We start from the raw sequence: 113,137 nt of genomic DNA on the forward strand, positions 1-113,137 counted from the left end.
GCCGATGAACCCGGCGAGATAGCGCCGCCCACCGCGCGGGGCCCGCGGATGGTGCCAGGCCGGGTCGTAGGCGCTGTGCACGTAGAGCACATCGCGGGCACCGCGCTCGCGCAGTTCGGCGACGTTGTGCACCTTGGTGGTGACCACGCAGTCCCAGCGGTGCTCCTGGTCGAGGTAGGCCGGGGTGATGTTCTCGGGGTTGGCGACGTCGTCGGGGCTGTAGTGCACCTTGATCGGTACCGGCAGCCCCAGCAGCCGGTCCTGGTCCAGGTGGATGCTCTTGAACGCCAGCAGCAGCTCCGGGCGGAATGCAGTGACGGCCTGCTCCAGCTCGGTGTGCACCCGGTCCACCTGCCAGGGCGCACGGACCCCCCGGACCCGTTTGTAGAGCCACGGCACCGAGAGCCGCGCCGGCGCGCTGACCGGGGTGGAGTCGACCAGCGCGACCTCGTGCCCGGCGCGGGCGAAGCCGTCCGCGAGTGAGGTGACGTTGCTGCCGTACCAGTCGTCCCCGAGGACCAGGACCCTCATCCGCTCGCCTCCTCCTGGTGCCGGCGACGGACCCGCGGCAGGCGTACCAGGTGCCAGACCGCGACCGTCGTCTCGGCGATCAGCACACCCCAGACGATCGTCCAGACCGACCCGGTCCACCAGGTGGTGATCGCCAGGGTGATCAGGATGATCACGGTGCCGATGATCGAGCCCTTGAGGGCGGCGCGGCTGTCGGAGAGCACCGGCAGCACCGCGGTGGTGATGAAGCTGGCGATCGCGGTACCGGGCAGGATGAAGGCCTGCAGGCGCATCAGCGGGATCGACTCGGCGAACCGGTCGCCGAAGATCAGCGGCACCGTCCACTGCGCGGTCGCCGCCAGCACCACCGCTGCGCCGACCGAGAGCACGCTGACCCCGAGCAGCGAGGACTTCACCGCCGACCACATGTCCCGACTGCCCCGCCTGGCCAGCCGCGGCAGCAGGGCGTACCCGATCGCATCGAGGCTGGAGGAGACCGCCTGGATGACCCGGTCGGAGCTGGAGAAGATGCCCAGTGCGTGACTGGGGACCGAATGGGAGAAGACGGTGGCAACCCCCTGTTCGTAACTGTTCTCCAGCATCCGTGCCGAGAGCACCGGCCCGGCGAGCCGGCACAGGCCGCGCAGCTGACCGGGTTCGGCGCGCCGCGGTGGGCCGTAGGAGCCGATCGTGCGCCACCAGCTGAGCCCGACCGGGACCAGGGTGGATGCGATCAGGCAGAGCAGGGCGACGATCGGGTCCGGGAACCGGGGCAGCAGGGCGACCAGCAGGCCGAGGTAGGCGACCCGGCCGATGCCGTTGAACAGGAAGATCAGCCCGAACCGGCCGTGGCCGACCAGCACCCAGTCATCGCCGAGGGAGCTGAGCGCCCCGCCGAACAGGCCGAGGGTGATCATCAGCGTCTGCTGCGGCGCCTGCAGCGCCACGGTGATCAGCACCAGTGCCAGGGCGCCGAGCAGGATCAGCGCGCGGAGTTTCAGGTACGCCCCACGCAACCGGTCGAGACCCGGGTCGTGCACCCGGGCGGCGACGTAGGTGGTGATCCCCAGATCCCCGAGCAGCGAGCCGATGAAGAACGACGACATCCCGACCGCGAGCAGTCCGAGGCCGGAGGGGCCGAGGATCCGGGCGGTCAGCGGCAGGGTGATCAGCGTGACCAGATACTGGCCGTACTTGCCGAAGGCGACCAGGGCGATGTCGCGGATCGTCCGCCGGCGGGTCCCCGATCCGGTGGGGGTCGCGGTGCTCACCGGCGGCCCCCGATGACCTGCTGCAGCAGGGTGCGGGCGATCCGGGCGCTGGCGTCGACGGAGAAGTCCCCGGCCCGGCGGCGGGCCGCGTCGGCCAGCCGGGTCCGCAACGGCCGGTCCTCGATCAACCGGTCGAGGGTACGCCCCAGCTGCGGCGGATCCTCCGGGTCGAGCAGCACCCCGTCCCGCCAGCCGGTGATGATCTCCGAGGGCCCACCGGGCGCGGTCGCGACCGGTACTGCGCCGACCGACATCGCCTCGACGATGACCTGGCCGAAGGGTTCGGCCTGCCGGGAGCAGTGCACGGCGATGTCGCATCCGCTGAGGGCGGTCAGCGGGTCGTCGACGTGCCCGGTGAAGGTGACCCGATCGGCCAGGCCGAGGCGGTCGACCTGGGCCAGCAGCCGGTCGCGGTAGGCGTCCTCGCCGAACAGGGCGGCGCCGAAGAACCGCACCCGGGGCCGGTTCCGCATCCCGGCCAGGGCGTCGAGCAGCACGTCCTGGCCCTTCCATTCGGTGATCCGCCCGGCCATCCCGAGCACCACCGCGTCCGGTTCGGCCTGCTCCCGGTGCGCGGAGCCGGCCTCCACCCCCGGGCTGCAGACCGCGAGCGGTTTGCCGAGCGTCCACAGGGTCTGCGCGGTGCTGCGCGAGTTGGCCAGGAAGCCGTCGGCGACCAGTGCCCCGAACAGGCGTACCGCCACACTGACCGGGAGGCCGAAGTAGTCCGCGCTGACCCGGTCGTGGACCCGCCACACCAGCGGGATCCGGCAGCGGGCGGTGATCAGGGCGCCGAGCAGCAGCGCCTTGGTCGATTCGGCCATCAGCACCTGCGGCCGGGCGTCGGTCTGCTCACCGGCCAGTTCGCCACCGATCCGCCAGCCGGCGGTGATCAGTTGCCGGACCCCGCGGGCCAGCGCCCGCGGGCCGCCCCCGATCCTGGTCGCCCGGGTGTTCACCGGGCGTACCGTGACCGGGATCCCGCGCTGGGTGAGCAGCTCGACGACCGGGCCGTCGGCCAGGGTGAGCGCGCGGGCGTCCACACCGGTACGCCGCAGCGCCGCCAGCAGCCGGATGGCGCTCAGTTCGGCGCCGGAGGGCTGGGCGGTGTGCAGGATGCAGAGCAGGCGGATCGGATCGCTCACCCGATCAGCTCCCGGTAGAGCGCCTCGTGGGCGGCGGCGCTGGCCGCCCAGGTGAACGTCTCGGCGTGCGCGCGGCAGGCGCGGGCATCCGGGCGGCGGCCGCGCAGGGCGGCGACCAGCCGCTCGGCCAGCGCCTCGGGGTGCTCGCGCGGCACCACCAGGGAGGGGTCGAGCCCGATCACCGAATCGGCCAGTCCGCCGGCGTCGGTGACCACCGGCGCCCGGCCGCTGGCCAGCGACTCGAGACAGACCAACCCGAATCCCTCCAGGGACCGCGTCGGTACCACGCTGACGGTGGCCCGCCGGTAGAGCTCGGCGATCTCGTCATCGGTGACCCGCCCGGTGAAGGTGACCCCGCTCAGCCCGGTGGCCTGCGCACGCAGCGCCGCCTCCTCGGTGCCGGTGCCGACCACGATCAACCGCGCCTCGGGCAGGGCCGCGGCGACCGCCGGCCAGGCGGTCAGCAGGGTGTCGATGCCCATCCGGCGCTCCAGCCGGCGGACGCAGAGCACGGTCGGCGGGCCGGCCGGCTCCTGCGGGACGGCGAACCGGTCCAGGTCGACCCCCGGTGGGATCACCCGGATCCGGTCGGCCGGGATCCGGTAGTCGGTGGCCAGCAGCCGGGCGAAGTATCGGCTGAGCACCACGTACGCGTCGCTGCCGCGGTAGCGGACCAGCTCGATCCGCCGCTTGAGGGCGACGGCCGCGGCCCGTTCGCCGGCGGCGGCGCTCTCCCCCGCCCACGGCCCGTGGAAGTGGGTGACCACGGGCCCACGGGGCCGGCGGACGGCCGGTGCGGGCAGCGGGCCGTAGGGCGCGAAGTGCCGGTCCAGCACGGTGCCGCGCGGGACCCGGTGGGTCAGGGCGCTGCTCAGCACCCGCGCCGGGAAGGGTGCGTCCTGGCCGGGCCAGGAGTGCCCGCCCGCGGCGTCCGGTGCGCCGAAGGCCACCGCCTTGACGCTCACCCGGGGCCGCGCCCGCAGCGCCAGCCAGAGGTCGGTGAAATAGCGGTTCAGACCGCCGGCGCGGGTGTCGAACCAGTCCGCGCCGCTCATCTGCACACGGAGCACCGGATCACTCCCCGGCCCGCGCGCCGGCCTGCTGCAGCGCGCCGGTGGGCGTACCGGATCGGCGCAGCACCGCGAGCGCGATCCGTTCCAGGCCGAACCCCACGCAGGCGCTGCTGGCCGGGCTGCCGTCGGCGAGCCGCAGCCCGAAGGTGTCCCCGAAGTGGGTCTGGTGGTTGTTGGCCGAGGCGATCGCGGTGCCCTGGTCGAGGTCGCCGTAGAGCCGCACCACGAACTCGGTCTTGAGCTGCTCGGCGCGCTGGTTGGTGGCCAGCACCCTGCCCGCCCGGCCGAAGAAGGGGTCGTTGGCGGCGACCGCGTCGACCTCGAGCCCGAGGCCGGTGAGCACCTCGAGCATCGCCTCCTGCCACTGGCGCAGATGCTCGGCGGTCTGCTCGGGGCTGCCGACCCGGACGATCTCGTGCATCCGGAAGGTCTGCAGCCGGGCCGGGTCGACCGAGGGCTCGTGCCGGAAGCACCACCCGGTCAGCTCGGCGGTCACCCCGGCGGCCGGCAGTTCGGTGGGCAGGGTGCCGTAGAGCGGGTGGCAGACGGCGGGCACCAGCATCAGGTCGGTCGGGGTGAGGTGACCGTCCCAGTGCTGGCTGTGCTCCCGCTCGGCCAGCAGCGCCCGATGCTCGCGATCCCCACCGGTGAAGGAATTGACGGCACCGGTGAGATTCGGGAAGGAGGCGATGTAGTCGGTGCGCTCGTACGCCGCGCGCGGATAGAGCGGCGGGAAGGTTGGCCGCAGCGCATCCGCCGGGAGCAACCGGTCCAGTGCGTCGGCGATGGCGGACTGCACCTGCTGGACCACCTGCTCGAATCGCTCGCCGAGGCCGTGGACGCCCTCGCTCCCGGTCGGCAGCAGCAGGCCGGCCCGCACCAGCTCATCGCGGAAGGACGCCTGGGCCGAGGCCAGCGCATTCTCGCTCAACGGGTTCCCCTCGTCATCAGTGCGAGATCGGCGTTGTTCTGCCGGATCCGTTCGTTGGAGATCATCAGCTGCGGGCCGAAGGAGTCGCGCAGCAGGCGGTCCATGCTCGCGGCATGGTTGCGCCGGTAGCCGTTGATCCCGACGATCGCCAGGGCCGCCATGACGATGTCGGCGACGTGCACCGCCGCCTCCATCTTGATGTTGTTCATCGCCAGGCTGAACGAGGCGGTCGGTTCGGAGCGGGTCCGCAGCAGCTGCTCGAACTGGCCGAGCCCTTGCTCCAGGATCGCCTCGAAGCGCTGCTGGCGCTGCAGCAGATCGGCGAAGCGGAGCGCGGCCGGTGAGGGCTTGTCCGGGTCGTACGCCGACCGGGCCTTCGCCCGGGCCTTCCCGACGGCAGCGTCGGCGATCCCCAGCCAGACCGCCGACCACAGGGTGTGCGACCCGGGCAGCATGGTGGAGGCGGAGATGGTGGCGTAGTCCACCGGGAACACGTTGCCCGCGGCGGTGTCGATCGCCAGCAGGTAACCGGGGCTGGCGGTGCCCCGCAGCCCGATCGTGTCCCAGGTGCTGGTCCGGGTCATCTCGATGTCGCCGACCGGTGCGGCCACCAGGACCTGGTCACCGGCCGGGCTCTGCGGGCCACGCCGGGTGGTGGTGAAGATGTAATCGGCGATCTCGGCGTAGGAGACCACCGGGGCGTTCTTGGTGACCTGCACCCGATCGCCGTCGGCCTCGACCGCACACACCGACGAGCTGACGTCGCCACCGGTGCCGATCTCGGTGGTGGCGGAGGCGATCAGCGCCTCGGTGTCGGCGGCCCGGCGCCCGATCTCGGCGACCGCGTCCAGTTCGGCGTAGCGGACCAGCCCGAGCGCCTGGCTGTGGTGCATCGCGAAGATCATTCCGGTGGCACTGCAACTCGCCCCCAGCAGACGCGCGATCCGCGCGAGTTCGGTGACCCCGATCCCCTCACCGCCCAGCTCGGCGGGCAGGCAGCAGGAGAGGAGCCGTTCCTCCTTCAGCGCGGCCACCGCCTCGTGCGGCGGTCGGGCCGCGGCGTCCACCTCTGCGGCGTACTCCGCGGCGATCTTGGTGACGCGCTGAATGCGCGCGTCATCAACCAGTGTTGACATGATGATTCTCCCCGAGTCGATCAGGTGGCCGTCCCAAGCTCACCCACAGACCTCGACAGGCTACCCCACCGACCGCATTTCAGCAGACGCGGAAGTGCCCCAATTTTCTGGGGGGAACTCGTCGGAACTTTCCGGGCATGCCACCCGTGGTTACGGGGTAGATTGACCAACGGAATTCACACCGGGGAATGGTGGATTCATGCCCACACGGGGATCGGGCACGTTTTTTGGGGGGATCATGGAAACGACAATTCGAGAAGTACTAGCCGCGCACGGCCGGTTGGCGGCCGACGCGTCCAGCATCGGCACGGCGGCGGATCTCTATCAGGCGGGGTTGACCTCGCACGCCTCGGTCAACGTCATGTTGGCCCTCGAGGACGAGTTCGACGTCGAGTTCCGCGATGAGGACCTGACCAAGTCCACCTTCTCCAGCATCGACTCCATCTCGACGGTGCTGGGGAGCCTGGTCCGCGTCTGATGCCGGCCGCAGCGACCCTGACGGTCGCCGCGGATCCCGCCGATCATCGGCCCAGTCGGCTGCACGAGCCGGACCGGATCTGGACCGAGACCAACTGCTACACCGATCTGTGGATCGAGGTGCTGCACGCGCTCGGTCACGACCCGGTGCCGGCACTGGTGCCGAGTTGGTCGGCGGGTTTCGACGGCGATCAGTGGACCTTCCTCAAGCCCTCCGCCGAGGAGCTCCGCACCCTCTATGGCCTGGAAGTGGCGGAGCTGACCGTCTGGCGGAGTGTGCTCGAGCATGTGCAGATCGCGCTCGATTCCGGCGAGCTGCTCACCATCGAGGTGGACAGTTGGTGGCTGCCCGATACCGCGGCGACCGACTATCGCACCGCCCATGTGAAGACCACCATCGTCCCGGTCGATGTGGACGCCGAGCGGCGGGAGCTCTCCTACCTGCACAACGCGGGGCTGCACCGACTGGACGGGGAGGACTTCGAGGGGATCTTCGGCCCGGACGCATTCGCCCTGCCGCCCTACATGGAGTTCATCCGGCGCCGCGATCCGGTACCGGAGGCGGCGGATCGGCAGCGGGCGCTCGCGGAGCTGGCTGCCCGGCAACTCGCGGTCGCGCAACCCGATGCGGTGGCCGCACTGGGTGCGGGGATCCGCCGCGAGCTGCCCCGGCTGGCCGACCGTGGGATGGACCACTTCCACCGCTGGTCCTTCGTCACCCTGCGCCAGTGCGGCGCGGGGGCCGAGTTGGCGGCGGACGTGGCCGACACCCTGATCGCGAGTGGTCAGCTGGCCCCGGTGCCGGCACCGGAGCTGCTGCGCGAGCTGGCGCAGCAGGCGAAGAGCCTGCAGTTCTCGGTGGCGAGGGCGGCTCGTGGCCGCTCGGTCTCCATCGATGAACCGCTGCTGGCGATGGACCGGCTCTGGCGGACCGCGCTGGCCCAGTTGCGCGACGCCTGGGCCCTCGGGTGACCGCGGTCGGGGCAGGTGGTGAGGGGGCATCGGGTTGGCAGGCGGTGGTCACCGACGAACCGGTGGCCACCCCGGCCGAGGTCGACTGGTCATCGGCCACCGAGGTCGGCTGCCCCGGTTCGCTGCTGCCGCCGGAGGGTGATGCGACCGAGCAGGCGGAGTACTGGTGGCGCACCCGGACCTCGGCCGATTCGCTGACGATCGAGCAGATCTCCTTCCCTGCCGAGGTTTTCGTCGACGGCCGGTCGGTCGCCCGGTCGGTGTCGGATTTCCTCCCGCTGCAGGTGGAGCTCCCCGGAGCCGACTGTGAGGTGGCGATCGTCTGCCGCTCGCTGGCTGGATGGCTCGGCACCCGCCGGCCGCGGGGGCGGTGGCGGTCGGCACTGACCGGTACGCAGGGTCTGCGGTGGGCCCGGGTCAGCCTGGTCGGGCGGGTAGCAGCCTATCCCGCACCGGCACCGGCCGTGGGAGCCCGGGGGATGCGGTTCGGGACACCCGCGGCGCTGGGTGACGTGCGCGTCGGCACGCGGCTCCGTGGTTCGGTCGGGGTGGTGACCGTGCAGGCGACCACACTCCGGCCGGGCGAGCACACCATCACGGTCTCCGGACCCGACGGGACCTGGCAGCAGACGGTGACCGCGGGTGAGCGGCTGGAGGGTTGCATCGAGATCGATCGGCCGCATCTGTGGTGGCCGGCGGGATATGGCGAACCTGCCTGTTACACGCTGACGATCACCCGGGGCGAGGAGGAGCTGGTGCGCCGCAGCATCGGCTTCCGGAGCATCGAGGTCGACCGCTCGGCGGGCGGGTTCTCCCTTTCGGTGAACGGAATCCCGGTGTTCTGCCGCGGTGCGGTGCTCACCGGCCCGGCCCCGGGCGGTGCCGCGGTGATCGACACGCTGGCCGATGCCGGGGCCACCATGGTCCGTTTCGCCGGGGGCACCGTGCCCGCCTCCGCGGAGCTGATGCAGCGATGCGCCGAACGCGGCGTACTGGTCTGGCACGACTGCATGCTGGCGACCTTCGACCTGCCCACCGAACTCGACGCGGTGGTCGTCGAGGAGTTGCGGCACCTGCTCGGCGCGTACGCCGGAAATCCCGCCCTGGCAGTGATCTGCGGCGGCAGTGAGACCGAACAGCAACCCGAGTTGATGGGGTTGCCGCGGGAACGCCGGCAGCAACCGTTGCTCACCGACCGGCTACCGGCCGCACTCGACGAATGGTGCGCACCGGTGGGCGCCCAGTTCTGCCATGTCGCCGCCAGCCCCACCGGCGGGTCGAGCGGATCGGCGCTGCGTCCCGATGACGGGGTGGCGCACTGGTTCGGGGTCGGTGGCTATCGCCAACCGTTGACCGCGGTCGATGCGGCCGGCGTCCGTTTCGCCACCGAATGCCTGGCCTTCGCCAACCCGCCCGAGGAGATCAGCGCCGGGTTGGCGGCGGTCCGCGATCGGGACGAGCCTTGGCTGGCAGGGATTCCGGCCGATCGGGGGGCGGACTGGGACTTCGAGCAGGTGCGCGATCACTACCTGGCCGAGGTCTTCGGCACCGACCCGCAGGTCGAACGGCGCCGCGATCCGGCGCGCTATCTGGACTTGGGCCGGGCGGCGACCGTGGTGGCGATGGAACAGTGTTTCCGCCACTGGCGGCGGGTCGACGATCCGTGTGCCGGGGCCCTGGTGCTCTCGGCGTTCGACCTGCGCGACGGATCCGGTTGGGGGGTGCTGGATCATCGCGGCCGGCCCAAGGCGGTGCTCTCCGCCCTGCGGCGGTGCTGGGCGCCGGTGACGATCCTGGCCGGCGATGCCGGCCTGGCCGGGATCCGGGTGGATGCCTACAACGACACCCCGGCCGAATTGACCGCGGTGATCGAACTGCGGGCGAGCGACGCCTTCGGCAATGTCACCGTCAGCGGCACCCTGCCGGTCCGGTTGCCGGCGCACGGTGCGGTGCGTGTCCATGACGACGAGATCAGCGGCCACTTCAGCGATCTGGGCTACGCCTATCGCTTCGGGTCCCCGGTCGCCGACGCGGTCGAGGTGCGGTTGCTCGACGACACCGGCCGCTGCCTGGCCCGGGATGCGCTGGTGATCGCACCGGCCGCCGCGCCGCAACCGGTCGACACCGTGCAGGCGGTGCTGGATCCCGAGGCGGAGACGTTGACCATCACCAGTGCGCGGGCGCTGCGGGCGGTCGCGGTGCGGCTGCCGGGTCACGAGGTCGCCGACGACTGGTTCGAGCTGCCCGGTGGTCTCGCATATCGGGTGCCGGTCCGCCGGGTCGGGTCGACTGACAGGGAGGGTTGGGTGCGCTCGGTGGATCTGGCCGGGCCGGTCCCGATCACCCTCGGTCCCGGAGGTGTCGATGAGTGAGCCAGCGGTGCCCGCGGGTGCGACCCGGGTCGGGATCGATGTGGTCGAGATCGCCGAGGTCACCGAGGCGCTGGCCGCGCACCCGGAGGCGTACCAGCGTCGGATCTACACCGAACGCGAACGCGCCGACAGCCACGGTGACCCGCGCCGGCTGGCCGCCCGGTTCGCCGCCAAGGAAGCCCTGGTGAAGGCGCTCGGCGAGCCCGGTGGCGCCACTCCCCCACGCGATGTCGAGGTGGTGCTGACCGACGGGGTGCCCGGGCTGGCGGTGCACGGCATCCTGGCGATGCGGCTGCACCGGGCCGGGCTGGTGGTGGTCGCGGTCAGCCTCACCCATACCGACTGTCACGCGGCCGCGGTGGTGATGCTCGGGCCCGCGCCCGCGGCGGGTCGGCTCGCGGCCGGGTGAGCCGAAACGAGTTCGCACTCATCCGCATTTGCGGGTAGCATTCTCTACCTCGCCCGGAGACGGGCACATGGTGGGTATAGCTCAGCTGGTAGAGCACCTGGTTGTGGTCCAGGGGGCCGCGGGTTCAAGTCCCGTTACTCACCCCAAGGGATACGAAGCCCCGGCAATGGCTGCCGGGGCTTCGCCGTTCCCGCTGGAGCGACCCGCGCGGACGGCGGGTGGAGCACCCGGAATCCGCCACATTCGGCGGTTGTCGCGGCCGCACGCACCGGGTGAGCATTGCTGCACGGCAACGACGCCCGCAACGATCGGAGATCCCCATGACCACGACGATTCCCCGCCCGCCGTTCGATCCGGAACTGGAGGCGGTGCTCGCGGTGCTCGCCGAACAGCTGCCCGTGCTCACCAGCGTCGAGCAGATCCCCCACCTGCGGACCACCGTCGCCGTCGACGAGAACGAGCAGTTCATCACCGACTCCGGGCTGGCTCGGCGCGATCTGACGATCCCGGGCTACCAGGGTGACGAGATCATGGTCACCGTGCTCTCCCGGCCCGACCATCAGGGCCAGGGGCCGGGGATCTATCACACCCATGGCGGCGGGATGATCGCCGGCAACCGGTTCGTCAGCGCCCCGCAACTGGCCCAGTGGATCTCCGCCCACGATGCCGTGGCGGTCAGCGTCGAATACCGGCTGGCTCCGGAGTTCCCCGATCCCTATCCGGTCGAGGACTGCTATGCCGGGCTGGTCTGGACCGCCGAGCACGCCGCCGAACTGGGCATCGATCCGGACCGGATCATGATCGCCGGGGCGAGCGCCGGCGGTGGTCTGGCCGCCGGGACGGCACTGCTGGCCCGGGACCGGCAGGGACCGAAGCTGATCGGCCAGGCGCTGCTCTGCCCGATGCTGGACGATCGCAATGAATCCCTGTCCACACAGCAGATCGACGGCATCGGCGTCTGGGACCGGAACGCCAACCTGGTCGGCTGGACCGCGCTGCTCGGTGAGCGCCGCGGCACCGACGACGTGTCGATCTATGCCGCCCCGGCCCGGGCCACCGAGCTGTCGAATCTGCCCCCGGCGTTCATCGACGTCGGCTCCGCCGAGGTCTTCCGCGACGAGGACGTGGCCTACGCCAGCGCGCTGTGGGCGGCCGGCAGCCAGGCCGAACTGCACGTCTGGCCCGGTGGCTTCCACGGCTTCGACATGCTCGCTCCCCACGTCGGCGTCTCGCAGGCGGCCATCGAAGCCCGCAACGCCTGGGTGGCCCGGTTGTTGGCCGGCTGAACCCGAGCACCGGGACTGCGGGACTAGACTGCCGGCGTACGCGACGGAGCGCAGATGAGAGATTTCGTTGGCAGGCTGACAGCCCTCGATCCCGGGGCGAGCGAGACCCTCAAGGTGATCACCTACTTCGACGCGCTGGTCGCCAGCGGCGTGGGGCTCGAGGGGTTGCTGCGCGGGGCCGCCGTGCTCGCGGGAGTCCCCGCCGGGGCGGAGCGTCGCGGACGCACCGTGCGCTTCGATCCCAACGGCCGACGGGCCGGCGATGACGGCACCCGGACCAGGCGTCCGGTACGCCCGGTGGGCGGCGGCAGCGTCTGGCTGGAACGCCCGGATTCCCTGCGCGCCAACGACGAGATGATCGTCGAACGGTTGGCCCTGGCCGTCTGAACTGCTCGAGGCCCGGCGGACACCCACCGGGGTCATCGAGCAGATCCTGGACACCGAACTGCCGCCGGCCGAACGGGCCAGCAGGCTGGCCGGCGCCGGGATCGAGCCGGGCACCCGGATCCGGTTGATCGCCACCGACGCGGGCACCCGGCAGCCCGGCCGGCTCACCGGTGAGGTGCCCAGCCGTTACGGGATGCGGCATGCCAGCCTGCAGCTCACCGACCGGCTCCCGGATGCCGGACCGGCCGGTATCGGGATCTGGGTCCGCGCGGATCATGCCCCGCAGTCGTGGGATGCGGCGGTGATCGCGCACCGACTGACGACCCCGGTCACCCCGGTGCTCGATGCGACCGACCTGGGCGCGATGCTGATCCTGGCGCGGGCGTACGCGCCGGAGGACCCGCATCCCGACGTCCAGACCCTGGACGCTCTGGATGACCGAACCGCGGAAATCCTGCGGACATTGGTGGAATCGGACAGCATCCGAGCGGCGGCGGCACAGCTTGCGATGCACCACTCGACCCTGCAGGCCAGGCACGACAGCCTGACCCGGGAGCTCGGTTACGACCCGCGCAGCACCAGCGGCCGGATGCGCTACATCGCGGCGGAGATGTTGTCCCGGTTGGGCACCGACGCCACACCCTGAACGACTCAGCCGCACCCTTCTTCAACCCTGCAACAGATCCATTCAGTCACGCCGTCACCAGACGGAGATCGGAGCACGCCATGAACTGGCCCGCAGAGCACACCGCATTCGTCACCGGAGCCGCCTCCGGCATCGGCCTGGGCATCAGCCGGGCCCTGGTCGAGGCAGGTGCCCGAGTGGCGCTGGCCGACATCGACGGGGACCGGCTCGCCGGCGTCGCCGCCGACCTCACCGAGGCCGGGGGCACCGTCACCACCGTCGAACTCGATGTCAGCGACCCCGACCGGTGGCGGAGCGCCGCGGCCGACGCCGAGCGAACCCTCGGCCCGGTCTCGATCCTGGTCAACAACGCCGGTGTCAGCGGCAGCGGACCCATCGACCAGACACCGCTGGAGCTGTGGCGTTGGGTGCAGCGGATCAACCTCGACGCCCAGTTCATCGGCGTGTCCACCTTCCTGCCCCGGTTCAAGGAGCGGGGCGGCCGGGCGTACATCCTGAACACCGCGTCGATGGCCGGCCTGGTACCGATGGCGAATGTCGGCGCCTACACCGCCTCGAAGTTCGGCAGCGTCGGCTTCTCGATGGTGCTGCGCGAGGAGCTGCGCAGCAGCGAGATCGGTGTCTCGGTGCTCTGCCCGGGTACCGTGGCCACCCGCTTGACGGCCACCGACCAGGAACTGCAGGCCAAGCTGCTCGGCCGCGAGGCCGACGCCGCGACCGCCGAGAACAATGCCGCGATGCTCGCCCACGGCGCGGATCCGGACCGGGTCGGGGAACAGGTCGTCGCGGCGATGCAGCGCGATCAGTTCCTGATCATCACCCACGGCGACTGGGCGCCGATGGTCCGTCGGGTGCAGCAGGAGATCGAGCAGACCTTCACCGACTTCGACGATCCGAACGGCCCGGACCCGGTGCCGCAGGCCCTGCTGAGCGGGAAGTTCTCGATCAGCTGAGCCACGGCCCGCGGGGCCGGTCCGCTCAGTGCGCGGTGTGGGTCACCTGCGTACCCCGCGGGGTCAGGAAGAACACCAGCACCGCCACCGCGATCATCAGCGAACCACCGGCGATCCCGGTCGCCTGCAGCGAATGGTTGAACGCCGTGGCCGCTCCCCGGGCCAGCTCAGGCAGGCCGAGTTCACCGGCCTTCGCGATCGCCCCACCGAGGGATTCCTCTGCCTGGGCGGCGATTGCGGGATCCAGGCCGGCGGCCGCGCCACTGCCGGAGAAGTAGGACCGGTAGACCAGCGCGGAGATCGAACCGAGGACCGCGACCCCGAGGGTGCCGCCCAACTCATAGGACGTCTCCTCCAGGGCCCCGGCATTGCCGGCGCGCTCCTCGGGTGAACCGGACATGATCATCGCCGAGCCGATGGCCAGCGCACCGGCACCCATCCCGACCAGGGTGAGCGCGACCAGCGCGACCGGCAGGGTCAGCTCGACCGCCCGGATCCCCATGAAGACCAGTCCCCCGCCGGCCAGGGCCAGCCCGCCGGCGAGCACCGCCCGGGCACCGATCAGTCGGGCCAGCGGCGGTGCGAGCAGGGAGGCGACGGCGCTCGCCAGCGCCGCGGGAATCAGGCGTACCCCCGCCTGCAACGGGGTCGCACCGTCGACCAGCTGCAGCCACTGGGCGAGCAGCAGGAAGCTGGCCATCATCGCGAACATGGTGCCGAAGGCGGCGATGATCCCCGCCGAGAACGGCCGGCTGCGGAACAGCCGCAGATCCAGCAGCGGGTACGGGCTGCGCAGGCACCGGACGGCGAACCAGCTGAGTGCGGCCGCCGCGACGAGCAGTGCCGCCCAGGCCTCCGGTACGCCGAAGGAGGCGTTCTTGCCGAACTGCTTGATCGCCCAGACCAGGGCGATCATGCCGACCAGCGAGAGCCCGGCCGCCACCGCGTCCCAGGGACCGGGCCTGGCGACGCGGGATTCGGGCAGGATGAAGATGCCGGCGACCACGCCGACCACCATCAGCGGCACGTTGACCAGGAATGCCGAATGCCAGGAGAAGTGCTGCAGCAGGAATCCGCCGATCAGCGGACCGACGGCGCCGCCGATCCCGGAGACGCCCGCCCAGATGCTGAGCGCGGTGGCCCGCTCCCGGGGATCGGTGAACATCACCCGGATCAGCGACAGGGTGGTCGGCATGATCATCGCACCGCCGATGCCGAGGAAGGCGCGGATCGCGATCACCTGCCCGGCGGTGTTCGCCCAGAGCACCAGCACCGAGGCGAGGCCGAAGATCGAATAGCCGAGCAGCAGCATCCGCTTGCGGCCCCAGCGGTCGCCGATGGCCGCCCAGGAGACCAGCAGACCGGCCAGCACGAGCGAATAGACATCGACCATCCAGAGCTGCTGGGTGGAGCTCGGCTGCAGCTGGGCGGCCATCTCCGGCAGCGCCAGGTTGAGGATGGTCATGTCCATCATCACCACCAGCAGGCTGGCACTGAGCACCGCCACGGCGGCCCAGCGCCGCCCGCGGGACAGCTGCGAGGCCGGGCTCGGCGCGGTGAGATCGGTGGGGGCGGACACGTCAGTTCTCCTTGCGGGTTTCGTTGTCGTCGTCGGCGACCGGCATGCTCATCAGGGCGCGGATCACCTGTGCCAGTTCGGTTTCGGAGATCGGGGTCGCGTTGACCGCGGCGTGCATGGTGACGCCGTCGAAGTAGTTGTCGATCGCCACCGCCCGGGTGCGGCCGACGACCGGGGTGAGCAGGGCGACCACCCGGTCGCTCCAGCTGACCGCCAGTTCGCGCAATCGGTCATCGGTGGCGCCGGCGGCGATCAGGGCGACGTTCGCATGCACCCAGCTCCGCTCGTTCAGGAACTCCGCGCCCAGTCTCGCCCATCGCTCGGGCATCGCGGACAGCGGTTCGAGGGTGGCCTGGAGTTCATCGATCGACTCGTCGATCCCGTCCGCCAGCGATCGCAGCGCGGCCGCGCGCAGCTCGTCGATCGACGGGAAGTAGCGGGTCGTCGACCCCAGCGACACCCCGGAGCGGGTGGCGACCGCACGGTGGGTGAGGTTGCCGCTCCCCTGCTCGAGGATCAGTTCGGTGGCGGCCGCCACGATCGCCCGGCGGCGCCCCTCGGGGTCGCGGCGGCCGAGGTTCGCGGTCTGCTGCTGGGCCATGCTCGATCCTTCCGGTACATATGTCTCGTACATTTGTACCGCATGACTCGATCCGACACAAACCGGAGTTCGGCCGCATTCCGTCCGGTAGGGAACAATGGGCCCCATGGCCGTTTCCGACCTGACCCGTCCCGCCGATCCGGCACCTCGTCGCACCCCGGTCCAGCAGGCCCGCCTGTTCGCCGGCATCCTCGCCGGGGAGGCCGCCGCCCTGGCGTCCCGGCTGGCCGGCCGCGGCTCCGGCGCCTCGATCCGCGGGCAGATCCTGACCCGGGTCGACCCGCTGGCGCTGGCCAAGCTCCTGCCCGGCCGGCGGATCGCAATGGTCTCGGGAACCAACGGCAAGACCACCACGACGCATCTGCTGGCGGCGGCGGTACGCCAGGGGCTCGGCCCGCGCGCCGATCGGCTGGTCACCAATGCCGACGGCGCCAACCTGCACTACGGCATCGCCTCCGCGCTGAGCCGCGCCCCGCGCGCCGACCTGGCGGTGCTGGAGACCGATGAGCGGGTGGTCGCCGACGTGATCCGGCTCGGCCACCCCGAGGTGCTGGTGCTGCTCAACTTCAGCCGCGACCAGCTCGACCGGCACCACGAGATCAAGTCACTCGGCACCGCCTGGCTGCGTTCCCTGGAGGCCGCCGGCGCCGACGGCCCGGTGGTGGTCGCCAATGCCACCGAGCCGCTGATCGTCTGGGCGGCCCGCGGCGCCAAGGAGGTCGTCTGGGTGGACACCCAGAACGTCTGGCACGCCGACTCGGTGCTCTGCCCGGTCTGCGGCAGCACGATCGTCACCGAGACCGACCAGAGCGGGGCCGAGCGGTGGCGGTGCACCGGGTGCGAACTGGCGCAGCCGGTGGCGAGCTGGCGGGTCGTCGACGGCCGGATCGTCGACCCCGACGGGGTCAGCCACGATCCCCGACTGCAGGTGCCGGGTGCCTTCAACGTCTCGAACGCCGCCTGCGCACTCGCCGCGGCCGCCGTCATGGGCGTACCGGTCGAGACCGCGCTCGCCGGCATGCGGCAGGTCACCTCCCCCGCCGGCCGGTTCGCGACCACCACCATCTCCGGTACCACCGCCCGACTGCTGCTGGCGAAGAACCCGGCCGGCTGGGCCGAGGCGCTGCCGATCATGGCCACCGACACCGTGGTGCTGGCGATCGACTCGGTGGCCGCCGACGGCAAGGACGTCTCCTGGCTGTGGGACGTCGACTTCGAGCAGCTCGCGGGGAAGACCGTGATCGCCTCCGGACCCCGGGCCTACGACCTCGCCATCCGGTTGAAGTACGCCGAGGTCGAGCACCGCGTCGAACCCGACCTGGGCAAGGCACTGGCCGGGCATCCCGCACCGGTCGATGTGATCGCGACCTATACCCCGTTCCAGAAGCTGCGCAAGATGGGAGGCCTGGCATGACCGAGGGCCCGCTGGAGATCGTCAACGTCTATCAGTCTCTGCTCGGCATCTATGGCGACCAGGGCAATGCGAAGGTGCTGCTGAAGCGCGCCCAGTGGCGCGGTATCGACGCGAAGCTGACCTCGGTCGAGCCCGGTGACCCGCTGCCGGAGACCGGTGACATCTTCCTGCTCGGCGGTGGTGAGGACGGTGCCCAGACCTCCGCGGTCCGGGCCCTGCAGGCCGACGGTGGGCTGCACCGCGCGGTGGATCGCGGCTCGGTGGTCTTCGCGGTCTGCGCCGGTTACCAGATCATGGGCCACAGCTTCGGGGTCGGCGCCGACGACGAGCCGCGCCAGGGCCTCGGGCTGCTCGATGTGACCACCACCCGCGGCGCCAAGCGGGCGGTCGGCGAGGTGCTGCACCGCTGGACCGCACCGGGTGCACCGACCGGTGACGACGCCTGGCTGACCGGTTTCGAGAACCATGGTGGCTACACCCGGCTGGGCCCGGACGCGACCCCGCTGGCCCGCCGCGAGATCGGCATCGGCAACGCCGACGACGGCACCGAGGGCGCGGTCCAGGGCACCGTGATCGGCACCTACCCGCACGGCCCGATCCTGCCGCGCAATCCGGCACTGGCCGACTGGCTGCTGGAACTCGCGGTCGGCCACGAACTCGATCCGCTCACCTCCGCCGAGCATCAGGAGCTGCGCCGGCACCGGCTGGCCGCCGTCCGCGGGTGATCGTCGAGGTCTGGGCGGCGCATCCCGACCCGGGTCTGGCGCGGTTGCTCTCCGCGGCGGAACTGGCGCGGGCGGAGCGGTTCCGGCAGGCCGCGGATCGGGCCCGCAGCATCACCGGCGCAGCACTGCTGCGGGCGTACGCCCGGTCGCTCGGCACGGCTGAGGTCCGGCGGCACTGCCCCGGGTGCGACGGGCAGGATCATGGGCGCCCCGAGATCGACGGCGCCCAGGTGTCGCTGAGCCATTCCGGGGATTGGGTGCTGCTGGCCGCGGCCGGGGTACCGGTCGGGGTCGATGTCGAGGCCGCGCCGGTGGACGCGGCCGTGGCATCGCAGCTGCTCGCCCCCGGTGAGGACACCCCCGACCTGGCCCGCAGCTGGGTCCGCAAGGAGGCGGTCGCCAAGCTCACCGGGACAGGACTGCTGCGGCCGCTGACCGGGATCCGGATCGATACCGGTGCCCGCGGCTGGACCGCCGAACTCGACGGACAGGCGTACGCCGGATGCGATCTGGACCTGCCGGTACCGGCCGCCGTCGCCGCGGCCGCCGCCGGGGTCGAGATCCGGTTGCACTCCCCCGCGCAGACCCGCGCCGAACTGTTCCCCAACGCTGGCTGAGCGAGCGAGGAAGGTGAGGCCCCTTCCCCACGCTCCTCGAGTAGGTCGCGCAGCGACCGTGTCGAGACGCGCGGTACGCCAGCGAGACGAAACCGGGCCGCGGCTCACTCCGACTCCGCGGCACAACTTCCACTTCGCGGCTTGCCTGCGGTCCGCGGAGTGAGAGTTGAACCGCAGAGTGGGGAACAACCGGCCATGAGCGGACGGCGGGGCGCCGGTTTGATTCGCCGATCCAGGACCGTTCATCTCGACACGGCCGCCATTGCTCCGCTTCGCTCCGCATGGCGGCCTACTCGATGAACGTGGAGCGCTTGTTCGACAAGCAGGGACCCGATCCCCCGCGGAATGCGAGAGGATGAGGCCGTGGTCGCAGATCCATTGCTCCGCGCCGACCGCGCGCCCGAACCTCGTACGTTGATCGACATCATCACCCGTACCGCCGACACCCATCCCGACGAGCCCGCCCTCGACAACGGCGCCGAGGTGCTCACCTACTCCGAATTCCTCGAGGCCGCCCGGACCGTGGCCGACGTGCTGCACGCCAACGGTGTCGGGTCCGGTGACCGGGTCGGCATCCGGCTGCCGTCGGGCACCACCGATCTCTACGTCGCGATCCTCGGCGCCATGCTCGCCGGGGCGGCATACGTGCCCGTCGACTTCGACGACCCCGACGAACGCGCCCAGTTGGTCTTCGGCGAGGCCGAGGTGACCGCGATCATCGGCCGCGACCTGACCGTCTCCCCCACCGGAGACTCCCCCGAGCCGGTCACCGGGCCGATCGAGATCGGCATCGAGCTGGATGCCTGGGTGATCTTCACCTCCGGGTCCACCGGCAAGCCCAAAGGCGTCGCGGTCCCGCATCGCTGCGCGGCGGCGTTCGTCGACGCCGAGCGCCGGCTCTTCCTGCAGGACAGGCCGATCGGCCCCGGGGACCGGGTGATGGCCGGGCTCTCGGTCGCCTTCGACGCGTCGTGCGAGGAGATGTGGCTGGCCTGGGCCTACGGTGCCTGCCTGGTCACCGCACCCCGCTCCCTGGTGAAGTCCGGGGTCGATCTGGGGCCGTGGCTGACCAAGAACCGGATCACCATCGTCTCCACCGTGCCCACCCTGGTGCAGATGTGGCCCACCGAAGCTCTGGACCGGGTCCGGCTGCTGATCCTCGGTGGTGAGGCCTGTCCGCCGGAGATCGGTGCCCGGTTGGCGACCGCCGATCGCGAGGTCTGGAACACCTACGGCCCCACCGAGGCGACCGTGGTGGCCTGTGCGGCCCGGCTCACCGGTGAACCGCCGGTCCGGATCGGGTTGCCATTGGACGGTTGGGATCTCGCCGTCGTCGACGGGGAGGGCAATCCGGTTCCCGACGGCGGCGACGGGGAGCTGATCATCGGCGGCGTCGGGTTGGCGCACTATCTGGACCCGGTGAAGGACCGGGAGAAGTACGCCCCGATGGCCAGCCTGGGTTGGGATCGCGCCTATCGCTCCGGTGACCTGGTACGCCGGGATCCGCGGGGTCTGCTGTTCCTGGGCCGCGCCGACGACCAGATCAAACTGAACGGTCGACGGATCGAACTCGGCGAGATCGACTCCGCCCTGTTGACCCTGCCCGGTGTCGAGGGTGCCGCCGCGGCGATCCGGAAGAGCGACACCGGCAACTCACTGCTGGTCGGCTATGTCACGGTCACCGACGGCTTCGACCTGAAGGCCTCCACCGCGGCCCTGCGAGAGGCGATGCCGGCCGCGATGGTGCCCCGACTCGCGGTCGTGGATTCCCTGCCCACCAGGACTTCCGGCAAGATCGATCGCGATGCACTGCCGTGGCCGCTGCCCAGCACCGGCTCCGGCCAGGGGGTCTTCACCGAGACCGAGGCGTGGATCGCCGAACTCTGGCAGTCGATCCTCGGCACCGGCCCGGACAGTGTCAGCGACGACTTCTTCGATCTCGGTGGTGGCTCGCTGACCGCCGCCCAGCTCGTCTCCCGGTTGCGCACCCGGCACCCGGAGGTGACCGTCGCCGACGTCTATGCCACCCCCACCCTCGGTGCCCTGGCGGCCCAGCTCGCCGACAGCGACACCGGGCCCGGGATCCGCAACGAGGACGTCACCCCGATCGGCCGCCGCACCCAGCTCGTGCAGGTGGCGGCGACCATCGCGGTCCGCGCCGTCGCGGGCCTCCGCCTGCTGATCTGGCTCGGCATCGCCGCCCTGGTCGTCGGCCTGGTCACCGGTGGATCCGTTGCCTGGTTGCCGAATCCGCCGTGGTGGGTGCTGCTGATCGGCTGGCTGCTGCTGATCAGCCCCTGGGGCCGGATGGGGCTGGCGGCCCTGGCCGCGCGCGCTCTCACCGCGGGCATCGGACCGGGATCCTATCCGCGCGGTGGGCGTACCCATCTGCGGATCTGGGCCGCCGAACTGGTCGCCGACGAACTCGGCGCCACCAACCTGGCCAATGCCGGCTGGATCCGCACCTACGCCCGCTGGCTGGGTTGCCGGATCGGCGCCCAGGTCGACCTGCACAGCCTGCCCCCGGTCACCGGGCATCTGCGTCTCGGACGCGGCGCCGCGGTGGAGTCCGAGGTCGATCTGCGCGGGCACTGGATCGACGGAAACACCGTGCACGTGGGAAAGATGCGGGTCGGACCGGGCGCCCGGATCGGGGCCCGCAGCACCCTGTTGCCCGGTGCGGATGTCGGACCGGGGGCCGAGGTGGCGCCCGGTTCGGCGATCTTCGGCGTGGTACCCGCCGACGAGGCCTGGTCCGGTGCGCCGGCCACCCGCAGCGGCGCCGCCCGCGGTCCCTGGTCGGAGCGACCGAAGCAGAACAACCTCTGGGCACCGGCCTACAACATCGCCTCGGTCGCCATCGCCCTGCTGCCCGGAATCGCCATCCTGGCAGGGATCGCGGTGGCCGCCCCCGGCCTGGTCCGCGCCGGGAGCATCGGTGCCGCGGCCGGCTGGGCGTACGCCTGGCTGATCCCGGCCAGCATCGTCGGCTATCTGGTGCTGATGCTGCTGATCCTCGGCGTGGTACGCCTGCTCAGCCTCCGCTTGCACCCCGGCCCGCACCCGGTGCTCGGCCGGCAGGCCTGGCAGGCCTGGGGAATCATCCGGTTGCTCGACGAGGCCCGCGGCTGGCTGTTCGGGTTGTACGCCTCCACCTGGACCCCGACCTGGCTGCGCGCCCTCGGCGCCCGGATCGGCAAGGATGTCGAGGCCTCCACCACCTTGATGATCCCCTCGCTGGTGCAGGTCGGCGACGGTTCCTTCCTGGCCGATGACACCCTGATCGGCGGTTACGAGCTCGGCGGTGGTTGGCTGCGGGTGGAGCGGGTGAAGATCGGAAAGCGTGCCTTCGTGGGAAATTCCGGGATGGCGGCTCCGGGCCGGAAGGTGCCCAAGCAGGGGTTGGTCGCGGTGCTGTCGGCGGCTCCCCGGCGGACCAAGGCCAAGAAGGGTTCCTCCTGGCTGGGCAGCCCGCCGCAGAAGCTGCGCCGCGAGACCGGTGCCGCCGACGAATCGCGGACCTATGCCCCGCCGGCCCGGTTGAAGCGGCTGCGGGCGCTGGTGGAACTGTGTCGGATCGTGCCGGCCTGGGTGAACATCGCGCTGCACCTGGCGGTGGTGTTCGCCCTGGCGGCGGCCTGGCAGGTCTCGCCGTGGCTGGCGGTGCTGCTGGGTGCGCCGGTGCTGGTGCTGGCGGGGTTGCTGGCCGGCACGGTGACGGTGTCCGCGAAGTGGCTGCTGGTCGGCCGGATCCGCCCGAGCGAATATCCGTTGTGGAGCTCGATGGTCTGGCGCAACGAGTTGGCCGACACCTTCACCGAGGTGCTGGCGCTGCCGTGGCTGATCCGCGGCACCTCCGGCACCCCGGTGCTGACCGCCTTCCTGCGGGCGATGGGGGCGCGGATCGGGCGTGGCGTGTGGTGCGAGACCTATTGGCTGCCCGAACCGGACCTGATCCGGATCGGTGCCGGCGCGACCATCGACCCCGGATGTGTGGTGCAGACCCATCTGTTCCACGATCGGGTGCTGAGCATGGACACCGTCACCCTCGGCGCCGGTGCGACCCTCGGCCCGAACAGCGTCATCCTGCCGGCCGCCGAGATCGGCGCCCACGCCACGGTCGGACCGGCCTCGCTGGTGATGCGCGGGGAGTCGATCCCGGAGCAGACCCGCTGGATCGGCAACCCTGTGGGACCATGGCTGACCGCACAGCCCGGCGTACCGAAGGACCGATCGAGGAAGGAACCATCCCGCTGATGCCGTCCGCACAGCAGCAAGCCGCACCCACCGCGGACCCCTACCTGCCCGATCACGGGGACCCGAGCTACGGGGTCGACCACTACGACCTGGCGTTGACCTACAAACCGGCCTCGAACCACCTCTCCGGGCGGGCCCGGATCACCCTGCGCCCGCTGACCGAGATCCGCCAGCTGACCCTGGACCTGCATGCGCTCAAGGTCACCAAGCTGGCGCTGCGCGGGGCGAGGGTGGAGCGTTGGCGGCAGAGCGCATCGCGGCTGGTGGTACGCCTCGGCGCCCCGGTCGCCGCGGGGACGGTGCCGGAGCTGGACGTGCAGTACCGCGGCGAGCCGCGGACCATGCCCGGCCCCGATGGCCGGGCCGGTTGGGAGGAGCTCGCCGACGGGGTGATCGTCGCCTCCCAACCGCACGGTTCGCCGACCTGGTTCCCCTGCAACGACCGCGCCGATGACAAGGCGCGCTACGACATCGCGATCAGCGCCCCGACCGACTATCACGTGCTCGCCAACGGCACCCTGGTCGGCACCCGACGCGGGGCCGGTCTGGTCAGCTGGCACTACCGGATGAGCGAACCGATGGCGCCCTATCTGGCCACGGTCGCGATCGGGCGCTATGCGGCGTACCCGCTGCCGACCGCTCCCGGTGCCAGCGTGCCGGCGACCCTGGTCTGCCCGCCGCTGCTGCGGCCGCAGGCGGCCGAGGCGTTCGCCGACCAGAGTGCGATGATCGCCTTCTTCGAAAGGCTTTTCGGGCCCTACCCGTTCACCGCCGATTATGCGGTGGTGGTCACCCCCGACGCCCTGGAGATCCCGCTGGAGTCGCAGGGATTGTCCACCTTCGGGTCGAATCTGGCGACCCGGGACTGGCAGTCCCAGCGGCTGATCGCCCACGAGCTGAGCCATCAGTGGTTCGGCAATGCGGTCACCGCCCGCAGTCTGGCCGAGATCTGGCTGCACGAGGGGTTCGCCTGCTACTCGGAATGGCTTTGGTCGCAGGAGTCCGGCGGGCCGAGCGCCGACGAGTGGGCGCGCCGGTACCGGCGCTCGCTGGCCCGGCAACCGCAGGACCTGCTGCTCGGCGCCCCGGGCGCGGACCGGATGTTCGACGACCGCGTCTACAAGCGCGGTGCGCTCACCCTGCACGCGCTGCGTCGGCTGATCGGGGACGGGGCGTTCTTCACCCTGCTGCGCGACTGGTTGCAGCGGTACCGCTACGGGGTCGCCGGCACCGCGGAGTTCATCGCCCTGGCTGAGCAGGTCAGCGGCCGTTCCCTCGCGGGGTTCTTCCATGCCTGGTTGGATTCCGCACCGCTGCCCGCCCTCGACTGACCGTCTCCTCGACCCGTCTCGATCAGGCTCGAATAGGCTCGGCCCATGACAGCCGAGACCCCGACCATCCTGGCGACCTCCGGAGGCGTACGCCCCGGTGAGCACACCGCGCTGGAGTTCTCCCCGCTCACCGAACTGGCCGTGGAGCTCGCCGACGTCACCGGCCGGGCGCCGCGGATCTGCTTCCTGGCAACGGCTCTGGGCGATTCGGAGTCGGTGCTGCTGCGGCTCCACGCAGCAGCGCAGGCCGCCGGGTACCAGCCCTCGCACCTGCAGCTCTTCCCGATGCCGAATGTCGCCTCCCCCGCCGAGCAGCTGCTGGCCGCCGACGTGATCTGGGTGATGGGCGGCAGCGTCGCCGGGCTGCTGGCGATGTGGGAACTGCACGGACTCGCGGCTCCGCTGCGGCAGGCCTGGGAATCCGGGGTCGTGCTCACCGGGGTGTCGGCCGGCTCCATCTGCTGGCATGTCGGCGGTACCACCGATTCCTTCGGCCCCGAGCTGCGCCCGGTCGACAACGGGTTGGCCTTCCTGCCGTTCGCCAACGGTGTGCACTACGACAGCGAGGAACGGCGCCGGCCGCTGTTCCAGCGGTTGATCGCCGAGGGCACCCTGCCGGCCGGATACGCGACCGACGACGGCGCCGGGCTGCTCTACCGCGGCACCGGGGGTGCAGCCCCCGAAGCGGTCAGCGAGAAGGACGGGGCGTACGGCTATTTCGTCGAGCGTGGCACCGATGGGGCCGTCGAGACGACCCTGGACACCCGCCGGCTCTGAGGCGTACCCCTCGACTCACCGTGGCTGGTCGGCACCGGTCTCGCGGCGGGCCAGCTTGGAATGCCGCCGGCTGTAGGCGAAGTAGACGATCAGGCCGAGCACGAACCAGCCCAGGAACCGCAGCCAGGTCACCGGTTCCAGGAACGAGACCAGCCAGAGGCTGAAGATCACACCGAGCGCCGGCACGAAGGGCATCAGCGGGGTCTTGAACGGGCGGGGGATGTCCGGGCGGCGGTAGCGCAGCACGATCACCGCGATGCAGACCACCACGAACGCGAGCAGGATGCCGATATTGGTCAGCTCCGCCGCCTCGCTGATCGGCAGCACCCCGGCGATGATCGCCGAGGCGATACCGGCGATCCAGGTCACCCGAGTGGGCACATTGCGCTTCGGGTCGGTCTTGGCGAACCAGCTCGGCAGCAGACCGTCGCGGGCCATCGAGAACCAGACCCGGGTGACACCGAGCATGAAGGTGAGCATCACGGTGATGATGCCGACGATGGCGCCGACCGCGATGATCGAGCCGAGGGAGGCCATTCCGGTGGCCGCGAAGGCCGAGGAGATGCCGGCCTTCGGGTCGATCTCCTTGTAGTTGACCATGCCGGTCAGCACCAGGCAGACGCCGACGTAGAGGACCATCGCGATCGCCAGTGACAGCAGGATCGCCTTGGGCATGTGCCGTTGGGCATCCTTGGATTCCTCGGCGGCGGTGCTGAGCGCGTCGTAGCCGAAGACGGCGAAGAAGACGGTGGCGGCACCGGTCATCGCGCCCCCGAAACCGAGCGGTGCGAACGGGGTGTAGTTGGCCGAGACCACCTGGGAGGCGCCGACGACGATCACCAGCACCACGATGGCGACCTTGATGCCGACGACGACCAGTTCGAACCGGGCAGCGTTGCGAATGCCGCGGGTGAGCACGAAGGCGACCAGCAGACAGAGGATCATCGCGAACAGGTCGACCCGGTGCCCCTCACCGGTACCGGGGGCGCCCATCATCCAGGCCGGCAGCTCGACCCCGAACTGGGTGAGCAGGAACTCGAAGTAGCCGGAGATGCCGATGCCGACCACGGCGACGATCGCGATGTATTCCAGCAGCAGGTCCCAGCCGATGCACCAGCCCACCACCTCACCGAGCACCGCATAGCCGTAGGTGTAGGCCGACCCGGCCCGCGGGATCATCCCGGCGAACTCGGCGTAGGAGAAGGCCGCCGCCGCGCTGGCGATACCGGCGATCAGGAAGGAGAAGACCACTGCCGGGCCGACGCCCTTGCCGCCCTCGGCGCCGCTGGCGACGCTCCCGGCCAGGGAGAAGATGCCGGCGCCGATGATGCCGCCCACGCCGATCGCGGTGAGCTGCCACAGGCCGAGGCTGCGGGTGAGCTGGGTGCCGGAGTCACCCGAGTCGTCATCGATCCGGTCGATCGGCAGCCGCCGAAAAATGGGGAGGGTCATGACAACACAGTGAACTCCTGCTGACCGGAGTTTGTCAGCACCCTGTGCGGTCAATCTTTCGGCGGGTTGAGCTGCACCCCCTGGCGGACCCGGCGCGGTGCGGTGATCCGTACGCCGAGGGGATCCACCCGGGCGATCAGCCCGCGGTCCGCGGTGGCCAGGGTGACCCGGTGCCGGTCCTCGGCCAGCTCGCGGCAGCGGCGGACGATCTCGTCGTCCCCGGAACCTGGGGCGTGCACCGTCTGCACCGCGCCCTGCACGGTTTCCGGTACGCCGCTGCGGGCGCGGCCCTCGAGGACCAGCAGCACCCGGTCGTGGTCGCCGGGGGCGGCGACCAGGGCGTCGTGCAACCGCGCCGCGGCACCGGGGCGGTCCCGCCACCAGCCGTCGGGCACCGAGCCGATGACATTGGCGGCGTCCACCACCAGCACGTCCTCGGTGTCCGGGCCGCCGTCCAGGTCCGCGACCGCTGCGGCGTACGCCTCGGCGAGGGCTGGCAGATCGGCGCGGTAGGTCGCGATCCGACAGCCGCGACCGGAGGGGGCGAGCAGGATGCCCTCCTCGGCCCAGTGCGGGAACGCCCTCTCCAGCAGCTCCGGCGGGTACGCCCCAGCGGCGTTGGTGACCCGCCACCAGGGCACCCCGGCACCATGGGTCGCCATGACCCGCCCGACCCGCCGCGCCGAGGTACCGACCAGCTCGGCCAGGTCCCCGTAGCTGACCACCCGGCCGGGCGGAATGAGCTCGACCGCGGTCAGTACCCGCTCGATCGTCAGCTCGGGATCCGGCGTCTTTCCCATGCCGGTCAGCCAACCACACCGGGGCGGACCCGACCGACCGTCGGGGCATCGGAGTCCGGTCGGGGCATGGTGTGCGATGCCCCAACCGAAGGTCCATGCCCGAACCGCGAGTCAGCGCCGGCCGCGGGCCAGGGCCCGGGTGAGCGGCTTGGCGAACTCGGCCGGCGCCTCGAGCGAACGCCAGACCCAGCGAACCACCCAGTGGCCCAGGTTCTGCAGGGCCCGTTCGCGCTCCCGCTCGGCCTGGATCACGTCCTCGATCCGTTGGTCCGGCCTGAGCAACCGGCCATACTTGACCTTGCCGTCGAATTCGCCGATGACACCATGCTCGGGCCACCAGAAGTCGGTACGCCCGATCCATTCCCCGTCGTCGTTGGTGAACTCCTGTTGCAACACCGGGGCCGGCAACCCCAGCTCATGCATCAACCACCGCGACCGGGACTCCCCGGCACTCTCGCTCAGTCGGTCCGCGAATTCGAGGGCCAGCCGCGCGCGGCGGCGACCCGGGCGGGTCTTCCAACGCGCGACCTCCGCGAGTGCGGTGTCGCGATCCAGTCCGGCCCGCAGTGCCGAGTCCGCGACAGCCACGGCGGCCGGGATCGCCAAGGTGGTCACCAGCGCCAGCGTCGTGGTGAGCAGGTCGGTGACCTCGACAGGTTCGCCATCGGGCTGCTGCAGCGTGGTCAGATCTCCGGCGTCGGGGAAGGCGTGGATCTGCACCCGACGGCCGACGGAACGGTGCGTTCCGGGTCTGGTCACATGCACGCGGGTCAGCTCGCTCGATGGGAGCCAGAGCCCGTGCAGCACGCCGGCGGTCGCGTGGGTGAACACCGACCCGTCGGCGAGTCCGGGGCGCAGTGCCGCCAGCAGTTGGAGGTGGCGTTCATCCTCGCTGAGCAGTGCCGGATTCGTGTCGGAGTAGCGGCCCCTGGCGAGCCGGTGGAGGGCGCCGGCGCGGACCTTGTCGCGGATCTCGCCATACGTCCAACCGCGTGCCAACAGGTCCTCGGTGGTCTCGATCATGGCCCAAGCCAAGCGGGTTCCGGCCGGTCGTGTGGCCCCGTAACCCTGGTTATCCACAGGCAATATCTCGTTTTGCGCCGGGGGTGTTGACCCAGTACAGTTAATCCTCGCGCGCACCGCTAGCTCAACTGGCAGAGCAGCTGACTCTTAATCAGCGGGTTCAGGGTTCGAGTCCCTGGCGGTGTACCAATCGACGAGGCCCCGGGAGCTCCCGGGGCCTCGGCCGTTTTCAATCCGTTCGGGCATGATCCTTCGGTTGGGGCATCGCACACCATGCCCCGACCGAAGGACGATGCCCCTACCAACGAGAACCGGCTGCCCGGGGCCCCAGCGGACCCCGGACAGCCGGATGGGCTGCTCGCTACTTCACGCCACCGGCGGTGAGGCCGGCGACGATGCGGCGCTGGAAGAGCAGCACCGCGATGATCAACGGCACGGTGACGATCACACCCGCGGCCATGATCGTGCCGTAGGGGGTGTCGAAGCCGGTCGCGCCGGTGAACTTGCTGATCGCCACGGTGGCGGTGTTCATGTCCTTGTCCTGGCCGAAGGTCAGGGCGATCATGAACTCGTTCCAGACCGCGATGAAGGTGATGATCGCGGTGGTGAACACACCGGGTGCGGCCAGCGGCAGGATCACCCTGAAGAACGCCTGCATCGGACCGCAGCCGTCCACCATCGCGGCGTACTCGAGCTCCACCGGGAGCTGGCGGAAGAACGCGGTCAGGTTCCACACGCACAGCGGCAGCGCGAAGGACAGCGAGGGCAGGATCAGCGCCTGGTAGGTGTTCATCCAGTTGAGCGGCAGCCACTCGTAGGTGCCGGTGAACATCTTCAGCAGCGGGATCAGCAGGGTGACCTGCGGGAACATCGAGCAGGCGATGATGATGCCGAGCACGATGCCCTTCAACGCGAATCGCAGCCGCGCCAGGGCGTACGCCCCGAGGATGCCGAGCACCAGGGTGAGCACGGTGGTCACCCCGGAGACGATCAGCGAGTTCAGCAGCGACCGGGCGAAGTTGTTGCCCGGTGCGAACACGGCGGCATAGTTCTCCACCGAGGCCGGGTTCGGGATCAGGTCGGTGCTGCGGCCCATCGTCGGCAGCCGCAGCGAGGAGACCACCATCCAGTAGAACGGCAGGATGCAGTAGAGGACGATCAGCGCCATTCCGATGTAGGCAAGGATTCGCCCGGCCCGTTGCTTGCCGGAGCCGCTGTTCCGCTGCAGATGCTGCAGCTCCTCTTCGGTGGTACCACCCTGTGCGGAGCTGGCCACGGTGACATCGGTACTCATGTCGCACTCTCCCCCGAAGTGATGGTCTTCATCCTGCGTCGGCGTTTCTTGGCCTCGCGGACCGCCTTCACATCGTCATCGCCGACCACGTCGGCGCCGAGGAACTTCACGAACAGGAAGGCGATCAGCATGATGTAGATGAACAGCACGATCGAGTACGCCGCCGCCGGGCCGTAGCGGGTCTGGTTGGCCTCGTCATAGGCGAACACCGACAGGGTCTCCACGAAGTACTTGCCGGGGCCGACCATGCCGTAGGGCAGATCGAACATCCGCATCGTGTCGAGGGTCCGGAACAGCACCGCGACCACCAGCGCCGGCTTCACCATCGGCAGGGTGATCCGCACGAACTGCTGCCAGGCATTGGCCCCATCGACCCGGGCCGCCTCGTAGACCTCATCGGGGATCGTCTGAAGTCCCGCCAGGGTGAGCAATCCGATGAATGGCGCGGTCTTCCAGACATCGGCGATCACGATCGCCCAGAACGAGGAGGTGTTGTCGGCGAGCCAGAGGATCTGTCGACCGAGGATCCGGTTCGCGATGCCCGCCTCGTCGAAGATCAGCTTCCACATCAGCGCCGAGACGATCGTCGGAATCGCCCACGGCACGAGGATTCCGGCGCGCACGATGCCGCGGCCGCGGAAGGCCTTGGACATGATCAGCGCCATCGCGACACCGAGCACGGTCTCCAGGATGATGCAGACCAGGGTGAACGCGCTGGTGTTCCAGAACGCGTTCCAGAACCGATCCATCGGCCCCCACATGCCGCTCACGGTGGCGTTCTCGGCGAACACCGCGGTGTAGTTGCCGAGGCCGACGAACTGGTCCCCCTGCTGCACCAGACCCGTGTTCGGATCGACGCCGTCGTTGCGGCGGAAGAAGGATTCCCGGATGGACAGCAGGATGGGTACGCCGACGACGGCGAGGATGACCACCATGGTCGGCGACAGCAGGACGGCCGCGAAACTCGCCTGGCCGTCGGACAGCGCATTCTTCTTACCCTTGCCACCGCGGGCCGGGCTCGACTTCCCCGATCCCGGGGTGGGTCTCGAAGCCTCACTTCTGGTGGATTCGGTACTCGTGGACACAGCACACCTCCTTTGGTGCGTCGATCAGGGGTGGAGGGCCCGAGGGCGGGCCGCGCCGATCACGACGCGCACCCACCCCCGGGGCAACTCACTTGACCAGTGACTCCAGCTTGGTCTGCATCTCCGCGGTCGCGGCAGCGGGGTCCTTCTGGCCCTGCAGCACCGCGTACGAGGAATCCTGGATGGCCTTCGACACATCGCCGTACTTGACCACCTTCGGCCGCGGCTGGGCGCCCGCGATCGACTCCTTGAGCGGGGTCAGGTACGGGTACTTGTCGACCAGTTCCTGATCGGAGTAGAGCGACTCGATCGTCGGCGCCAGGGCCGAGGTGCTGGTGCGCATCTTCTGCTGCTCCTCCGCCGCGGCGAACGCGATGAAGTCCAGCGCGGTGCCCTTGTTCTTGGCGAACTTGGCGACCGCGTAGGAGTGGCCGCCGAGCGAGGAGACACCCGGTCCGTCGACACCGGGCAGCGGGGCGACGGCGAACTTGTCATTCACCTTCGACGAGCCGTCGGTGGCGGAGAACTTGGAGTAGACGTAGGGCCAGTTGCGCAGGAACATCAGCTTCCCGTCCTGGAAGGCCTGTCGGGACTCCTCCTCCTTCCAGGTGATCGCACCCTGGGGAATGGTGCCGTCCTTGAACCCGTCGGCGATCCACTGCAGGCCCTTCTGGGCCTCGGGGCTGTTCACCGCGACCTTGTTGTCCTTGACGATCGCGCCACCGGCGGAGTTGATCGCCTCGGAAACGTTCACCGTCAGGCCCTCGTACTTCTGGAACTGGCCGGCGTAGCAGTCGGCGCTCTTGGCGTCGGGCACCTTCTCCTTGATCTGCTTGCAGGCCGCCTTGACGTCATCGAGGGTCTTCGGCGGGGTGGTGATCCCGGCGGCGTCCAGCCAGTCCTTGCGGTAGAACATCAGGCCGCCGTCGGAGGTGACCGGGACGGCGTACAGCTTGTTGAAGTAGGTGGAGGCATCCACCGCCGGCTTCAGCATCTTGGAGGTGTCGAACTTGCCCTCGGGCAGCGCCTCGACGTACTGGTTGCCGGCGAACTCGGCGGTCCAGACGACGTCCATGTCGTAGACGGTCTTGTCGACGCCCTTGGTCTGGTAGTTCTGGATCATCGCGTTCCGCTGCTCATCGGCCGAATCGCTCAACTCGATGAAGGTGACCTTCTGATCCGGGTGCTGCGCGTTCCACTTGTCGATGATCTGCGGGACGGCGTTCGAGGTGTCCTTGCCGGAGACGAACTGGATCGGGCCCCGCTCGTCCCAGTTGGCCTGGGCCTGCTGGCCGCCGGCGCCACCGGAGGTGGAGCCACCGCCACCACAGGCGGCGAGCAGCACCATGGTCCCGAGCGCGGTGCCCGCGACGCCGATGCGTCCGATACGACGGGTCAATGACATATCTGCCTCACTTCGTTGTGTCCGTGCTGCCCATGAGTTGCGAAGCCCATGAGTTTTCTGAATGGGTGAGCGAGGCTCAGACTAGACCGGCAAGTCCGGCTCTGAAACGTTCAGGGAAAGATTCTCCGCACGATCGTTATAAAGTCCTGACCAATCGGTCAATTCATCAGGGGCTGACTGATGTCCTCGGGCGCGACCGCGCCGGACTCACAGGTACAGACCGGTATGACCATCCGAGAGTCGTTCGGCCGCCACGGCATGCAGATCACGCTCGCGCAGCAGCACGTAGTCCTTGCCGCGCACCTCCACCTCGGCCCGGTCCTCGGGATCGAAGAGCACCCGGTCACCGACCTTGACGGTGCGTACGCTCGTCCCGGCCGCGACCACCGCACCCCAGGTCAGCCGGCGGCCGATCGCCACGGTCGCCGGGATCACGATCCCGCCGCCGCTGCGCCGTTCACCGTTCTCCCCCTCGGTGGAGACCAGCACCCGGTCGTGCAGCATCCGGATCGGCAGCGCCTCGGGGTCCTGCCCGCCCGATTCACTCACCGGTACGCCTCAGCAACCGGCTCAGGAATCCCCGCCTTGCCCGCGGCGGACCACCGCGCGGGTGATCGCCAGCAGGGCCACGAAGCCCGCGGCCGAACCCGCGACCATCGCGATCCGGTCCCACCGCCATTTTCCCGAAGCGGTCTTCACCTGCGCCTTCGCGTTGTCGAACTCGCCCTGGACGAAGGACTTGAACCCCTCGACCTCGCGGCGCTTCACGTTGGCGGGGTGCACCTCGTCGATCAGGCGCTCCAGGTTGGCCGACAACCGGGTACGCGCGGCCGCCAGATCGGCTTCGATCTGCGATCGGCTGCGGGGATTCTGGTCTGCCACTTGGGACTCCTCGTCGCATGTCGTCACGTTCGGGCGTACGCCCGGTCTGGGCGCGGCGTCGCAGGGACAGTGACTCAGCCTAGTACAACCGGATCGGTCCGGGCGCCGCCCGGGTGCGGGTGTCGAAACCACGCGCGGGAACACCGCCGTGGCGGGTGTCGGGGCCGATGGCTAGGGTTTGGCCATGACCTCGCGACTCGAACCCGGCGACACCGCTCCGCCGTTCACCCTCACCGATTCCACCGGCAAGTCGGTGTCGCTCGCCGACCAGGCCGGGCGCCGGGTGGTCGTCTACTTCTACCCGGCCGCGATGACCCCCGGTTGCACCACCCAGGCGATCGACTTCACCGCCGCGATGAAGGAGTTCGAGGCCGGCGGTGTCGAGGTGCTTGGCATCTCCCCCGACAAGCCGGAGAAGCTGGCCAAGTTCGCCGAGAAGGAGTCGATCGCGTTCCCGCTGCTCTCCGACCCGGACAAGGCGGTGATGGCGGCGTACTCGGCCTATGGCACCAAGACGATGTACGGCAAGCAGGTCGAGGGCGTGATCCGCTCCACCTTCGTCATCGATGTGGACGACAAGGGGGTCGGCACGATCGATCTCGCGCAGTACAACGTGCGCGCCACCGGGCACGTCGAGCGGCTGCGCCGGGAGATCGGCGTCTGAGCGGATTCCACCGGTGCCATGCGCCCGGCCGGCACCCCTAGACTGGGCGCAGGCCGAAGTGGTGGAACTGGTAGACACGCAGGATTTAGGTTCCTGTGCGCACGCGCGTGAGGGTTCGAGTCCCTTCTTCGGCACGGCTGAGCGTGCGACATGATGGGGCGTCGAGCCAGTTCAGGAATGTATTGCCCAGCCGGAGGTGCCCCCACACCCCCGGATCGGGATTAAGGAGCAACACCGTGGAAACAGTCAAGACCCGAGACGCTGCTGCCGCGGAAGAAGCCGCCCGGATCTGGGCGAACGCCACCGCCAAACGTGACGAGAGCCAGGCCAGCGACGCCAACAGCGATGAGGCGGTCGGCCTCATCCAGGAGACCCTGAACCATTCCGAGCGCTCGTTCCTGCTCGCCCTCAACACCGAGGAGGGGATGATGGCCTTCGCCGCCGTCGAGCCCTCCCGCGACGCCGACGAGACCGTCGGTGAGATCCGCTACCTCGGCGTCGCCCCCGGTCACTGGGGCGAGGGCTGGGCCCGTCGGCTGCTGGTCGCCGTGCCGAGCGCGCTGCGGGAGAGCGATTTCGGCTCCGGTGAGCTGTGGGTGTACGCCGACAACATCCGCGCGATCTTCGTCTACGAGGCGATGGGCTGGATCGGCACCGACCAGACCCGTCGGCACCCGGTCACCAACCGGGTCGAGCAGAAGTTCGTGCTCCGACTGGGCTGAGTTGCCTCCCGGACGCCTGGGTGCCGCGATCAGCTCCGGCGGCGGTAGCGCACCCAGCTGAACCCGCCACGGTCCTCGCGGGCGGTCTCCCGCCAGTCGGCGGGGTCGATGGTCGGGAAATAGGTGTCGCCGGGCAGGTGGGCGTCGATCTCGGTCAGCTCCAGGCCGTCGGTGCGGGCCCAGGCCTGGGCGTACACCTCGCCGCCGCCGAAGATCCAGACCCGCTTGCCGGTCGCCAGCGCCGCGTCGATCGCCTCGTCGAGGTCACCGAAGACGTGTACGCCGTCAGCGGTCCAGTCGGGGTTGCGGGTGACCACATAGGACTCCCGCCCGGGCAGCGGCCGGCCGATGGACTCGTAATTCTTGCGGCCCATCACCAGCACCCCGCCCATGGTGAGCGCCTTGAGGTGGGCGAAGTCCTCGCTGTGCCGCCAGGCCAGATCGTTGTCGGCGCCGATCACCCCGTTCGCCGCGACCGCCGCGATCGCTGTCACCGCGGGCGCGTTCGGATCCGGACCGCTCACACCGCCACCGGCGCCTTGATGCCCGGATGCGGGTCGTAGTCGAGCACCTCGATGTCGGCGAACCCGAAACCGTCGATCTCACGGATCGCCGGATTGAGCTTCAGCGTCGGCAGCGGCCGGGGTTCGCGGGCCAGCTGGGTCCGGCACTGCTCAAGGTGGTTGCTGTAGATGTGCGCGTCGCCGAGGGTGTGCACGAACTCCCCCACCCGCAGGTCGGTGACCTGGGCGACCATCTGGGTGAGCAGGGCATAGGAGGCGATGTTGAACGGCACGCCCAGGAAGATGTCGGCCGAGCGCTGGTAGAGCTGGCAGCTCAGCCGGCCCCGCTGGTCCGGATCGTCGGCGGCGGCCGGGGCGACGTAGAACTGGAAGAAAGTGTGGCAGGGCGGCAGCGCCATCTCCTCCAGCTGCCCGACGTTCCACGCCGACACCAGGTGGCGCCGGGAATCGGGATTGGTCCGCAGGCCCTCGATCAGCCGGGCGATCTGGTCGACGTGGCCGCCGTCAGGGGTCGGCCAGGAACGCCACTGCACGCCGTAGACCGGTCCCAGTTCGCCGTCGTCGTCGGCCCACTCGTCCCAGATCGTCACCTTGTTCTCGTGCAGCCAGCCGATGTTGGAGTCGCCGCGCAGGAACCAGAGCAGTTCACCGACGACCGAGCGCAGGTGCACCTTTTTCGTGGTGAGCAAGGGAAAACCGGCGTTCAGGTCGAAGCGCAGCTGCGGTCCGAAGATGCTCAGCGTGCCGGTACCGGTGCGGTCGGTCTTCTCGGCGCCCTCATCGAGCACGCGCTGCACCAGATCCAGATACTGCTTCATCGGGTCTCCTCCCCCACCAGCCGCACCAGCTGCGGCACCATCGCCCGGATCGCCTGGCCACGATGGCTGATCGCGTCCTTCTCGGCGGCGCTCAACTCGGCGGTGGTCCGGGTCTCACCGTCGGGCACGAAGATCGGGTCGTAACCGAAGCCATTCTCCCCCGCCGGGCTGACAGCCAGCTGCCCCGGCATCAATCCGTGGGTGACCTCGCTGCGGCCGTCGGGCAGGACCAGGGCGAGCGCGCTGACGAACTGGGCGCCGCGCCGCTCGGCCGGTACGTCGGCGAGTTGGCGGAGCAGCAGTTCGAGGTTGTCGGCGTCGCTGGCGTCGGGCCCGGCCCAGCGCGCGGAGCGTACCCCCGGCATGCCGTTCAGCACGTCGACCGCGATCCCGGAGTCGTCGGCGAGCGCCGGCAGCCCGGTGGCGGCCGCGCAGGCACGGGCCTTGAGCAGCGCATTGCCCTCGAAGGTCAACTCGGTCTCGGCCGGTTCCGGATAGCGCTCGAAGTCCGCCAGGCCGAGCACCTGGATGCCCTCGCGTTCGCTGACCCGGCGCAGTTCGATCAGCTTCTTCGCGTTGTTGGTGGCCAGCACGACGCGCGCGCCGGCCGGTACCGACTCGGTCACGACGTCGCGCCCGCCTTGAGCGCCTGCTGCTGCAACTCGGTCAGCTCGGCGCAGCCCTGGGCGCCCAGATCGAGCAGCTTGTTCATCAGCTCCCGGTCGAACGGCGCACCCTCGGCGGTGCCCTGCACCTCGATGAAACGGCCGTCGCCGCCCATCACGATGTTCATGTCCACCTCGGCGGTGGAATCCTCGGCGTAGTTGAGATCCAGCACCGGGGTGTCCCCGACGACGCCGACGCTGACCGCGGCGACCGACCCGGTCAGCGGTTCGCCGGCGAGCAGGTCGCGTTCCCGCAGCCAGGACACCGCGTCGGCGAGCGCGACGTAGGCGCCGGTGATCGAGGCGGTCCGGGTGCCGCCGTCGGCCTGCAGCACGTCGCAGTCCAGCACGATGGTGTTCTCCCCGAGCGCCTGGTAGTCGATCACCGCGCGCAGGCTGCGGCCGATCAGCCGGGAGATCTCGTGGGTACGCCCGCCGATCCGGCCCTTGACGGCCTCCCGGTCGGAGCGGTCGTGGGTGGCCCGCGGCAGCATGGCGTACTCCGCGGTGACCCAGCCGAGCCCGGAGCCGCGGCGCCAGCGGGGCACACCCTCGGTGACCGAAGCGGCGATCAGTACCCGGGTCATCCCGTATTCGACGAGCACCGAGCCCTCGGCGTGATCAAGCCAGTTGCGGGTGAACTTCACCTCCCGGAGCTGGTCTTGGGCGCGGCCGTCTCCACGGGTGTCGGTCATGGGCGTCAGTCTAGCGAGATCACCCCGCCCGGCTCGGCGAGCAACACCTCCCCGGCGAAGTGCGGACGCGCCTCGGCGTAGACCTGCGCCGGGTCGTGCCAGGGCGGGATGTGGCTGAGCAGCAGCCGGGGTACGCCGGCAGCGGCGGCGTGTTCGGCGGCCCAGCGGCCGGTCAGGTGGACATCCGTCGGCAGCTCGTCGGCCTCCAAGAAGGCGGCCTCGGCCAGCAGCAGGTCGGTGCCGCGGGCCAGCTCGATGAGTGCGGGATTCGGGCCGGTGTCGCCGGTGTAGACCAGTGCGCTGCCGTCGGCCTCGACGCGGATCGAGTAGGCCTCGCATCCGTGCCGGGCCGCGATGGTGGTCACCGTGAAGGGGCCGATCCGCTGGCTGGGCTGCCAGGTCTCGAAGGTGCACCACCAGTCGGTGACCTCGTCGGGAAACGGTTCGTACGCCCGGGTCATCCGCTCCGGCGCGTTCGCCGGGGCGTACACCGGGATCGCCGGCCAGGGCGCGGTCGGCGAGAAGGTGGCCGCGACATTGAACGCGCACAGGTCGAGGCAGTGGTCGGGATGCAGGTGGGACAGCGCGATCGCGTCCACCCGGCGCGGATCGATGGCCCCCCACAGGCCGCCGAAGCCACCCGGGCCGAGGTCCAGCAGCAGCCGGAAATCGTTGTGGGTGACGAGATAACAGCTGGCCGGGTTGCCCGGACCCGAGGTCGATCCGGAGCAACCGATGACGGTGAGTTCCACGCCCCGAGGCTAGCGGCCACCGCACGCTCATCGAGTAGGCCGCCATGCGCAGCGGCCCTCCCACGCTCATCGAGTAGGCCGCCATGGGCAGCGGCCCTCCCACGCTCATCGAGTAGGCCGCCATGCGCAGCGAAGCGGAGCAATGGCGGCCGTGTCGAGATGAGCGACCCTCCGCCGGTTGAGCGAGCGAGGTACGAGCGAGTCGAAGCCAAGTACCCCAAGAGGCGAACTCTTCGCCGCCATCCGCGCCGAAACCGAGCAGATCGCCGCCGCCGAAGCACGCCGGTTTGGTCGCCATCGCGGCCGCCTGCGGCAACCACTCCGGACTCGACATCCACACCGACGAGTTGTCCTGCGCGAACAAGCCAACAGGGCAACGCAGGGCAGGCCGAAGCAGAAGAAGGCGAAGCAGCCGGTCTCGCCGGGAGCGCAGCCTGCCCAGATTCCCCACCAGAGCGACGAATCGTCCCGTACCGGCGGGGTTCATCTCGACACGGTCGCTGCGCGACCTACTCGATGAACGTAAGGGCGACCTGCTCGAACGAACGCCCTCAGGCGTACTGGCGCACGTCGGCGACCAGGCCGCCGATCAACCGCCGGCCGATGCCCTCGAAGCGTTCCGGGTTGCCGGTGGTGAGGAACTCGCGCCGCCCCTCCCGCGGGCCGGAGCGCAGCAACCCCAGTTCGGTCAACCGGGCGTAACAGGCCTGGGCGCACTCGTCGGCGCTGGAGACCAGGGTGACGCCGTCGCCGAGCAGATAGGACAGCGGGCCGGTGAGCAACGGATAGTGGGTGCAGCCGAGGATCAGCGTGTCGATCCCGTCGGCCTGCAGGGGCGCCAGATAGCCCCGCGCGGCATCGAGCAGCTCGTGACCACCGGTGATGCCGGCCTCCACCAGCGGAACGAATCGGGGGCAGGCCTGCGTACTGAGGCGGACCTGCGGGGCCGCGAAGAAGGCGTCGTCATAGGAACCGGAGGCCGCGGTGGCCTCGGTGCAGATCACCCCGATCCGGCCGTTGCGGGTGGTCTGCACCGCGCGCCGGGCGGCCGGCAGGATCACATCGACGACCGGCACCGAATACCGTTCGCGGGCGTCGCGGAGCACCGCGGAGGAGGCGGAGTTGCAGGCGATCACCAACGCCTTCACCCCGAGTGAGACCAGGTGGTCCAGGCATTCCAGGGCGTACTCGCGGACCTCGCCGAGGGTCTTCTCGCCATAGGGGGCCCGGGCGGTGTCACCGAGATAGATGATGTCCTCACCGGGCAGCTGGTCGACGATGGCACGGAGCACGGTGAGCCCGCCGAAGCCGGAGTCGAAGATGCCGATGGGCGCGTCGGGGTCGATCGAGGTCACGGTCCCCCATTGTGCCCCGGCCGCGGCACCGGGTCCGCCAACCGGGCCGCTCACCCGGGCCGATTGGCGGCGATCACCTCGTCCAGACCGAGCGCGCCGGCCAGGCCCCGTTCCTTCGCGGCGGCCACCCAGCCGGCCTCGGCCCGCGCCACCTCGCGCGCCGCGGCCAGCACCTCGGCTGCGGCGGCGGCCGGGACCACCACGATCCCCGTCGCGTCGGCGCGGACGATGTCACCGGGTTCGATGCGGATCCCCGAGCAGTCGATCGGCACGTTGATCGCACCGGGCCCGGCGAGGGTCTGCTTGCCCGGTACCGAGGCGCGGGCGTACGCCGACAACCCGGTCTCGGCAATCCCCTCCAGGTCACGGATCGCGCCGTCCACGACGATGCCGACCCCGCCCCGTTCGGCGACGACGCCGGCGAAGATCTCACCGATCAGGGCGGCCTCGGTCCAACCACCGCCGTCGATCACCACCACATCACCGGGCTGCACCTCGTCGGCGGCACGCAGCGGATAGAGCAGGTCCCCGGGGTTGGTCCACACGGTCAGCGCCGGGCCGCAGAAGTCCTGCTGCCCGACCAGCCGCCGGATCGCACTCGGGAACACCTGGACCAACGGGGAGGCGTCCGCCAGATTCCCGGTCTCGATCTCCCAGAGCGCGGCGACCAGGTCACGATCCGGACGGTCGATGTCGATGTTCAGGGTCCAGGGCTGCTGGTTGCGGTTCACGGCGGCTCCTTCTCGCGGTTGCGTGCCACCAGTCTGGCCGACCGCGGAATCGGGCAGCATGCCTTCCATGGACGAGCTCGGTTTCTATTTCGGCATGCACCCCTTCGGCGCGGTGGCGATCGTGGTGTCGACCGTGCTGCTCTATCTGGTGTTCAGCCTGATCCTGTCCCGATTCGGGCAGCGGTTGTACGCCTCCCCGTCGAGTCTGGAACTGGCGATCGTCACGGTGCTCGGGGCGATCGTGGGCCGCTCGATCCTCGGCCAGGTGCCGACCCTGGGCGGCGGCCTGCTGGCGCTGGCCACCCTGCTCTGCCTGGAGGCGATCGCCGGCCGGGTACGCCGCGGCATGCAGCAGGGTCGCCGCCAGCAGCACCGCGCCACCGCGATCGTGGTCGACGGCCACCTCGAGACCCGCGAGCTCACCCGGTTGCGGCTCGATGAGTCCTCACTGTGGGCGGCGCTGCGCGGGGCCGGGGTCTGCGACCTGGGTGAGGTGGCGCTGGCCGTGTTGGAGGCCAACGGCCGGATCAGCGTGCTGCGCACCGGTCAGCAGATCCACCCGGCCACCCTGACCGGCGTACGCCATTCCGATGAGTTGCTGCGCCGGCTCAATCCTGGTCGTCGGTGAGTTCGATGAGGACGCCCTGCAGATAGGCCAGCCAGTCCATCACCGCGGCCAGCACCGACCGGGGATCGTCATCGGGAAGATGCTGGAGCTCCTCCATCGATTCCTCGTCGTCGACACCGAGTCGGCTCGCCAGCACCAGCCGCAGCGCGTTCAGGCTCTTCAACCAGGCGGGCACCTGGGCCGCCGGGATCAGCACCGGCCGCTGCCGGAGCGCCTCCCGCAGCACCTCCAGATCACCCAGCTTGCGGCGCCGCAGTTCCCCCTCCGAATAGCGGCGGTGCTCGGAGGCGGCCTGCGGATCATGCGGATAGGGGTTCGGGAAGAGCCGTTGCAGGGCCGGATCCTCCAGCGGCTCCGGCTCATCGGGGCTCTCGGCCAGGTCGGCCTCCCACAGGGCGAACGGATCCTCGTCGTCGCTGGTGGCGGGGGGTTCGGGCTGGTCGGCGCTGAGCAGTTCGGTGAGCTGCTCGGTGAGCGAATCCAGCAGGCCGATGTCGTCATCGGTCAGATAGAGAGAGACGGTCTCACCGTCATAGTCGAAGCGGGCCACGCTACTCCGACCGATCCAGGGTCGCCCACAGGCCGAAGTCGTGCATGGCGTTGCAGTCGCGTTCCATCTCTTCGCGCGAACCGGTCGCCACGATCGCCTTGCCCTCGTTGTGCACCTGCAGCATCAATCGTTGCGCCTTCGCCTTCGGATAGTGGAAGTAGGTCACGAAGACATGGGTGACATAGATCTGGGTGTTCACCGGGTCGTCCCAGACGATCGTCACCCACGGGGTCTGCCGCAGCGCCTGATCGCTCGGGCGCTCGGCGATCGCGGTCCCGCCCTGCTGGTCGGGGTTCCCGGGTGTGACGGACATGGATCCCATGATGGCAAACCGCCGCCGACGCCACCAAAGCGTGGGCGCTAGCCTGTCCCGGTGACCACCGCGGAACCGCGCCCCAGCAGCGCCCTGCTCACCGATCATTACGAGTTGACCATGGTCCGGGCCGCCCTCGGCTCCGGCACCGCCGATCGGCACTCGGTCTTCGAACTCTTCCCCCGCCGACTGCCCGAGGGCCGTCGCTATGGGGTGGTCGCCGGGGTCGGGCGGGCACTCGATGCGATCGAGGATTTCCGCTTCGACGAGGCGGAGCTGGAGTTCCTGCGCAGCCACGGCATCGTCGATGACGCCACCGCCGACTGGTGCGCGAACTACCGCTTCACCGGCAACGTCTGGGGGTACGCCGAGGGCGAGGTCTACTTCCCCGGTTCCCCGCTGCTGGTCGTCGAGGGCACCTTCGCCGAGGCGTGCGTGCTGGAGACCGTGCTGCTGTCGATCTACAACTACGACTCCGCGGTCGCCTCGGCGGCCTCCCGGATGGTCGCGATGGCGCAGGACCGGCCGTGCATCGAGATGGGGTCGCGGCGCACCAACGAGGGGGCCGCGGTCGCGGCCGCGCGGGCGGCGTACGTCGCCGGATTCGGCGCCAGCTCGAATCTGGAGGCCGGCCGGCGCTACGGCGTACCGACCACCGGGACCGCGGCGCACTCGTTCACGCTGCTGCACGATTCCGAGTCCGACGCCTTCGCTGCCCAACTGGCGGCGCTGGGCAGCGACACCACTCTGCTGGTCGACACCTACGACGTCGAGGAGGCGGTACGGACCGGGGTCCGGCTGACCGAGGGCCGCCTCGGTGCGGTCCGGCTCGATTCCGGGGATCTACCGGAGACCTCGAAACAGGTCCGCCAGCTGCTCGACTCGCTGGGCGCCACCGACACCCGGATCATCGTCACCTCCGACCTGGACGAGTGGCAGATCGCCGCGCTGGCCTCGGCGCCGGTGGACGGTTACGGCGTCGGTACGAACCTGGTCACCGGATCGGGGCATCCGACCTGCGGTTTCGTCTACAAGCTGGTCGCCCGCGCGACCGGTACCGGCCCGGACGCGGAGCTGCTGCCGGTGGCGAAGAAGTCGGTCAACAAGACCTCCGTCGGCGGCCGCAAGTTCGCGCTGCGCCGGCTGGATGAGGACGACCAGGCCACCGAGGAGGTGATCGGCATCGGCACCCCGCCCGACGGTGATCACAACGACCGCCCGCTGCTCACCGAGCTGGTCCGCGGCGGTGAGATCGTCGGCCGGACCTCGCTCGATCAGGCCCGCGAACGGCACCGTTCCTCGCTCGCCGAGCTGCCGCTGGCCGCCCGCAAGATGTCCCGCGGCGAGGCCGTGATCCCGACCACCTACCTCTGAAGATGTCAGGGGTTATGCACAGTCCGCGAGACTGGGGCCGTGAGATCGACCCCAAGGGATTGGAGATGCGATGCGCGCCTTGATCGTGGTGGATGTGCAGAACGATTTCTGCGAGGGCGGTTCGCTGGCGGTGACCGGCGGTGCGGCCACCGCGCGGGCGATCACCGAGCTGCTCGCCGGTGCGCACGGTTACGACCTGGTGGTCGCGACCAAGGACCACCACATCGATCCCGGTGCGCACTTCTCCACCGACCCCGACTTCGTGGACAGCTGGCCGCCACACTGCGTGGTCGGTACGCCGGGCGAGGATTTCCATCCCGAGTTGGGTTTCCGGGACTTCGCGGAGATCTTCCGCAAGGGTGAGTACGCCGCCGCGTACTCCGGTTTCGAGGGCGCCGGCGGTGACGGCAGCACGCTCGCGGACTGGCTGCGGGAACGCGGGGTGGACAGTGTCGACGTGTGCGGGCTGGCGACCGACTACTGCGTTCGCGCCACCGCCGTCGATGCCGCCGGTGCGGGTTTCCGGACCACGGTGCTGCTGCCGCTCACCGCGGCGGTCGCGCCCGACCGGATCACCGACACCTACGCCGCCTGGCGGGCCGCCGGGGTGGCAACCGAGGGCGAACTGACCTCGTGACTTCGACTCGCTCGTTCCTCGCTCGATGAGCGTGCGCTTCAGCGCACGCCGATAGCGCGGAACTGGACACTGACCCGGGGGCCGACCCGCTGGGTGGTCTTGGCGATGCCGTGCTCCCAGGTGCGCTGGCAGGAGCCGCCCATCACCAGCAGATCGCCGTGGCCGAGCGCGAAGCGGTGCCGCGTGCCCCCGCCGCCGCGCGGCCGCAACCCGAGCGTCCGGGCCGACCCGAGGGAGAGGATCGCCACGATCGTGTCGACATCCCGGCCGCGGCCCAGGGTGTCACCGTGCCAGGCGACCGAGTCGGCGCCGCTGCGATAGAGGCAGAGGCCGGCCGAGACCAACTCCTCCCCCAGCTCCGGCAGATAGTGCGCGCTGAGCCGACGGCGGGCCTCGGCCAGCCCGGGATCGGGCAGCATCGCGCCCTGGTCATAGAAGCAGGTGAGCCGTGGCACATCGACCTCACGGTCATACATCCAGCGCCGCTCGGCCTGCCAGGGGACATGTTCCAGCAGCCGCTGGAACAGCGGATCGGACCCGGTCAGCCAGCCGGGCAGGTGATCCACCCAGGCGGTGCCGGAGAGCCGGGTCCGCGCGGCACCGGTCAGCGGCGCGAACCCGTCCAGCGGATCGGGCAGCGCGACATCCAACAACGAGGACTGCGATTCGATCACCTGTACGAGTGTACCCGCTTCCGTCGCCACCGCAACGGGTCGCTAGGTTCGAGGTCATGACCGATCGCAGCACCACCCTGCCCACCGCCTCCGCCGCCGCGCTCGGCGTACGCCAGGACGCACTCGAGGCCTTCGTGACCGCACTCGAGCAGAACGGGGTGGAGCTGCACGGACTGGCGGTGGTCCGCCGCGGCCACCTGGTGCAGCTCGGCGCCTGGACGCCCTGGCAGCAGCAGCGGCCCACCCTGGCGTACTCGGTCAGCAAGACCGTCACCGCGAGCTGTGTCGGCATCGCGATCGGCGACGGTCTGCTGAGCCTCGACGACCGGGTGGTCGAGGTGCTGGGTCCGGAGGTGACCGGCCCGGTCGCCCCCGGGGTGGAACAGATCACCGTGCACCAGTTGCTGTCGATGGCGACCGGGCACACCGTCGACACGCTCCCGGCGATGCTGTGGAAGAGCGATCCGATCCGCGCCTTCTGCGGGCAGGCGCCGCAGGCGGAACCGGGCAGCGTGTTCTGCTACAACAACGGCGCCACCTGGCTGCTCGGCGAGCTGGTACGCCGCGTCACCGGTGAGCGGCTGGTCGACTTCGCCACCCGCCGTTTCCTTGCCCCATTGGGAATCACCGATCTGCACTGGCAGGAGTCATTCGGCGCGGAGTTCGGCTTCTCCGGTTGTTTCCTCACCGTGGAACAGAGCGCGGCGATCGCCGAACTCTACCGCTGCGACGGGGTCTGGCAGGGCGAGCGGCTGCTGCCCGAGGGCTGGGTGGAACGGGCCAGCAGGGAGCAGATCTCGACCGCCGGTGAGGAGAACGCGCACAGCGCGATGGGCTACGGCTATCAGCTGTGGCGGCACCCCGACGGTTTCCGGCTCGACGGGGCCTTCGCCCAGTACGGCATCGTGCTGCCCGAGCAGGAGGCCGTGATCGCGGTGACCAGCGGCAACTTCCCCTCGCTCGGGGTGATGTCGGCGGTGCTGGAGCACCTGCAACCCGGCCTGGCACCGTTGACCGACAATCCTGTGCAGGCAGGAGATCCGGAGCAGATCAGCGGCCTCGAGGTGCCCTGGCCGGCCGGTGACGGTGATCCGGTGGGTCCGGTGCGGACCGCGGGCCCGGTGCGCAACGAGCAACCGGCCGAAGCCCTGGACCAGTGGTGGTTCCCGGCGCTGGCCGATGCCGCCGTCGGTGCTCAACAGGGTGGCTGGCAGCTGCAGCTCACCCTCGCCGGGCAGCCCACCGCGGTCGATCTGGGCACCAGTGCCTGGCTGACCACCGAACTCGTCGCCGAGCAGGGCCACCGCGTCCCGGTCGCGACCCGCTGCCGGCGGGACGGTGCGACGACCACGGTCTCCCTGGCCTTCATCGACACCCCGCACCGGCTGACGCTCACCCTGACCGAGGACGGTGCCGTGCAGCGCTGGAACTGCCCGCCGCTGAACGGCGCCCCGCTGGCCGGGCTCAGCGTCGACTACGAGACGGTGACCCCGAACCGGGCCTGAGCCGGGCTCACTCGCCCGGATAGGAGCCGATGCTCCACTCGTTGCCCTCCGGGTCACGCACCGTCGAACCACGGCCGCCGTAGTCCATGTCCTCGGGTTCGCGGATGCTGGTCCCACCGGCGGCGAGGGCGCGGGCGTGCACCCGGTCCACCTCGGCGTCGGTGTCGACCACCAGATAGACCCCGCCGGTGCCGACCCGCGAGTCCTTCGCATGCTCGGAATCGGGGCGTACCGAACCGGCCATCAGGCCGCCGTTGTCGCGCCAGCGGAACTGCGAGTGTTCGACCCGGGTGGGATCGGACTCGTCGCGGACCACGAGCACCTCGACGAAGCCGAGCTCGGTGAGGAAGGCGGCACCGGTGTCGAAGTCGCGATAGATCACCGAGGGGAACAATTGTGGCTTTGGCATGTCATCAGCGTGCTTCCTGGGTGCGCGGATCGTCTTGAAGGATTGGGAAGTCATCGGCCAGCGAGCGCCGCGGTGACAGGCCGCAGAGTTCGGACCATTCCCGGCTCAGGTGCGCCTGGTCGCTGAAACCGAAGCGGTACGCGGCTTCCGCCAGGGCGAGTCCGGCCCGGACCGCGCCGCGGGCACGATCGAAACGGGCCACCCGGGCGAGTTGCTTCGGGGGGAGGCCGAACTCCTGGCGGCAGCGGTTCTGCAGTTGCCGTCGGGACCAGCCCACCTCGGCGGCGACGGCCTCGATCCGCGCCCCGGGGCGTCCCAGCAGGTGCCAGGCATGGTCGAGTTCGGCCGGGACGGTGCTGACCCGGTCACCGGCGCGGGAGAGCAGCTGCGCCTCGAGCAGGTCGAATCGGGTCTCCCAATCGGTCGCGCCGGCGATCCGGTCGTGCACCGCGGTCGGTACGCCGAGCTCGGCAGCACCCGTGAGATCGTTCGCCAGCGCACCGATCGGCGTCCCGAAGAAGCTCCGGAACCCCTGTGGCGTAAGCGAAAGCTGGATGCCGCACTGGCGGCCGTGGGTATGCACCAGGGACGGTCTGGTGTGCAGCCCGGCGACCATGAACCAGTTCTGCTCGGAGCGGCCGGGATCGTGGGCCCAGCCGACATCGATGGGTTCGGCGAAGGCGAGGATCACCGTCGCCCCGGGCGAGGGCACCCCGAAGTGCACCGCCCGTGGGTCGGTGATCAGGTCGTAGCCGACCATCGGCCCGGCGAGCAGGCCCCGCAGACCCGGATGCACCGGGCGTACGCCCCCAGCCATGCCTGCAGTCTAGAACCTGGCGCTCCTCGAGGTGCGTCAGGATTCGCCGTTGATGCCCTCGTCCATCAGCCTGCAGGCGGCCGCGGCCCGGTCGCTGGTGAACACGTCCTCGAGCAGCATCGGCTCACCGTCGGGGCCGGTGAGCGGGACCCGCCAGTTCGGGTACTCGTTGGTGGTGCCCGGCTGGTTCTGGGTGCGGCGGTCGCCGACGGCGTCGGTGAGGGACAGGTTCAGCATCCGGGAGCGGGTGAGCAGCAGGAAGCGGTGCAGCGCCAGCACCACCGCGGCGGGGTCCTTCGTGCCGTCCTCGTCGGCGTCGATCAGACCGTGGCGGTGCAGCACCTTCATCCATTGCTCCCGCTCACCACGGTCGTGCTCCAGCTCCTGATCCAGCGAGTCGGTGAGCAGCCCGAGCCGGTGTCGCAACCGGACATGATCGCCGGCCAGGTAGCCGAGTGTCGGCGGCAGATCGTGGGTGGTCACCGAGGCCAGACAGTATTCGCGCCATTCGTCCGGTTCGTAGGGGCGCCCGCCGGGGACCTCCCAGTCCTGTTCGAACCAGAGGATCGAGGTGCCCAGGATCCCGCGCGCCGAGAGGTAGTCACGGACCCACGGTTCGACTGTGCCGAGATCCTCCCCGACGACCAGAGCACCGGCCCGATGTGCTTCCAGGGCGAGGATTCCGATCATCGCCTCGTGGTCGTAACGCACGTAGGTGCCCATCGTCGCGGGCAGCCCGAGCGGCACCCACCAGAGCCGGAACAGGCCGATGATGTGGTCCACCCGGATGCCGCCGGCGTGCCGCAGGATTCCGGCGACCATGTCGCGGAACGGCCGGTACGCCAACTCCACCAGGCGATCGGGACGCAGCGGCGGCTGCCCCCAGTCCTGCCCGCGCTGGGTGAACTGGTCCGGCGGTGCGCCGACCGAGACCGATCCCGCGAAAGCGGAACCGAGCGCCCAGGCGTCCGCCCCGGCGGGGTTCACCCCGACCGCGAGGTCGTGCACGATGCCGAGCTCCATGCCCGCCTCGACAGCAGCGGCCTGCGCGGTGCGGAACTGTTCGTCCAGGCACCACTGCAGCCACTGATGGAACTCGATCTCCTCGTCATTCTCGTCCCGGAATCGTTGCACCGCAGAGGTTTCCGGGCTCTGGTACTCCTCCGGCCACTGCCGCCAGTCGGGGCCGAGGGCGAGGCTCAGCGCGCTCCAGGTGGCGAAGTCGAGCAGCCCCTGACCCTCCCGGTCACGATAGGCCGCGAAGGCGTACTCCCGACCGGGTCGTCGACCGGCGGCGTGCACCAGCCGCAGGGCGGGCTCCTTGGCCAACCAGACCTGGTTGCGGTCGATCGCGTCCAGCTCAACGACGCGGCGCTGCACCTGGTCGAACAGGCCGCGGATCCGGGCCCGCTCACCGGGCTGCAGGTCGGCGTACTCGGCGATCGCCTCCACCCGCAGATAGATCGGGTTGAAGAACCGCCGGCTGGTCGGCAGATACGGGGAGGGCTCCATCGGCACCTGCGGTTCGGCCGCGTGCATCGGGTTCACCAGCACGTATCCGGCCCGGTATTGGCTCGCCGACCAGACGGCCAGATCGGTGAGATCGGTCAGGTCGCCGATCCCCCACGATCCGTTCGACCGCACGCTGTAGAGCTGGGTCGCCAACCCCCAGGTGCGCCGTTTTCCCAGACTGGCGGGAAATCCGAGGAACTTCGGGGTGACGATCAGCGTGCCGGTGGCATCCAGCTCACCGGAATCGGCGCGCAGCGTGTGATAACCCAGCGGCAGATCCGCGGGCAGTGCGAAGCTCGCCTCGCCGAGCAGCTGGCCGTCGATCTCGCGGTCGGGTTCCCAGTTCTCGAGCTGGACCAGCTCGCGCGTCGTGCCGTCCTCCAGCTCGAGGCGCACCGTGACCGGATCGCCGGCCGGTACGTGCGCGACGACCTCACGCAGATCGCCCTCGGTGAGGACCAGACAGGACGGCAGCATCCGTCGCCAGCCGGCGTTCCGATGCTCGGCGAGCGCGGCCTCCGGATCGCTCACCTCGACACCGAGTGCGGTGAGCACCGCGGTCAGGGTCTCGGCGGCGACGGTGGTGGGCCGATCCTTCCAGTCCAGGAATTCGGTGGCGACGCCGTGGGCGGCCGCCAGCGCGGCGAGGGCGGGAGCTGGGCTGGCCGCACCCTCGGGGGTGTCCGATCCGCTCACGGCCTCAGCGCTCCCGGACGACCTGGGTGCGGGCCGGCTTGTCGTGCAGCGCCTGCCGGTTCCGGTCCCAGAGCGGGAAGAGATAGTCGAGCAGGCCGAGCAGCGGGACCAGACCCATCAGCTGGGTGACCAGCGGGCGGATCACCGCGGTCCCCCAGCGCAGACCGCGGGGGCTGCGGCCCTGCCCGAGGGGCACCACCCGCAACCCGGTGGCGAGCTTGCCCAGGGTCGCGCCGCGGGAGCGCAGCATCAGCGCCTGGTAGACGATGAAGGCGACCAGGGTCAGGGCCTGCACGGCGACCATCTGCGGGGTGACGATCAGCTGGACCACCTGGCCCAGGTCGAGCTGGGTGCCGGTGGTCATCACCTCGGTGAGGTAGGCCTCGTAGGCACTCATCGACCGGGAGATGGCCGCATTCAACCCGGTCACCTGGGCGATCCCGTTGGTGACCAGGGAGAGCAGCATCCAGTCGATCACGAAGGCCAGCAGGCGCCAGCCCCAACTGGCCAACGGCACTCCGTCGGCCGTGGTGGCCATCGGTCCCGGGCGGCCGTATGCGGGCTGCATGCCTTGACCGGGTTGGCCGTAGGGGGCCTGACCGTAGCCACCCGGCTGCTGCCCATACCCCTGCTGGCCATAACCCTGCTGGCCATGACCCTGCTGACCGTACCCGGGTTGCTGGCCGTACGCGCCCGGCTGGGCGGCAGGCGCCGACTGCTCCATCGGGCGGGTGTTCCGGGTCCACTGCCAGCCGTCCCAGTAGCGCTCCTGACCATCGCGCGCGGGGTCGGGATACCAGCCACCGGGGGCCGCGTGCCGACCGGGGGGCGCGGGCGGGCTGCCTACCGGGATCTCGTCGCTCACGGGGCCAGTGTAGGGGCCGGGTGGCTGGTCACAGCCAGCTCAGGTACTGCCCGTGCGGGCCGGTCCGGGCCAGCGGTACGCCGTCGCGGGACAGCACGAACGAGGGCGGCCCGTCCCAGGCGGGCGCCCGCTCGCCGACCCCCGGGACCACCCGCTCCCCCTCGTTGGCGATCCACTGCACGCCCAGCCCTTCGACCAGGTCGAGATAGCGCTGCCGGTCCTCGCGCTGCAGATAGGCCAGCACCGCCGACCCGAAGACGACCACGGTGGCACCGGCGGGAGCTCGCTCGACCAACCCGGGGAGTTCGGCGAGCAGGTCCCCGCGGACGCGGGTGACGGGTACGCCGGCAGCGGTGTCGAGGGCGGTCGCGAGTCGCTGCTCGCGCTCGGGCTGATCCGGCCAGACCAGCGCACGCAGCCAGCGGGCGTCCTCGGCGTCGGCGGGGTCGAGCGGGTTGAGGTCGATCCCGGCCCGCCAGACGATCTCCGGCATCGTCTCGGGCAGCGGCGGCTTCGACTCGCACTGCTGCCCGGTGTCGATGCGGCAGGTCAGCTCGGGGGCACCGTCACCGAGGGTGTGCACCCCGCCATCGGGCAGCAGCCAGCGATAGGCGTACCGATCGGGGACCAGACAGAGCCCCGCCGACATGCCGATCTCGATCAGGGCGAGCGGCCCGGGCAGATCGGCCAACGCGGGCAGCAGGGGGGCGCAGCGGCCGGGCTCGTTGGTCTGCGTGCCGCGGGTCAGGATCACCTGTTCGAGCGCGGGCCAGTGGTCACCGACCCAGTCGAGCAGCGCGCCACCCGGTTCGGTCGGCGCGTCGAGGAATCGCAATCCCCCAAGGAAAAGATTGGGCTGCCGCTTGGTCCCGGGCAACTTGTCGAGACGCTCCCGCAGCGGTTCGGCGGCCGGGTCGGTGGCGATCCATTCGCAGAGCCGCTGCCAGGTCGGTGACGAACCCACCGCCTCCTCGGCGAACCAGGCGTACAGCTCCGCGATGGCCGCGTCGGCGTAGAAATGCGATCCCTTCATGGCCGCACCCTAGCCCGCGGACCCGCCCGAGGACCGGTGCAAGTACCACCGCTGAGCGACATCGGTGAAACCACCCACAGTGGCGTGAAACCCCCACTGCAGTGGGGGTTTCACGCACCGGAGGGTGGTTTCACGCAGGGCTTCGACTCGCTCGTACCCCGCTCGCCCAACCGCCGCGCAACTCAACTCGACTCGCGCGGCATTGCTCCGCTTCGCTGCGCATGCCGCACTACGCGATGAGCGTCAGGCGTCGTAGTCGGAGAGGTTGCCGCGCTTCTCCTGGTCACGCTCGATGGCCTCGAAGAGGGCCTTGAAGTTGCCCTTGCCGAAGCCCAGCGAACCGTGCCGCTCGATCAGCTCGAAGAAGACCGTCGGGCGGTCGCCGGAGTTGGTGGTGAAGATCTGCAGCAGGTAGCCGTCCTCGTCGCGGTCGACCAGGATGCCGCGCTTCTGCAACTCCTCGATCGGCACCCGGACCTCACCGATCCGCTCCCGCAGCTCCGGGTCTTCGTAGTAGGAATCCGGGGTCTGCAGGAACTCGACGCCCTGGGCGCGCATGTAGTCGACGGTGGCCAGGATGTCGTTGGTGGCCAGCGCCAGGTGCTGCGGGCCGGCACCGTCATAGAACTCCAGGTACTCATCGATCTGCGACTTCTTCTTCGCCACCGCCGGCTCGTTGAGCGGGAACTTGACCCGGTGGTTGCCGTTGGCGACGACCTTGCTCATCAGCGCGGAGTAGTCGGTGGCGATGTCGTCGCCGATGAACTCGGCCATGTTGGTGAAGCCCATCACCTTGTTGTAGAACTCCACCCACTCGTCCATCTTGCCGAGTTCGACGTTGCCGACGATGTGGTCCAGCGCCTGGAAGATCCGCTTCGGCGCACCCTCGGGCTTGCGGTAGGTCGAGGTCTTCTCGACATAACCCGGCAGGTAGACGCCGTTGTAGTCCTTGCGGTCCACCAGGGTGTGCACGGTGTCGCCGTACGCCTGGATGGTCGCCATCCGGACGGTGCCGTGCTCATCGCTCAGATCGTGCGGCTCGACCAGGATGATGGCACCGACCTTGCGGGCGTGCTCGATGCACTTGTCCACATCGGGCACGGTCAGCGAGATGTCCTGGACACCGTCGCCGTGCTTGCGGTGGTGCTCGGCCAGCGGCGAGTCGGGAGCGACGACGCCCTTGAGCACGAACTTGATCGCGCCGGACTTCAGCACGTACGCCTTGTGGTCGCGTACGCCCTGCTCCGGGCCCTGGTAGCCGATCAGCTCCATGCCGTAGGCGGTCTGGAAGTAGTGGGCGGCCTGGGTGGCATTGCCCACCACCCACACCATGGCGTCCCAGCCGGTCACCGGGAACGGGTCGGAGTCGGCGTCGTACTCGACCAGACCGACGAGCTGTCGGAGCTGGGACAGGTCAAGCTCGGCGAGGCGTTCTTCATTGGTCAGCAGGTCAGTCATGAAGTAGATGCTGCGAATCGGCAACAATCTGCGCAAGCGATGCTCATCCAGGTGTACATTCTGACCAATTAGCGGGAGTCAGTGTGGACCCTAGGAGACAACGTGACCAGCGTCACTCACCCGATAGACGAACTGGACCGTCGCATTCTCGCGCTGTTCGCGGCCGAGCCGCGGCTCGGCGTCCTGGAGGCCAGCCGGCGGCTCCGGGTGGCCCGCGGCACGGTGCAGGCCCGGTTGGAACGGATGCAGTCCAACGGAGTGATCACCGACTGGGCACCCACGGTGTCCCCGCAGGCCCTCGGCTACCGGGTGACCGCCTTCGTCACCTGCGAGATCGACCAGGGCGCCGGCCGGCGCCGGGTCGCCGAGCATCTGGAGTCGATCCCCGAGGTGCTGGAGTGCTGGACGATCACCGGTGACGGTGACCTGTGGGTGCGGGTGGTGGCCCGCTCGAACGCCGACGTGCAGCGGGTGATCGACCAGATGCACACCGATGCCGGGGTGCTGCGCACCTCGACCCTGATCGGGCTGGAACGCGAGTTCGGGCACCGCACCGGACCACTCGTGCAGCACACCGGTAAGGATTGACCCGTGCAACGACCCAACATCATCTACTTCCACACCCACGACACCGGCCGCTACATCGCCCCCTATGGTCACGCGGTGCCGACCCCGAACCTGCAGCGCCTGGCCGGCGACGGCGTCGTCTTCCGGCAGGCGTACGCCGCAGCGCCCACCTGCTCCCCCAGCCGCGCCGCCCTGCTCACCGGCCAGGCACCGCACACCGCGGGGATGCTCGGGCTGGCGCACCGCGGATTCGGACTGCACGACAACGGCCAGCACCTGCTGCACACGCTGCGGGCCGCCGGCTACCACACCGCGATGGTCGGCCAGCAGCACGTGTCCGCCGATCCGCACACCCTCGGTTACGACGAGGTCTTCGACACCGAGGACGTGCGCGCCGACTGGGTGCTGCCGCCCGCCGAGGCGTACCTGGCCCGCGAGCACGACCGGCCGTTCTTCCTGTCGATCGGCCTGGTGGAGACCCACACCCATCCGATCGACGGGCAGTTGTTCGGCTACCCGCCGGATGACGAGCGCTGGGTGGCGCCCGCCCCCACGGTCGCCGACGGGCCCGCCACCCGCGCCGACATGGCCGGCTTCCACGCCTCCGCCCGGGTCGCCGATGCCGCACTCGGCCGGGTGCTGGCCGCGCTCGACGCCGCCGGCCTGACCGAGAACACGCTGATCATCGTCACCACCGACCACGGCATCCCACTGCCCGGGATGAAGGGCACACTGAGCGACCGGGGCACCGGGGTGATGCTGCTGCTGCGCGGCCCGGGCTTCCGCGGAGGCCGGGTCTGCGACGCGCTGGTCTCCCAGATCGACATCTTCCCCACCCTCTGCGAGCTGCTCGGGATCGAGGTGCCCGACTGGGTGCAGGGCCGCTCCTTCCTCGGCGTGCTCGACGGCGGTGAGATCAACGAGGAGGTGTATTCCGAGCTGACCTGGCACGTCGCCTACGACCCGCAGCGCGCGATCCGCACCCGGCGCTGGAAATACGTGCAGCGGTTCAGCACCCGCGGGCTGCCGACCCCGGCCAACACCGACGACTCACCGAGCAAGGAGAGCTGGCTGGCGGCGGATTGGCCGGATCGGGAGCGGCCGTTCGCCGAGCTCTACGATCTGGCCCTCGACCCCGGTGAGGGCACCAACCTGGCCGGCCTGCCGGCGTACGCCGAGATCGAGACCGAGCTGCGGCAGCGGCTCGCGGCCTGGATGCGGCGTACCGACGACCCGTTGCTCGCCGGTCCCGTCCCGGCACCCGAGGGTTTCTGGGTCGATCCGGACCAGGTCAGCGCCCAGGTCGTCTGAGCGCGGATAGGTCGGGCCGGCCGCGGGTACCGGTGGGATGAGGGGACCACCCGCTGGACACGGTCGCGCACCGTCCGCGCGGCACTACCATCTGGTCACCTGATCGACGACGTATCTGGAGGTCCAATGTCGAACCCGTACGTGCGCATCGGCTCCGCCGCTGCCGCGGCCCTGCTGCTGCTGACCGCCGCCGCCTGTTCCAACAACAGTTCGCCGAGTTCCTCCGGCCCCGCGCCGGCCGACTTCTCCGAGCGCGGGCCGATCAGCTTCGTGGTCGGCAAGGACACCACCGGCAACATGCAGAAGGAGTTGGACACCTGGAACGCCAGGAATCCCAACGAGAAGGTGACGCTGGTCGAGTTGCCCGATTCGGCCGATCAGCAGCGCAACGTGATGCTGCAGGCCTTCCAGACCAAGAACCCCGACTACGCCGTGCTCGGCACCGACATCATCTGGACCGCCGAGTTCGCCGCGAACCAGTGGATCACCGAACTCGATCCGGCCCAGTTCGAGTTGGACGCGATGCTGGCGCCCGCGGTCGAGACCGGCAAGTACCGCAACAAGCTGTACGCCGTGCCGCAGGTCACCAACGGCGCGCTTCTCTATTACCGCAAGGATCTGCTGGACGCGGTGGGCGCCAAGCCGCCGACCACGATGGATGAGCTGAAGCAGATCTGCGCCCAGGTGAAGGCGACTCCGCAGGGGGCCGGGCTGGACTGCTACGGCGGCCAGTTCAACAAGTACGAGGGCCTCACGGTGAACTTCCAGGAGGCCGTCGGCGGCTCCGGCGGCCAGCTCGTGGACAGCGCCGGCACCAAGGCGATGGTGAACACCCCGCAGGCCACCCAGGGTCTGCAGTGGATGGTCGACTCCTTCAACGACGGCACGATTCCCCGGGCCGCGATGACCTGGAAGGAGGAGGAGAGCCGGCAGGCGTTCCAGAGCGGCAAGCTGGTCTTCATGCGCAACTGGCCGCACGTCTACTCGCTCGCCTCCAAGACCGACGGGTCCTCCCAGGTCGCCGGCAAGTTCGATGTCACCAAGATCCCGGCCCTGCCCGGTGGTTCCACCGGGGTGTCCAGCCTCGGCGGTCAGAATCTGGCGGTGAGCCAGTTCGGCCGGAACAAGGGCACCGCGGTCGACTTCATCAAGTACATGACCTCGAACGAGACGATGCAGCAGCGCACCCTGGCCACCTCCCGGGCCGCGGCGCGGGCATCGATCTACACCGATCCGGTGATCACCGAGAAGCTGAACTACATGCCGACGCTGCTCGATTCGTTGAAGACCGCGCAGCCGCGGCCGGTGGTGGTCAAGTACGGCGATGTCACCGTGGCCATCCAGGATTCCGTCTATGGCGCCCTGCAGGGGCAGAAGAAGCCGGATCAGGCGCTGACCGAGCTGCAGACGAGGTTGGACACGCTGATCAAGTGATCGCTGCCCCTCACCGAGGGGTGCCGGACCGGCGATACGTCACAATGTCTTCACCATGGAGACAGTAGGCCGCTATCGCTTGGTCCGGCGCATCGGCGCCGGGTCCTTCGCGACGGTCTGGCTGGGCCGCGACGACGATCTCGACGTCGATGTCGCGGTGAAGATCCTGGCCGACAACTGGGCGGGCAACGACAATGTGCGCAACCGCTTCTTGGCCGAGGCCCGGTTGATGCGCCGGATCCGCGATCCCCGGGTGGTGCGGGTCTATGACATCGGGTCGCTGCCCGACGGCCGCCCCTACTTCGTGATGGACCACTGCGATGCCGGGTCGCTGCAGGATCTGCGCCGGGAACCGACCGATCCGGCGACCGCACTGCATCTGTGCGCGGAGGCCTGCCGCGCGCTGGCGGTGGTGCACCGGGCCCAGGTGGTGCATCGCGACGTCACCCCGGGCAATCTGCTGCTGGATCGCTCCTCCGGGTCGCTGCGGGTGATGCTCGCCGATCTCGGGGTGGCCAAGGAGATGGTCGAGCAGGCCGGGGCGACGATGACCGCCGGCACCCCGGCGTACATGGCCCCCGAGCAGGCGACCGGTGATCCGCTCGGGCCGCGCAGCGATCTGTACGCGATGGCGTGCGTCACCTATGCGGTGCTGACCGGGCAGCCGCCGTTCCCGGTCCGCTCGGTGCAGGATCTGTTGCGGCGCCCGCCGGGTACGATGCCGCCGCTGCTGTCCCCGGTGCTCGGTACGCCGCCGCGGCTCGACGAGGTGCTGATCGCCGCCCTCTCCTTCGACCCGGCACTGCGTCCGCCGAGCGCGGAGATCATGGCCGAGGAACTCGACCGGGCCGCCGCCCAGCTGCCGATGCCGGAGCGGATCCAGAGCACCCAGGTGCGCCCCCGGCTGGCCGGCCCGCTGCCGGATGGTCAGCTGCCGAGTGGCCCGCCGCCGCACTGGCCGCACTCGGCGTCCATCCCGCCGACCCCGACCAGCCTGCCGCCGACCACCCATCCCTCGGGGATCAGCCAGGTGCACGGCCCGCTGCCGGTGGCAGAGGAGGACGACACCCCGCTGTGGCAGCACTGGACCCTGGTCGGGCTGATCGCCCTGCTGGTCTTCCTCGGGGTGATCGCACTGACGATCGTCGCCCTGGGCTGAGGCCCTAGAGTCCCTTGCATGACAGCGATTCCCGAACCGCTCACCCCCGCCGAATCCTGGACCGGCCGCGACGACGGCCCCGGCACCGGGCCGCGCTGGCACCAGGTCGTGACGGTCGGTGCGGATGCCGGGTCGGGACCGGTGCTGATCGGCTTCCGCAGTGATGAGGGGGTGCGCCGCAACCGGGGCCGCCCGGGTGCGGCCGACGGCCCCGCTGCCCTGCGCCGCGCGCTGGCCCCGCTCGCGGTGCCCGAGGGACTGACGATCACCGATCTCGGCGACGTGGTCGTCGACACCGATCTGGAAACCGGCCAACGGGGGCTCGGCGCCCATACCGGATCGGCGCTGGGCGCGCACCGCCCGGTGGTGGTGCTCGGCGGCGGCCACGAGGTGGCCCGTGCCAGCTATCTGGGCCTGCGGGCGGGCGGGCGGCTGGACGGCCGCCGGCTCGGCGTACTCAATCTCGATGCGCACTTCGATCTGCGTCGGGCTGAGCGGGCGACCTCAGGCACCCCGTTCCGGCAGATCGCCGAGGACGAGCACCGTGCCGGCCGGCGGCTGGACTATCTGGTGCTGGGGATCGCGCGCTCGGCCAACACCAGCGACCTGTTCGCGACCGCGGACCGGATCGGTGCCGAGTACCGCCTGGACGTCGACTGCCAGCAGACCGACCAGGCAGCGATCGCTGAGCAGGTCGGCGGCTTCCTGGACCGGGTGGACGTGGTGCACCTGACCGTCGATCTGGACTGTCTGCCGGCCGCGGTCGCACCCGGAGTGAGCGCCCCGGCCGGCCTCGGCATCCCGCTGACGGTCCTGCTCCAGGTGGTCGCCCAGGTCGCCCGCAGCGGCCGGTTGGCGCTGCTGGACATCGCCGAACTGAACCCGCTGTTCGACCAGGATTCCCGGACCGCGCGGACCGCGGCCCGGATCATCCACGAGGTGGTGACGAACTGGGCGGAGTGATCAGCTCTTCCGACTGATCGCCCACTCGCGGATCAGGTCGATCCGCTGCTGCAGCTGATCCTCGTCGGCGGCGGCGGTCGGCGGGCCGCCGGTGGCCTCGCGGAGCTGGGTGTGGATCACCCCGTGCGGCTGGTTGGTGCGGTGGTGCCAGGCGCCGACCAGGCCGTTGAGCTCCTTGCGCAGGTCGCGGAGTCGGCGGTGGGTGGCCTGCCCGACGGCCCGTTGCTGCTGCTCACCACCGGCGGCCGAGGCGCGGCTGAAGTGCTCGTGCTGGCGGCGCTGCAGCAGGTCGCGGACCTGGTCGGGTTCCAGCAGTCCGGGGATGCCGAGATAGTCCTGCTCCTCGGCGGAGCCGGCCATCGCCTGCAGGCCGAAGTCGGCGCCGTCGAAAACCACCTTGTCGAAGTCGGCCTCGCTGGCCAGCGCGGTGAACTCGCCCTGCTCCTCGACCAGCTCGCTGGAGGCCTCTTCCTCGCGCTGCGCCTCGGCGAGCATCAGCTCCTCCTCGTTGTCCGCGCCCCCGGAGATCTTCAACACGTGGTCGCGCTGCACCTCCATGTCGGCGGCATAGCGCAGCAGATTCGACACACTGGGCACGAACACCGAGGCGGTCTCGCCGCGGGTCCGGGCGCGGACGAACCGGCCGACCGCCTGGGCGAAGAACAGCGGGGTCATCGTGGTGGTGGCGTACACCCCGACCGCCAGCCGCGGCACGTCGACCCCCTCGGAGACCATCCGGACCGCGACCATCCAGCGTTCGTCGGACTCGGCGAACTTCGAGATCTTCTTGCTCGCACCGGCCTCGTCGGAGAGCACCACGGTGGGCTGCTTGCCGGTGATCCGCTTCAGGATGGCGGCGTACGCCCGGGCGCGTTCCTGGTCGGTGGCGATCACCAGTCCCCCGGCGTCCGGGACGTGCCGGCGCACCTCGCTCAACCGGGTGTCCGCGGCCTGCAGCACCGCCGGGATCCAGGCGCCCTGCGGGTCCAGCGCGGTCCGCAGGGCCTGGGATTCCAGGTCCTTGGTGAGCGGGGTCCCGAGCCGGGCGGCGACCTCCTCCCCCGCGCGGGTCTTCCAGCTCATGTCACCGGAATAGGACAGGAACAGCACCGGGCGCACGATGTGGTCGGCGAGCGCCTCCCCATAGCCGTAGGAATAGTCGGCGACCGAGCGCAGCCCACCCCGGCCGTCGGGTTCGTAACGCACGAAGGGAATCGGGTTGGTATCGGAGCGGAACGGGGTGCCGGTCAGCATCAGCCGGCGGCGGGCCGGATCGAAGGCCTCACGCACCGATTCGCCCCAGCTGAGCGCGTCGCCGGCATGGTGCACCTCGTCCAGGATCACCAGCGTGTTCGCCTGCTCGACCCGGATCCGCAGCGCCAGCGGATTGGTGGCCACACCGGCGTAGGTCAGCGCGAACCCGTCGAACTCGCGGGAGCTCTTCCCCTGCTTGCTGCCGAAGTTCGGGTCGATGTTGATGCCGACCCGGTGCGCGGCCTCGGCCCACTGGGTCTTCAGGTGCTCGGTCGGGGCGACCACGATGATCCGCTGGATCACCCGGCGCTGCAGCAGGTCGGCGGCCAGGGTGAGCGCGAAGGAGGTCTTGCCCGCACCCGGGGTGGCGACGGCGAGGAAGTCCCGCGGATTCTCCTCGCGATACTTCGCCAGCGCCGCGGCCTGCCAGGCGCGCAGCGTCTTGACCGTGCCCCAGGCGGCCTTCTGCGGGAACGCCGGGGAGAGGCCCTTGGCCTGCAGATCAGGGACATCGCTGTCGCTGAACAGGTCGGGCTCACTCACTGGCCCCATGTTAGAGCCGCTCCCCCAACCAACTCGAATCGGGCGGGTGGCGGTGAGATCACTCCGATTCGCTGCCCAGCACGCCCTGCAGCCGCCAGATCCGCAGCGCGAACAGCAGGTCGACGCTGCGCGGGGGCGTACGCCAGTCCTCACCGAGCAGGGACCCGATCCGCTCGCAGCGCTGGCCGACGGTGTTCACATGGATGTTCAGGGCCTTCGCGGCCGCCGAGATGCCGTGCTCCAGCACCTCGGCCGCGGTCTCGGTGAGCTGGGTACCGCGGTCGCGGTCGTAGCCGAGCAGCGGTTCGAGGTGGGACTCCAGCAGATCCGCCACGACCTCCGGGGAGACCCCACCGATGAGCAGCGCCGCGATGCCCAGTTCGTCCGCGCCGCGGTGCCCGGGCCCGGTACGCAGGCACTGCTGGACCGCCAGCGCCTGGTGCGCCCGGCGCTGGATCCGGTCGGCCTCGGCGAGCCCGGTGCCGTGCGCCCAGCCGATCTGCGGATGCAGCTCGGCCAGCCGGGACACCAGCAGCCCGGCGATCTCGGCCGGGTCGGCGCCCTGCAGCACCACACAGACCTGCCCCCGGTGCCGGGCCACCACCATCCGGGTGTCGGGGAGCAGCTGCCGCAGCCTGGTCATCGTCTGCTGCTGGCGTTCGGGGGCGACCGCCACCACCAGCACCGCCAACCGCCCCTGGGCGGTGAACCCCATCCGGCGCAACCGGCGCAGCGAGTCCGCCCGGCCGGCGAAGACATCCGCCAGCAGTTCCGGCTCCTGCAGGTGATCCAACCGGTCCCGCAGCCCCTCCACCTGCTCGGTGGCACGGTGCAGCCGCCACGCCATCGCCGCCATCGCGGCCATCGCCTGCACCGCCCGGACCACCCCGGGGCCGAAGATGGTCGGCCGACGCTGGGCGATGAGCAACGCCCCGTGGACCTGACCGTCGAGCCGCAGCGGGGCACCGTGGATGGCCCGGACCCCCTCGCCGCGCACCACGCTGTCGATGTGGGCGAGGTGGTTCAGCTCCGCATCGGCCAGGTAGTCGCGGGTCTGCACCTCGGTCCCGCCGGCGGCGACACTGCCCAGCACTCCGGTCCCCAGCGGCATCCGGATGTTCTGGTAGGCCGGGGTGCGGACGCCGTCCCACAGCTCGATCCAGGTCTCACCGGCGACCAGATCGTTGCGGCTCAGATAGGCCATATCCGCGCCCAGCAGGGTCCGGGTGCGGCGTACCACCGCCTGCAGCACCAACCGGCTGTCGCGGATGCTGGCCATGTCGACCGCGCACCCCTCCAGGGCGGCGGCGAGTGCACCGGGATCCGGGTCGGCCATGGTCGGTTTGCCGACCCGGCTGCGTGTGACGGCCATCACCAGCGATAGTAACCAGTCGGTGTCCGGGGCATACATGGTGCCCGCCCGAAAATGTGTCGCCACCCCATGGTCGGGCCGTCGCCGTTTTCCAAGAATGGAAGGCAACTTCACCGACGAAGGGGGTCCCATGTCAGAGTTCAAGGCACACCTGTTGCGCACCGGGGTGATGGAGGCCGACGCCACCTGGTTGCTGCTGAAACCGGGCAAGGTGATCCGGGATCGCAGCCACAAGAACGATCCGGTGGTCTGGACCGAGGTGCCCACCCACGCGATCCTGATCGACCATCCCGAGGGCAAGATCCTCTGGGACACCGGCGTACCCCGCGACTGGGCCGAACGCTGGGCGCCGACCGGACTGCAGGAGTTCTTCCCGGTGATCGACCCGGTCGACGGCCCGGGCTATCTGGACACCTCACTGGCCGAGATCGGGCTCGGCCCCGACGACATCGACATCCTGGTGCTCTCCCATCTGCACTTCGACCATGCGGCGAACGCGAAGATGTTCCCCAACGCCAAGGTGATCGTGCACGCCGACGAGCTGGCCGGGGTCAAGACCATCGAGGGCGACTTCGCCGGCGCCCACCTGCTCAGCGACTTCCAGGGCCTGCCGATGGACACCGTCAGCGGGGACACCGAACTGGTCGACGGGGTCACCCTGATCTCCACCCCCGGCCACACCTGGGGCACCATGTCGCTGCAGCTGGATCTGCCCGATCAGGGCACCAAGATCTTCACCTCCGATGCGGTCTATCTCAGCGACTCGTGGGGGCCGCCCGCGATCGGCGCGGCCATCGTCTGGGACAACCTGAAGTGGTTGGAATCGGTGGAGAAGCTGCGCGGCATCGCCGAGCGCACGAACGCCGAGGTCATCTTCGGCCACGACGGCGAGCAGGCGAAGACCCTGCCCTTCGCCCCGAACGCCTACTACCACTGAGGCACCGGCGATGATCCTCTACGACTTCCGGTGCAGCACCGGACACGAGTTCGAGGCCGCGGTGGCCTCGATGACCGCCGACAATCCGGCCTGCCCCGCCTGCGATTCCAGTACCAGAAGGGTTTTCTCGCGGATCAACCTCGGCAACTCCGCGTCGGCGGGTCATTCCCGCGAGGAGATGCCGCGCAGTTGGCAGGCCACCGGCGGCGGGGACCGGGACACCATTCGGCACTGGCACAAGCAGGCCAGCCAACGCGAGAAATTGGAACAGAAATATCCCGAGCTGGCCGGGGACCGGCGCCCGGTCCTGGCCCACGAGGGACGCTTCCACGACAAGCCGCTGCGAGCGGGCGACAACCCGGGAGACTGGACATGAGCGAGCAACAGATTCACGAAGAGACCATCTTCACCTGGGGTGCACCGCCCCTGAAGTTCGGCGCCGGGGCGGTCGATGAGATCGGCTTCGACCTCAGCCAGTACGACGTCGGCCGCGTGCTGATCATCACCGACGCCGGGGTCGCCGCCACCGGCATCGCCGACCGGGTGCAGGAGTGCCTGACCCGTTACGACATCAAATCCGAGATCTACGCCGAGTCCCACGTCGAACCGACCGACGAGAGCTTCGAGCGGGCCATCGCGTACGCCAAGGAGAACGGCCCCTTCGACGGTTTCGTCGCCCTGGGCGGCGGCAGTTCCATCGACACCGCCAAGGCGGTGAACCTGCTGACCACCTACCCCGGTGAGCTGATGGACTATGTGAACAAGCCGATCGGGCGGGCCCAGACGCCGCCCGGGCCGCTGAAGCCGCTGATCGCGATCCCGACCACCGCCGGTACGGGGGCCGAGTCGACCGCCGTCTGCATCATGGACATCTTGTCGATGAAGGTGAAGTCGGGGCTCAGCCACTGGCGGCTGCGCCCGACGATGGCGGTGATCGATCCGCTGGTCACCCTCGATCTGCCGCCGATGGTGAGCGCCGCCTCGGGGATGGACATCCTCTGTCACGCGGCCGAGTCCTACACCGCCAAGCCCTACACCCAGGGCCCGCGGAAGAAGCCCGAGGAGCGGGTCACCTACTGCGGGGCCAATCCGGTCTCCGATCTCTGGTCGGAGCGGGCCATGCAGCTGCTGGCCAGCTCGTTCAGGACCGCGGTCCACCACGGCGACGATGTGAATGCCCGCAACGAGATGATGATGGCGGCCACCTTCGCCGGGATGGGGTTCGGCAATGCCGGCGTCCACATCCCGCACGCCAACGCCTACCCGATCGCCGGCATGGTCCGCGACTACACGCCGCCGGACTACCCGCAGGACGAGCCGATGGTGCCGCACGGGATGGCCGTCTCGCTGACCGCGCCGGAGGCATTCCGGTTCTCCTTCGAGGCAGCCCCGGAACGGCATCTGCGGGTGGCCGAGCTGCTGAACCCGGACGCGCCGAAGCAGCAGGATCCGGCCGAGCAGCTGCCGAGCGTGCTGATCGAGCTGATGGCCGACATCGGCATCCCGAACGGCATCGGCGCGGTCGGCTACACCGAGGACGATGTGGCGGACCTGGCGGCCGGCACGATGAAGCAGCAGCGGCTGCTCACCACCTGCGCCCGGACACCCACCGAGGAGGACATCCGCGGCATCCTCAGCCGGTCGATCAGCAACTGGTGAGCGGGGTCGTCAACCGATCGGTGCTGATCCCGGCGCCCTGATCTCACCGATCCGGGAGGAGGTGAGCACGCCGAGCAGGGCGACCAGCACCATCGCGCCGAGGACGGCGGCGAAGGTGGCGTTCGGCAGCGCGGTCAGGTGCAGGGCGGCGAAGATGGTGCCGGCCAGCCCGGTCACGATCGAGTTGCCGAGCGATTCGCCGGAGGTCAGCGCGGAGGCGTTGCGGCCCTGCTCGGCGGGCCGGGAGAGGGTGATCTGGGCGAGCCCGGTGGAGGAGATCAACAGCCCCATGCCGAAGCCGGCGAACGGCCAGATCAGCCAGGCGGTACCGACCCACAGCGACGGCCACCAGGCGACCGCCGCACAGCCGCTCAGGCCCACGGCGACCGAGACGGCGCCCAGGGTGATCATCTGGTGCCGACCCAGTCGGAACCAGCGCCTGGCCTGCAGCCAGGAGCCGACGAACCAGCCGAGCGAGCCGACCGTGAGCATCGCGCCGGCGATCCCGAGCGACTGGCCGCGCAGTTGCACCAGCATCAGCGGGATGAACGATTCGCCGCCGAAGAACGCGCCGGCGACCAGGGCGCGGGAGGAGACCACCGCCGGCAGCCCGCGACCGAGGGTGAGGAAGCCGCGCGGCATCAGCCGGGGCAGGGCGAGGGCCAGGAGCAGTACGCCGGCCAGGGCGGCCACCGCGACCAGCCAGTCGAGGCGGATCGAGACGCGCTGCCCGGCGTACTGCAGCGCGACCGCGGCGGCGGCCAGCACCAGCCCGACCCAGGCCGGTACCGGAGAGCGGTCGCCGGCCTCCCGCGGGCGCCGCTGCAGGCGTACCAGGGGTGGGCCGGCGAGCAGCGCGGCGAGCAGGATCAGCGGCAGGATGCCGAGGAAGACCCAGTGCCAGGACCAGGTGGTGGTCACCCACGCCGAGAGTGGCGGACCGACGAAGGCGGGCAGGATCCAGCAGGCGCTGAACGCGGTCATCATCGCCGGCCGCTGATCCTCGTCGAACGCCTTCGCGATCACCACATAGAGCCCGACGTTCAACGCTCCCCCGCCCAGGCCCTGGATCAGCCGGCCGAGCAGCAGCATCCACATCGCCGGCGCCAGGCCGGCGACCAGCAGCCCGATCGCGAAGCAGGCGGCGCCGAAGGCCAGCGGCGGCAGCGGCCCGCGCCGGTCGGAGAGCCGGCCGGCGGTCACCGACCCGGCGAGCATGCCGACCATGTAGAGGCTGAACGCCCACGCGTACCACTCCACCCGGCCCAGTTGGGTGGCGGCCGCTGGCATCGCCGTGCTGACCGCGATCCCCTCGAAGGCGGTCGCGAACACCCCGGCGAGCATCCCGACCGCCAACGGGCGGCGGTCGATCTCGGTGGTCGGCTGCGGGGGCATGGGGTTCATCCCACCAGTTCGGGCGGGCTCGGCCAAACCGGTTTCCCGCGGCCACGGGGGGCTCGACAGCCCGCGTATGATTCGAGATGTGAGCGAGACCCAGACCGAGACCCAGATCGGCACCGGATCCCAGACGGTGCTCGATGAGCGCACCGAGTATCGCTACGACGAGGGCGATCACGAGCGTTTCTCGCACTATGTGCCCAAGGAGAAGCTGACCGAGGCGATGGTGATGGGTACGCCGGTCGTCGCCCTGTGCGGCAAGATCTGGGTGCCCTCCCGCAACCCGGACCGATTCCCGGTCTGCCCGCAGTGCAAGGAGATCTGGGAATCGATGCGCTCCGGCGACGGTGACGGCGGCGACGCCGAGTAACCACGGTCATCGAGCAGGTCGCGCAGCGACCGTGTCGAGATGACCTCCGGTCGAACAACTGATCAGTGTTGCCCTCCGGGCACGCCACAATGAGGCATGCGCTTCGATGTGCCCGTCGACCACGACCAGCTCCGCCGGACGCGCCGCCGGGCGAAGTACGCGAGCCTGTTCCAGGTGGCCGTCTATCTGATTGCAGCGGTGATCATCGGAACCATGGCCTTGACCATGGATGGGGCGGACGGCTTCCTCGCCCTGGCCCTGCTGTTCCTGACCCTCGGCGTCGCTCTGGCGATGCTGCTGCTCTTCGGCCGATCGAACTGGTACAGCGGCGCGGACGTGCCCCCGGCCGCGCTCACCCTCGATCCGTGGGGCGTCACCGCCTACATCGAGCGCCAGCCGGCCCGACAGATCCCGTGGCCGCAGGCGCGGCTCTCTCTCGGCAGCAAGATGGGCCAACCGATGTTGCGGCTGGACTCCCCCGGCCAGAAGCCGCTGTTCTGGGGTATCAGGATCCTGGCGGTCCCACCGGCGGAGATCGACCGAGCGATCCGTGCGATGACCAACGGGCAGCGCGCCCTCGGTCACTGAGGCGGGGCATCTCGACACGCTCGCTGCGCGAGCTACTCGATGATCGTTGGTGGGATTCGAGCAGCGTCAGTAGCGGTAGCTGTCCGGCTTGAACGGGCCGGCGACGGGTACGCCGAGGTAGTCGGCCTGCTTGGGGGTCAGCTCGGACAGGCGTACGCCCAGCGAGGCCAGGTGCAGCCGGGCGACCTCCTCGTCCAGGTGCTTGGGCAGCACGTAGACACCGACCGGGTACTCCGAGGGCTTGGTGAACAGCTCGATCTGGGCCAGCACCTGGTTGGTGAAGGAGTTGCTCATCACGAAGCTCGGATGCCCCGTCGCGTTGCCCAGATTCAGCAACCGGCCCTCGGAGAGCACGATGATCGAGTGCCCGTCCGCGAAGGTCCACTGGTGCACCTGCGGCTTGATCTCGAGCTTCTCGATACCGGGCAGCTTGGCCAACCCGGCCATGTCGATCTCGTTGTCGAAGTGGCCGATGTTGCCGACGATCGCCTGGTGCTTCATCCGGCTCATCTGCTCGGCGGTGATCACGTCCAGGCAACCGGTGGCGGTGACGAAGATGTCGGCGATCTCGACCACGTCATCGAGGGTCGCGACCTGATAGCCGTCCATGGCGGCCTGCAGGGCGCAGATCGGGTCGACCTCGGTGATGATCACCCGCGCTCCCTGCCCACGCAGGGATTCCGCGCATCCCTTGCCGACATCGCCATAGCCGCAGACGACCGCGACCTTGCCGCCGATCAGCACGTCGGTGGCGCGGTTGATGCCGTCGATCAGCGAGTGCCGGCAGCCGTACTTGTTGTCGAACTTGGACTTGGTGACCGAATCGTTGACGTTGATCGCCGGGAACAGCAGCTGCTGTTCCCGCTCCATCTCATAGAGCCGGTGCACCCCGGTGGTGGTCTCCTCGGTGACACCCTGGAGCGAGTTCGCGAGCGCGATCCAGTCGGTCTTCTGCTCGGCCAGGTTGCGCCTGATCAGCGCGACGATGACCTGCAGCTCCTCGGGATCGTCCTCACCGGCCTCCGGCAGTTCACCGGTCTTGACCGCCTCGACGGCCTTGTGCACCAGCAGGGTCGCGTCGCCACCGTCGTCGAGGATCATGTTCGGCTGCTGGCCGTCGGGCCAGCTGAGGATCTGCTCGGTGCAGTCCCAGTACTCCGCCAGGGTCTCGCCCTTCCAGGCGAAGACCGGTACGCCGGCCGGCTGCTCGGGCGTACCGGAGCCGACCACGATGGCCGCCGCCGCGTGGTCCTGGGTGGAGAAGATGTTGCAGGACGCCCAGCGCACCTCGGCCCCGAGCGCGACCAGGGTCTCGATCAGCACGGCGGTCTGCACGGTCATGTGCAGCGAGCCGGCGATCCGCGCCCCCTTCAGCGGCTGGGAATCGGCGTACCGCTCCCGCATCGCCATCAGCCCGGGCATCTCGTGCTCGGCGAGGGTGATCTCCTTGCGGCCGAAGTCGGCCAGAGACAGGTCTGCTACGCGGTGATCCACGACCAGTGAGCCTATCCGCCGGGTGGTTGGGGTGTCGAAACGTACGCCGCGGTCCCACAAGGCGGAAACTTCCCGGCCCCGGCGCGCGACAAGCGGTCCCCCGGGGCCGCACAGTTGCAGCATCACAGCTTCTCGGGGGAACGACATGAACACCAGGACCAAGCGCATCACCGGCGGGATCGCGGCAGCCGCCGCCCTCACCCTGGTACCGGGCATCTGGTACGCCAGCACCGCCTCGGCGGCGATGAGCCCGGACACCAAGCGACTCTGCGGGCAGAGCTGCTCGATCAACTTTCCGCTGAGCGCCAGCAGCGAGGGTGTGAACGAGGGCAGCGGTGTGAAGACCACCCTGCAGGGCAAGCCCGGTACCTACTCGGTGCGGGTCTTCATCGGTGAGAACCCCGACAAGGAGAACAGGGCGACCAGCCTGCGGGCGGTCGGCCCGGTGACCCGGGTGACCGTGAAGGACAACGGTTATTCGGAGCCGACCGTGGTCAAGGTGGATCCGCTGAAGGCGCCGCTGACCGGCGGCAAGAAGTTCACCGTGCAGCTTGCCGATGCCAAGGACGCCAAGTCGCTCGTCGGCGGGACCGCGGGCAGCAAGGGTGCGGCCCTTTTCACGGTGAACTCGCGCCGGGCGCTGGTGATGGACACCCAGAGTTTCGCCAACGGGTCGAACTTCACCCTGGTGCAGGCGGGGCTGCAGGGCGATCGCTTCCAGATGCAGATCAAGGACCCGAAGAAGGGCTGGGTGTCGATCACCAGGACCGAGTGCGTGATGAACGCCCAGCGCACCTGCAAGATCGAGTGGGCCTACCCCGCCGGCGCCACCCCGGAGTCGGAACTGCGGGTGGTGAACCTGGCGAACCCGAACGACGCGATCTGGAGCTACCGCAAGCAGGGCCCGGGCTCGTCGCCGAAGCCCACCCCGGACAAGACGGCCAAGCCCACCGCGAAGCCGACGCCGGACAAGACCGCGAAGCCCACCGCGAAGCCCACCCCGGACAAGACCGCAAAACCGACCGCGAAGCCCACCCCGGACAGGACCGCGAAACCGACGGCGACCCCGAGCACCGACAAGACGGCCAAGCCGTCGCCGAAGCCGACCACCCCGAAGGGTGGCGAGACGCCGAAGCCGACGACTCCGCCCAAGGGTGGCGAGTCCCCGAAGCCGACCACCCCGCCGAAGGGTGGCGAGACCCCGGCCCCGGAGCCGACGAATCCGCCCGCTCCCGAACCGACCAGCCCGACCGGACCCGACGGCGGCGCCGACCAGGGTGGCGATACCGGCACCCCGGCGGGCGGCACCGACACCGGCACGGATTCCGGAACCGACGCCGGCACGGTGGACGACGGCTTCGGCCCGGACGTCAAGGACAGCAAGGAAACCGTCGGCGGGCTGGCCAGCACCGGGTTCTGACCCGGTGGGTCAGCGAGCGCTGCCGTCCAGGCCGACCTCGAGGTATGCCGCGGCGTAGAACCCGGTCTGCAGCAGTGCCGCGTACCGGGCCAGTTCGGAACCGTCGTGGTGCTGCACCACGTTGACCCGGACATCGCGGCCCTCGGCCATCGCGACCAGCCGGTTGCGGGCCACCTGGACCATCTCGTCGCCGTGGCCGTCATCGAGCACCAGCAGCGTCGGCCGCCGATCGGTGACGGTCTGCTCGAACGGGTCGGCGAACGGGTCACGGGCCTGCGCGGCGTCGAGCACGATCAGCAGTGCCTCGGCGTCGGCGGCCAGCGCCGGCCGGCCCGACGCGGCCCGGATCGCCTCCGCGACCCGGCGGGAGGCGCGGGCGGCGAGCACCGACCCGCCCCAGACCAGCGGCTGCGCGTCGGCCATGCCGAGCGCCAGATCCTTGCCCGGGTTGGCGGCCAGATCGACGTACGGCGAGCACTCCTCGGCCACCGCATCCATCGCATCGGCGACCGCCAGCAGGTCGACCGCGGGGCCGAGCTGGAGCTGCGCGAGCGCGCCGAGGATCAGCGCGGCGGCGGCCAGCGGGTCCTCGGTGCTGGTCGGCAGCAAGGTGGTGGCCCGCGAGCCGGCGTACTCGGCGATCGAGGAGACCGGCGGGCAGGCGATCACCAGGCTGCAACCCCGGCGTACTGCCTCGTGCACGGTCGCAACCAGATCCGGCGTACCGCCCTCGGGCGCGACCACCACGACCAGGTCGAGTGGGCCCACCCAGCCGGGCAGGCCGTGCCGCGGCCAGGCGACGAACGGGACCGGGCAGGTCGGCTCCAACATGGCCCGGATCAGCCGCGCCTCCGTCCCGGCGGCGATCACCGCCCGCGGACGCAGCGGCTCCAACTGCTGCAACGGCTCGCTCGCCGACCCGTGCTCGATCCGCAACCGGGCACCGGCACCGGCCAACCGGCGCAGCAACCCGTCGGAGCGCTGCAGGGCCGCGGGATCCTCCAGGCGCGCGTCGTCGAACTCGTCCATCGCTGACTCCCCCGGTTAGCGGTGCCGGGCCTCATCGACCAGCAGCACCGGGATCTGATCGACCACCGGGTAGGCCAGCGCGCATTCGGGATTGCTGCAGACCAGCTCGGAGCGCTCGTGGTCGACCGCCAGCCGGGAATGGCAGTTCGGGCAGGCCAGGATCGCCAACAGCTCGGGCGAGAGATGTACGCCGGTCTCCGCGGTCACTGCTGCCCCCTCACCAGCGCGAGCACCTCGTCGCGCAACGCTGCCATCTGCTTCGGATCCTTCGCCTCGACGTTCAGCCGCAGCAGCGGCTCGGTGTTCGACGGGCGCAGGTTGACCCACCAATCGGGCCCGTTGACCATCAGCCCGTCGGGGAAACCGACCTCGCCGCGGCCGGCGAATGCCTCGGCCACCTTGTCCATCGCCTGCTTGGCGTCGGCGACGGTGGAGTTGATCTCGCCCGAGGAGGCGTACCGGTCGAAGCGCTGCACCAGTCTCGACAGCGGCTCGTCGCTGCGGCCCAGCATCGCCAGCACGTGCAGGCCGGCGAGCATCCCCGTGTCGGCGCTCCAGAAGTCGCGGAAGTAGTAGTGCGCAGAGTGCTCGCCGCCGAAGATCGCGTCCCGCTCGGCCATCGCGGCCTTCACATAGGTGTGGCCGACCCGGGAGACGACCGTCTCGCCGCCCTCCTCGGCGACCACCTCGGCGACCGTGCGGGAGGTGATCGTGTTGATCACGATCGTGCTGCCCGGTTCGCGGCGCAGCTCCTGACAGGCGATCAGCGCGGTCACCGCGGACGGGTTCACCACCGCACCGGTCTCGTCGATGATGAAGCAGCGGTCCGCGTCGCCGTCGAAGACCAGCGCCAGATCGGCGCCGTTGTCGCGGACCGCGCGTTGCGCGTCGACCAGGTTCTCCGGCTCCAGCGGGTTCGGCTGATGGTTCGGGAAGGAGCCGTCGAGATCGAGGAACAACCCGACCATCTCCACATCCAGGCCGGCCAGCACGCTCGGCACGGTGTGCCCGCCCATCCCGTTGCCGGCGTCCACGACGACCTTGAGCCGGCGCATCCCGTCGGTCGGTACCAGCGAGTGCAGGTGGTCGACGTAGGCGGGCAGCAGATCCTGCTCGCGCCGGGTCCCGGTGACCCGGGCCGCGGGCTTGGTCTCCTTGGCCTCGTAGTCGAATGCCTTGCGGGCGATGTCGATCAGCTGCTTCGGGGTGACCGGGCGGGCACCGGAGAGGCAGAACTTGATCCCGTTGTAGGTCGCGGGATTGTGCGAGGCGGTGAACTGTACGCCGGGCAGCTCGAGTCGCCCGGAGGCGAACCAGAGCTCGTCGGTGCTGGCCAGGCCGATGTCGATCACATCGGCGCCGCGCGACATCGCACCCTCGGCGAAGGCGCGGCTCAGCTCCTCACCGGTGACCCGCATGTCACGGCCGAGTACGAAGGCGCCCTCGGCCTTGGTCAGGTCGAGCGTCTCGACGAAGGCGACCCCCAGGGCGTACGCCCCCTCGGCGTCCCACTGGGCATCCGCACCGCCGGCCAGGCCGCGGATGTCGTTGGCTTTGAAGATCTCTTGGCTCAGCATCACCGGCAGCCTATCGCCCTCACCCAGTCGATTGGGTGTCGCCGCTGGACGTTTCCTCGGAGTTCTCCCGGGGGTTGTTCCGGCTCAGGCGTCCGGATCGGCGAGGACGGTGAGATGGCCCCGCCGGGCGAGTTCGACGACGCGGCCGCCGGCGGTGGCGTCGGCGGGCGGCGGGTCGAGCGCGAACCCCACCTCGCGGACCGCGTTCGCGAGCGCGAGCAGGTCGTCGCTGCTCGGTTCGGCATCGGCGTCCTCGGCGGCCGGCAGCCGGATCACCTCCCAGCCCCGCGGGGCCGACAGGTTGGCCTCATGCCGCTGACAGAGGTCGTAACCGTTCGGGTCGGACTGCAGCGCCAGGGGCCCGAGCACGGCCGTGGAGTCGGCGTACACATAGGTCAGGGTGGCCACGGCGGCGGCCGAGCAGCCGGTGCGGGAACAGACCCTGGATCTCACCCGAAGACGTTAACGCGCAAGTGCAGTGAGCTCACGCGCGGCGCGCCATGACCCCGCTCTTCGGCCCCTTGGCTTCGACTCGCTCGTACCTCGCTCGCTCAGCCGGCGTACCGAGGATGATGGGGGCATGGAGATCTCCGCTGCCCTGTCCTTCGCCGAGAGCAACCACCGAGCCGTGCTGACCACCCGGCGCCGCGACGACGGCGTCCAGTCCTCACCGGTGATCACCGCCGCCCTCGACGGCCGGATCGTGATCTCGAGCCGGGCGTCACTGGCGAAGGTACGCAACCTGCTCCGCGACCCGCGGGCCTCGATCGTCATCACCACCGACGCCTTCTTCGGCCGGTGGGTGCAGATCGACGGCACCGCGACGATCCGCGACCAGTCCGATCCGGCCACCCTGGACCGGCTCGTCGAGATCTATCGCGCGATCGCCGGGGAGCATCCGGACTGGGACGACTACCGGCGCTCGATGGTCGTCGAGGAGCGGGTGGTCATCGAGATCGCCCCGGAGCGGGTCTCCGGTCAACTCGGCTGAGCGGGGCGGGTCGGGTTCATCTCGACACGCCAGCCATTGCTCCGCTTCGCTCCGCATGGCTGGCTACTCGATGAACGTTCTTGGCCGTCAGTCGGCCTCGCCGTATCCCTCGGGGTCGAGTTCGTCCACACCGATACCGGTGAGCGCGGAGAGCTGCTCGATGACCGTGCGGTGCACCAGGATCTTCAACCCGCGCGGGGTGGCGGCACGCAGCTCCAGCGGCCGGCGGTAGATCACCACCCGGGCCGGGCGGTCGTCGGTGGCCTCGACGGCGGCGGCCAGCGGCACCTGGTTGCCGGTCCAGGCGACCTCCAGATGCGGCACCTCTTCCCAGCCGATCTGCACCCGGGCCAGCGCCTCCGGGCGGCGGCGGGCGATCCGGGCCACCGATTCGGCGACCGCATCGGTGAAGAACGCCTCGCGGTTCCGTGCCCGGTTCAGCGGTACCGGCGGCATCCCGGGCCGGGGCCGGGCCAGCGGTCCGCGCAGGCCGCGGGCATGCCGGTCGCGATGGCTGCTCATCGTCCCACCTCCGGGTCGTGTTCGGGATCGACGTCGACGGCGCCCTCCTCGGGCACCGACAACGGTGCGGTCGCCAGGCCGGCGAGCGGACCCGATCCGGAGGTCAGCACCACCCCGGCGTACAACTGACTGTCCCGCGGGGTACGCACCTGGACCGCGGCCGGCTGGTCGACCTGCTTGATCTCCCACAGATTGCTGCGGCCCGCCGCCACCGGCAACTCGGTCGCCATCAGCTCCCGGCCGCTGCTGTCCACCAGTCTCAGCGGCACCGTGGCGTCCCGGATCCCGTTGTTGGAGACCACCACCGCGCCGGTGGCCCCGGAAGCGACCGCGATCGCGGCGATGCTGCTGCCGGCCAGCTCCGGCGCCGACGGCTGGACGGCGAGATCGGCCTCGGCGGGGTTGTCGCTGCTGCGCGCCAGCACCGCGGCGACCAGCGGCTGGTCCGCGGTCACCCGGACCGCGCCGATGTCACCGTTGAGCCCGCGGGTGAGCGGCAGTCGGACCGTCGACTCGGCGTTCACGTCGACACCGGCCGCATCGGCCGGGGCGAAGGTGCCGTCGGGTCCGATCACCTCGATCTTGGCGGTGGTACGCCGGGCGCCCGGGTTGGTCAGGACCAGTTCGCGCGACCCGGGCCCGTCCGGTACACCGGGTACGACCTGCAGCGGCGACGGCTCGGTGGAGGCGATCTGCCAGTCGCTGCCGGCCGGTTGGGCGCCCTCGCTGGCGCGCTGGCGGACCGTCGTGAAGACCCGGCCACGGCTGGTCCGCACCTCCATCCCGACCGGTTCGACACCGGGGTTCGCGGCACCGGCGAACAGCGATTCCAGCGCGACCTCGCGGGTCGAATGCCCGGGTACGGTCACCCCGCGCCCACCGGCCGCGGCCAGCGGGCCGCTCGGACCGTAGAACCGCAGATCGACCTCGGCCTGCCCGGCGTCGGGATTGATCAGCGTCAGCTGACTGCGCACGCTCGCCCCGCTCCCCCCGGGATCCCCGGAGAGCCCGGTGAACCAGGCCGAGGTGCTCGGGGCACCGCAGCGCGCCAGGCCGAGTCCCCGATCGGGACCACCGGTCGGGCTCTCGTACGCCGCAGCGGCCGACCCCTGGCTCTGCCGCCCCTCGGCCACCAGCACCATCGGCTGGTCCGCGCTGGCCACGGTCATCCCCTTGCCGGCCGGGATCGGCACCGGATCGCCGGCGGCCAGGGAGCGCAGCCCGAGCGTGCCCCAGCTGGTCGCCGAGACCGCGTTGATGGTCGCCGCGGCCGGGCAGACGGTGACGGTGCGGCCCTCGGCCGCCACCGGCGGCAGCGGCCGTGGCTGCTTGACCGGCAGCGCGGCACCGCCGAACACCAGCCCGGCGCCGGCCGCCGCCACGGCGAGCACGGCCAGGGGTCGCAGGACGGTCTTCATCGCTCCTCCTCCGCACGGACCGCCCGGACCGCCCGGGCCGCGACCGGTTCGGGTTCACCGAGCCCGAGCCGCTCCTGGCGCCGCTGCCGGGCCCCGGCGAGCGAGGGCGCCGCGAGCAGCGCGACCAGCACCAGCCCGATCAGCTGGGCCAGCGCCAACCAGCCCCGCCATGGGTCGGCGAGCCGCACCTCGAGCCGGCCCGCCCCGCCCGGTACCTCGAAGCTGGTCCGGTCCACACCGGTCCGGCCGGTCAGTTCGTTGCCGTTGAAGGTGACCCGCCAGCGGGGGTCGGTCGGCTCGCTGAGCACCAGTTGCCGCGGGCCGCCGGCAGCCGGCAGGTCGGCCCCCGCAGCGGCACCGCGGGCGTCCAGCACGACCGGGCGGTCACCGGTGACGACCCAGCGGCCGGTGGTCTGCGGCACGGTCCACACGGTGGCGATCTCGTCACCGGAGGCGGTACCCAGGCCGGGGGTGTTGTTGATCCGCGACTTCTGCTCCTCGCTGGCGCCGGTGACCCAGACATGGCCGACGGCCAGCCCGGCCAGGTCGTCGGCCACCTGCTCGTCACCGTTGCCGGCGACCAACCGGGCGACGACACCGCGGGTGTGCTGCTGCATGGTGCCGGAGCCGCCGAAGGCGAGCCCCCGGTCGGCGTCACCGAGGCGGAGCTGGTCCCCCGCGATCAGCGACCAGGACATCGACGGGCCCTCGATCCGGATCGCGAGCACCCGGGTCCGGGCCGGGGAGTTCATCGCATTGCGCAGATAGGGCGCGAGCGTGCTGCCGCTCTCCCGATGGACGGGACCGTGGGCACCCAGCATCGCCCACCAGACCGCGCCGGTACCGACCGCGGCCACCGTCACCGCGACCACCAGCAGGGCGCCCAGGTGCGGCAGCCCGAAGCTGCGCCGCCCGAGCGCCGCCGGCACCAGGTCCAGGCCGAGCGCGCCGGCGTACACCAGTGCCGCGAAGCCGATGAGCAGCAGCGCCACCGGTTCGGGCCGGACCCGGGTGCCCTGCGGCAACGTGGTGGCGAGTTGGCGGGACAGCAGCACCGCCAGCGCGAACGCCGCCAGCGCGGTACCGATCGCGGCCCAGACGGCGGGCGCGGCGGGGCGCAGCGCGACCCCGAGCAGCCCCCACAGCCACAGGGTGCCGAAGAAGATCGCGGCGACCCAGAGGATCGGGGTGCCGGCACCGGGGGTGAGACCGAGCAGCAGCTGCCAGACCGGTCCGACCGCGACGCCGCCGAGGCCGGTATCGGGGCCGACGAACAACCGGGTCCAGCCGTTCAGCACCGCGGGCCACCAGGGCGCCAGCAGCACCAGCGGGACCGCGGCGGCGACCACCAGCCGCAGCACCCGGCCGCGCTCCCGGCGTACCCGGATCGCTGCGATCAGGCCGCCGAGCAACGCCAGCGCCCCCACCGGTGGATAGCAGGCGATCAGCACGGTGAGCAGCAGCCCGCTCGCCCAGGCGGGGCGCCAGGATTCCGGTCCGGTGGTGGGCCGCCGCAGCAGCGCCCGGATGGTGACGGCCAGCAGCGGGAGGAACACCGCAACGGCCAGCGGTGCGATCAGCCCGCGGTTCACCGCGCCGAGCAGCGCGACCAGCAGGGCGTAGAGCACGGTGGCGGCGATCCGGACGCGGGTGTCGGCGACGGTACGCCGCAGCAGCGGCTGTGCGGCGAGCGCGGCCGCCGGCACCACGAACAGCAGCCCGAGCGCCACCAGCAGCACCGGGCGGCCGAAGGACAGGGTGGAGAACAGCGCGGTGAACCCCAGCCAGGGCGGCGCCGAGAGCCCCGGGGCACCGACGATCGGGTCGAGATAGGCACGGTAGGCGTCGGTGAGGGTGCTGCGGGCGGGCAGCAGCCACGCCGAGGCGGGACTGCCGGGCCCGATCAGGGTCCGGCCGGCGAACAGCGCGGTCATCGTGAGCAGCAGGGTGAGGACCGCGGTCGGGTTGGTCCACAGGCTGCGGCGATCGGGGTCCGCGCCGGCGGCGAAGTCGTCACCGGTCAGCTCGTCGATCGAGGTACCGGCCTCGGGGCCACGGGCCGGGCCCCGGCCGGGGAGATATTCGCGGACCGCGTCGGCGGCGCTGCGCAGGCCGGCCCAGCGGTCGGGCCGCAACCGGGCCACCTCGGCGGCGGACTCGGCGGAGGCGGCTGCGGGGATCCGGGCGCGCAGCGAGCGGGTCCGCGGGTTGCCGACGAAATCGCCGACCGCGGCCAGTTCGGCGCGGGCCAGGGCGGGCGCCTTGCCGAGCAGATAACCGAGGGCGCGCAGCCAGCCGCCGAGGACGAGTCTGATGCTGGACCAGCCGCCGGCATGGTGGGCGGCCACGGTACGCAGGGCCAGTTCCCGGTCGGTACCGTGCGGGTCGTCACCGATCAGCCCGGATCGGCGCAGCCCGGTACGCCCGGCCTGGCGGTGGGTGATCCGGGCATCGGGACAGGTCCACACCTGGTAACCGGCCGCGGTCGCCCGCCAGCCCAGGTCGACCCCGTCGCGGAACAGCGGCAGCTCCGGTGCCAGCCCGCCGAGCTCGGCGTACACCTCCCGGCGGATCAGCAGACCGCAGGTGGAGACCGCCAGCACCCGCCGCGCGGTGTGCTGGCCCTGGTCGATCTCGCCCGGTTCCAGGTCGAGCTCGCGGCGGCCGGAATCGGAGATCGACACGCCGACCTCGCTGAGCCGGGCGGGTCCGTCACCGCGGTGCGGCTGCAGCAGTTTGGGACCCAGCAGGTCCGCATCCGGATGGGCCAGCTGGCCGGCGAGGAGCTGCTGCAGGCTGTCGGGGTCGACGGTGATGTCGTCGTGCAGCAGCCAGAGCCATTCGCCGGGGCGGGGTTCGGCCACCTCGAGCGCCCGCTGCACCGCGGCGCCGAAACCGTCGGTGCTCTCACCGGTGAGGACCTCGTCGAACAGGCCGCTGTCGCGGAGCTGTGCCGCGGTGTCGTCATCGGAGCCGGTGTCGACGGCCAGCCAGCGGTCCGGCCGGCGGGTCAGCTGCTGCAGGGAGGTGAGCGCCGGGCCCAGCCAGGCCTGCGCGTTGTGGGCGACCAGGATCGCGGTGACCGGGATGCCGGTGGTGTCGACGGGGGTGTCTGCGGGTTCCTCACTGGCCCACGCCCACGGGTCGATCCGATCCGCATCGAGGGGGGCTCCCAACGATCGCCGGGCGCCGGCCTCGGGCTGCTCAGGCATCGATTCGGAAACCTCACTGCGTACTTGGTGCCGGGGGCGTACGCCACAGACCCCCGAGAACGACGAAGGGGCCGCCGCAGCGCCCCCTCATCGTAACGTCACATCACGGCCGTTCAGACCGCCCGCTTCTTGAGCTTGCGGCGCTCCCGTTCGCTGAGGCCGCCCCAGATCCCGAACCGCTCGTCGTTGCCGAGCGCATAGTCCAGGCACTCGCTGCGCACCTCGCAGGAGAGGCAGACCTTCTTGGCCTCGCGGGTGCTGCCACCCTTCTCGGGGAAGAATGCTTCGGGGTCGGTCTGGGCGCACAGGGCGCGCTCCTGCCAACCCAATGCACCCTCGTCCTCGACGGCCTCCAACACCGTCAGCAGGTCATGCATGTTTCCTCCTCGACCCCTTGGCACACCAAGTTCCATTAGAGGAATTACAACCGTGTAGTTAGCGGGAGTCAAGCCGGAAATTGTCAGATCTCTGCGTTAGAGTAGGAAATTCCGCCCGATCGGGGGGTCTTGACCCCTGAACCGACCTCAGCCGCGGTCCAGCGGCTTCCACTGCGGCGGTTGCCGACGCACCGGTCGATCGGCCTCGCTCTCGACCTGTGGGTCCTCCCGCGGGGCGTCCTCGGCGGCCGGCAGGCGCCGGATCACCGTGGCCTCCTCGTGGTCGTCGTCCACCGTGGCCTCCTCGTGGTCGTCGTCCGGTGACTGGTCGGGCTCGGGAATCTGCTCCATCTCGCGATTGGCCGGCGTCCAGCCACCCCGCTCCCCCGGCCGGCCCCAACCGCTGGCCTGCGCGCCGGCGGCGGCCGCGCCCGCGGTCTGCCAGGCGGCGCCACTGGCCTCATCGGGGCGCCAGGTGGGTTCGGTCTGCGGAGCCTGGTCCGATTCGGCGTCGGCCGGCGCACTGCCCGGGCGGGGCAGTTCGACCGTCATCTCCTGGGCCTCGATCCGGCGGAACTCCTCGCGCCGCAACCCGCCGAGGATCTTGGCCAGTGCGACCACCGCGACCACCGGCAGGATCGTGAAGCCCAGGTAGCCGATCGCGTCGATCACCGCACTGAACACCCCGGCCCGCCGACCGGCGCGCACCAGGCCGATCACGCCGAAGACGAACTGCGCCACGGTACCGATCAGGGCCACCGTCAGGGCGGCGATGGTCAGCTTCCGGGCACCGGGGGTGATCGGTCGCAGCACCGCACACCAGGCCACCGCGAGCAGCAGCACGATGGCGTTCACCGGGCTGAGCAGCGACAGGCCGTGGGCGGCGAAGGCGTCCAACCCGGTCGGCCCGCGGACCGCGAGCACCAGGCGTACGACATCGACGGCCATCAGCACCACGACAGCAACCAGCACCAGCCACGCGGCCGGTTGCCGGAACCGCTTCAACCCCTCGCTCACACCGCCCAGCGTATCCACGCCGGCCGCCGGTCCGATGGACGCCCGCGGTGCGTCGGCACCGGGTGCCAGACTGTGCGCGTGACTGCTTCCCAATCCCCCACCCGGATCGTCGTGCTCGCCGGTGGTGTCGGGGGCTCCCGGTTCGTCCGCGGCGTGCGTGCCGCCTACCCCGATGCCCGGATCGACGTGATCGTGAACACCGCCGACGACATCACCCTGCACGGGCTGCGGGTCTCCCCCGATCTGGACACGATGATGTACGCGCTCGGCGGCGGCATCGACGATGCGAAGGGCTGGGGCCGCGCCGAGGAGACCTGGTCGATCATGGCCGAGTTGAAGGCGTACGCCGTGGAGCCGACCTGGTTCGCCCTCGGTGACCGCGACATCGCGACCCACCTGGTACGCACCCAGCTGATCGCCGCCGGCGCCCGGCCCACCGAGATCACCGCGGCGTTGTGCACGCGCTGGCTGGGTGATGAGCCGGTACGGCTGCTGCCGATGACCGACGACCGGGTGGAGACCCATGTGGTGGTCGCCGACCCCGAGGCGCCGTCGGGTCGGCGGGCGATGCACTTCCAGGAGTTCTGGGTGCGCCACCACGCCGAACCCGAGGTGCTCGAGGTGCTGCAGGTCGGTGGTGAATCGGCGAGCGCGAGCGATGAGGTGCTGGCGGCCATCGGGGCGGCGGAGCTGATCCTGATCGGCCCGTCGAATCCGGTGGTCTCGATCGGCCCGATCCTGGCGACGGGTGGGGTACGCCCGGCGCTGCGGGCGGTGACGGCGCCCGTGGTCGGGGTGTCGGGGATCCTCGGCGGCGCACCGGTGCTCGGGATGGCCGACAAGCTGCTGCCGGCGATCGGGGTCGAGGTGGACGCCGGGGCGGTCGGGTTGCACTACGGCGCGCGGTCCGCTGGGGGCCTGCTCGATGCCTGGCTGGTGGACTCGGGCGATGCGGCCGCGGCCGAGCGGTTGACCGCGGCCGGGTTGCCGACGCTGGCCACGCCGTTGCTGATGACGACGCCGGAGGATACCGCACGGTTCATCCGCGAAGGTGTCGAGCTGGCCGAGCGAGCCGACCCCACGGTGGTTGAGCGAGCGCCCCACCCCACGCCGGCTGAGCGAGCGCCCGACCCCACGCTGGCTGAGCGAGCGCCAGCGAGTCGAAGCCACCAGGACCGCCGGTGATCACCATCGACGCACCGACCGGGATCGGTGAGATCACCCCGGGCTGCGATCTGACCGGCGAACTGCTGCGGGTGCTCGTCCCGCACGATGGCGACATCTGGGTGGTGACCTCCAAGGTCGTCTCGAAGGCCGAGGGCCGTTTCATCGACGAGACCGACAAGGACCGGGCGCGGCGGATCGAGTCGCGGCGGGTGGTCGCGCGGCGCGGCGGCACGACGATCGTGGAGCACCGGCTCGGTCTGGTGCACGCCGCCGCCGGCATCGACTCCTCCAATGTGGAACCGGGGCGCTTGCTGCTGCTGCCGCTCGATCCAGATGCCTCGGCGCGCCGGATCCGGGCCGAGGTGGCCGAGCGCACCGGCGTGCGGATCGGCGTCCTGATCTCCGATACGTCCGGGCGGGCCTGGCGGACCGGGCAGACCGATCTGGCGATCGGGGTGGCCGGGGTGCTCCCGATCGACTCGCACATCGGGCGTACCGATCCGCACGGCAACGACCTCAGGGTCACCGAGATCGCGGTCGCCGACGAGCTCTGCGGTGCCGCCGATCTCGCCAAGACCAAGCTCGGCGGGCGACCGGTCGCGGTGATCCGGGGGCTGGCGACGCTGGTCACCGTCGACGACGGTTCCTCGGCCGGGCTGCTGCGGCCCGCGGCCCAGGACTTCTTCCGGCTCGGCCGGCGGGAGGCGGTGCTCGACGCGGTGCTGCGCGCCACCGGCCAGGCCGATCGCTACGACGAGCTGGTCGAGTTGGACGGCGACGAACTGGTGGCGGCCGTGACCGCCGGCGCCCCCGACGACGCGGACTGGATCACCCGCCTCCTCGGCTGACTTTCCGTTGCCGAAACGGAAAGTGATTGCTAGAGTTTCCGTCATGGAAAGAGATGTGTATCCCGCGAGCCAGGCCCTGAACGACATCACCGCCAGCAGGCAGGCAGTCGCCGACCGGCTGATCACTCCCCGTTGGTACCACCCGGTGCTCGCGCTCGGTATCGCCGGCTTCATCCTTGGCGTCGGGCTGCTGCCGGTGCCGTGGTCGGTGCTGCCGTCGCTGCTCCTCGCGATCCTGTGTGGCTGGTTGATCGGCGCCTACAGCAGGCTGACCGGGATCTGGGTGCGGCCGACGATGGGCCAGTGGTCTGGTCGGCTCTGGATCATGCACTCGGTGATCCTCGTCGCGTGCGTCCTGCCGGCGATCCTGGCGATGTCCCGCCTCGTCCAGCCGCCGATCTGGCTGCTGATCGCGGCCGCCGTGGTGGCTGCGGGGGCCACGATGATCATCGGCCCACGGATAGACGCCGCGATGCGCGCCGAGCTGCGGGCCGGAGTCGCGCGGAGCCGTCGATGAGCGGCTTCGATGAGGTGATCCATGCCCCACACCGGCTCCGGATCACCGCCCGGCTGGCCCAGGTGGATTCGATGGAGTTCGGGGCGCTGCGCGATGACCTCCAGGTCGCCGATTCGGTGCTCTCCAAACAACTCAAGGTGCTCACCGACGCCGGTTACGTGACGCTGGACAAGCCCACCGGCAAGGGCCGGGTGAAGACCTGGGCGAGGCTGACCCCGGCCGGCCGGCGCGCCTTCGCCGGCCACGTCGCGGCCCTGCAGACCCTGGTCAGCGTTGACCCATCGCCCGCAGCACCGTCCGGACGAACCCGGCCGGATCGTCGGTGACCATCCGCCAGGTGAACTCCAGTACCAACCAGCCATCGAGGTTGACCTCGTTGCGCCGTTGGTGGTCCTTCTCGAAGGCCTCCCGCCTGCTGTGCCATTCGAACCCGTTGATCTCGATGGCGAGCCTCAATTCGGGAAAGGCGAGGTCGAGGAAGAAGGTCCGGCCGTCGATCCGCAGTTCGAAGTTCGTGCACCAGCCCGTGATGCCGGCCTCCCGGAGCGCACGGTGGGCCATCCGCTCGGCCTCGGACCAGGGCCGATCGCGGGAGTCGGTGAGGATCTCGCGACGGGCGTTGTTGCCGGGCCGATTGGGATGATCGCCGAAGGCCTGCCAGAGCTGGGCCAGCGCCCAGGCGCCGCGGCGCGGGTGCTCGCGCAGCACGTCGTCGACCAGCTCACCGCCGAGCTCGGGGATCAGGTCGACCGCGGTGAGGAACTTGTTGGTGCAGCGGATGCCGTCGATGGTGGTGATCCACTCCGGGTCGATGCGGTCCCGGGTGAAGCTGAATCCCGGCTGATCCCGGAGTTCGGTCGGCGTTGCCATGGTGATCACGTTCGGCTCCAATCGCGGCCACCCCAACAAGGCCGCCGCCGATCGACCGGTCAGGACGGCACTCGGCGCATAGCGCGTGGCCGCGAGCGCGCGAACCTGATGGGTCAGATCGGCAGCACCGGGCACGAAGACACCCGGCAGCACGTTCACCATGTCACCGGTTCGCACAGCACAGCGCAGCACGCCGGCCAACTCACCCGCGTCCCGAACGGTGATCACCCCGGCGTGGTCCCTGAGTAGTTGTTCGAGTTGCTCCCGCCGACTTCTGCGCCCCATGCCCGCACCATGGGCCGGGGCGGCGGAATCGACCGGTCCTCGCGGGCGGCCTGTGGATGAAGCTGCGCGACCGTGCCCCCTGTGGAAAGTCCCGGATCCAGCGAGCGTGCAAGCCCGTGGACCGCTGACCCGCGTCGGCTCGTTGGGGCCAACTCACCCTTGCTGGATCTGGGACTTTCGCCCAGCCAACACTCAGGCGTAGGACTCGCCGAGCTCCTCGGCGACCTGGGCGACGAGCGCCTTCACCTGCTCGGCGCGGCCCGACGGGCAGACCAGGGTGATGTCGTCGGTCTGCACCACGATCGTGTCGGTCATCCCGAGCACCGCCACCAGCTTGCCGTCACCACCCTTGTTGATCACCAGGTTGTGCGAGGCGTCCATCACCACGGTGCAGCCCTCGCGGGCGTTGCCGTCGTCGTCGTGCTTCAGATGTTCGGCCAGCGCGGGGAACCCGCCGACGTCGTGCCAGGTGATCGGCAACCGGACCGCGACCACGTGCGACCCCTCGGTACCGCGGCCCAGGGACACCGGCTCCATCACCGCATAGTCCACCGAGATCTTCGGCAGCTTGGGGAACAGCTCGGCCAGCTTCTCCGGCTCGGCGGCCAGGGTCTGCACGATCTCATAGCAGTCGGGCACCAGCTTCTCCAGCTGCCCGAGCAGCGTCGTCGCCTGCCAGACGAACATGCCGGCGTTCCACCAGTACTCCCCCGAGGCCACATAGCGCTCGGCCGTCTCGCGGTCCGGCTTCTCGGAGAACTCCACCACATGGCGGACGTTCTGATCGCCGTTCACGGCCTTGCCCTGGTGCAGATAGCCGTACCCGGTGTGCGGGGTGTTCGGCACCACGCCGAAGGTGACCAGCGCGGTCGCATCGGATTCGGCGACCTCGAAACCGGTGCGGAGCGCCTGCTGGAAGACATCCACCGGCTGCATGATCTGGTCCGCGGTGACCATCGCGACCACGGCCTCGGGATCCTTCGCGGCCAGCACCGCGGCCGGCCAGGCGACGGCGTTCAGCGAATCCCGGCCGACGGGCTCGCCGAGCACCTGGTCGGCGGGCATCTCGGGCAGCTCGCTGCGCACGGTGTCGGCGTACTCGCCGCCGGTGCACACCCAGACCTGCTCGGCGCCGACCACGTCGACCACCCGCTCGAAGGCCATCCGGAGCAGGCTCCGGTCCCCCACCAGATGCAGCATCTGCTTCGGCATGCCCTGCCGCGACAGCGGCCACAGGCGCTTGCCCGAACCGCCAGCCATGATCACCACGTAACGCATGGCCCACACCCTAACGGCAGATACGCCCACCCGGTTCCTCCCGACACGGGCAGCGCAGGCGCCGCTCAGGGAACCTCCCTAGGATGGCCGCGTGATGCAGCTGACCGACCACCTGGCCCGCCGCTCCCGGACCGAGGGTTCGGCTCCCTTCCTGACCCACTATTCCCCCGCCGGGCGGACCGAACTCTCGGTGCGCTCCTACGCGAACTGGGTCGACAAGACCGCGAACCTGATCGTCGACGAGTTCGATCTAACCGAGGGTGACCGGGTACGCCTCGCCGTGGCCGAGGAGCATCCCGGCCACTGGATGACGCTGGTCTGGGTGCTGGCCTGCTGGCGGGCCGGGGTGACCGTGACCGACGGGGATGGCGAGTTGACCGTGATCGGCCCAGCGACGGCCACGACCGGTGCGGACGGTCCGACGATCTCCTGTTCGCTGCATCCGCTGGCGCTGCCGCAGCGCGATCTGCCCGCGGGGGTGCGCGACTTCTCCACCGAGGCGCTGGCCCAGCCGGACGCCTGGCTCGGTACCGACCCCGACCCCGGTACGCCGGCGGTCGACCTGCCCGAGCACCGGCACACGCTGGCCGAGCTCGCCGAACTGGCCGAGCTGGAACCGATCGGCGGCCGGCTGCTGCTCGCCGATCCGCCGAGCCTGTGGGTCGCGCTGCTCGAGGGTCTGATCCAACCGCTGCCGACCGATGGCTCCCGGGTGATCACCGAGGGCATCGAGCACGACGAGCTCACCCGGATCGTGGCCAGCGAGAGGGTGGAGCGCCCGTGACCGATACCCAGGCCCCGATGCCGACCTGGCCGGAGGGCAGCTGGCCGGCGGTGTCCTATGTGATGCCGGTGCTGAACGAGGAGAGCTATCTGGCGGACGCGGTCGCCACCGTGCTCGACCAGGACTATCCCGGGGAGACCGAGCTGGTGATCGCGCTCGGCCCCTCCCGGGACAACACCACCGCGCTGGCCGAGCAGCTCGCCGCCCACGACCCGCAGGTCCGGATCGTGCACAACCCCGGTACCGACATCCCGAAGGGCCTCAACCTGGCGATCGCCGCGGCCCGGCACCCGATCGTGATCCGGGTCGACGCCCACTCCGAGCTCCCGCTGGACTACACCCGGATCGGGGTCGAGACACTCCGCCGTACCGGGGCCGCGAACGTCGGCGGGTTGATGGCCGCGGCCGGGCGGACCGACTTCCAGCAGGCCGTCGCGACGGCGTACAACTCCCCGCTGGGACTCGGCGGCGGCACCTATCACAGCGGCACCGAGGCGGGGCCGTGCGAGTCGGCCTATCTGGGCATCTTCCGGCGCGAGGCGCTCGCCGAGGTCGGCGGCTACGACGAGACGGTACGCCGCGGTGAGGACTGGGAGCTGAACCTGCGGATCCGCGAGGCCGGGCATCTGGTCTGGTTCACCCCCGAGCTGAAGGTCACCTACTGGCCCAGGGATTCCCGCGAGCGGCTGGCTCGGCAGTTCTGGTCCACCGGCGTCTGGCGCGGTGCACTGGTCCGCGAGATCGCCGACCGTACCCCGCTGCGCTACTTCGCCCCGCCGGCCCTGGTCGCCGGATTCGCTGCCAGTGCAGCGATCGCGGCGATCGATGCGGTACGCCCGCTGCGCGGCCCGGCGAAGCTGCTGCGCGCCGCCCATCTGGCCCCGGCGGCGTACGCCACCTTCCTGGCCTCGGTGCTGGTCCGCGGCAACGGCACGCTGCGCGAGCGGGCGAACCTCGCCCAGGCGCTGGCCATCATGCACACCAGCTGGGGCGCCGGTTTCCTCTCCGGCCTGCTCAAGGGCGGCGGCGACACCGTCGACACCTCCCGGCACTGAACTCAGGCCGCGGCGCACACCTCGACCAGGTCATCGGCTCCGGGGATGGCTACCGGAGTCGGACCGGCGGTCGGGGTCGGGGTGGCCTTCGAGGTCGCCTTGCCGGTCGCGCGCCGGGTCGGCGTACTGGTCCCGCCCGGGGCGTTGCCGACCGGCAGCTTGGTCGCCTTCGGAGCCGGGGCACCAGCGGTGGGCTGCCCCTGGGACTGGGCGATCTTGTCGCGGACGGCCTGCCGCATCAGGTCGTAGTCGGGCGCACCGGGTTGGATCATCGGCGGGACGAAGGAGACCGAGGCGATCTTGGTCTGCCGGGCCTTCAGCGCCAGGTCCATCAGCCGGTTCATCTCGCTGGTGGGCACGTTGGTCTCCACGACCTGCTTGCCGGCCGAGGCGATGGCGTTGAACTTGGTGACCACGGTGACCGGGTCGAGCTGGTTCAGCATCGCGCTCATCACGCACTTCTGCCGCGCCATCCGGTCATAGTCGGAGGTCTCCACCCGGGAGCGGGCGAACCACAGCGCATCCTGCCCGTTGAGCCGCTGGGCCTTGCCGGCCGGGATGTGCCGCTTGACCGAGGTCTCCTCACCCCCGACGGCGACCGGCTTGTTGACGTCGATGGTGATCCCGCCGACCGCGTCGATCAGCGCCTTGAAGCCGTTCAGGTCGATCAGCGCGTAGTAGTTGATGTCCAGCCCGGTGGCCCACTCGATGGCCTCGGTGGTGGCCTGCGCGCCCGGATCCTTGACCCCGGGATAGAGGTCCTTGTTCTCCATCGCCTTGGTGTAGACGGCGTTCAGCAGGCACTCGTGGTTGGGGCAGGTGAACCCGTTGGGATACAGCTTCTTCATCGGCGATTCGTCGGGGAAGCCCACGTCCTCGAGGTTCCGCGGCAGCGAGAAGAGCACGGTACGCCCGGTGGTCGCGTCGATGCTGGCGACGGTCATCGAATCCGGGCGCAGCCCCTCGCGGCCCTTGCCGGCATCCCCGCCCAGCAGCAGCACGTTGTAGCGGCCGGCCTTGGCCTCGGTCTCACCACCGCCGGAGAAGACGCTGCCGATCAGGTCACCCTCGGCGTTCACCGCGGAGGCCGAGGCGATCATCCCGCCGCCGAGCCCGAGCGCGAGCACGATGCTGAGCAGGCCGAAACCGAGCCGGTGCCGGCGGGCCAGCGAGGGCGGGTTGGCGATCCGCCAGGCGTCCAGCATCAGCGCCGCCCAACCGATCCCGGCCAGCCCGAGGACCAGCGAGATCAGGATGGTCAGCGGCCGGAAGGTGATGATCGCGATGGCGGCTCCCCGGTCCACCAGCAGCAGCACCACGAAGGCCACCAGCAGGGCGATCAGCGCCGCCCACACGCGTACCGCCCAGCGCCCGACCCGCCGGTCCCCGGCCCGCAGCTGCGCCGACCCCGGCACGACCAGGGTCAGGCCCAGAAAACCGAGCCCACGACGCAGCCGCAACCGGTCGCTGCGCAGCTGTGCAGCCGGCCGGTAGGCGGTGCTCGATCCCTTGTCGGGTGCGGTCGGGGAAGGCTTGCGTCGCTCGTCCACGCTGTCGCCGAGGTTGCCGCTGCCGCGGCGATCGTCGAGGTTGCCGCTGCCGCGGCGTGCATCAGACACGGATGGGCCTTTCGATGCTGTTGTCGGGGAAGGAGACCCCGGAGGGTCCGCGACCAGAGTGCCATCGGCGCCTTCCGGCCGGTCGGTCCGCCACGCCGTCGGTGACCGATTACGACCTTGGGATTTCCTCACCCGGGGGCATCACCCGGAGCCATCGTCAGGCGACGGCGCCCTCCTCGGCCCTGCGCAGTTCGGACTTCCAGACCCGGAAGCCGTCCTCGGTCGCGCCGCGGCGCCAGTAGCCGGAGATCGAGCACCATTCGGCCGGCACCTCACGCTCCTTGCGGATGTAACCGCGGAGGTTCTTCATCACCGCCTGGGCCTCACCGTGGATGAACACCTGCGGCGTACCGGGCAGCCATTCGACCTCGCGGACGGCCGCGATCAGCGGGGCGTTGTCACCGGCGCGATCCTCCCCCACCTGATCGGCCGTACCGCCGCGGTGCACCCAGACCAGGTCGAGGATCGCGTCGGTGGCGATGGTGACCTCGTCCTCCGGGCCGGCGACCTCGACGACGGCCTTGACCGGTGCACCGGCGGGCATCGCCTCGATGGCGGCGGCGATCGCCGGCAGCGCGGACTCGTCCCCGGCGAGCAGGTGCCAGTCGGCGTCGGCGCGCGGGGCATAACCGCTACCCGGTCCGCGCAGCGAGATGGTGTCCCCGATCCTGGCGGCGGCGGCCCACGGGGCGGCGATGCCGCTGTCGCCGTGCACCACGAAGTCGACGGCGAGGCACTGCCGCTGCGGGTCGTTCCGGCGCACACTGTAGGTGCGCATCACCTCCCCGTCGTCGGTCGGGAAGATCAGCTTGACGTAGGCATCGGTCATGCCGGGGTCCTGGTAATCGGCGTAACCGGGTCCGCCCAGGAGCAACCGGACCACATGCGGCGAGGGCCGCTCGGTGCCGACGACGGTCAGTTCATAGCTTGGGCGAGCGGCCACGGTGAAACTCCAGCAGGTGTGACGATTGGATAAAGTTAGCCTACCCTAAGCGCCTCGGCCCGTGGGTGGTCGTCTCCCTGACCGGTCCCCGGAGGTACGCCGGACAGGCGCGTTTGCGCCCGGTTCGGCCGCATTGCCCCTGTACCGTGACCGCATGCCCGGCGACGACATGGACTGGTTGTATCGCGGATCCGATCCGCGGCGCGACGGCGACCCCGGACACAGGCCGGCCGACGAATCCGAGATCCCGACCCACCAGGCCTCCTCCGGCGCGCCGTCGGGAGGGGGCCGCAAGCGGGCCTCCTTCGGCGAGCCGAGTACGCCGCCGCGGACCTCGGCGCGCCGGACCGGCAATCAGTCCCGCTCGGCGGCCGCCCAGGACGGCCGCACCCGCGCGATGCCGGTCGGCGATATCGAGGCGGCCGGCCAGCCCCGGTCGCGGAACCGGTCCGCGGCTGGTGGCGGACGGCCCCCGGCGCCGCCGACCGGCCGGCGGCCGGGCCGGCCGCGCACACCGCGCCGTCCGGGGCGTACCCTCGCCCGCACGATCGTCCTGCTGCTGGTCGCCTGGCTGGTGTTCCTGATCGGTACGCCGATCTATGCCTGGAGCGCCAGCAACAAGGTCGACGCGATGCCGACCGGTCAGCGGCCCGGGGATCAGCCCGGCACCACCTGGCTGCTGGTCGGCTCGGATTCCCGCGAGGGGCTGAGCGAGGAGGAGCGCCAGAAGCTCGGTACCGGTGACACCGAGGGCCTGCGCACCGACACGATCATGCTGCTCTACGTCCCGCCGGGTGGGCGCCCGGCGCTGATCTCGATCCCCCGCGATTCCTACGTGCCGATCCCCGGGAAGGGCCGGAACAAGATCAACGCGGCGTACGCCCTCGGCGGTCGGGAGCTGCTGGTGCAGACCGTGGAGCAGAACACCGGGCTGCGGGTCGATCATTACGCCGAGATCGGTTTCGGCGGGTTCGTCAACGTGATCGACGCGCTCGGCGGGATCGAGATGTGCCCGAAGACCGCGATCAAGGACAAGAACTCCCACCTCGACATCCCGGCCGGTTGCCAGAACATGGACGGGGTGACCGCACTGGGTTATGTGCGGATGCGTTACGCCGACCCGACCGGTGATCTGGGGCGGATGAATCGGCAGCGCGAGATGATCGCCGGGATCGCGAAGAAGGCCGCCTCGCCGATGACGGTGATCAACCCGTTCCGCTGGTGGGGCCTGAACACCGGTGCCGCGCAGTCGGTGAAGACCGATCCGGGCACCGGCGTGGTCGCCACCGCCGGTGTCGTCGCGCCGATGATGAAGGTCGCCGGTGGCCAGGGGCTGACCCTGATGGTGCCGATCTCGAACCCGAACAAGAGCACCGCCGCGGGCTCGTCGATGATCTGGGACGACGCGAAGGCCAAGGAGATGTTCGGCGAGATCGCCCGCGGAGACACCTCCAAACTGGACCGCTTCGCCAAGCCCTGAGCCCTTGAAACTGTTGCCGTGTAATTGTGTAATCGATGGATGAGCACCGTTTCTGACTGGTTCGGCGGGCGACTGCCCGATGCGTGGTTCACCAAGACCCCCGAGGTCACCGTCGATCGCGAGGAGATCCTCGTGCTCGGCACCCTGCCCGAGACCGACGAGGGTGGCGCCGCGGCGGCCCGCGGGCGGATCGCCCGGTTCCGCGAGGACACCCGGGCGCAGCGGATGCGGATCGCCGACGAGGCCGAGGAGAGCTTCGGCCGCAAGGTCGCCTGGGGCGCTCGCTGCGGGGAGGTCGAGGAGGTCTTCACCAATCTGTCGATCCCGGTGATGACCCGGCTCCGGCAACCCGAACGGATGGTGCTGGACACCCTGGTCGAGGCCGGCGTGGCCCGTTCCCGCTCGGAGGCCCTGGCCTGGTGCGTACGCCTGGTCGGCGCCAACGAGAAGGAATGGATCGACAGGCTCGCCGACGCCCTCGGCGCGGTACGCGAGGCGCGCAACTCCGGCCCCAACGCGAGCTGAGCACCCCCAGCGACACCGGCTGAGCGAGCACGAGCGAGTCGAAGCCAAGTCGCTCGGCCCACCGGGCACCCGGTTCCGACACCGGGCACCCGATCCAGCGCGACCGAACCGGGTGCCCGGTCGCAGTTCCGGGTGCCCGGTCAGTCGGCGAGCAGGCGGGCGGCCGCGGCCCGGGCGCTGCGTACCCGCGAGAGGTCCCCGTCGATGCCGGCGGTGACGATCGCCCCCTCGACCAGCAACTGGATCGCATCGAGCGTCGCGGGATCGACCTCCCCGGCCCAGCTGGCGAGCTGCTCCCGGAAGGCCTGCTTGTGCGCCAGCACCTCCGCTCGTACCGCCGGTGAGGTGTCGGCGAGTTCGCCGTGCAGGTTGATCCACAGGCAGCCGCGGAATCCGGGTTCGGCGAACCAGTCCGCCAGCCAGTCGAAGACCGCGAGCACCCGACCGACCGGATCGTCGGCGGTCTCCACCCGGGCGGCCAGCGCACCCCGCCAGCGCTGGTCGCGGCGGCGCAGCATCGCCACGACCAGCTCGTCCTTGGTGGGATGGAGCGCATAGATGCGCTTGAGCGACAGCCCGGACGCCTCCCGAACCCGGTCCATGCCCACCGCCCGGACCCCCTCGGCATAGATCAGCGACTCGGCCGCATCGAGCAGCAGCTGGCGATCGGCGGCAATCCGCTCGGCGGTGAGCGCGGCAGGCATGCGTACCCCCATTGACGTTGAGAACTGGCGTTCTCTACGCTACCCGGAGCCGATGGAGAACACTCGTTCTCCACTTCGAAGGGAGCGTACCCGATGTCTGAGACCCGCCCACCCACTCCCCCGTTCACCGAACAGACCGCGGCGCAGAAGGTGCAGGCCGCCGAGGATGCCTGGAACACCCGTGATCCCGAACGGGTCGCGCTCGCGTACACCGAGGACTCGCAGTGGCGCAATCGCGACCTCTTCCTCACCGGCCGCGCCGAGATCGTCGAGTTCCTGACCGACAAGTGGCAGCGCGAGCTCGATTACGCCCTGCGCAAGAGCCTGTGGTGCTTCACCGAGGATCGGATCGCGGTGCGCTTCCAGTACGAGTGGCACGACGGGAGCGGCCAGTGGTGGCGCAGCTACGGCAATGAACTGTGGCAGTTCACCGCGGCCGGATTGATGGCTCGTCGGGAGGCCAGCATCAACGATGTCGCGATCACCGAGACCGATCGACGCATCCGCGGCCCGCGACCGACGAGCGAACACGGTGTGGATCTGCCCCTGCGCTGAGGTCTCAGCGTGGCGACTCTGGGTAACGTCCCACCCGGACGGTCAATTGTCGACACGATAGGTCTAAGGTCACCCCATGGGTAACTCCAGCATCCTGCGTACCAAGCGGGTCGAGACGGTTCTCGAGCAGGACGAGGGCGGCGGTCAGCACCTGACCAAGCGCCTCAAGGCCCGCGACCTGGTCGGATTCGGTGTCGGCATCGTGATCGGTACCGGCATCTTCACCCTGACCGGGATCCAGGCCAAGGAGAACGCCGGCCCCGGGATCGTGGTCTCCTTCCTGATCGCCGGCGTGGTCGCCCTGCTGGCCGCGCTCTGCTATGCCGAGCTGGCCGCCGCGGTACCGACCGCGGGCAGCTCCTACACCTACGCCTACACCACGATCGGCGAGGTGTTCGCCTGGATCATCGCCTGGGACCTGGTGCTGGAGTTCGCGCTCGGTGCGGCGGTGGTGTCCCGAGGCTGGTCGGGTTATCTCCAGGAACTGCTGGGGCTGCCGGAGACCTTCTTCGGGGAGAACTCGGTGGTGAACCTCGGCGCGGTCGCGATCGTCATGGTGCTGGCGGTGGTCGCCGCCCTCGGCATCCGGGAGTCGAAGTGGCTCACCAACCTGCTTGTCGCGGTCAAGGTGCTGATCTGCATCTTCGTGGTGATCGCCGGCTTCTTCTTCGTCAAGGTCGCGAACCTGACCCCGTTCTTCCCGCCGGCCACCCCGAAGGAGTCCGCCGGCGCCTGGCACCAGCAACCGCTGTGGCAGGCGCTGTCGGGGGTCCAGCCGGTGGCCTACGGCGTCGGTGGTCTGCTGGTCGCCGCCGCCGTGGTCTTCTTCGCCTACAGCGGTTTCGAGGCGGTCGCCAACCTCGGCGAGGAGTCGCAGAACCCCGGTCGGGACATGCCGCGCGGCTTGATCGGCACACTGGTCGCCTGCGGCCTGCTCTACATGCTGGTGTCGCTGGTGCTGACCGGGATGGTCAAGTACACCGACATCTCCGAGGGTGCACCGATCTCGGACGCCTTCAAACAGGTCGGCCTCGGCTGGGCGGCGGTGCTCGTCGGCATCGCCGCGATCGCCGGATTGAGCTCGGTGATCCTGGTCGAGATCGTGGCGCTCGGCCGGATCGGGTACGCCCTCTCCCGCGACCGGTTGCTGCCGCCATCCCTCGGGAAACTCAATGAGCGTTACAACACCCCGGTCCGGATGACCATCCTGATCGCGATCCTGATCAGCGCACTGGCGGCCTTCATCCCGCTCACCGCACTGTCGGAGATGGTCTCCATCGGCACCCTGTTCGCGTTCCTGGTGGTCTCGATCGCGGTGCTGGTGCTGCGCCGCACCCGCCCGGACATGGAGCGCCCGTTCAAGACCCCGCTGGTGCCGGTGGTACCGATCCTGTCCGCGGTCACCTGCCTCGGCCTGATGGCCAGCCTCGAGGTCGGCACCTGGCTGCGTTTCGTTGTTTGGTTGGCCGTCGGCATGATCATCTACTTCGCCTACGGCCGCCGGCACGCCGTCGTCGGCCACGACGCTGGTTGAGCGAGCGAGGAACGAGCGAGTCGAAGCCAGGACCCTTCGACTCGTCGCTGCGCTCCTCGCTCAGGGGACGGAGATGAATCAGCGCAACGGCACGAATCTGTACGCCCCAGAGCGTTCGATCCGCGGCGGGCCGGCTGGCACGCGGGTGACCCGGAGCATCTCGCCTGCGACCGGGATGACCAGCACCCCGCCGAGGTCCAGCTGATCGACCAGCGAGGCGGGCAGCGTATCGGCCATCGCCGAGACCAGGATCCGTTGATACGGACCCTCCGCCGGGCGGCCGAGCACACCGGGTTCGGCGGCCTCGAGCCGCGCCCAGGCAGATCCAGCATTCCCTGCCCAGGCTCGAAGATTCGCCGCACCCTGCTCGGCGAGCCACGGTTCCAGCTCCAGCCCGAGCACCCGTCCCGACGGCCCGACCAGCCACGCCAGCAGCGCGGTGGTCCAGCCCGAACCGGCGCCGACGTCGAGCACCGAGGCCCCGACCGGCACATCCAGCAGCCGCAGCATCGCGGCGACGGTGGAGGGTTGGGAGTTGGTCTGTTCGGGCGCGAGCTGGGTCGGGCCGAGGGGCAGCGGCCGGTCCTCTGCGGCGTACCGGCGCTGTGCCTCGGGCAGGAAGCCGACCCGCGGCACGGCCTGCATCGCCTGCGCGACCCGGTCGGCCGCGGGTGTCGACTCGCTCGTCCCTCGCTCGCTCAACCAGCGCCCCCTGACCTCACCTCAGCGGTTCTCCGGCAGCCCCTGCAGCAGCTGGCGCGCCATCACGATCCGCTGCACCTGGTTGGTGCCCTCATAGATCTGGGTGATCTTGGCGTCGCGCATCATCCGCTCCACCGGGTAGTCCTTGGTGTAACCGTAACCGCCGAGCAGCTGCACCGCGTTGGTGGTCACCTCCATCGCGACATCGGAGGCGAAGCACTTGGCGGCGGCACCGAAGTAGGTGAGGTCGGGATCGGTCCGCTCCGAGCGCGCCGCGGCGGCGTAGGTCAACTGTCGGGCCGCCTCGATCTTCATCCCCGCATCGGCGAGCATCCATTGCAGGCCCTGGAAATCGGCGATCGGTTTGCCGAACTGCTTGCGCTCCTTGACGTAACCGAGCGCGAAGTCGAGCGCGCCCTGGGCGACGCCGATGGCCTGCGCGGCGATGGTGACCCGGGTGTGGTCGAGGGTCTTCATCGCGGTGACGAAACCGGTGCCCTCCTCACCGACGAGCCGGTCGGCGGGGATGCGCACGTTGTCCAGGATCACCTGGCGGGTCGGCGAGCCCTTGATGCCGAGCTTCTTCTCCGGCGCACCGAAGGAGACCCCCTGATCGGCCTTTTCCACAACGAAACAAGAGATTCCGCGGGTCCGGGCCTCCGGATCGGTGACCGCGAAGACGGTGTAGTAGTCCGACTCCCCCGCATTCGAGATCCACGATTTGGTGCCGTTCAGCACGTACGCGTCGCCGTCCCTGGTCGCCCGGGTCTTCATCCCGACGACATCGGAACCGGCATCCGGCTCGGACAGACAGTAGGAGAACATCGCGCCATCGCGGGCCATCAGCGGCAGGTACTTCTGCTTGACCTCCTCCGAGGCGGAGAGCAGCAGCGGCACGGTGGCCAGCTTGTTCACCGCCGGGATCAGCGAGGAGGAGACGCAGACGCGCGCGATCTCCTCGATCACGATCACCGTCGCCAGCGCGTCCGCACCGACACCCTCGTAGGCCTCCGGGATGTGCGGGGCGTGGAAGTCGGCCTTGAACAGGGCGTCGAAGGACGCCTTGGGGAAGGTCGCGGTCTCATCGGCCTCGGCCGCATTGGGCTCGATCTTGGCCTCGGCCAGGTCCCGGACCGCGGCCCGGAAGGCGTCGTGGTCCTCCGTTGGACGGTACAACTCATCGAAGTCGCTCACGGGGCCCACTCTACGCCTCAATGCTACTCGTTGGTAACCCCATAGGGTGATCCCCGATGGCGGAGAAGAGCAGCAGTGCGCGGGTGATCCTGGTGCTGTGCCTGTGCGGCACGGCCGCCGCGCTGCAGCAGACCATCCTGGTACCGCTGCTGCCCCAGCTGCCCAGGCTGCTCGGGACCACCGCCGCGAACGCCTCCTGGCTGGTCACCGTCACCCTGCTCAGCGGCGCGGTGGCGACCCCGGTGATCACCCGGTTGGCCGATCTGCACGGCAAACGCCGGATGCTGCTCACTGCGCTGGCCGCGATGATGATCGGCGCGGTCGTCGGCTCGGTGTTCCCCACCCTGATCGGCGCGATCGTCGCCCGCGCCCTGCAGGGCATGGGGCTGGCACTGATCCCGACCGCGATCGCCACGCTGCGCGACGAACTGCCACCGCACCGGGTCTCGCTCGGCATCTCACTGATGAGCGCGACCATGGCGATCGGCGCCGGACTGGGCATGCCACTGTCCGGACTGATCGCCTCGCAACTGCCCTGGCAGGCGATCTTCTGGGTGACGGGGCTGACGGCGGCGGTGATGGCGGTGCTGGTCTTCACCACCGTACGCCCGGGACGGGCGTACGCCCGCGGCAGCTTCGACTGGCCGGGTACCGCGCTGCTCTCGGCGGCCCTGGTGGCCGGGCTGCTGGTGCTCTCCAAGGGCCCGAGCTGGGGATTCCTCACCCCGACCACCCTGATCCTGCTGGTCGGCACCGCGGTGCTGCTGGCGATCTGGATCCCGGTCGAGCTGCGCCGACCAAGCCCGCTGGTGGATCTGCGGACCGCGAGCCGGCCGGCGGTGCTGATGGCGAACACCGCCTCGGTACTGCTCGGGCTGGCGATGATGACCAACATGCTGACCACCTCGCTGGTGCTGCAGGCGCCGCGGGAGTCGGGTTACGGGCTGGGCCTGGACCTGCTGACCACCGGGTTGTGGATGGCGCCGACCGCGATCGCCTTCGGCGCGACCGCACCGGTGTCGAGCCTGATGCTGAACTCGATCGGCGCGCAGACCACGCTGCTGATCGGCGCATCGGTGATGGCACTGGGGTTCTGGACCCGGGCGCTGACCGGGCAGCAGTTGTGGCAGGTGGTGCTCGCCTCGACGGTGATCGGGGTCGGCACCTCGCTCACCTTCGCGGCGATGCCGGCGCTGGTGATGGCCTCGGTACCGCTGTCGGAGACCGCGTCCGCCAACGGGTTGAACACCTTGCTGCGCTCGGTCGGCACCTCGTGCGGGTCGGCGCTGCTGGCGGCGTTCACCACCGCGACCGCGCTCCCGGGCGCCGCAGTCCCGAGCCGGTTCGGGGCCGAGGCGGTGCTGGTGATCGCCGGCTGCGCGGCCGCGCTGGCGGCGCTGCTGGCCTTCCTCATGCGCCGGCTGAGGTCTTGAGCGAGTCCGGGGTCAACGACCAGATGGTGAGGTAGGCGAAGCAGAAGAAGGCCGCGACGGCGACGGCCACACCGGTGGATTCGACGTGGGCGAACGGCGACCGCACCCAGTCGAGGGTGGCGGCGATGACCGCGTCGGGACGGGTCAGCAGATCCCACGAGTTCCAGCGCTGGAAGCGCCCGATGACCACGCCCACCGCGCACAGTCCCACCGATGCGATGACGGTGAGCCAACCCCAGAGGCGGCCGAATTCGCGGTGGATGCGCCGATGCACCAGCAGCAGCGAGACCACGCCGAGCAGGATCCCGGTCCAGGCCGCGAACCCGTACTGCAGCACATGCCGCCACAGATTCTCGCCACCGCCGAGGTGCACCAGGTCGGTCACCAGATAGGGCGCATTGGGCAGGAAGGCCAACCATCCGGCGCCGAGCGGCAGCAGCGCCCAGCGTCGCCGCACCACGGCGAATCCGGCCGCGCACAGCATCGGGATCCAGGCCAGGAACAGGTTCCACACCAGGAATCGGGTGGGGTAGGTCAGCGGCGCCGCCGGGTCGGTGACGCCGAGCGCCACGGTGAGCGCGGTGGTCGCGAGCAGGAATCCGATCAGCAGTGCCCCACGCAGTCTGGTCATGACTCCAGTGTGCCGGGGCGCCGGTCAGCTTCGCCGGCTCAGTTTCCGCGGACCCGCTCCCCCTTCATCCGCGCGGAGTCGGCCAGCGCCTGCTGGAAGGCCAGCACCTGCGCGGTCATCGCCGGGTCGCCGGCGGCCAGGATCCGGATCGCCAGCAGCCCGGCGTTGCGGGCATTGCCGATCGACACCGTCGCCACCGGTACCCCGGCCGGCATCTGCACGATCGAGAGCAGCGAATCCATCCCGTCGAGATATTTCAGCGGCACCGGTACGCCGATCACCGGCAGCGGTGTGACGGCCGCGAGCATGCCCGGCAGGTGCGCGGCCCCGCCGGCACCGGCGATGATCACCTCGAGCCCGCGTTCGTGCGCCCGCCGGCCGTAGTCGAGCATCTCGGTCGGCATCCGGTGGGCGGAGACCACATCGGCCTCGTAGGCGACGCCGAACTCCAGGCAGGCCTCGGCGGCCGCCTGCATCGTCGGCCAGTCGGAATCCGAACCCATCACGATGCCGATTCGTGCGGGGGACGACCCCCGCACCCCCGCGCTCGCGGGGGACGATTGCTGCTGTTCAGTCATGTCCTTCAATCCCCATCAGATAGTTGGCGGCGTGCTCGGCGCGGCGGCGCACCTCGTCGAGGTCGTCGCCGAAGGTGTTCACGTGGCCGACCTTGCGCCCCGGTTTCACGTCCTTGCCGTAGAGCTCGACGCGCAGCCGGCGGTCGCGGGCGAAGCAGTGCAGCAGCGCGCTGGTCAGATCCTCGACACTGCCGCCGAGCACATTGGCCATCACGGTCCAGGGCGCCCGGGTGCTGGGGTCGCCGAGGGGCAGGTCGAGCACCGCGCGCAGGTGGTTCTCGAACTGGGAGGTGTGCGCGCCGTCGATGGTCCAGTGGCCGGTGTTGTGCGGCCGCATCGCGAGCTCGTTGATCACCACCGAGCCGTCGCGGCGTTCCATCAGTTCGACCGCCAGCATGCCGACGACCTCGAGGTCGTGGGCGACGGTGAGCGCGAGCTTCTGCGCGGCGATCGCCTGCTCCTCGGTCAGCCCCGGGGCCGGGGTGATGGTCTCCACGCAGATCCCGCCGCGCTGGATCGACTCGCTGACCGGGTACGCCACCGCCTGTCCGCTGGGTGAGCGGACGACCAGCGCGGACAGTTCGCGGGCGAAGTCGACGAGTTCCTCGGCGACGATCGTGGTGCCCTCGCCGACGCCGTCGAACAGCTCGTCGGCCTCGGCCGGGCCGTCGAGTTTCCAGACGCCCTTGCCGTCGTAGCCACCGCGGGCGATCTTGGCGATGATCGGCCAGCCCTGCTCGTCGCCGAAGGCGCGCAGGGCGGCCGCGTCGGTGACGATCCGGTACGCCGGGGCGTACGCGGAGAGGCGTTCGCGCATCACGGCCTTGTCCTGGGCGTTGATCAGCGCCGCCGGGCCGGGGCGCACCTGGACACCGGTTGCCTCCAGTTCGCGGAGCAACCCGGTCGGGACATGCTCGTGGTCGAAGGTGATCACATCGCAGTCGGCGGCGAACGCCTTCACGGTGTCGGGGTCGTCGTGGTCGCCGACGACCACGTCGTGGGCGACCTGGGCGGCGCTCACCTCCGGCCCCTCGGCGAGCACCCGGACGGTGATGCCGAGCTTGATCGAGGCGGCGTACATCATCCGGGCCAGCTGGCCGCCGCCGATCACACCGACGACGAAAGATCTGGTCTCGGGGGAACTCGGTTCGGGCACCGGCACAGCCTAGCGGGATCGTCACCCCGGCTCAGCGTGCGCGGAAGGTCTCCCGGTAGTGGGCCGGCGTACTGCCGACGAGCCGCCGGAAATGCTGCCGCAGCTGGGTCGGCGAACCGTAGCCGACCCGCTGGCCGATCCGTTCCACCGAGAGGTCCGAGCTCTCCAGCAGTTCCTGAGCGAGCCGGATCCGTTGCTCGGTCAGCCAACGCAGCGGGGTGGTCCCGAGGTCGCCGAGGAACCAGCGGTTGAGCTGCCGCGGGCTCACCCCGGCGTGCTGGGCCAGCGTGGTCACGTCGAGGGGTTCGTCGAGCCGGCCCAACGCCCAGTCCAGGGTCGGCGCCAGGCCGGGACCCGGTGTCGGGATGACCGGCCGCTCGACATATTGCAGCTGGCTGCCGTGGCGTTGCGGCGCGGCCACCATCCGCCGCGCGATCGCCGCAGCGACCGCCTGGCCGAGCTCCCGGCGTACCAGATACAGGCAGGTGTCGACCGCGGCCGCCGTGCCGGCGGCGGTGATCACGTCCCCGTGGTCGATGAACAGTTCGTCGGAGACCACCTCGGTCTTCGGGTACGCCGCAGCGAGCCGGTCGGCGTACATCCAGTGCGTGGTCACCCGCCGACCGTTGAGCAACCCGGCCTGCGCCAGCAGGAACGCGCCCGAGCACAGGGACAGCACGGTGGCACCGGTGGCATGCGCGGCGCGGATGGCGGTGATCTCGGCGTCGGTGCCGGGCGTGGGTTCGGCGGCGGCGCTGACGATCAGCACGTCGGCACCGGTGATGCCATCGAGACCGTGGGCGGCGACCAGGCCGAGCGGGCGGTGTGCTTGGTCGGCACCGGGGCGGAGCGATCGAGCAGGTCGCGGTCGGCGCAGACGCGGTAGTCGATCGCCGGCAGGCCGATCTCGGTGCGGTCGATGCCGAAGACCTCGGCGGTCACCCCGAACTCGAACATCGACATGCTCGGGCGGACCAGCACGGCGACCGAGCGGAGAGGCATACCACCATCATGGCACGAATCCGATGCCTGGTGTCATTCCAGCCACTCACGGTTCGGGGCGGTCTCCCGGCAGGCTCGCGGTGTGACTCGATCCGCACTCGCTCCCCCGACCGGGCTGGGCCGCGCCGGCGGGGTCGCCGCCGGCTTCGCCTCGGTGGTCGGCGCCGGACTGCTCGGCCTGCCGGCCGCGGTGCTGCACGAGACCGGGTCGGCCGCCGTGCTCACCTGGCTGGTCGCCGCGGTGCTCTGCGTGCCGATGATCGTGCTGTTCCGCGACACGGTGCTGCGTACGCCGGGCAGTTCCGATCCGCTGCGCGACGCGGTCCGGGCCGGACTGGGCCGGCGTTGGGGTGACCGGATCCCGCTGATGTTCCCGATGGTGGTGATGGTCGGGTTGCCGACGAACGCGGTGGTCGCGGCCAGCAACCTGGCGGCGGCCACCGGGTTGGCGGTGCCGCCGACCGTGCTGGCCGCGCTGCTGCTCGGACTGGCGGTGGCGACGAATCTGGCCGGCGCCGCCGCGGGCGCGCGGGTGCAGCAGTGGGGTGCGATCGCGCTGGTCGCGGTGCTCACCGCGGTGCTGGTCTGGTTGCTCTCGCAACCGGTGCGCCCGGCCGAGGTGGTACCGACGGTGCCCGCGCTGGGTGCGGTACCGGCGGGGGTACTGCTGGCGTTCTGGGCGTTCGTCGGCTTCGAGAACCTGACCTTCCTGGCCCGCGATCTTTCCCATCCACGCAGGGATTTCACCGCGGTCTCGTTGATCTCGCTCGGGCTGCTGGTCACGCTGGCGATCGGGTTGACGCTGGCCATCGCGGTGCGGTCGGCGCCGGTTGCGGTCGATCCGGTCACCGGGCTGGTGGATGCCGCACGGGGCCTGCCGGGCGGCCCGGTCGGTGCCGTGGTGGTGGCACTGGCCGGCGCCGGCGGGATCCTGCTCAACGCGCTGGCCTGGGTGCGCGGCGTGGGGCTGGTGCTGGACAGCGCGGCCCGGGAGGGCCTGGCACCCGCCTGGATCGCGGGGCCGGATGCCCGCCAGCCGCGCCGCGCGATCGGGGTGCTGGCCGGTGGCTTCGCGGTGACCCTGGCGGTGCTGCAGGTCTTCCCGGGGCTGGTCGTCGATGCGCTCGCCGCCGCCAGCGCGGTGTTCGTGGTGATCTATCTGATCTGCATCGTGGCCTACGCCCGCAGTACCGGCCCGCGGCCCTGGACGCTGGCCAACCTCGCCCTTGTCCCGATCATGCTGGTCGCCCTCTGGCAGTCCGGCCTGCGCAGCGCGTACGCCCTGGTGGTGCTGTTCGTCGCCTCCCTGCTCACCCGCCGTCGCCACTGACGTCACGCCCCGGCGTACGCCTCCTCCGCGGTGAACGTGTGCCGACCCGCGGTGACCGAGCGCCGGGTGTTGTCGGGGAGCACGACCTCCGCGGACACGCCGTCCGGGACGACCACCTCGACCTCGATCCCGGCATCGGTACGCCGCCAGCCGGATTCCACCCGCCCGTGCCGGGTCTCCAGCGCACCGTGTGCCCAGTCGAGCCCGGGCCCGGGTCGCGGTTGCAGCAGCAGCGCGCGGTGGCCGGGTGCGGCTGGTCGGATCCCGGCCACTACCTGGTAGAGCCAGTCGGCCACCGCACCGAGTGCGTAATGGTTGAACGAGGTCATCTCACCGGGGTTGATCGAGCCATCGGGCAGCATCGAGTCCCAGCGTTCCCAGATCGTGGTGGCACCCATCGTCACCGGATACAGCCAGCTGGGGCACCCGGTCTCCAGCAACAGCCGGTAGGCGTGTTCGACGTAACCGTTCTCCGACAGCGCCCAGGTGACGAATGGAGTGCCCGCGAATCCTGTGGAGACACGGAATCCGGCCGCCTCCACCACCTCGGCGAGTCGGGCCGCCGCGCGGGGCCGGATCTGCTCGTCGAGCAGCCCGAAGCAGAGCGCCAGCGCATACACGGTGGCGCAGTCGGAGCGGATGGTGCCGTCCTCGGCGACGTAGGCGTCGTTGAACGCGGTCCGGGTGCGATCGGCGAGCGCCTGCCAGCGTTCGGCATCCGAGTCATGGCCCAGTTCGCGGGCGGCCTCCGCGGCGAAGGCGGCGGAGCGGTAGAGGCAGGCGGTGGCGACCACACCGGAATCGGCCTTGGCGTTCCACGGTTCGTGCGGGGAGGCATCCGGGTCGAGCCAGTCGCCGAACTGGAATCCGGTGTCCCACAGGCCGCTGTCGGAGAGCCGCTGCTCCACCCCGTCGAGGTGCACGACCATCCCCGGGTAGTGCGCGGCCAACCGGTCCCGGTCGCCGTAGGCGTACCAGAGGGCCTGCGGCACCCAGACCGCCGCGTCACCCCAGATCGCGGTCGGGCCCTGCCAGCCCTCCATCGCGGCGGTGAACTCCGGGGAGAACTGCGCGTGCTTGGTCAAGACGTCGGGCACCACGTGCGGCACCCAGCCGTTCGGACTGTTGCGGGCCTCCTCGGCCAGGTCGAGCAGCCAGCTGTGCAGGAAGTCCGCGACATCGAACTGGTACGCCGCAGTGGCGGCGTAGGCGGCGATGTCACCGGTCCAACCCAGGCGTTCGTCGCGCTGCGGACAGTCGGTGGGGACATCCAGGAAGTTGCCCTTCTGCCCCCACACCGAGTTGGCGACGAGCTGATTCACCCGGTCATCGGAGCAGCTGAACCAACCGGTTCGGGTCATCGCCGAGTGCACCACCACCGCCTCGAGATCGTCGGCGGTGAGCTCCCCCGGCCAACCGGTGACCTCGGCGTACCGGAAACCGTGGAAGGTGAAGGTCGGTTCGAAGAAGTCCTCACCACCGGAGAGGGTGAAGGTGTCGGTCTGCTTCGCCGAGCGCAACGGCCGGGTGCCCAGTTCGCCGTCCTCGAGCACCTCCGCATGCCGGATGGTGATCACCGTACCCTCGGGGCCGATGACGGTGAAGCGGAGCCAACCGACCAGATTCTGGCCGAAATCGACCAGCGTCGCACCCGAAGGGGAACGCCAGATCTCCTGCGGGCGCAGGGTTTCCTGGCGGGTGACCGGCGGACCGGAGTGCGGCACCAGCCTGGTGCGATCGATCTCGGCCTCCCGGACCTGGAGCGGATCGGGGTTGCCGCGGCGCCGGGCGTCGATCGCCTGGCCGTCGTAGAGACTGTTGGCGAGGGTGTCGGTGGTCTGCGCGGACCAGTCCGGGCCGGTCGCGATGACCTGTTCGCTGCCGTCGTCGAAGCCGATCACCAGGGCGCCCAGGAATGCCAGTTCTTCACCGTAGTTGGCGTGGGCACCCTCGAACCCCAGGTCGCCGCGCCACCACCCGTTGCCGAGGCGCACGGTCACCCGATTCTCTTCCTCGGTGAGCAATGCGGCGACATCGGTCGCGGTGACCGGCAGCCGCCATTCATAGCTCGACCAGCCGGGGTTGAGCACGGAATCGTCGATCGGGCGATCGTTGACCGCGACCTCGAAGACGCCGTGCGCGGTCGCCCACAGCGTGGCGGACCGGACGCGGTCGACCGGTTGGTCCAGTCGGAAGGCGGTCGTCAGGGCGACGACTTCGTCGCGGCCGACGTCCGCGGTGATCGCTACGGCGGTGTTCGGGGCGTCGGTGTTGAGGGCGTCGGTGCGGGTGGTCATCGAAGGGCCTCCGGGGTGTTCGATCCGTGCGGGGATGAGGTGTCGAGGTCGTGGGTGGTCTCCAACCGCTCCTCGGCCTCGAACTCATTGCGCTGCCGGCCGGCGAAGCCCCACCAGGCGATACCGAGGCCGGCGGCGACGATGACGCCGAGGGTCGCATACAACGGCCGCGGGCCCATGTCGGTGAGCAGGTTCGGGGTGAACAGGGCGAGTACGCCGGCAGCGATCCGGGCGAAGGAAATGATCGCGCCCTGCGCCGAGGAGCGCAGCATGGTCGGGAACGATTCCTGGGTCCAGACCTTCATGATCCCCTCGAAGGCGAAGGCACCGCCGAACCCGCCGAGGACACCGGAGAGGATCCACATCGGCAGCGAGAATCCGAACAGGGCGGGCACGAAGTAGCTGCCGATCATCAGCGCCGCACCGAAGACGAAGTAGTGCATCCGGTAGCGGGTACCGACGATCCGCATGAACCAGATGGCGCCGACGATGCCGACCGGGAAGCCCAGCATGCCGAGCAGGGAGGCCTGGGAGATGCTCAGCCCGACGATGTCGACGCCGATCTTGGTGCCGAACTGGCCACCGGTGTTGGCCGCCAGGTTCGTCAGGCAGTAGAAGAACAGCAGCGCGATGAACGGCTTGGCGTACGGGCCCTTCACGAGTTCGCCGAGTGCCACCTTCTCGGCGCGGATCGTGCTGACACCGCGGCGCCGCTCCTCGCAGGCCTTCAGCCAGCTCGGGGTCTCCGGGAGCGAGATCCGCAGCACCAGTAACAAGAACGCCACCACGCCGATGTGGGCGTACATGATCTGACCGCCCAGGCGGCCGAGGTCACCGACCAGGCCGCCGAGCAGGATGGTCACCAGGACGCCGACGCTCCACAGCATGTTGGAGAGACCGAGGATCGCGCCGCGGTTCTTGTCGGTGGCATTCTCTGCGATCGTCGCCAGCGAGACCGGCAGATCCGCACCGGAGCCCACGCCGACCAGGATGGTCCCGATCAGCAGGGTCGGGAAGCTCGCGCCGAAGATGAGGAACGCGGTGCCCACGACGATCATCGCCATCGTCGCCATGAACACCCGCCGACGCCCGAACGCATCACCCAGCTTGCCGCCGGTCATCGCTCCGAGGGCGATGCCGAAGGTGAGGATTCCCGACAGCACCCCGAACTGGGGGTCCGAGAGTCCGATGGTCTGTTGATAGACCACGAGCGCGATCCCGTTGGAGACGATTGCCGCGGAGTCGATGTAGGACGCCATGCCCGACACCACCCCCACCCACCACGGATTGGGCGCCTTCGCGACACCGGTTGACTGCGACACAGGGTTCCCCTTTGAACGATGTGATTGTCGATTGAATCGACTCAATTGCGTTCAAACGTAAGGGCCCCGGTTCGAGTTGGCAAGAGGTCGACACGGATTGGAATGCCGAACCGGCGCACCACCCAGGCGTCGCGCCCCTGGAGAATGATCATGGAATATTCGCCCCTAGAGCTGCACTATTCAAATATAAGAACGAATATTCCATGATCATTCTTCACTCCCGAGGGCTGACCGTCGGTAGGTCTAGGGTGAGGCCCATGCGGAGGTTCTTGGCACGCTTCGGCTGGCCGCTGGTCGCACTGGCGCTGCTCGTCGGACTGATCACCCAGTGGGGACTGGCCCGCTACGGCCCCGACCGCAAGGTCTCGCCCGACGAGGTACGCGCGGTGTCGGGCACGCTCGAGGCGGCGGCCGCCGCGTACATCACCGCGCTGCTGGCCCAGGACTGCGGCATGGCGAAGGCATTGGTGATCTACCACGACCGGGATGAACCCCGCACCTGTCGAACCAATCGGCTCACCGGCGTCCGGCAGCTCAAACCGCCGCGCTCGACCTCGTATGGGTGGTGCATCCTCTACCAGCTGTGGAACGAAGGTGACCAACCCGAGCAACCGGACGGGCGGTTCTGGCACTACTGCTTCGCGGAGACACCCGAGGGCTGGCGCCTCTCCAGCCAGGGCCTGCCCTGATCAGCTGAAGAGGTCGTCCATCGAGGGGACGGTGACCGGGGCCGGCCGCGCCGGCACGCCTCCCCCGACCCTGTTCGCAGACTGCTCGGCCGGTGTGCTGGTGTCGATGACGTCCACCCGGTCCATCGCCGCCGGGGTGAGGAAGCGGCTCGGTTTGGCGATCACGTGCCGGGCGCGGAAGCTGGTCGGGTGGGTCGGCAGCCGGTCGGGGGTGTAGATCCGCAGCGAGTCCCGGGCCCGGGTGAGCGCGACATAGAACAGCCGGTGCTCCTCGGCCAGACCGGCGTCCGAGGTGAGCGCCATGTCCGAGGGGACGGCGCCGTCGCAGGCGCGGATCAGGTGCACCGAATCCCACTCCAGCCCCTTCGCCGAGTGGATGGTGGACAGGATCACGTAGTCGTCGTCGAGGTAGGGCTTCTTGGCCCAGTCGGCGCTGACCCCGGCCGGGTCGATCGTCGTCTCCGCGATGAACGCGCCCAGATCGGTCTGCTGCGCGGCGGATTCGGCGAGCCGTTCCACGTCGACCGCCCGGCGCGACCAGTCGGCGTAATGCGCGCGCAGCAACGGGCGTACCGCGCCGTGACAGGCCTCCACCACCGCGGCCACCGCATCCGCGGACTGCGCCCGGCGCACCTCCTCCAGGGTGGCAGCCAAGCCGGAGCGGGCCTTCGGTGGCGCGGCGGCGACCGCCTCGGCGAACCGCGACTCGTCGTCCGATCCGGCGAGCAGCCCGGCGAGCGAACGGGCATGTGTCTTGCCGATCGAGCGGTGCCGGGTGAGCAAGCGGTACCAGGACACTTCATCGGCCGGGTTCAGCGCGACCCGGAACGCGGCGATCAGATCCCGCACGTGCGCGGTCTCCAGGTAGCCGATCCCGCCGAACTTCACGAATGGGATGTCGCGGACCTTCAGCTCGATCTCCAGCTGGTGGGAGTGCGTGCCGGTCCGCATCAGCACCGCCTGCTCGCGCAGCTCCATCCCGTCCTGGTGGGCGGCCAGGATGGCGTCGGCGACCTGGCGGGCCTCGTCGTCGGCGTTGGCGCAGCGCACCACGGCGGGCCGGCTGCCGCCGTCGGTGCGGTCGGCGGCGAGTTCGAGGCGCAGCTCGCTCGGCCGGACCACGTTGGCCAGGTCCAGCACCGGCTGGGTGGAGCGGAAGTTGCGCTCCAGGCGTACCAGCGTCGCGTCGGGGAACTGGTCCTGCACCTCGAGGAGGTGTTCGGCGTTCGCGCCGCGGAAGCCGTAGACCGCCTGGGCGTCGTCACCGACCACGGTCAGCCCGGCACCGTCGGGGCAGAGCGCGCGGACGATGTCGACCTGGATCTGGTTGACGTCCTGGTATTCATCGACGAGCACCCAGTCCCATCGCCGCCGCAACCGCGCACCCACCTGCTCATCGGCCAGCAGCGCCAGCCAGTAGCGCAGCAGATCATCGAAGTCGAGCAAGCCCCGCTCACGCTTGCGGGCAGCGAAATCGCGCAGCAGACCGTTGATCGCTGCCGCATGGTCGAGGCACCAGGGGAACTGTTCGGCCATCACCTCACGAGCCGGGGTGGCGGTGTTGATCGCCCGCGAGCAGATGTCCGCGATCGCCTGCGAGGTGGGAAACCGGCGCTCGGTGCCGACCAGGCCGTGCTCCTCACGGAGCAGGTCGAGCAGGTCGACCACGTCACCGGGGTCGAGCACGGTGACATCCCGCAGGCCCACGTGCTGCGCATGCTCGGAAACGATCCGATGCGCGACCGCATGGAAGGTGCCACCCCAGATTCGCTGTGCTGCTTGAGGATCCGCGCACAGGGCTGCCGCGCGCGTGGTCATCGCGGCCGCGGCGCGGCGGGTGAAGGTGAGCAGCAGGATGCGCTCGGGTGGTACGCCGGACTCCAGCAACCGGGCGACCCGCGCGGTCAGCGTACGCGTCTTCCCCGTCCCCGCACCGGCCGCGACCACCAACGGACCCGCGTCGTGCTCCACCGCGATCCGCTGCGCCTCGTCCAGCCCCTCCGACCACCCGATATCAACCATGCGGCGAGGCTAGGGAACCCCACTGACAGTGTTGTGCGGCTCGCGCCCATCCGCGGCGAGCGCGGTTCAGCTCAGTTCATCTCGACACGCCCGCCTTTGCTCCGCAGGCTCCGCATGGCTGGCTACTCGATGAACGTGGGTTCCACTCAATCAACGTCGAAGTTCACGCCCTGGGCCAGCGGCAGCGCGCCGGAGTAGTTGATGGTGTTGGTGGCGCGGCGCATGTACGCCTGCCAGGCGTCCGAGCCGGATTCCCGGCCGCCGCCGGTCTCCTTCTCGCCACCGAAGGCGCCGCCGATCTCCGCACCCGAGGTGCCGATGTTGACGTTGGCGATGCCGCAGTCCGAGCCTGCCGCGGAGACGAACAGCTCCGCCTCCCCCAGGTCGCTGGTGAAGATCGCCGAGGACAGGCCCTGCGGGACGTCGTTGTTCAGCGCGATCGCCTCGGTGACGTCACCGTCGTAGGTGAGCACATAGGTGATCGGGGCGAAGGTCTCGGTGCGGACCACCTCGGACTGGCCCGGCATGATGATCAGCGTCGGCTGCACGTAGAACGCCTCCGGCGCCTCGGTCGCGAGCTCCCGCGCGCCGCCGACGACGACCTCACCACCCTGTTCGCCGGCCTGCTGCACCGCGGCATCGAAACCGGTGAAGGAACGCTCGTTGATCAGCGGGCCGATCAGCGTGCCCTCGCGCTGCGGATCACCGATCGGCAACCGCTCGTACACGGCCTTGAGCCGCTGCACCAGTTCCTCGGCGATCGAGGAGTGCACGATCACCCGGCGCATCGTGGTGCAGCGCTGCCCGGCGGTGCCGGCGGCCGCGAAGACGATCCCGCGGACGGCCAGATCCAGATCGGCCGACGGGGTGACGATCGCGGCATTGTTGCCGCCCAGCTCCAGCAGCGAACGCCCGAACCGCTCGGCGACCAGCGGGCCGACGGTGCGCCCCATCCGCGTGGACCCGGTCGCCGACAGCAGCGCGATCCCGGGGTTCTCGACCAGCGCCTGGCCGACGTCGGCCCCGCCGATCACCACCTGCGACAGCCCCTCGGGGGCGTCCTCGGTCTCGGCGATCGCCCGCTGCAGCAGCGCATTGCTGGCCAGCGCACACATCGGCGCGGTCTCCGAGGGCTTCCAGATCACCGGGTCGCCGCAGACGAGTGCCAGGGCGGTGTTCCAGGACCAGACCGCGACCGGGAAGTTGAACGCCGAGATCACCCCGACCACGCCGAGCGGATGCCAGGTCTCCATCAACCGGTGACCGGCGCGCTCGGAGACCATCGTCTTGCCATAGAGCTGACGCGACAGCCCGAGCGCGAACTCGCAGATGTCGATCATCTCCTGCACCTCGCCGCGGGCCTCGGAGGTGATCTTGCCGACCTCCGCGGAGACCAGTTCGGCCAGATCGTCCTTGTGCTCGGTGAGCAGTTCCCCGAGGCGCTTCACCAGGGCGCCACGTACCGGGGCCGGCACCGTACGCCACTGCAGGAACGCGTCGTTGGCGGTCTTGATCGCCGCATCGACACTCGCCGAATCCTGCCAGGCAACCGAATACAGCGGCTGGCCGTTGATCGGTGAGATGACGTCGTGGTCACCGCTCACCTGGTTGAGGTCCACACCGCAACGTTCGGCCGCCGCGCGGGCCCGCTCGGCGAGTTCGGTGGCGGAGGGGATGGTGCTCTGCTGATTCACGATCACTGCTTTCGACTAGACGACTTGATTTCAGACGATATTGAACTCGGGCCGCCGGTCGGCGGAGTGGAAACGGTCGGCGCTCAGCGCGGAGACGTCGACGAAGGGTCGCTGTTCACGGTAGAGGTCGCGGAGCACCTCGCCAACCGCGGGCCCCTGCAGGAACCCGTGGCCGGAAAACCCGGTGGCATAGAGAAAACGGGACACCCCACGCGCCTCGCCGATCAGCGCGTTGTGGTCGGGGGTGTTCTCGTACAACCCTGCCCACCCCGAACTCATCCCCACCTCGGCCAGCGCCGGTACCCGCCGATCGATGGCCGCCGACAGCGGTTCCAGCCAGTCGTCGGTGACGGTCTGATCGAAGCCCGGCTGCTGGTCGGCATACGACATCCCGACCAGCAGCCCCCTGCCCTCGTTGTGGAAATACAGCGTGGAGGACTGATCGATGGTGAACGGGGTGTCCGGCGCCAGGCCCGGCATGTCCTCGGTGATGAGCAGTTGCCGTTTCAGCGGTTCGACCGGCAGGTCGACCCCGACCCAGCTCGCGATCTCGCCGGACCAGGCGCCGGCGGTGCAGATCACCGTATCCGTGGCGATCGTGCCGGCGGCGGTGCATACGCCGGTGATCCGCGCCCCGGCCGCTTCGTCCGCGACGTCGATGCCGGTCACCGCGCAGTTCGGGAGCAGGGTCGCTCCGGCCCGCCGGGCGGCGCGGGCGTACCCGGAAACCACCGCCTCGGGGGTGCAGTGCCCATCGCGCGGGGTCCAGGCCGCGGCGATCAGCCCGTCGGTATCGATCAGCGGCGAGAGCCGCTTCGCCTCGGCGGGGCTGATGATCCGGCTCTCCAAACCGAGGCTCTGCTGCAGTCTCGCGTTGTTCTCGAAGGTGGCGACGGCCTCGTCGTTGTCGATCAGAAACAGATAGCCGACCTGATGCAGGTCGATCTCGGTGTCGAACAACCGGCCGAAGTTCTCGAAAGTGGCCAGGCTGCGGGCGCCGAGCTGGATGTTCAGTTCGTCGGAGAACTGCGCGCGGACGCCGCCGGCGGCTCGGCAGGTGGAGCCGGCGCCGAAGCTGCCCCGATCCAGCAGCACGACCTCAGCGATGCCGCTGCGGGCGAGTTCGTACGCCGCAGCAACACCCATCACCCCGCCGCCGATGATCACCACCGACGCACGTTGCGGAACAACCACGATGTCGCCCCTTTCCCTTGCCGTGTTCGGATCAGCTGGCGGACCGTGCGCCGGTCAGGGCCAGCGCGTCGGCGGGTAGTCCGAGCGCGGCCGCCGCGTCCCGAAGGGAGGCGTCGCGCTCTGCGGCGTACAACTCGAAGGGTTCGGCGATCGGCCGCCCGATCACCTCCGCGAGCCAGGCCTGGTCCCGTTCGGCCGCGTCCTGGGTGGTGTCCCGGCTGCCCGAGTCGCTCAGGTTGGAGTTGAAGATGCCGGCCGCCGACCGGGGCAGGAAGTCCTCGTAGACGATGGGTTCGGCGACCAGCCAGCCGCCGGTCAGCAGCGCGTCGAGATCGGCCGGCGGATCACCGGCCGGTCGGGAATCGCCAACCACGTAACGGAAATAGGCCAGTCCCTCGCGCTCCAGCTCGGCCTCGGTCCCGGGCAGTCGTTCGGCCCAGACCTCCCGCGCGAGGTCCACCCGGGTCCGCCCCTGCTGCTCGGCGAGCCGCCGGTCGGTCGCGGCCACCAGCTCGTCGAACAGCTCCCGACCGGCCGGGGTGAGCGCGATCCCGCGCTGCTCCACCTCACCGAACCGGACCCGCAGCTCACCCTCGCCGATGCTGCCGTCCGCCTCGCGGAAGGCGCGCCGCTCGGCCAGCGCCCGGAAGGAGGTCTGCCGCAGCAGCACATCGGGTCCGGCCCAGTCCGGCGGGCCCTGGATCTCGGCGATCATCTCGATCCCGCGGGCCTGCATCGAGGTGTAGAGGTCGTCGATGTCCAACACCCGCGGGGTGAGGTGGTTGATGTGGGTGCTGGTCACCCCGCCGATATCGGCGGCGACCCCGGAGATCTCGGACAACTCGTCGTACCAGGCCCGGTCGACCGGTTCGTCGGCGAGCGCGAAGCTGGCCGCGGCCAGCTCCAGGAAACGGTCCGCGTCGGACTCGGTGAGCCCGCCGTCGGCCTCGGCCCGGTCGGCGAGCTCGAGCAGTTCGGCGGGGAACAGGGTGCGCGCGGCCAGGAAGTGCTCGAGCCGGCGCTGCAGGTCGGCGTCGAAGAAGCGCCGGTCCTGCGGTACCAGCATCGAGGTGAACACCCGGAACGGATTGCGGGCCAGCTCGTCGGCCTCGTGCGGCCGGAAGGCGGTGGAGACCACCGGGATCGGCTGCGGCTGGGCGTCGCGCAGGTCGTAGAAGCCGGTCGGGTACATGCCCAGCGCGCCGAAGATCCGCGCCACCTGGGCCAGTTCGGTGGGCGTCCCGACGCGGATCGCACCGTGCCGTTCGGCGGTCACCCGATCCAGCGAACCGAGCCGTTCCGCGTCGCCGCCGCGGGCGTCCATCACCCGCTGGTTCACCTCGGTCGAGACCTCGACCAGGGTGTTGTACGCCGGGACCTCACCGCCGTAGAGCTCCGCCAGCCGGACCGCGAAGCGGGCCCGCAGCTGCCAGGGCGGGATCAGCGCCTCGTTGCTCACCTTTCCTCCTTCCCTGCCGTTCGGCAGTCCGTTCCAGCCAACCCGATGCGCGGCGCCGGCGAAAGTGCCCCGGGGGCATCGATGGGTTGAGGTCGACTCAACGATCCCTTGCACTATCGTCACAGGATGAGCACCGATGCCGCTGCCGATTCCTACGATTTCACCCTGACCGGTCACGCCGGTGAACTGGTCGGGACCGCCTGGCCGATCGCCGACCCCGGTTGGATCGCGATCATCACCCACGGTTACGGCGAGCACGTGCTGCGCTACCGGTGGGTGGCCGAGCAGCTGAACGCCGCCGGCGCCACGGTCTATGCCGCGGATCATCGCGGGCACGGCCGCAGCGCCGGGGAGCGGGTGGAGATCACCGATTTCGAACCGGTCGTGGCGGACGTGGCCGAGGTGCTGGAGCTGGCGACCCATGAGAATCCGGAGCTGCCGGTGGTGCTGATCGGGCATTCGATGGGCGGCATGATCGCGGCCCGGTTCGCGCAGCTGCATGGCGAGGATCTGGCCGCGCTGGTGCTGTCCGGGCCCGTCCTGGGGCGTTGGGAGGCCGTCGAGGAATTGCTTGTGCTGGAGGAGATTCCGCCGACGCCGATCGATGTGGCGACGCTGTCACGGGACCCGGAGGTCGGCCGGGCGTACGCCGCGGATCCGCTGATCTGGCACGGCGATTTCAAGCGGGTCACGCTGCTGGCGCTGCATGATGAGCTGGAGCTGATCAACACCGGTGGCGGGTTCGAAGGCCTGCCGGTGCTGTATCTGCATGGCGAGGCCGATGAGCTGGTACCGATCGGTCCGTCGGCGGAGGCGGTCGAGCGGCTCCGGGGCGAGCGGACCGAGACGAAGAGCTACCCCGAGGCGCGGCACGAGATCTTCAACGAGCTCAACCGCGACGAGGTCCTCGATGATGTGATCGGGTTCGTCGCCTCCGTGCTCGGCGACCGCGTGGTACGGCGGTGAGCCGATGGCAGGCGATGAAACGCTGCTGCTGACCGCGGCCGAGGTACGCCAGCTGTTCGACGCCCGGCGGGCGCTCGAATCGCAGCGGGCGGCATTCACCGCACTGGCCACCGGCCGGGCGGTGCTGCCGGCCCGATTGCTGCTGCCGGGCCAGGCCGAGTCGGCGGCCTTCTGCTATGCGGCGCGGCTGGCGCCCGATGCCCCGGCGGTGTCCAAGTTCGGCAGTGTCAATCCGGGCAATGCCGAGCGCGGCCTGGCTGCGGTGTCGGCGGTGATCACGGTGCTCGACCCATTGACCGGGCGACCGCAGGCGATCATGGACGGCACCGAGGTGACCACCCTGCGTACCGCCGCCGCCTCGGCACTGGCCGCGCAGACCTTGGCCGGGCGGGTGTCGGTGCTGGCGGTGATCGGATCCGGGGTGCAGGCAGCCGCCCATCTGGCTGCGCTGGCCGAGGTGCTGCCGGCCGATGAGGTACGCCTGT

110 protein-coding genes and 3 tRNA genes (2 of these 113 cut by a window edge) are annotated in these 113,137 nt (G+C 70.2%); 50 read left to right on the plus strand and 63 right to left on the minus strand.

The features are described from left to right. The 6 genes in view from C8D81_RS15410 to C8D81_RS15435 are tightly spaced (at most 4 nt apart) and all read right to left on the minus strand, a layout consistent with a single transcriptional unit that may run on beyond the window. A protein-coding gene (locus C8D81_RS15410) for a CgeB family protein (protein WP_094432182.1) crosses the window boundary here: on the minus strand, positions 1-531 show its 5' portion. 474 nt of this gene lie to the left of the window's left edge; the window shows 531 of its 1,005 coding nt (coding positions 1-531); the start codon lies at positions 529-531; its stop codon lies beyond the left edge, outside the window. Continuing rightward, positions 528-1,781 (minus strand): lipopolysaccharide biosynthesis protein, encoded by a 1,254-nt coding sequence (locus tag C8D81_RS15415; RefSeq protein ID WP_208109326.1) that lies wholly within the window; start codon positions 1,779-1,781, stop codon positions 528-530. The genes C8D81_RS15410 and C8D81_RS15415 overlap by 4 nt, the downstream gene beginning before the upstream one ends. After that, complete coding sequence (locus C8D81_RS15420) at positions 1,778-2,926, minus strand: glycosyltransferase (protein ID WP_094432184.1); 1,149 nt, start codon at positions 2,924-2,926, stop codon at positions 1,778-1,780. The genes C8D81_RS15415 and C8D81_RS15420 overlap by 4 nt, the downstream gene beginning before the upstream one ends. Then, positions 2,923-3,996, minus strand: coding sequence for a glycosyltransferase family 4 protein (locus C8D81_RS15425; protein ID WP_208109327.1), 1,074 nt, complete (start codon positions 3,994-3,996; stop codon positions 2,923-2,925). The genes C8D81_RS15420 and C8D81_RS15425 overlap by 4 nt, the downstream gene beginning before the upstream one ends. 4 nt (positions 3,997-4,000) lie before the next feature. Continuing rightward, positions 4,001-4,930 (minus strand): class-II aminoacyl-tRNA synthetase family protein, encoded by a 930-nt coding sequence (locus C8D81_RS15430; RefSeq protein ID WP_094432186.1) that lies wholly within the window; start codon positions 4,928-4,930, stop codon positions 4,001-4,003. Then, complete coding sequence (locus tag C8D81_RS15435) at positions 4,927-6,066, minus strand: acyl-CoA dehydrogenase family protein (protein ID WP_094432188.1); 1,140 nt, start codon at positions 6,064-6,066, stop codon at positions 4,927-4,929. Before C8D81_RS15435 ends, C8D81_RS15430 begins: the two co-directional genes overlap by 4 nt. A 238-nt stretch (positions 6,067-6,304) precedes the next feature. Between C8D81_RS15435 and C8D81_RS15440 the strand changes: the two genes are divergently transcribed. From C8D81_RS15440 to C8D81_RS15480, 9 genes are all read left to right on the plus strand, one after another. After that, the gene (locus C8D81_RS15440; RefSeq protein ID WP_208109328.1) at positions 6,305-6,544 is read left to right on the plus strand and encodes an acyl carrier protein; all 240 of its coding nucleotides are present in this window, start codon (positions 6,305-6,307) and stop codon (positions 6,542-6,544) included. After that, positions 6,544-7,515 carry a DUF1839 family protein gene (locus C8D81_RS15445; protein WP_094432190.1) on the plus strand — a complete coding sequence of 324 codons (972 nt, stop codon included), beginning with the start codon at positions 6,544-6,546 and terminating at the stop codon, positions 7,513-7,515. The genes C8D81_RS15440 and C8D81_RS15445 overlap by 1 nt, the downstream gene beginning before the upstream one ends. Then, positions 7,512-9,887, plus strand: coding sequence for a glycoside hydrolase family 2 protein (locus C8D81_RS15450; protein WP_133626377.1), 2,376 nt, complete (start codon positions 7,512-7,514; stop codon positions 9,885-9,887). The genes C8D81_RS15445 and C8D81_RS15450 overlap by 4 nt, the downstream gene beginning before the upstream one ends. Further along, on the plus strand, positions 9,880-10,296 hold the full coding sequence (locus C8D81_RS15455; protein WP_094432195.1) for a holo-ACP synthase: 417 nt from the start codon (positions 9,880-9,882) through the stop codon (positions 10,294-10,296). The genes C8D81_RS15450 and C8D81_RS15455 overlap by 8 nt, the downstream gene beginning before the upstream one ends. Before the next feature lie 70 nt (positions 10,297-10,366). Continuing rightward, positions 10,367-10,442 (plus strand) — tRNA-His (locus C8D81_RS15460). Positions 10,443-10,616: 174 nt separating this feature from the next. Next, complete coding sequence (locus tag C8D81_RS15465; RefSeq protein WP_094432198.1) at positions 10,617-11,582, plus strand: alpha/beta hydrolase; 966 nt, start codon at positions 10,617-10,619, stop codon at positions 11,580-11,582. Positions 11,583-11,636: 54 nt separating this feature from the next. Next, on the plus strand, positions 11,637-11,969 hold the full coding sequence (locus tag C8D81_RS15470; protein WP_094432201.1) for a hypothetical protein: 333 nt from the start codon (positions 11,637-11,639) through the stop codon (positions 11,967-11,969). A gap of 124 nt (positions 11,970-12,093) precedes the next feature. Continuing rightward, a complete protein-coding gene (locus C8D81_RS15475) occupies positions 12,094-12,615 on the plus strand; it encodes a helix-turn-helix domain-containing protein (protein WP_094432203.1) in 522 nt (173 codons plus the stop codon). Positions 12,616-12,695: 80 nt separating this feature from the next. Next, positions 12,696-13,568 (plus strand): SDR family NAD(P)-dependent oxidoreductase, encoded by an 873-nt coding sequence (locus tag C8D81_RS15480; RefSeq protein WP_094432205.1) that lies wholly within the window; start codon positions 12,696-12,698, stop codon positions 13,566-13,568. Positions 13,569-13,593: 25 nt separating this feature from the next. Here the strand turns inward: C8D81_RS15480 and C8D81_RS15485 are convergent, their stop codons facing one another. Together C8D81_RS15485 and C8D81_RS15490 are read right to left on the minus strand one after the other, a co-directional pair. After that, on the minus strand, positions 13,594-15,147 hold the full coding sequence (locus tag C8D81_RS15485; protein WP_229119648.1) for an MFS transporter: 1,554 nt from the start codon (positions 15,145-15,147) through the stop codon (positions 13,594-13,596). Position 15,148: 1 nt separating this feature from the next. Then, positions 15,149-15,748 carry a TetR/AcrR family transcriptional regulator gene (locus C8D81_RS15490; protein WP_094432207.1) on the minus strand — a complete coding sequence of 200 codons (600 nt, stop codon included), beginning with the start codon at positions 15,746-15,748 and terminating at the stop codon, positions 15,149-15,151. 322 nt (positions 15,749-16,070) lie between these two features. Between C8D81_RS15490 and C8D81_RS15495 the strand changes: the two genes are divergently transcribed. The 6 genes from C8D81_RS15495 (at position 16,071) to C8D81_RS15525 (ending at position 24,869) form a co-directional block, all read left to right on the plus strand. Beyond that, on the plus strand, positions 16,071-17,162 hold the full coding sequence (locus C8D81_RS15495) for a Mur ligase family protein (RefSeq protein ID WP_229119663.1): 1,092 nt from the start codon (positions 16,071-16,073) through the stop codon (positions 17,160-17,162). Beyond that, the gene (locus C8D81_RS15500; RefSeq protein WP_094355824.1) at positions 17,159-17,887 is read left to right on the plus strand and encodes a type 1 glutamine amidotransferase; all 729 of its coding nucleotides are present in this window, start codon (positions 17,159-17,161) and stop codon (positions 17,885-17,887) included. The genes C8D81_RS15495 and C8D81_RS15500 overlap by 4 nt, the downstream gene beginning before the upstream one ends. Beyond that, positions 17,884-18,504 carry a 4'-phosphopantetheinyl transferase family protein gene (locus tag C8D81_RS21030; RefSeq protein ID WP_094432211.1) on the plus strand — a complete coding sequence of 207 codons (621 nt, stop codon included), beginning with the start codon at positions 17,884-17,886 and terminating at the stop codon, positions 18,502-18,504. The genes C8D81_RS15500 and C8D81_RS21030 overlap by 4 nt, the downstream gene beginning before the upstream one ends. 363 nt (positions 18,505-18,867) lie before the next feature. Continuing rightward, positions 18,868-22,761, plus strand: a complete 3,894-nt coding sequence (locus tag C8D81_RS15515; RefSeq protein WP_229119649.1) for a Pls/PosA family non-ribosomal peptide synthetase — start codon at positions 18,868-18,870, stop codon at positions 22,759-22,761. Then, positions 22,701-24,092: a M1 family metallopeptidase gene (locus tag C8D81_RS15520; protein ID WP_229237975.1), complete on the plus strand. Its 1,392-nt coding sequence runs from the start codon at positions 22,701-22,703 to the stop codon at positions 24,090-24,092. Before C8D81_RS15515 ends, C8D81_RS15520 begins: the two co-directional genes overlap by 61 nt. Positions 24,093-24,137: 45 nt before the next feature. Continuing rightward, positions 24,138-24,869: a Type 1 glutamine amidotransferase-like domain-containing protein gene (locus C8D81_RS15525; protein WP_094432218.1), complete on the plus strand. Its 732-nt coding sequence runs from the start codon at positions 24,138-24,140 to the stop codon at positions 24,867-24,869. Positions 24,870-24,884: 15 nt separating this feature from the next. On the opposite strand, the gene C8D81_RS15530 is transcribed toward C8D81_RS15525, so the two are convergent. The 3 genes from C8D81_RS15530 to C8D81_RS15545 all read right to left on the minus strand — a co-directional run bounded on the left by C8D81_RS15530 (position 24,885) and on the right by C8D81_RS15545 (position 28,144). After that, positions 24,885-26,321 carry an amino acid permease gene (locus C8D81_RS15530; protein WP_094355819.1) on the minus strand — a complete coding sequence of 479 codons (1,437 nt, stop codon included), beginning with the start codon at positions 26,319-26,321 and terminating at the stop codon, positions 24,885-24,887. A 50-nt stretch (positions 26,322-26,371) separates the two neighbouring features. Further along, on the minus strand, positions 26,372-27,121 hold the full coding sequence (locus C8D81_RS21680) for an MGMT family protein (RefSeq protein ID WP_229118132.1): 750 nt from the start codon (positions 27,119-27,121) through the stop codon (positions 26,372-26,374). A gap of 111 nt (positions 27,122-27,232) precedes the next feature. Further along, on the minus strand, positions 27,233-28,144 hold the full coding sequence (locus C8D81_RS15545) for a hypothetical protein (RefSeq protein ID WP_094403856.1): 912 nt from the start codon (positions 28,142-28,144) through the stop codon (positions 27,233-27,235). Between the two features lie 113 nt (positions 28,145-28,257). On the opposite strand from C8D81_RS15545, the gene C8D81_RS15550 reads away from it, so the two are divergent. After that, positions 28,258-28,333: transfer RNA gene (locus C8D81_RS15550), tRNA-Lys, on the plus strand. Positions 28,334-28,505: 172 nt separating this feature from the next. On the opposite strand, the gene C8D81_RS15555 is transcribed toward C8D81_RS15550, so the two are convergent. The 5 genes from C8D81_RS15555 to C8D81_RS15575 form a co-directional block, all read right to left on the minus strand. Continuing rightward, positions 28,506-29,438, minus strand: a complete 933-nt coding sequence (locus C8D81_RS15555; RefSeq protein ID WP_094403855.1) for a carbohydrate ABC transporter permease — start codon at positions 29,436-29,438, stop codon at positions 28,506-28,508. Beyond that, positions 29,435-30,523, minus strand: a complete 1,089-nt coding sequence (locus C8D81_RS15560) for a carbohydrate ABC transporter permease (protein ID WP_229118979.1) — start codon at positions 30,521-30,523, stop codon at positions 29,435-29,437. Before C8D81_RS15560 ends, C8D81_RS15555 begins: the two co-directional genes overlap by 4 nt. A gap of 88 nt (positions 30,524-30,611) precedes the next feature. Beyond that, positions 30,612-31,928: an ABC transporter substrate-binding protein gene (locus C8D81_RS15565; protein WP_133626379.1), complete on the minus strand. Its 1,317-nt coding sequence runs from the start codon at positions 31,926-31,928 to the stop codon at positions 30,612-30,614. Positions 31,929-32,135: 207 nt separating this feature from the next. Continuing rightward, complete coding sequence (locus tag C8D81_RS15570) at positions 32,136-32,432, minus strand: GroES family chaperonin (protein ID WP_094355941.1); 297 nt, start codon at positions 32,430-32,432, stop codon at positions 32,136-32,138. A gap of 66 nt (positions 32,433-32,498) precedes the next feature. After that, entirely contained in the window at positions 32,499-32,810 is a 312-nt protein-coding gene (locus C8D81_RS15575; protein WP_166646839.1) for a DUF3618 domain-containing protein, read from the minus strand. 184 nt (positions 32,811-32,994) lie between these two features. Between C8D81_RS15575 and bcp the strand changes: the two genes are divergently transcribed. From bcp to C8D81_RS15590, 3 genes are all read left to right on the plus strand, one after another. After that, a complete protein-coding gene (gene bcp, locus C8D81_RS15580; RefSeq protein ID WP_133626381.1) occupies positions 32,995-33,474 on the plus strand; it encodes a thioredoxin-dependent thiol peroxidase in 480 nt (159 codons plus the stop codon). A gap of 52 nt (positions 33,475-33,526) precedes the next feature. Next, positions 33,527-33,608, plus strand: a tRNA-Leu gene (locus C8D81_RS15585). Positions 33,609-33,710: 102 nt separating this feature from the next. Beyond that, positions 33,711-34,196: a GNAT family N-acetyltransferase gene (locus C8D81_RS15590; RefSeq protein ID WP_166646840.1), complete on the plus strand. Its 486-nt coding sequence runs from the start codon at positions 33,711-33,713 to the stop codon at positions 34,194-34,196. A 29-nt stretch (positions 34,197-34,225) separates the two neighbouring features. Here C8D81_RS15590 and C8D81_RS15595 read toward each other — a convergent pair whose 3' ends face one another. The 7 genes from C8D81_RS15595 to C8D81_RS15625 all read right to left on the minus strand — a co-directional run bounded on the left by C8D81_RS15595 (position 34,226) and on the right by C8D81_RS15625 (position 39,736). After that, positions 34,226-34,690, minus strand: a complete 465-nt coding sequence (locus C8D81_RS15595; protein WP_133626383.1) for a dihydrofolate reductase — start codon at positions 34,688-34,690, stop codon at positions 34,226-34,228. Between the two features lie 26 nt (positions 34,691-34,716). Next, positions 34,717-35,538: a thymidylate synthase gene (locus tag C8D81_RS15600; RefSeq protein WP_133626384.1), complete on the minus strand. Its 822-nt coding sequence runs from the start codon at positions 35,536-35,538 to the stop codon at positions 34,717-34,719. After that, entirely contained in the window at positions 35,535-36,164 is a 630-nt protein-coding gene (rdgB, locus tag C8D81_RS15605; RefSeq protein WP_133626385.1) for an RdgB/HAM1 family non-canonical purine NTP pyrophosphatase, read from the minus strand. The genes C8D81_RS15600 and rdgB overlap by 4 nt, the downstream gene beginning before the upstream one ends. Next, positions 36,161-36,898 (minus strand): ribonuclease PH, encoded by a 738-nt coding sequence (gene rph / locus C8D81_RS15610; RefSeq protein WP_133626386.1) that lies wholly within the window; start codon positions 36,896-36,898, stop codon positions 36,161-36,163. The genes rdgB and rph overlap by 4 nt, the downstream gene beginning before the upstream one ends. Before the next feature lie 5 nt (positions 36,899-36,903). Beyond that, on the minus strand, positions 36,904-37,650 hold the full coding sequence (locus C8D81_RS15615) for an MBL fold metallo-hydrolase (RefSeq protein ID WP_133626387.1): 747 nt from the start codon (positions 37,648-37,650) through the stop codon (positions 36,904-36,906). A 551-nt stretch (positions 37,651-38,201) separates the two neighbouring features. Then, positions 38,202-39,005, minus strand: a complete 804-nt coding sequence (gene murI, locus C8D81_RS15620) for a glutamate racemase (RefSeq protein WP_094406859.1) — start codon at positions 39,003-39,005, stop codon at positions 38,202-38,204. A gap of 50 nt (positions 39,006-39,055) precedes the next feature. Continuing rightward, the gene (locus C8D81_RS15625; RefSeq protein ID WP_166646841.1) at positions 39,056-39,736 is read right to left on the minus strand and encodes an RraA family protein; all 681 of its coding nucleotides are present in this window, start codon (positions 39,734-39,736) and stop codon (positions 39,056-39,058) included. 67 nt (positions 39,737-39,803) lie between these two features. Between C8D81_RS15625 and C8D81_RS15630 the strand changes: the two genes are divergently transcribed. Continuing rightward, positions 39,804-40,364: a YetF domain-containing protein gene (locus tag C8D81_RS15630; protein ID WP_166646842.1), complete on the plus strand. Its 561-nt coding sequence runs from the start codon at positions 39,804-39,806 to the stop codon at positions 40,362-40,364. Here C8D81_RS15630 and C8D81_RS15635 read toward each other — a convergent pair. Further along, positions 40,345-40,914, minus strand: coding sequence for a DUF2017 domain-containing protein (locus C8D81_RS15635; protein ID WP_166646843.1), 570 nt, complete (start codon positions 40,912-40,914; stop codon positions 40,345-40,347). The genes C8D81_RS15630 and C8D81_RS15635 overlap by 20 nt on opposite strands. 1 nt (position 40,915) lies before the next feature. Further along, positions 40,916-41,227, minus strand: coding sequence for an ATP-dependent Clp protease adapter ClpS (gene clpS / locus C8D81_RS15640; protein WP_208109329.1), 312 nt, complete (start codon positions 41,225-41,227; stop codon positions 40,916-40,918). Between the two features lie 60 nt (positions 41,228-41,287). Here clpS and C8D81_RS15645 point away from each other — a divergent pair, with 60 nt between their 5' ends. Then, positions 41,288-42,601: a nicotinate phosphoribosyltransferase gene (locus C8D81_RS15645; RefSeq protein ID WP_267489631.1), complete on the plus strand. Its 1,314-nt coding sequence runs from the start codon at positions 41,288-41,290 to the stop codon at positions 42,599-42,601. Between the two features lie 70 nt (positions 42,602-42,671). Further along, a complete protein-coding gene (locus C8D81_RS15650) occupies positions 42,672-43,238 on the plus strand; it encodes a nicotinamidase (protein ID WP_094355802.1) in 567 nt (188 codons plus the stop codon). A 38-nt stretch (positions 43,239-43,276) separates the two neighbouring features. Here the strand turns inward: C8D81_RS15650 and C8D81_RS15655 are convergent, their stop codons facing one another. Continuing rightward, on the minus strand, positions 43,277-43,912 hold the full coding sequence (locus tag C8D81_RS15655) for an alpha-ketoglutarate-dependent dioxygenase AlkB (protein ID WP_166646844.1): 636 nt from the start codon (positions 43,910-43,912) through the stop codon (positions 43,277-43,279). A 56-nt stretch (positions 43,913-43,968) separates the two neighbouring features. On the opposite strand from C8D81_RS15655, the gene C8D81_RS15660 reads away from it, so the two are divergent. After that, positions 43,969-45,417 carry a serine hydrolase domain-containing protein gene (locus tag C8D81_RS15660; protein WP_094432224.1) on the plus strand — a complete coding sequence of 483 codons (1,449 nt, stop codon included), beginning with the start codon at positions 43,969-43,971 and terminating at the stop codon, positions 45,415-45,417. Positions 45,418-45,424: 7 nt separating this feature from the next. Here C8D81_RS15660 and C8D81_RS15665 read toward each other — a convergent pair whose 3' ends face one another. The 6 genes from C8D81_RS15665 to hppD all read right to left on the minus strand — a co-directional run bounded on the left by C8D81_RS15665 (position 45,425) and on the right by hppD (position 52,207). Then, positions 45,425-45,826, minus strand: a complete 402-nt coding sequence (locus C8D81_RS15665) for a VOC family protein (RefSeq protein ID WP_094432226.1) — start codon at positions 45,824-45,826, stop codon at positions 45,425-45,427. A gap of 4 nt (positions 45,827-45,830) precedes the next feature. Further along, positions 45,831-46,643, minus strand: a complete 813-nt coding sequence (locus tag C8D81_RS15670) for a helix-turn-helix domain-containing protein (protein WP_094432228.1) — start codon at positions 46,641-46,643, stop codon at positions 45,831-45,833. A 36-nt stretch (positions 46,644-46,679) separates the two neighbouring features. Beyond that, positions 46,680-48,851: a 4-alpha-glucanotransferase gene (gene malQ / locus C8D81_RS15675; protein WP_133626388.1), complete on the minus strand. Its 2,172-nt coding sequence runs from the start codon at positions 48,849-48,851 to the stop codon at positions 46,680-46,682. A gap of 4 nt (positions 48,852-48,855) precedes the next feature. Then, complete coding sequence (locus tag C8D81_RS15680) at positions 48,856-49,716, minus strand: RDD family protein (RefSeq protein WP_094432232.1); 861 nt, start codon at positions 49,714-49,716, stop codon at positions 48,856-48,858. Positions 49,717-49,744: 28 nt separating this feature from the next. Next, complete coding sequence (locus C8D81_RS15685) at positions 49,745-50,749, minus strand: DUF2332 domain-containing protein (protein ID WP_094432234.1); 1,005 nt, start codon at positions 50,747-50,749, stop codon at positions 49,745-49,747. A 243-nt stretch (positions 50,750-50,992) separates the two neighbouring features. Next, positions 50,993-52,207 carry a 4-hydroxyphenylpyruvate dioxygenase gene (gene hppD, locus C8D81_RS15690; RefSeq protein ID WP_133626389.1) on the minus strand — a complete coding sequence of 405 codons (1,215 nt, stop codon included), beginning with the start codon at positions 52,205-52,207 and terminating at the stop codon, positions 50,993-50,995. 102 nt (positions 52,208-52,309) lie between these two features. Between hppD and C8D81_RS15695 the strand changes: the two genes are divergently transcribed. The 5 genes from C8D81_RS15695 (at position 52,310) to hutG (ending at position 57,641) form a co-directional block, all read left to right on the plus strand. Beyond that, positions 52,310-52,795 (plus strand): Lrp/AsnC family transcriptional regulator, encoded by a 486-nt coding sequence (locus C8D81_RS15695; RefSeq protein ID WP_229118129.1) that lies wholly within the window; start codon positions 52,310-52,312, stop codon positions 52,793-52,795. A 3-nt stretch (positions 52,796-52,798) separates the two neighbouring features. Further along, positions 52,799-54,085 carry a sulfatase family protein gene (locus C8D81_RS15700; protein ID WP_094432236.1) on the plus strand — a complete coding sequence of 429 codons (1,287 nt, stop codon included), beginning with the start codon at positions 52,799-52,801 and terminating at the stop codon, positions 54,083-54,085. A 126-nt stretch (positions 54,086-54,211) separates the two neighbouring features. Next, the gene (locus tag C8D81_RS15705) at positions 54,212-55,519 is read left to right on the plus strand and encodes an ABC transporter substrate-binding protein (protein WP_094355794.1); all 1,308 of its coding nucleotides are present in this window, start codon (positions 54,212-54,214) and stop codon (positions 55,517-55,519) included. 55 nt (positions 55,520-55,574) lie between these two features. Beyond that, on the plus strand, positions 55,575-56,678 hold the full coding sequence (locus C8D81_RS15710; protein WP_094432238.1) for a serine/threonine-protein kinase: 1,104 nt from the start codon (positions 55,575-55,577) through the stop codon (positions 56,676-56,678). Between the two features lie 18 nt (positions 56,679-56,696). Then, positions 56,697-57,641 carry a formimidoylglutamase gene (gene hutG, locus C8D81_RS15715; protein WP_094432240.1) on the plus strand — a complete coding sequence of 315 codons (945 nt, stop codon included), beginning with the start codon at positions 56,697-56,699 and terminating at the stop codon, positions 57,639-57,641. Here the strand turns inward: hutG and C8D81_RS15720 are convergent, their stop codons facing one another. Both C8D81_RS15720 and C8D81_RS15725 read right to left on the minus strand, forming a co-directional pair. Further along, positions 57,642-59,447, minus strand: a complete 1,806-nt coding sequence (locus C8D81_RS15720) for a DEAD/DEAH box helicase (RefSeq protein ID WP_094428671.1) — start codon at positions 59,445-59,447, stop codon at positions 57,642-57,644. Positions 59,448-59,496: 49 nt separating this feature from the next. Further along, positions 59,497-60,810 (minus strand): helix-turn-helix domain-containing protein, encoded by a 1,314-nt coding sequence (locus tag C8D81_RS15725; RefSeq protein WP_166646845.1) that lies wholly within the window; start codon positions 60,808-60,810, stop codon positions 59,497-59,499. 130 nt (positions 60,811-60,940) lie between these two features. Between C8D81_RS15725 and C8D81_RS15730 the strand changes: the two genes are divergently transcribed. Genes C8D81_RS15730 through C8D81_RS15740 form a run of 3 tightly spaced genes read left to right on the plus strand, consistent with a single transcriptional unit; the run spans position 60,941 to position 63,406 of the window. Beyond that, the gene (locus tag C8D81_RS15730) at positions 60,941-61,747 is read left to right on the plus strand and encodes an N-acyl homoserine lactonase family protein (protein WP_094432245.1); all 807 of its coding nucleotides are present in this window, start codon (positions 60,941-60,943) and stop codon (positions 61,745-61,747) included. A 10-nt stretch (positions 61,748-61,757) separates the two neighbouring features. Beyond that, the gene (locus tag C8D81_RS15735) at positions 61,758-62,123 is read left to right on the plus strand and encodes an FmdB family zinc ribbon protein (protein WP_094432247.1); all 366 of its coding nucleotides are present in this window, start codon (positions 61,758-61,760) and stop codon (positions 62,121-62,123) included. Beyond that, positions 62,120-63,406 carry a hydroxyacid-oxoacid transhydrogenase gene (locus C8D81_RS15740; RefSeq protein ID WP_094432250.1) on the plus strand — a complete coding sequence of 429 codons (1,287 nt, stop codon included), beginning with the start codon at positions 62,120-62,122 and terminating at the stop codon, positions 63,404-63,406. Before C8D81_RS15735 ends, C8D81_RS15740 begins: the two co-directional genes overlap by 4 nt. A gap of 9 nt (positions 63,407-63,415) precedes the next feature. Here the strand turns inward: C8D81_RS15740 and C8D81_RS15745 are convergent, their stop codons facing one another. Further along, positions 63,416-64,801, minus strand: a complete 1,386-nt coding sequence (locus C8D81_RS15745; RefSeq protein WP_166646846.1) for an MFS transporter — start codon at positions 64,799-64,801, stop codon at positions 63,416-63,418. A gap of 88 nt (positions 64,802-64,889) precedes the next feature. Between C8D81_RS15745 and C8D81_RS15750 the strand changes: the two genes are divergently transcribed. Together C8D81_RS15750 and C8D81_RS15755 are read left to right on the plus strand one after the other, a co-directional pair. Continuing rightward, a complete protein-coding gene (locus C8D81_RS15750) occupies positions 64,890-65,174 on the plus strand; it encodes a DUF3039 domain-containing protein (RefSeq protein WP_229118128.1) in 285 nt (94 codons plus the stop codon). Between the two features lie 96 nt (positions 65,175-65,270). Continuing rightward, positions 65,271-65,762: a hypothetical protein gene (locus tag C8D81_RS15755; RefSeq protein ID WP_094432257.1), complete on the plus strand. Its 492-nt coding sequence runs from the start codon at positions 65,271-65,273 to the stop codon at positions 65,760-65,762. Positions 65,763-65,828: 66 nt separating this feature from the next. Here the strand turns inward: C8D81_RS15755 and ahcY are convergent, their stop codons facing one another. Next, positions 65,829-67,256 (minus strand): adenosylhomocysteinase, encoded by a 1,428-nt coding sequence (gene ahcY, locus C8D81_RS15760; protein WP_407644080.1) that lies wholly within the window; start codon positions 67,254-67,256, stop codon positions 65,829-65,831. Between the two features lie 145 nt (positions 67,257-67,401). Here ahcY and C8D81_RS15765 point away from each other — a divergent pair, with 145 nt between their 5' ends. Next, positions 67,402-68,676: a hypothetical protein gene (locus C8D81_RS15765; RefSeq protein ID WP_094432259.1), complete on the plus strand. Its 1,275-nt coding sequence runs from the start codon at positions 67,402-67,404 to the stop codon at positions 68,674-68,676. Between the two features lie 9 nt (positions 68,677-68,685). Here the strand turns inward: C8D81_RS15765 and C8D81_RS15770 are convergent, their stop codons facing one another. The 4 genes from C8D81_RS15770 to C8D81_RS15785 form a co-directional block, all read right to left on the minus strand. Continuing rightward, positions 68,686-69,705, minus strand: coding sequence for an SIS domain-containing protein (locus C8D81_RS15770; protein ID WP_098477015.1), 1,020 nt, complete (start codon positions 69,703-69,705; stop codon positions 68,686-68,688). A gap of 15 nt (positions 69,706-69,720) precedes the next feature. Next, positions 69,721-69,912 (minus strand): Trm112 family protein, encoded by a 192-nt coding sequence (locus tag C8D81_RS15775; RefSeq protein ID WP_094355780.1) that lies wholly within the window; start codon positions 69,910-69,912, stop codon positions 69,721-69,723. After that, the gene (manB, locus tag C8D81_RS15780; RefSeq protein ID WP_098477014.1) at positions 69,909-71,282 is read right to left on the minus strand and encodes a phosphohexomutase domain-containing protein; all 1,374 of its coding nucleotides are present in this window, start codon (positions 71,280-71,282) and stop codon (positions 69,909-69,911) included. The genes C8D81_RS15775 and manB overlap by 4 nt, the downstream gene beginning before the upstream one ends. An 84-nt stretch (positions 71,283-71,366) precedes the next feature. Beyond that, entirely contained in the window at positions 71,367-71,735 is a 369-nt protein-coding gene (locus tag C8D81_RS15785; RefSeq protein WP_094406812.1) for a DUF3499 domain-containing protein, read from the minus strand. Between the two features lie 127 nt (positions 71,736-71,862). On the opposite strand from C8D81_RS15785, the gene C8D81_RS15790 reads away from it, so the two are divergent. Continuing rightward, positions 71,863-72,273, plus strand: coding sequence for a PPOX class F420-dependent oxidoreductase (locus C8D81_RS15790; RefSeq protein WP_094432267.1), 411 nt, complete (start codon positions 71,863-71,865; stop codon positions 72,271-72,273). 87 nt (positions 72,274-72,360) lie between these two features. Here the strand turns inward: C8D81_RS15790 and C8D81_RS15795 are convergent, their stop codons facing one another. From C8D81_RS15795 to C8D81_RS15815, 5 genes are all read right to left on the minus strand, one after another. Further along, the gene (locus C8D81_RS15795; protein ID WP_094355776.1) at positions 72,361-72,795 is read right to left on the minus strand and encodes a metallopeptidase family protein; all 435 of its coding nucleotides are present in this window, start codon (positions 72,793-72,795) and stop codon (positions 72,361-72,363) included. Continuing rightward, positions 72,792-74,213, minus strand: a complete 1,422-nt coding sequence (locus C8D81_RS15800; protein WP_098477011.1) for a DUF5719 family protein — start codon at positions 74,211-74,213, stop codon at positions 72,792-72,794. Before C8D81_RS15800 ends, C8D81_RS15795 begins: the two co-directional genes overlap by 4 nt. Continuing rightward, positions 74,210-77,425: a glycosyltransferase family 2 protein gene (locus tag C8D81_RS15805; protein WP_133626390.1), complete on the minus strand. Its 3,216-nt coding sequence runs from the start codon at positions 77,423-77,425 to the stop codon at positions 74,210-74,212. The genes C8D81_RS15800 and C8D81_RS15805 overlap by 4 nt, the downstream gene beginning before the upstream one ends. 113 nt (positions 77,426-77,538) lie before the next feature. Continuing rightward, entirely contained in the window at positions 77,539-77,802 is a 264-nt protein-coding gene (locus tag C8D81_RS15810; RefSeq protein ID WP_094355773.1) for a WhiB family transcriptional regulator, read from the minus strand. A gap of 147 nt (positions 77,803-77,949) precedes the next feature. Further along, complete coding sequence (locus C8D81_RS15815; RefSeq protein ID WP_094432273.1) at positions 77,950-78,819, minus strand: DUF456 domain-containing protein; 870 nt, start codon at positions 78,817-78,819, stop codon at positions 77,950-77,952. Between the two features lie 78 nt (positions 78,820-78,897). Here C8D81_RS15815 and cofD point away from each other — a divergent pair, with 78 nt between their 5' ends. From cofD to C8D81_RS15835, 4 genes are read left to right on the plus strand one after another with little or no spacing between them, the layout of a single operon-like run. Continuing rightward, entirely contained in the window at positions 78,898-80,004 is a 1,107-nt protein-coding gene (cofD, locus tag C8D81_RS15820; protein WP_094432386.1) for a 2-phospho-L-lactate transferase, read from the plus strand. Beyond that, on the plus strand, positions 80,001-80,834 hold the full coding sequence (gene cofE / locus C8D81_RS15825; RefSeq protein WP_133626391.1) for a coenzyme F420-0:L-glutamate ligase: 834 nt from the start codon (positions 80,001-80,003) through the stop codon (positions 80,832-80,834). The genes cofD and cofE overlap by 4 nt, the downstream gene beginning before the upstream one ends. A gap of 43 nt (positions 80,835-80,877) precedes the next feature. Further along, positions 80,878-81,351, plus strand: a complete 474-nt coding sequence (locus tag C8D81_RS15830) for a hypothetical protein (protein ID WP_133626392.1) — start codon at positions 80,878-80,880, stop codon at positions 81,349-81,351. Further along, positions 81,348-81,677: a transcriptional regulator gene (locus C8D81_RS15835; protein WP_133626393.1), complete on the plus strand. Its 330-nt coding sequence runs from the start codon at positions 81,348-81,350 to the stop codon at positions 81,675-81,677. The genes C8D81_RS15830 and C8D81_RS15835 overlap by 4 nt, the downstream gene beginning before the upstream one ends. Here C8D81_RS15835 and C8D81_RS15840 read toward each other — a convergent pair. Next, positions 81,619-82,449, minus strand: coding sequence for an endonuclease domain-containing protein (locus C8D81_RS15840; RefSeq protein WP_166646847.1), 831 nt, complete (start codon positions 82,447-82,449; stop codon positions 81,619-81,621). The genes C8D81_RS15835 and C8D81_RS15840 overlap by 59 nt on opposite strands. A gap of 249 nt (positions 82,450-82,698) precedes the next feature. Beyond that, positions 82,699-83,784 (minus strand): mannose-1-phosphate guanylyltransferase, encoded by a 1,086-nt coding sequence (locus C8D81_RS15845; protein ID WP_094432285.1) that lies wholly within the window; start codon positions 83,782-83,784, stop codon positions 82,699-82,701. Positions 83,785-83,878: 94 nt separating this feature from the next. On the opposite strand from C8D81_RS15845, the gene C8D81_RS15850 reads away from it, so the two are divergent. After that, positions 83,879-84,568, plus strand: coding sequence for a TIGR03089 family protein (locus C8D81_RS15850; protein WP_229119860.1), 690 nt, complete (start codon positions 83,879-83,881; stop codon positions 84,566-84,568). Then, a complete protein-coding gene (locus tag C8D81_RS15855; protein ID WP_229119847.1) occupies positions 84,565-85,623 on the plus strand; it encodes a glycosyltransferase family 2 protein in 1,059 nt (352 codons plus the stop codon). Before C8D81_RS15850 ends, C8D81_RS15855 begins: the two co-directional genes overlap by 4 nt. Positions 85,624-85,625: 2 nt before the next feature. Here C8D81_RS15855 and C8D81_RS15860 read toward each other — a convergent pair whose 3' ends face one another. Both C8D81_RS15860 and C8D81_RS15865 read right to left on the minus strand, forming a co-directional pair. Beyond that, positions 85,626-87,242 (minus strand): LCP family protein, encoded by a 1,617-nt coding sequence (locus C8D81_RS15860; RefSeq protein WP_133626395.1) that lies wholly within the window; start codon positions 87,240-87,242, stop codon positions 85,626-85,628. Positions 87,243-87,399: 157 nt separating this feature from the next. Next, positions 87,400-88,185, minus strand: coding sequence for a siderophore-interacting protein (locus C8D81_RS15865; RefSeq protein ID WP_133626396.1), 786 nt, complete (start codon positions 88,183-88,185; stop codon positions 87,400-87,402). A 154-nt stretch (positions 88,186-88,339) separates the two neighbouring features. Between C8D81_RS15865 and C8D81_RS15870 the strand changes: the two genes are divergently transcribed. Together C8D81_RS15870 and C8D81_RS15875 are read left to right on the plus strand one after the other, a co-directional pair. After that, positions 88,340-89,665 (plus strand): LCP family protein, encoded by a 1,326-nt coding sequence (locus C8D81_RS15870; protein ID WP_229119653.1) that lies wholly within the window; start codon positions 88,340-88,342, stop codon positions 89,663-89,665. A 39-nt stretch (positions 89,666-89,704) separates the two neighbouring features. Then, a complete protein-coding gene (locus C8D81_RS15875) occupies positions 89,705-90,190 on the plus strand; it encodes a hypothetical protein (RefSeq protein WP_133626397.1) in 486 nt (161 codons plus the stop codon). Between the two features lie 140 nt (positions 90,191-90,330). Here C8D81_RS15875 and C8D81_RS15880 read toward each other — a convergent pair whose 3' ends face one another. After that, complete coding sequence (locus tag C8D81_RS15880) at positions 90,331-90,894, minus strand: TetR/AcrR family transcriptional regulator (protein ID WP_094432297.1); 564 nt, start codon at positions 90,892-90,894, stop codon at positions 90,331-90,333. 93 nt (positions 90,895-90,987) lie between these two features. On the opposite strand from C8D81_RS15880, the gene C8D81_RS15885 reads away from it, so the two are divergent. Together C8D81_RS15885 and C8D81_RS15890 are read left to right on the plus strand one after the other, a co-directional pair. Beyond that, on the plus strand, positions 90,988-91,449 hold the full coding sequence (locus C8D81_RS15885) for a nuclear transport factor 2 family protein (protein ID WP_094426142.1): 462 nt from the start codon (positions 90,988-90,990) through the stop codon (positions 91,447-91,449). Between the two features lie 76 nt (positions 91,450-91,525). Next, complete coding sequence (locus C8D81_RS15890) at positions 91,526-92,983, plus strand: APC family permease (RefSeq protein ID WP_094432300.1); 1,458 nt, start codon at positions 91,526-91,528, stop codon at positions 92,981-92,983. 78 nt (positions 92,984-93,061) lie between these two features. On the opposite strand, the gene C8D81_RS15895 is transcribed toward C8D81_RS15890, so the two are convergent. Together C8D81_RS15895 and C8D81_RS15900 are read right to left on the minus strand one after the other, a co-directional pair. Next, positions 93,062-93,685, minus strand: coding sequence for a protein-L-isoaspartate O-methyltransferase family protein (locus C8D81_RS15895; RefSeq protein WP_229119654.1), 624 nt, complete (start codon positions 93,683-93,685; stop codon positions 93,062-93,064). Between the two features lie 21 nt (positions 93,686-93,706). After that, positions 93,707-94,879 (minus strand): acyl-CoA dehydrogenase family protein, encoded by a 1,173-nt coding sequence (locus C8D81_RS15900; RefSeq protein WP_166646848.1) that lies wholly within the window; start codon positions 94,877-94,879, stop codon positions 93,707-93,709. Positions 94,880-94,935: 56 nt separating this feature from the next. On the opposite strand from C8D81_RS15900, the gene C8D81_RS15905 reads away from it, so the two are divergent. Continuing rightward, a complete protein-coding gene (locus C8D81_RS15905; protein WP_094432307.1) occupies positions 94,936-96,312 on the plus strand; it encodes an MFS transporter in 1,377 nt (458 codons plus the stop codon). Here the strand turns inward: C8D81_RS15905 and C8D81_RS15910 are convergent. The 5 genes from C8D81_RS15910 to C8D81_RS21330 all read right to left on the minus strand — a co-directional run bounded on the left by C8D81_RS15910 (position 96,290) and on the right by C8D81_RS21330 (position 99,679). Continuing rightward, positions 96,290-96,943 carry a DUF1361 domain-containing protein gene (locus C8D81_RS15910; protein ID WP_094357955.1) on the minus strand — a complete coding sequence of 218 codons (654 nt, stop codon included), beginning with the start codon at positions 96,941-96,943 and terminating at the stop codon, positions 96,290-96,292. The two genes, C8D81_RS15905 and C8D81_RS15910, sit on opposite strands and share 23 nt — an antisense overlap. A gap of 38 nt (positions 96,944-96,981) precedes the next feature. Then, a complete protein-coding gene (gene purE / locus C8D81_RS15915) occupies positions 96,982-97,446 on the minus strand; it encodes a 5-(carboxyamino)imidazole ribonucleotide mutase (RefSeq protein WP_229119669.1) in 465 nt (154 codons plus the stop codon). Between the two features lie 67 nt (positions 97,447-97,513). After that, the gene (locus C8D81_RS15920) at positions 97,514-98,677 is read right to left on the minus strand and encodes a 5-(carboxyamino)imidazole ribonucleotide synthase (RefSeq protein WP_094432394.1); all 1,164 of its coding nucleotides are present in this window, start codon (positions 98,675-98,677) and stop codon (positions 97,514-97,516) included. A gap of 31 nt (positions 98,678-98,708) precedes the next feature. After that, a complete protein-coding gene (locus C8D81_RS15925) occupies positions 98,709-99,446 on the minus strand; it encodes a GlxA family transcriptional regulator (protein WP_208109330.1) in 738 nt (245 codons plus the stop codon). Continuing rightward, the gene (locus C8D81_RS21330) at positions 99,440-99,679 is read right to left on the minus strand and encodes a hypothetical protein (RefSeq protein WP_208109331.1); all 240 of its coding nucleotides are present in this window, start codon (positions 99,677-99,679) and stop codon (positions 99,440-99,442) included. Before C8D81_RS21330 ends, C8D81_RS15925 begins: the two co-directional genes overlap by 7 nt. Before the next feature lie 82 nt (positions 99,680-99,761). Here C8D81_RS21330 and C8D81_RS15930 point away from each other — a divergent pair, with 82 nt between their 5' ends. Further along, positions 99,762-101,009, plus strand: coding sequence for an APC family permease (locus tag C8D81_RS15930; RefSeq protein ID WP_166646849.1), 1,248 nt, complete (start codon positions 99,762-99,764; stop codon positions 101,007-101,009). A 2-nt stretch (positions 101,010-101,011) separates the two neighbouring features. Here the strand turns inward: C8D81_RS15930 and C8D81_RS15935 are convergent, their stop codons facing one another. Both C8D81_RS15935 and C8D81_RS15940 read right to left on the minus strand, forming a co-directional pair. Beyond that, positions 101,012-103,306, minus strand: coding sequence for an alpha-L-rhamnosidase (locus C8D81_RS15935; protein WP_094432315.1), 2,295 nt, complete (start codon positions 103,304-103,306; stop codon positions 101,012-101,014). Then, the gene (locus C8D81_RS15940; protein WP_208109332.1) at positions 103,303-104,628 is read right to left on the minus strand and encodes an MFS transporter; all 1,326 of its coding nucleotides are present in this window, start codon (positions 104,626-104,628) and stop codon (positions 103,303-103,305) included. Before C8D81_RS15940 ends, C8D81_RS15935 begins: the two co-directional genes overlap by 4 nt. A 257-nt stretch (positions 104,629-104,885) precedes the next feature. Between C8D81_RS15940 and C8D81_RS15945 the strand changes: the two genes are divergently transcribed. Further along, positions 104,886-105,317 (plus strand): hypothetical protein, encoded by a 432-nt coding sequence (locus tag C8D81_RS15945; protein ID WP_094432318.1) that lies wholly within the window; start codon positions 104,886-104,888, stop codon positions 105,315-105,317. Here the strand turns inward: C8D81_RS15945 and C8D81_RS15950 are convergent, their stop codons facing one another. The 4 genes from C8D81_RS15950 to hglS form a co-directional block, all read right to left on the minus strand. Then, a complete protein-coding gene (locus tag C8D81_RS15950) occupies positions 105,318-107,339 on the minus strand; it encodes an ATP-dependent helicase (RefSeq protein WP_094432320.1) in 2,022 nt (673 codons plus the stop codon). 146 nt (positions 107,340-107,485) lie between these two features. After that, positions 107,486-109,033 (minus strand): L-piperidine-6-carboxylate dehydrogenase, encoded by a 1,548-nt coding sequence (gene amaB, locus C8D81_RS15955; protein ID WP_229119656.1) that lies wholly within the window; start codon positions 109,031-109,033, stop codon positions 107,486-107,488. Between the two features lie 30 nt (positions 109,034-109,063). After that, positions 109,064-110,227, minus strand: coding sequence for an NAD(P)/FAD-dependent oxidoreductase (locus tag C8D81_RS15960; RefSeq protein ID WP_133626398.1), 1,164 nt, complete (start codon positions 110,225-110,227; stop codon positions 109,064-109,066). Between the two features lie 31 nt (positions 110,228-110,258). After that, positions 110,259-111,686, minus strand: coding sequence for a 2-oxoadipate dioxygenase/decarboxylase (gene hglS / locus C8D81_RS15965; protein ID WP_229119657.1), 1,428 nt, complete (start codon positions 111,684-111,686; stop codon positions 110,259-110,261). Positions 111,687-111,812: 126 nt separating this feature from the next. On the opposite strand from hglS, the gene C8D81_RS15970 reads away from it, so the two are divergent. Then, a complete protein-coding gene (locus tag C8D81_RS15970) occupies positions 111,813-112,652 on the plus strand; it encodes an alpha/beta hydrolase (RefSeq protein WP_094403649.1) in 840 nt (279 codons plus the stop codon). A 4-nt stretch (positions 112,653-112,656) separates the two neighbouring features. Then, positions 112,657-113,137: the start of an ornithine cyclodeaminase family protein gene (locus tag C8D81_RS15975; RefSeq protein ID WP_208109335.1), read on the plus strand. It continues 521 nt past the right edge of the window; only the first 481 of its 1,002 coding nucleotides appear in the window; the start codon lies at positions 112,657-112,659; its stop codon lies beyond the right edge, outside the window.

This window comes from Enemella evansiae (assembly GCF_004362375.1).
Classification (GTDB): domain Bacteria; phylum Actinomycetota; class Actinomycetes; order Propionibacteriales; family Propionibacteriaceae; genus Enemella; species Enemella evansiae.

What these genes read in the sequence shown, in the direction of transcription:
- C8D81_RS15755 (WP_094432257.1), top strand. Translation starts at nt 65,271, where the DNA reads ATGCGCTTCGATGTGCCCGTCGACCACGACCAGCTCCGCCGGACGCGC.
- C8D81_RS15880 (WP_094432297.1), bottom strand. Translation starts at nt 90,894, where the DNA reads ATGCCTGCCGCGCTCACCGCCGAGCGGATTGCCGCCGATCGCCAGCTG.
- C8D81_RS15935 (WP_094432315.1), bottom strand. Translation starts at nt 103,306, where the DNA reads ATGACCACCCGCACCGACGCCCTCAACACCGACGCCCCGAACACCGCC.
- C8D81_RS15570 (WP_094355941.1), bottom strand. Translation starts at nt 32,432, where the DNA reads ATGCTGCACGACCGGGTGCTGGTCTCCACCGAGGGGGAGAACGGTGAA.
- C8D81_RS15710 (WP_094432238.1), top strand. Translation starts at nt 55,575, where the DNA reads ATGGAGACAGTAGGCCGCTATCGCTTGGTCCGGCGCATCGGCGCCGGG.
- C8D81_RS15850 (WP_229119860.1), top strand. Translation starts at nt 83,879, where the DNA reads ATGCAGCTGACCGACCACCTGGCCCGCCGCTCCCGGACCGAGGGTTCG.
- C8D81_RS15730 (WP_094432245.1), top strand. Translation starts at nt 60,941, where the DNA reads ATGTCAGAGTTCAAGGCACACCTGTTGCGCACCGGGGTGATGGAGGCC.
- C8D81_RS15445 (WP_094432190.1), top strand. Translation starts at nt 6,544, where the DNA reads ATGCCGGCCGCAGCGACCCTGACGGTCGCCGCGGATCCCGCCGATCAT.
- C8D81_RS15735 (WP_094432247.1), top strand. Translation starts at nt 61,758, where the DNA reads ATGATCCTCTACGACTTCCGGTGCAGCACCGGACACGAGTTCGAGGCC.
- C8D81_RS15440 (WP_208109328.1), top strand. Translation starts at nt 6,305, where the DNA reads ATGGAAACGACAATTCGAGAAGTACTAGCCGCGCACGGCCGGTTGGCG.
- C8D81_RS15970 (WP_094403649.1), top strand. Translation starts at nt 111,813, where the DNA reads ATGAGCACCGATGCCGCTGCCGATTCCTACGATTTCACCCTGACCGGT.
- manB (WP_098477014.1), bottom strand. Translation starts at nt 71,282, where the DNA reads ATGCTGAGCCAAGAGATCTTCAAAGCCAACGACATCCGCGGCCTGGCC.
- C8D81_RS15500 (WP_094355824.1), top strand. Translation starts at nt 17,159, where the DNA reads ATGACCGAGGGCCCGCTGGAGATCGTCAACGTCTATCAGTCTCTGCTC.
- C8D81_RS15765 (WP_094432259.1), top strand. Translation starts at nt 67,402, where the DNA reads ATGAACACCAGGACCAAGCGCATCACCGGCGGGATCGCGGCAGCCGCC.
- C8D81_RS15490 (WP_094432207.1), bottom strand. Translation starts at nt 15,748, where the DNA reads ATGGCCCAGCAGCAGACCGCGAACCTCGGCCGCCGCGACCCCGAGGGG.
- C8D81_RS15875 (WP_133626397.1), top strand. Translation starts at nt 89,705, where the DNA reads ATGAGCACCGTTTCTGACTGGTTCGGCGGGCGACTGCCCGATGCGTGG.
- C8D81_RS21330 (WP_208109331.1), bottom strand. Translation starts at nt 99,679, where the DNA reads ATGCCTCTCCGCTCGGTCGCCGTGCTGGTCCGCCCGAGCATGTCGATG.
- C8D81_RS15665 (WP_094432226.1), bottom strand. Translation starts at nt 45,826, where the DNA reads ATGCCAAAGCCACAATTGTTCCCCTCGGTGATCTATCGCGACTTCGAC.
- C8D81_RS15495 (WP_229119663.1), top strand. Translation starts at nt 16,071, where the DNA reads ATGGTCTCGGGAACCAACGGCAAGACCACCACGACGCATCTGCTGGCG.
- C8D81_RS15480 (WP_094432205.1), top strand. Translation starts at nt 12,696, where the DNA reads ATGAACTGGCCCGCAGAGCACACCGCATTCGTCACCGGAGCCGCCTCC.
- C8D81_RS15870 (WP_229119653.1), top strand. Translation starts at nt 88,340, where the DNA reads ATGCCCGGCGACGACATGGACTGGTTGTATCGCGGATCCGATCCGCGG.
- C8D81_RS15705 (WP_094355794.1), top strand. Translation starts at nt 54,212, where the DNA reads ATGTCGAACCCGTACGTGCGCATCGGCTCCGCCGCTGCCGCGGCCCTG.
- C8D81_RS15745 (WP_166646846.1), bottom strand. Translation starts at nt 64,801, where the DNA reads ATGCCCCCGCAGCCGACCACCGAGATCGACCGCCGCCCGTTGGCGGTC.
- C8D81_RS15530 (WP_094355819.1), bottom strand. Translation starts at nt 26,321, where the DNA reads ATGACCCTCCCCATTTTTCGGCGGCTGCCGATCGACCGGATCGATGAC.
- C8D81_RS15470 (WP_094432201.1), top strand. Translation starts at nt 11,637, where the DNA reads ATGAGAGATTTCGTTGGCAGGCTGACAGCCCTCGATCCCGGGGCGAGC.
- C8D81_RS15790 (WP_094432267.1), top strand. Translation starts at nt 71,863, where the DNA reads ATGGAGATCTCCGCTGCCCTGTCCTTCGCCGAGAGCAACCACCGAGCC.
- C8D81_RS15525 (WP_094432218.1), top strand. Translation starts at nt 24,138, where the DNA reads ATGACAGCCGAGACCCCGACCATCCTGGCGACCTCCGGAGGCGTACGC.
- hppD (WP_133626389.1), bottom strand. Translation starts at nt 52,207, where the DNA reads ATGACTGACCTGCTGACCAATGAAGAACGCCTCGCCGAGCTTGACCTG.
- C8D81_RS15660 (WP_094432224.1), top strand. Translation starts at nt 43,969, where the DNA reads ATGACCGATCGCAGCACCACCCTGCCCACCGCCTCCGCCGCCGCGCTC.
- C8D81_RS15725 (WP_166646845.1), bottom strand. Translation starts at nt 60,810, where the DNA reads ATGGCCGTCACACGCAGCCGGGTCGGCAAACCGACCATGGCCGACCCG.
- C8D81_RS15800 (WP_098477011.1), bottom strand. Translation starts at nt 74,213, where the DNA reads ATGAAGACCGTCCTGCGACCCCTGGCCGTGCTCGCCGTGGCGGCGGCC.
- C8D81_RS15465 (WP_094432198.1), top strand. Translation starts at nt 10,617, where the DNA reads ATGACCACGACGATTCCCCGCCCGCCGTTCGATCCGGAACTGGAGGCG.
- hutG (WP_094432240.1), top strand. Translation starts at nt 56,697, where the DNA reads ATGACAGCGATTCCCGAACCGCTCACCCCCGCCGAATCCTGGACCGGC.
- rph (WP_133626386.1), bottom strand. Translation starts at nt 36,898, where the DNA reads ATGACCGACACCCGTGGAGACGGCCGCGCCCAAGACCAGCTCCGGGAG.
- C8D81_RS15520 (WP_229237975.1), top strand. Translation starts at nt 22,701, where the DNA reads ATGGCTGACCGCACAGCCCGGCGTACCGAAGGACCGATCGAGGAAGGA.
- C8D81_RS15650 (WP_094355802.1), top strand. Translation starts at nt 42,672, where the DNA reads ATGCGCGCCTTGATCGTGGTGGATGTGCAGAACGATTTCTGCGAGGGC.
- C8D81_RS21680 (WP_229118132.1), bottom strand. Translation starts at nt 27,121, where the DNA reads ATGGGAAAGACGCCGGATCCCGAGCTGACGATCGAGCGGGTACTGACC.
- C8D81_RS15600 (WP_133626384.1), bottom strand. Translation starts at nt 35,538, where the DNA reads ATGAAGCAGTATCTGGATCTGGTGCAGCGCGTGCTCGATGAGGGCGCC.
- C8D81_RS15845 (WP_094432285.1), bottom strand. Translation starts at nt 83,784, where the DNA reads ATGCGTTACGTGGTGATCATGGCTGGCGGTTCGGGCAAGCGCCTGTGG.
- C8D81_RS15795 (WP_094355776.1), bottom strand. Translation starts at nt 72,795, where the DNA reads ATGAGCAGCCATCGCGACCGGCATGCCCGCGGCCTGCGCGGACCGCTG.
- C8D81_RS15435 (WP_094432188.1), bottom strand. Translation starts at nt 6,066, where the DNA reads ATGTCAACACTGGTTGATGACGCGCGCATTCAGCGCGTCACCAAGATC.
- C8D81_RS15910 (WP_094357955.1), bottom strand. Translation starts at nt 96,943, where the DNA reads ATGACCAGACTGCGTGGGGCACTGCTGATCGGATTCCTGCTCGCGACC.
- purE (WP_229119669.1), bottom strand. Translation starts at nt 97,446, where the DNA reads ATGGGTTCGGATTCCGACTGGCCGACGATGCAGGCGGCCGCCGAGGCC.
- C8D81_RS15770 (WP_098477015.1), bottom strand. Translation starts at nt 69,705, where the DNA reads ATGGACGAGTTCGACGACGCGCGCCTGGAGGATCCCGCGGCCCTGCAG.
- bcp (WP_133626381.1), top strand. Translation starts at nt 32,995, where the DNA reads ATGACCTCGCGACTCGAACCCGGCGACACCGCTCCGCCGTTCACCCTC.
- C8D81_RS15720 (WP_094428671.1), bottom strand. Translation starts at nt 59,447, where the DNA reads ATGGGGCCAGTGAGTGAGCCCGACCTGTTCAGCGACAGCGATGTCCCT.
- C8D81_RS15555 (WP_094403855.1), bottom strand. Translation starts at nt 29,438, where the DNA reads ATGAGTACCGATGTCACCGTGGCCAGCTCCGCACAGGGTGGTACCACC.
- C8D81_RS15830 (WP_133626392.1), top strand. Translation starts at nt 80,878, where the DNA reads ATGGAAAGAGATGTGTATCCCGCGAGCCAGGCCCTGAACGACATCACC.
- C8D81_RS15950 (WP_094432320.1), bottom strand. Translation starts at nt 107,339, where the DNA reads ATGGTTGATATCGGGTGGTCGGAGGGGCTGGACGAGGCGCAGCGGATC.
- C8D81_RS15455 (WP_094432195.1), top strand. Translation starts at nt 9,880, where the DNA reads ATGAGTGAGCCAGCGGTGCCCGCGGGTGCGACCCGGGTCGGGATCGAT.
- C8D81_RS15905 (WP_094432307.1), top strand. Translation starts at nt 94,936, where the DNA reads ATGGCGGAGAAGAGCAGCAGTGCGCGGGTGATCCTGGTGCTGTGCCTG.
- C8D81_RS15630 (WP_166646842.1), top strand. Translation starts at nt 39,804, where the DNA reads ATGGACGAGCTCGGTTTCTATTTCGGCATGCACCCCTTCGGCGCGGTG.
- C8D81_RS15885 (WP_094426142.1), top strand. Translation starts at nt 90,988, where the DNA reads ATGTCTGAGACCCGCCCACCCACTCCCCCGTTCACCGAACAGACCGCG.
- C8D81_RS15740 (WP_094432250.1), top strand. Translation starts at nt 62,120, where the DNA reads ATGAGCGAGCAACAGATTCACGAAGAGACCATCTTCACCTGGGGTGCA.
- C8D81_RS15685 (WP_094432234.1), bottom strand. Translation starts at nt 50,749, where the DNA reads ATGAAGGGATCGCATTTCTACGCCGACGCGGCCATCGCGGAGCTGTAC.
- C8D81_RS15810 (WP_094355773.1), bottom strand. Translation starts at nt 77,802, where the DNA reads ATGCATGACCTGCTGACGGTGTTGGAGGCCGTCGAGGACGAGGGTGCA.
- C8D81_RS15670 (WP_094432228.1), bottom strand. Translation starts at nt 46,643, where the DNA reads ATGGCTGGGGGCGTACGCCCGGTGCATCCGGGTCTGCGGGGCCTGCTC.
- C8D81_RS15835 (WP_133626393.1), top strand. Translation starts at nt 81,348, where the DNA reads ATGAGCGGCTTCGATGAGGTGATCCATGCCCCACACCGGCTCCGGATC.
- C8D81_RS15805 (WP_133626390.1), bottom strand. Translation starts at nt 77,425, where the DNA reads ATGCCTGAGCAGCCCGAGGCCGGCGCCCGGCGATCGTTGGGAGCCCCC.
- C8D81_RS15890 (WP_094432300.1), top strand. Translation starts at nt 91,526, where the DNA reads ATGGGTAACTCCAGCATCCTGCGTACCAAGCGGGTCGAGACGGTTCTC.
- C8D81_RS15545 (WP_094403856.1), bottom strand. Translation starts at nt 28,144, where the DNA reads ATGATCGAGACCACCGAGGACCTGTTGGCACGCGGTTGGACGTATGGC.
- C8D81_RS15565 (WP_133626379.1), bottom strand. Translation starts at nt 31,928, where the DNA reads ATGTCATTGACCCGTCGTATCGGACGCATCGGCGTCGCGGGCACCGCG.
- clpS (WP_208109329.1), bottom strand. Translation starts at nt 41,227, where the DNA reads ATGTCCGTCACACCCGGGAACCCCGACCAGCAGGGCGGGACCGCGATC.
- C8D81_RS15945 (WP_094432318.1), top strand. Translation starts at nt 104,886, where the DNA reads ATGCGGAGGTTCTTGGCACGCTTCGGCTGGCCGCTGGTCGCACTGGCG.